Origin of the sequence: Parabacteroides sp. Y3-G-102, assembly GCF_023656845.1 — a bacterium.
Lineage (GTDB): Bacteria > Bacteroidota > Bacteroidia > Bacteroidales > Tannerellaceae > Parabacteroides > Parabacteroides distasonis.
In genome coordinates this window covers 1-84,796 of sequence record NZ_JAMOKU010000024.1, presented here as the reverse complement: position 1 = coordinate 84,796, position 84,796 = coordinate 1, and the positions used below count along the sequence as shown (strand labels likewise).

Below are 84,796 nucleotides of genomic sequence, written 5' to 3'. Positions count from 1 at the left end.
AAAGTATCTCTGATGGCAGAATCAACTGTGCCAATGCTAATAGTCCTTGATTGTTCATGGTACAAAGGTGCAAATTTTCTATAGAATTAAAGAATTTTCCCCCTGATTTATCGGGTGAGCCAAAAAATTGTCTAGCCGTGGATAGTCCTGCCGAATAATTACATACAAAAAAAGCTTGACTGATTACTCAATCAAGCTTTTCAACTTCAGTACCCAGAGCCGGGATCGAACCGGCATGGAAGTGAATCCACTGGTGTTTGAGACCAGCGCGTCTACCAATTCCGCCATCTGGGCATTTTTGATTAACCTTTTAGCTTTAGCAGTAGGTTTGTTTCTCAAATGCGTTGCAAAGGTACAGCTTTTTTTTAAACCCGCAAGCGTTTGGGTGAAAATTTTCAAATATTTTTTTCACAGTGGGAATATGTACGGGATTGTTTCGCATAGAAAGATTATTTCGTTACATTTGTAAACGTATAATCATAATAACAGCCAATATCATGAAAGATAATTATTGCGTCATCATGGGAGGCGGAATCGGTAGCCGTTTCTGGCCTTTCAGTAGAGAAAGTTACCCAAAGCAATTCCTTGATTTTTTTGGGAGCGGACGGTCTTTACTGCAAATGACATTTGATCGCTTCGCAAAAATCATCCCTACTGAAAATATATACATCGTTACCAACGAATCTTATGCGGACTTAATCAAGGAGCAGTTGCCGGAATTAGCGGAAGAACAAATCCTTTTGGAACCGGCTCGTCGCAATACAGCTCCTTGTATCGCTTATGCGGCTTATCATATTAAGGCATGCAATCCGGAAGCCAATATTGTCGTAGCCCCTTCCGACCATCTGATCTTAAAAGAGGATGTTTTCTTGAGGGACGTTCAAAAGGCGTTGGATTTCGTGAAGAGAAACCGTGCGTTGGTCACCTTGGGCATCAAGCCTAGCCGCCCGGAAACAGGATACGGATATATCCAAAGCAGTGATACGGTAGTAGATGATTTCACCAAGGTGAAGACCTTTACTGAAAAACCGAACCTCGAGTTGGCAAAGGTATTTATGGAAAGTGGAGAATTCTTCTGGAATTCTGGCTTGTTCGTCTGGAACGTGAATACGATCTTGGAAGCGTTCTCTAAATATCTCCCGGATATCAGCAGCCGTTTCGATCTAGGTAAGGATAAATTTAATACCCCGGAAGAAAAAGCGTTCATCCAAGAGAATTTCCCTTATTGCCTAAATATATCCATCGACTACGGTATCATGGAGAAAGCGCACAACGTATATATGCTATGTGTAGATTTCGGTTGGGCCGACCTCGGTAGCTGGGGATCTTTGTTCGACCTAGCGAATAAAGACGAAAATGAGAACGCAGTATTGAAAAATAACGAGGCAATGCTATACGAATGCTCCGGCAATGTGATCGCATTAAATAACCCGAAACGTCTAGCCGTTATCCAAGGGCTAAAAGATTGCATCGTGGCTGAGTCCGGAAACGTATTATTGATTTGTAAGAAGGATGACGAACAACGTATCAAACAATTCGTAGCCGACGCTAAAATCAAATACGGAAAAGAATACAACTAATTAAGAATTGAGAATTGAGAATTATCGGCAAGCGGTATTCATTCTCAATTCTCAATTTTCAACTTCTTAGCAAGATATCGTACAGGATACCACGCAGCCAAAAAGCCTATCGTTAATACCGTTACAAAGACTGTTATTATATCCACCGTGACTACACGTACTGGATAAGCCTCTATAATAAACGCTCCGGCAGCTTCCCCTAGTTTTATAAAGCCAAACTCTTGTTGTAGCAAGCAAAGTACAACCCCGATCAAGACTCCGATCAAAGCTCCAAAACCGGAGATCATCCAGCCTTCAAACAAGAAAATCCGACGGATCAGACTGTCATCAGCCCCCATATTACGCAGTGTACTCACATCCTCCTGTTTCTCGATCATCAACATGGATAAAGAACCCACCACGTTGAATAAGGCGATCGCCAATATAAAAGTAAGGATCAAGAAGGTCATCCATTTCTCGACTTGCATCATCTTGAAAGAAGCCTCTTGTTGCTCAAAACGGTCTTGCACGATATATTGATCACCTAGGATACGTTGAATCTCTTTCTTTACCGGAGCGATATCTCCGCTATCTTTCACCTTCAATTCCACCGCTGTCACTTCTTTATCATAATTAAATAAAGAACGGGCCAATGACAAAGGCACGATCATATATGAATCATCGTAAACCTGTTGGTCCGTACGAAAGACAGCACCGATATAAGCATATTCCAAATTGAAAGAAGAAGCCGGATTCGCCATGTTCACCTTCTCCTCCCGCTTCGGAGCGTAGATCTCCAGCGGAGAGACAAAGCCTGCGTTTATTCCTAGCGAGAAAGCCAATCCGATCCCCATATTCGCGCAATTCGCCACCTCGTCATTCAGAAGGAACTTTCCATCGATCAAGATACTATCGATCTGCGCCAGTTTCTCATATTGCTCGTCTACACCTTTCAAGGTAGCTACACCCTGACGATCTCGATAACGGACCAAGGCATTGTCCTGCAATACCTCACTAAAACAAACAATGCCGGGCAATTCCCTCACCTTACGTATCTCTTCCGAGGTCGGGTCGAAAACCTTCCCTTTCCGGGGCATGATCTTCAACTCCGGATCAAAATTGCTGAAGAGAGAAGATACCAAATCGTTGAAACCATTATAGACCGACAAGGCGCATACTAAGGCGATCGTGGCGACAACAACCCCGCATACCGATACCATCGATATGATATTTATGGCATTGTGCGACTTCTTCGAAAAGAGATATCGCCGGGCTATATAGAACGGAAGATTCAAGGCTCCTCTGATTACTTATGCAAAAGATTGTCGATATTCTCGATATAATCCAATGAATCGTCTATAAAGAAGCTCAATTCAGGAATCTTACGAACCTGCAAACGAATACGTTGCCCCAAATCAAAACGGATCGCTTTCGTATTGCTCCGTATAGCCTCCAATAGCTCTTGCGATTTATCCGACGGGAAAATGCTTAAATAAGCTCTCGCCACACTTAAATCCGGACTTACACGAACTACGCTGACAGAGACCAATACGCCATGCATTCCTTGCGTCTGCTTCTGAAATATATCACTCAACTCCTTCTGAAGAAGGCGTTCGATCTTTTGTAATCTAGTACTTTCCATACGCTTTATTATTTACTTTTTCCAGATCATCGTCAAGCCGTCACGTAAAGGGAGGATCACCTTCTCTACCCGATCGTCTTGCTTAACCTTTTCATTAAAAACCAGTATTCCCTTCGTTTGTTTATCGGAAGGATGCACTTCTTCTACCACTTTACCGTCCCAAAGCGTATTATCCGCGAGAATCAAGCCGCCCGGACGGACCATCGGGAATACCAAATCATAATACTCGGAATACAGGCGTTTGTCGGCATCGATAAAAACCATATCGAACGTCTCATCCAAACGGGGGATAATCTCCATCGCATCCCCAAAATGGACTTTTATCTTGTCCTTATGTAGCGAGCGGGAAAGATATTTCATGATAAAATCCTCCATCTCGTCATTGATCTCAATCGTATGGATCAACGCCCCCTCTTCCATGCCTTCCGCCATACACAAAGTGGCATAAGACGTATAAGTCCCGATCTCCAAGACTCTTCTCGGACGAATCATCCGGCAAAACATCTTCAATATCCTACCCTGCAAATGCCCGGATAGCATACGCGGACGGAGAAGGTTCACATTGGCGTCGCGATTCAACGCCGACAGCAAATCCCCTTCTTCATCTATATGAGAAAGAATATACGCATCAATCTCGCCCGTAAACATTCCTCTTACTCTTTAAAAGTAGGCAACTGATATTGCGTGCCGGCATCCAGCACCTTTCCTACGTTGTTAATCTCCAAAAAGCTGGTACCGCCACCTTCGCCGAAGCTACCGCTCAAATACGCTACCATATCGTTGCGAGTGATACGTCCGCTATGGATCAGCTGGTTCAACGCATCATAGAAATATCCCCTACGACTGTCGTTGTATGGCTGATGAACCGCCCATACCCCATAAGAAAGACCCAACATACGCATCACACGAGGATTATAGCATATAGCGAACACAGTAGAGGTTCCGCGGAAAGCGGCCAGATAACGTGCCGTACGACCCGTGTAACTATCCGTGATAATCGCCTTTACATGTAATTTAGAAGAAGACTTAACGGCTTGTTTCGCCAAGAAAGAAGTCACGTCTAAATCATTCCCCTCGATCGGCACACGGATATCATTCGCGGAAAGCTTGGTCTTCTCGGCTTCACGAGCCACTTTCGTCATGGTCTGTACCGCCTCGATCGGATATTTTCCATAAGCCGTCTCACCGCTTAACATCAAAGCATCCGTACGATAATAAATAGCGTTGGCGATATCCGTAACCTCGGCACGAGTAGGACGAGGATTATTAATCATGGAATGAAGCATTTGCGTAGCCACGATAACCGGCTTCTTCACCTCCACGCATTTACGGATCAGCATACGCTGGATACCCGGGATCTTCTCGGCCGGAACCTCGATACCCAAGTCACCACGAGCGATCATGACGCCATAAGCCACTTCCAAAATCTCCTCGATATTGTCTACACCCTCTTGATTCTCGATCTTAGCGATAATCTTGATAGGGCTGTTACGCTCGTCCAAGATACGTTGGATATCCAATACGTCCTGTTTGTTGCGAACAAATGAGTGAGCGATAAAATCGAGATCATGATCGATCGCCCAAAGGATATTATTACGGTCTTTCTCAGTCAACGAAGGCAAATTGATACGTACGCCCGGCACATTCACGCTCTTGCGGCTACCTAGCGTAGCGTCATTCTGGATCTCGCAAAGCAAACAATCGCCGGATTTCCCGGTAACCTTCATTTCCAGATCACCATCATCGATAAGGATGTCGCTGCCAATCGCCAAGTCGTTCACGAAATTCTTATATGACACACAAATACAATCATGCGAAGTTTCCTGATCGGGATTACCGATTACCTTCACGATCTCTCCAGTCTTGAAAGGGATCGGTTCCTTGTTTACCGTCGTCGTGGTACGTACTTCCGGCCCCTTCGTATCCATCAAGATACCGATACGGTCGGATACGGTACGGACGTTATTTACCACACGGGTCAACCCCTCTTCCATCATGTGAGCCGTATTCAGGCGCACCACATTCATTCCCGCTTTATATAACGCCTCAACGAACGCAACGTCGCAGCGCTGGTCGGAAACTGTAGCAACAATCTTCGTATGCTTTAACATATACCTTAAATTATTATAACCTAATTATTAATTCTATTTGATAACCTTCTAAACCTTCTATCACATAAACGATTCGATCGCCAACCGATACGAATCCAGCCCAAACCCAAGAATCACTCCCCTGCATGCCGCCGATATCATCGACACATGACGAAACGATTCACGGGCATGCACATTCGAGATATGCACCTCCACGACTGGCGTAGTAACCGCCTTGATAGCATCGTACAACGCAATGGAAGTATGCGTATAAGCGCCGGCGTTCAACACGATACCGTCATATTCAAAACCCACCTCATGGATCTTGTTAATTATCTCTCCTTCCACATTACTTTGATAATAAGATATCTCACACTGAGGAAAGTGGGCACGTAACTCGCTCAAATAGTCCTCGAACGAGGCATTTCCGTATACTGTCGGTTCTCGCTTGCCCAACAGATTCAAATTAGGGCCATTGATGATCTGAATCTTCTTCATTCTTAATTGTAAGTTTATTACCTTTGTACCGCCCGTTGAGGCCGGAATTATCCGGCAAAGGTAAGGATTTTATTTGACACATTCATAACGACATACCGACAATGCGACAAGGAAAAGATATAATAAACCGATATAACACCTATTTACGATTAGAAAAATCGCTCTCAGCCAACTCCATCGACGCCTATTTGACAGATCTTGACAAATTGCTACGTTTCGCAGAGGATGAGAAAAAGGACGTTAAGGAGATCAGCTACGACGACTTGCAACAGTTCATCGCCCAATTACGTGACATCGGTATCCATCCCCGATCGCAAGCACGCATCATCTCGGGTATCAAATCGTTCTATCGTTTCTTATTGCTTGACAATTATATAACAAATGATCCGACCGAATTGTTAGAGTCTCCCAAGATCGGATTGAAGCTGCCGGAAGTATTAACCGTCAACGAGATAAATAGCATTCTCGACACGATAGACCTCACGCTTCCCGAGGGACAGCGGAACCGTGCGATGCTGGAGGTTTTATATAGTTGTGGACTGCGCGTATCGGAGCTTACTGGCCTGCGTTATTCGGATATATATCCCAAGGAAGGTTTCATCCGGGTAGAGGGTAAAGGAAGCAAACAACGGCTTGTTCCTATCTCCGAAGTTGCTTTGCGGGAAATTAAAAACTATCTGTATGACCGGAATTCGGTCGTGGTTAAAAAAGGCTTCGAGGATATTTTATTTCTAAGCCGGCGAGGAACGGCCCTCTCCCGTATCATGGTATTTCATATCATCAAGCAACAGACGGAGGCCGCCGGTATCCATAAAAACGTAAGTCCCCATACCTTCCGTCATTCTTTCGCCACCCACTTGCTGGAAGGAGGCGCCAACTTACGCGCTATCCAAGAGATGCTGGGGCATGAGAAAATCACCACCACCGAGATATATACACATATCGACCGGGAATTCCTTCGCAAAGAGATACTGGAACATCATCCGAGGAGCAGGCCAAGAACTTAAAAGAACCGATCCTGCTCCGCTAGCAAAGCCCCAAGATATCATAATTTATTTATTTCCTCCTCTGACAAACCAGTATAACGCACGACCATTTCCATCGAAAGCCCATCAGACCGCATACGCCGAGCTGTTTCTAGACGTTCTTCCACACGGCCTTCTTCTCGACCTTCTATTAGTCCTTCTTCTCTGCCTTCTGCTAATCCTTCTGCTAATCCTTCTTCCCGTCCTTCAAACTTAGCAGTGCTCAACACGTCATTCTGGATCATAATCGCATTCAGATGTTCGTCATAAGCATAACGTTCCTCGGGAGACATTGAGTAATAGCGTAATTTCTCTCGTGCCTCTTCCAAGCCGGGGGCTGTCGTTCCGGAAGTTATGATCCCATCTTTCAAGTATCGCACCCATTCCTCCAAGGGGGTCACGGCCACCTTATCAAACTCATTCACCCGGACCAATATATACTCCGGAAAGATCTCCGAGGGAAGACGCTTGACGATCGCACCCCTCTCCTTGGTATTTACCTGTAAATGATCATGGGTATGCACGCCGACAAATTGGTTCTGCCCGTGATACAGATAATCGGTTCCTACGCCTATATCAAAATAAAGGATACTGATTGAATAGACCTTTTTCACCCCGGAATAGTCCTGTCCCAAATGAAGATGCTCGGTGACGGCCTTCGCCACGCCATAAAGCACACGTTCCAAATAATAAAGCTCGCGGGTATTCTGGATCTCGATAAGGATGATATCTCCCTTTGTGTTCTTAGCCTTGATATCCACCCGATTGAATTTATCATCGGCCATTTGCTGGTTTCCCTCACTCTCCAATATCTCCTCAATCTTGATCTGCTCGCCCAAGAACACGGTAAGAAAGCCTTCTAGCACTCCGAAATTCGCTTTTTGCCGGAGTAGGCGTTTGATGGCCCAGTCGAAACGGATATATCGATCTTGTAATTCCTTCATATACTTCTCCTCTTTTTCTGTTTTCTTTTCCATAGTCATATCATGTTTTAGTTACCCCACTATTGGGTGGCTTCAAATGTACATAAAAAGATCTGGAATACAAGCCTATCCCATCTAAAAAGAAATGTCCTTCTTTTTGGATCCGTAAGTGAATAGCCAACGAACGGGATCGTAAGCGGTCGCAAATGGGTATTCGTGTACCGTTATTACTCTATTTTAATCTCATATTTTATCGATTTAAACTATTTACTTAAAGACAAAAAACATGGATGTGGACAAATGATCACACATCCATATCTAATTATCAACAAATTAAAAGCTATCAGGTTCTCCTAAAATGAACAAATGTAAATACAGCTCAATTCTTAGAAATGAGGGTTCTGTACCAAATGGCCATCCGACTTATCAATCTCCGACTGAGGGATCGGTAAGTATTTCTTTGTATCATCCCAACCTTTGATAAAATCTTTTGCTTGGTTCGTACGTACTAAATCCCAATAACGAATACCTTCCATCGCAAACTCATAACGGCGTTCCTTATAGATATTATCCAATGAAACCACCGGAACCTTATAATCATCCCCCATCGCACGTTTAACGACTCTCGCATAATAATCCTGTGCCTCGCCTACGCTACCTCCACTTCTCAACAAAGCTTCCGATGCCATCAATAATACGTCGGAGAAACGAATTACACGGTAATTGTTCTTATAATTCAGCGCTTCCGTGCCAACCGTAGAAGAATACCCCGCACGAGGATGATATTTGCGTACGCTATATCCTGTATATTGATTCACATCCGAGCTAACCGTCCCGCCTTCCGCTCTAAACTCCTCATGATCTATGATTGTTGTCCACTTTCTAGGATCATTTGGTAAAAATGCATCATTCAATGCTTTTGTTACAGGCGCAAAACCCCAACCTTCCACATATACATTATTAGGATCTTTCAAACCTCTGGCTCCTAGCATTATTATATCGGAGTTACCTTGATTAGCCTTGCCTGCCCAATCATTCGAGTTCCCGATTTCCGTATAATTGACTTCAAAAACAGATTCTTTGCACCATTCATACTCATCATCAAAAAGAACTTTATAATCCGGGATCAAATCATATTGATAGGCAGGATCGGTAATTAGTTCTTTCAATTGGCTGGCGATCTCCTTCATTTTAGTATCATCATTCTGATATAGAACGATACGTGCTTTCATCGCGATAGCGGCACCATTCGTAGCTCGTCCTTTCTCATTAGCCGGGACTATCTTAGGTAACTTCCCAATAACATTATTATCTAAATCCTCGATTAATTTCGCATAGACCTCATCCGGCTGTAACTGAGGGACAGTTGTTATATCATCCAACCCCAAATTCGTCTCGTAATACGGTATGTATCCAAAGAAACGCCACAACTGGAAATAATAAAATACACGCAAGAAATGAGCCTCAGCCACATAACGATCACGAAGCTCCTCCGACATCGTCCCCTCCGGAAGAAGGGGGCATTTCTCTATCACGATATTCGCACGGTTCACACCCTCATACGAACGCCCCCATAAACCCTCGGGTAAGTTTGTCGGTGTCACCCAATTGGTAAAATCATTCACTCGCTGCAACTGCGGTTGATCCGAGACCGTCGATCCACCGGTCTCCGCATCATCCGACATGATATTACTTACCAGTTCATAAGAGCTATACGCATTATAAGCGTTCCATTTCAACGGGTCATAGGCAGCGACCAATGCCTCGGTCAAATCCTCCTGTGTCTTGTAATAATCCGTTTCGATAACCTTATTCGTCGGAGACAACTCTAAAAAATCATTGCAGCCACTTAGTCCGAATACAACGGCTAGCAGATAAATATATTTATTCATAACACTAATTTTAATGATTAAAATGTCAAATTCAATCCAAATGTATAAACCCGGGCTTGAGGATATACACCCTTATCTATACCCATTGTTGAACCAATTTCCGGGTCCATCCCTTTATATCCCGTAATAGTCAACAAATTATCGAACGACGCATAAAATCTCAAGCGTTGTATATAAGCTTTCCGGGTCAACTGAGCCGGTAGCGTATAACCTACCTGTAAATTACGTAAGCGCAAGAAAGAAGCATCGTGAACCAACAAAGTAGACGGACGGAAGTTCTTAGGCGTATCACCTAACACAATCCTTGGCATCGAATTGGAGGTACCCGGTCCAGTCCATCGCTCCAAAGCATCCGACGTATAATTGACTGCCGCCAACTCATAACGGCGTAACGCATCGAAAACATCCGCTCCAAAAGAACCTTGGAAAAAGGCACTTAAATCAAAGCCATTCCAATCAGCCGCAACGGTAAGTCCAACCATCCAATCCGGATTAGGCTTGCCTATCATCGTACGGTCCTCGTTATCATCGCTGATCACTCCGTCTCCGTTCAAATCCTCAAATTTCGTATCACCGGGTGCCGCATTCGGTTGTATAGGCTTACCGGTAGCAGGACTGATATAGCTATCGATCTCCTCTTGTGTCTGGAAAACCCCAATTGCCTTGTATCCGAAGAAATAACCGATTGGATAACCATTTTCGTTCCTTGATACCGTACCTAAAGTTGGTAAACTCTCTTTATCAATATATCCCGTCTGATTTCCCAGATTCTTGATCTCATTCTTCACATAAGAAGCATTCGCCAAGAAAGATAGATTCACTTTATCTACACTTAATTTATAACCGACTTCAAGCTCGATACCTTGGTTTGTCAATGTCCCGACATTCGATAAAGGCGAGCCACTTCCCACATATAGGGGTATCGGACGCTCCATCAACATGTCTTTTGTATCTTTCTTGAACCAATCAAAACTAAAAGAAAGGGAGTTATTAAAGAAGCGAGAATCAAATCCAAAGTCCAATTGCTCCGATGTTTCCCAACGCAAATCAGGATTAGCCAAAGAAGTAGGCTTTGTTCCGCTATGAATGACACCGTTCGAGCTTGCCCCGAAACTATAGTTATTTCCTCCGGTCATTGTCGTAGTATATCCAAACGATCCGATTTTCTCATTTCCGTTCTGTCCCCAGCTTCCGCGCACTTTCAAGAAGTCGAACCATCCCGGTTTATTTTCCATGAAAGGCTCGTTAGTCAACGTCCAGCCCGCAGAGACGGACGGGAAATAGGCATATTGATTATTCCGGCCGAAGTTAGAGGAACCGTCCCGACGAAGGGTTAACTCAAGCATATACCTTTCGTCATAATTATAGTTCAATCGTCCGAAAACGGAGGCCATCCGATGCTCCGTCGCCCCACCTTCCGAATGCTGATCGCCGGGAGAGGCACTATTGGTGAAATCGATCCACGCTTTATGATCATCTTCCGCTCGTAAGTTCAAGGCCGTTCCCTTTACCTTTTTACTATCATACCGTTCCATAGAGGTTCCCAGTAAAACCGCGAAATTATGTTTATCGATCGAACGTTTATAACTCAACGTATTCTCCCAAAGAAGTTTCATGCCACGATTCATCGTTTGCTCCACCCTCGATTTCTCATTCTTGACCATATAACACAAATAACTAACAGGGAACCAATTCCTTTCGCCCCAAAAAGCCATATCCGTAAAGAGAGAGGTCTTAAACGTAAGATTCTCGAATACTTCCAATTCACCCCAAACAGATCCTACAAATTTATCCCAGTCCTTGTTATTGTTTAAGGTCTGCATCATAGCGACCGGATTCACGATCTCTTGATTTTCGATCACGTTATAAATACGGCCTTCGTCATCCTTGACATAACCGGGATAATTTTTTTCGTAATAAGCGAGATCTTCCGCCGAAGGATTCTCCAGATAGACCGATTCGTTCGGTGGAGTCATCACCGCACTTGCCAGCGGGCCGGAGAAGTTGTCATTCTCCGAAATACCTTTGGATATGATCCGTGTATATCCTAGGTTCGTACCGACCTTGAAACTACGGAAGAATTTATTCGTCTTATTCTCAAACACATTATAGGTATTGTTGAAACGTAAGCTATATCGTTTATAATCCGACTTATCTTTTCCTCCAACAATTCCTTCTTGATCTAAATAACCAAAAGAAAGGAAATAGCTTCCCTTATCACCACCACCACTGATGCTCGCTTGATGATTCATGATCGGGGCATTCTCGTTATAAATCTCATTCTGCCAGTTCGTCCCTACACCAGCTTTCGAAGGATCATCGTAAATAGGGTCCATCCCGGCATTCACGTAAGCCTCATTCATTATTGTCTCATATTCGGTGGCATTCAAGACCGACATTTTTCGCCAAGGATTTTGCCAACCGATGGAGAAATCATAGTTGACAACCGCTTTTCCTTTTTTCCCGCTCTTTGTCGTAACCAGAATAACACCATTAGCCGCACGTGAACCGTAGATAGCGGCTGAAGCGGCATCTTTTAAGACCTCGATAGACTGTATATCCTGCGGATTCAGATAATCGACATCTCCTTCAAGTGGCATTCCGTCCACAATATACAAAGGGTTACTATCATTGATAGTTCCTGTACCACGGATACGGACTCTCGACTCGGCTCCCGGTTGTCCGGAATTCTGCATAATGCTTACTCCCGAGACTTTTCCTCGTAACACATCCTCTACCCGGGTCGGCGTCAGCTTCTCCAAATCATCGGAGGTGACACGACTGATGGCCGCTGTCATCACGCTCTTCTTCTGAACACCATAACCAACCACTACCACCTCATCCAAGGCTTGCGTGTCCTCTTTCAAGACAATCTGTAAATCAGTCTGCGTACCGACCTTAACCGTATGGGAGAGATAGCCTATAAACGAGATTTCCAATATATCGCCATTTTTCACATCTAGCGTAAATACGCCATTCATGTCAGAGATCGTACCGGTAGTAGTTCCTTTTACCGAAATACTCGCACCGATAACCGGAGTTCCATTTGTATCCAAGATCGTTCCTCGCAATTTTCTTGTCGCTTGAGAAACTTCCACCGGATTTACATTAGGATGGGAAGGGCCGCTTGCCTCCAGATTGCCATTTAAGGAAGCGAGCAATAATGACCCGACACATATCCAACGCCATCGCTGATCCTTACTTTTCTTTTTCATAAATTATTCGAATTTAAAGGTTTAAACAATATTCCTAACATTACTTTTTGGTTAGTCGGACTCTGAGTATTTTCAAAAAAGGGGTAGCATTCCCCTCGACAGCACTCACGAGGAGTGCCGCCGTAGGAAATTGGATATAAAAGCTAACCTAACTAATTTAATGTATACTCGAAGTAATCTTTGAAAGAGGTTACCGCATCGCCTACTTTTAGATAACGGCGACTAAGTACTGGTTTCGCCCCCCCTTCTCATGATACTCGGCTATCAAAAGATAACCTCCTGCTTTTGAGGGCAATTTCAGAAGGCAAGGCTGAAGCCGCTTGCCAAAAGGTTCAATCACAATAGACTCTTCTTGTGTCGAAATAATAGTTCCTTTCTCGTCTAGTAGTTTCATGAGAACTTTTCCAGACGACTCCTTATTCAAGTCGTTCACCCCTACCAAGTTGAATACTAAATCACTACCCGGTTTCAAAGGCTCGAGATGTTTGGTATAACGACGATCCGCTAAATCGATAAAGACTGCCGAGGGGGCGAAACAATGCTTGAACCAGCGGAAAGCCGGTGAAGGTTCCAAATCCTTGATATCATTAATGAACCAATCTCCCGTGAAACCATAATTATTTGTCAAATGACAAAAAGCCAAGATTCCGCCTACCGAACGTTCCGAACGCAGCCATTCCGTCTCAAGTTCCAACCAATATGCCTGCAATTCACGACATTGTTCCGGAGTGGCATTCTCGCCAAGATAGTAATTGTAATTGTTAAGTGTCAATTTCGAGGGCCGTCCATCACGCCATAACCAAATCCATCCGTACTCATTCACCAACTGAGGAACGCCCGCATCTAGTATAGAAGAGAAACCTACCCAATTCTCATGCAATGCACCTAAGTTATAGGGATTGTTTTTGAAGTAGTCGTTCAGTTCGCTGGAATGCATCAACGTAAGCGCACGATAAGGGTGTGGTTCATCCATCTCATCGTTCGTCCCCATCTGATCTGATGTCATGTAACCGGCATCCCAGATCCGGGTCGGGTCTAATTCCTTTAGTTCGGGAATCAGCGTATTTCCTATATAACTGTCCCAGTTCTCATTGATCGCATCCCAGATCACGATACTGGGATGATTCCCATCGCTCCATACCCAATTCGTATACTCCTTACGTACCTGTTCATCCCATCCATGATTTTGCCAATATAGCCACTCATTCTGTAATACGATACCATACTCGTCGCAAAGGTCATACCAGAAGTCAGGTACAATTCCTACACATATTCGCATAGCGTTCCAATCGATTGACTTTGGCAGGTCTACCATCAGTTTCTTCACCCATTCCCGATCCCAAGCCAACGCTTGACAATCCGGGTCCTCAAAGAAACGTTGAAGCGTAATATTGGAACCTCGTAAGTAGAATTTATCCCCATTAAGCGTAAAGAATTTACCTTTTCTCGAAAAATCACGCATACCGAAGTTCACGGAATAACGATCTACAAGCTCATCTTGGTCATACACCGAGACCTCACCTTCGTACAAGAAAGGGGAATCAGGAGTCCAAGCCTTCGGATTATCCAAAGAGATACTCGTTTCGAAATAAGTCCTATTATCCCGCTTAGCCTCACCTTCAATCATTTTCTTTCCTACTATCCTCCCTGTAGTCTTCTCCTTGACACAGAACTCAATCTTACAAGAATCCTTCATTTTATCCCCATACAACATTTGGGGTGGATACAAACTTCTCACCAAGGTCTTAACTGTCACCAATCCTTTAGCCAGAGAAGGCAGGAATAAAACTTTATCGACCCGCATCTTACCAGTAGCCGTAATGAACACGTCATCCCAGATTCCGGGTAGGTAATGGACTTTCTCCTTATCCGTTCCGCCGGCGGCCTCGCTAGGCAACCACGCCCGGTCGCCCACCTGAATCAATATCTCATTGTCCGAGCCATATTTTACGGCACTCGTAATATTAAAATCCATTGGAGTATAGCATTCCATAGAAGCCCCCACTTCATGCCCATTCACGAAGACTCGTGTAACATATTGGCTTTTCTTTATCGTAAGGAATAATTGCTCATCCTTAAATTTCTCATCGATAAATACTTTCCGCTTATACCAATTATACATCGGCGTATAATCTCTCTCTAAGAAATTAAACTGTTCCACCAGCTCCACGCCGTCAGGTTTCTTAAAGAATTTCTCGTATTGAGAGATTTTAGGCCTCGCTAAATGTACCAATCCCGGAACCGGTATCTTACGGGTATATTTCCGTGGAGGAAAAGCCAGTTCCGTTTGATCGAAATCCCATTCCCCATTTAATGAGATCGTTGTCCTCCCATCATCGGCCCAAGCGAATACAGATAGGAAACAACACATAATTAAAATTATTCTTTTCATGACATCCGATTTATTTAACTCTTTCACGAAGGCAAGTTACAATTATTAAAGACATAAACTTTATAGAAATTTACCTCCTGCTTTTAGAATCTTATCAAAATATAAGAATGATCGTAATACATACCATCCCAAAATTAAAGCCGTTTCAACAATTTGGCCGCTACCTCATTATTCTTCATGAGAGACGCATCAATCGGAGAAGAACGGATAATAGAAGTCAATCGTTTATGCCATTCCACATCCCGCCACATTCCAACAAACTGAGGCCCGCAAAAATTACTGGTCGCTACACCGACCCACATACCCGTACGGGCAGCCGTAATAGCTCCTAACTCGCAAAGATCCTTTATCCAATCCCATTTCAATAAAGGCCAATCCTTATAATCCACCAATCCCCAACATTCTGTCGTAACGAGAGGACGGCGATTCTTCCGGGCCACGGAAGCCATAAGCTCGATCTTATCAGTCAACAATTTCTGCCAATATTCAGGTCTTTCCCGATAAACCCGTTCCGCGTTTTTCACCACATTCTTATAATCATCCGGTGAAAAACGATTGTAGCCATATCCCACCAGCTTATAAAATTCTCCACCATTCTGTTGGGCCATCCAAATATGATGCTCATACAAATCAAGAAAAGAGCAATCCACCTCTTCATATTTCTTGACATCCCCATGATCAAAAGAATATAAGAATGGCATATCCGGATATACTTGTCGCATCTTCTCCAACGAGGTTTTCATCCATCGTAAGGATTCCTCCTTATACCAATTCCCCCAACCGACATTCGGATAGGTTTTAGCGAAAAAAGGAGCCCACGAATCACCGGGCCACTCATTGCAAAGATCTACATAAAGGATCGTATCCAATAACCCATCCTCCTCGATCGAACGAAGGGTTGTCAGCCAGCAATCCGCCAATTTCTCCGGTGTATCCAATTTCAGGCAAACCTCATCCACATCGAGACGATACCAAGAAGAAAGCCCGACCTTAATATCCCGCTCCTTACATTTCGACAAGAACAAGTTCAAATTCGGTTGAACTTGTACCTCATTCATATCCGGACTTCCCCAATCTTGCTGATTCCAAACTTCTTTAAGTAACCATTTCTTCATTGGATTCTCCGCTATTAAATGAGGATAAGCATCAATACGTATCGCATTATACCCCCGTTCCGAGAGCTCGTCCAATACTTGGTCCCAGTCCTCATAACCGGCTCCGGGCCAACGCCTCTCCAACCAAGAAAAATCCCACATAGTGATTGCCCGGGGCGAGATTTCTCCTTTCCCGGCAAAAGCCATTTCACTTTTAGCTGATGCCTTTGATAAATCAAAAGCCACTAAGCCGCCTAATGCCGCAACTGCTGTTTGTCTAATAAATACTCTTCTATCCATATTATATTATTTTATCTTTCGGGTGTCCTCCTTTTCTCCAAAAAGCCTCGATCTTCTCCAATGAAACTCCTTTCGTTTCCGGTACATAGAAATATCCCCAAATAATCGCCACAATTCCAATGAACGCATAAAATAAGAACGCTCCCGCCGGATTCCCTTGGCTTTCGCCATTGATCGTTAATTCGGTTCCCGATATTGAAAACACCTTCAATATCTTGAAGAAAGTAAACGATACGATCGCATTGAAAAACCATACGGACAACGAGCCGAGAGAAGTCCCCAACCCTCTTAGCTTTTGTGGAAACACTTCCGACACAATCAACCAACCTAACGGCCCGATGCTGATAGCGAAAAATCCCACATATAAGAAAATAAGGACGATGGAAAGCCATTTCCCAGAATCCCCTAATTGAGCGGCGAATATAAAAGAGGTAGCGAGTAGCAACAAGGAAATCACGATACCGCTCAACCCCAGAAAATAAAGTTTACGCCTTCCCAGCCGATCTACAAAGTAGACAGACAACAACGTGAATAATAAATTGACAACACCTACCCCGACAGAGGCCCCAATCGCAGAGACCGCACCATCGAAACCGGCCATCAAAAAGATTTTAGGGCTATAATAAATCACGGTATTGATACCTACAAATTGCTGGAAAAACATAATACCGATAGCGATAACTAACGCATTCCGTAACCAAGGCTGGGCCAGATCCTTAAAACATCCTTGTCGCTCATCATTCTTTCGCATCTCATTCCGCATCTGCTCAAACGAGGCATTTACCAAATCCGGATGCTCGACCATCTTTAAGACGGATAGGCTCTCTTCCTCCCGGCCAACAGACATCAACCACCTTGGAGATGGTGGAACCAGCAACATACCCACGAACAAAATAATAGCGGGAATCACCCCCACATAAAACATTGGCCTCCAACATGAAACAGACGTCTCATCCGCAAAATACAAATCCGAAAGATAAGATACCAGAAGCCCGATCGTAATCATCAATTGGAACATGGCGACAAACATCCCCCGTGACTTCGCCGGGGAAACTTCCGCAATATAAAGAGGTACAGCAAAAGAAGAGATCCCGATAGCCACTCCCAAGAATAAACGGGCGGCAATCAAGTGGTAAATGTCCGGAGCCCAACCCGATCCTAACGCACCGAAAGCGAAAATAACAGCCGAAGTCAAAATGACTTTCCTACGTCCTATGCGATCCGTCAATTTACCACAACACAGCGCTCCCAGAATAGCTCCCAGCAAACCGGAGGAAGTAACTACCTCCACCATACTATCGTCTATACCAAAATCTTTCTGGAAAAAAGGAATCGCCCCGGAAATCACGCCGGTATCAAAGCCAAACAATAGTCCTCCCATAGCGGCGACAATCGCTATTACATAAATCATCCAATATCTATAGCTCGTGTTTTTCATGTTTTTCTTGTGTATTTAATCCATCTATAAACTCAAGGCTCGAAATCACGCCATACCTCCGCCTTCAACGCCGGATTAGGCACATATAAGAAAATCTCCGGATTTTCCTCGAATTGTCTGTAAATAGATACCCCTTTCCGAATATCTAAAGAAATATAATCCGAAGGAGATTTACAAATCAAATGAGAGGAATCGTACATCGGATTCGCGATCCATTCTAATTCATCACGTCCATTAAACACAGGAAACCAAGCGATTCCCTTGTGCTTACGAACCCCCTCATATACAAAGCCATATTCCCTATCGCACCACGCCCCGAAAGTCAAAGGCAACCTCGGATTCGCGCTAATCGTCGCATGTACCCAATAAGGCGGTACGATTACCACATCCCCCGGAAAGGCATGCACCGCATAACACCTACCCGGCTGATCCTCCGCATACTCCTGCATATAAATAATCGCCTCTCCCGACCAAATCTCATAGATCTCCGGCGTAGACCAACCGCTATAAGGAGATATCTTATGAATATGCCCTTGACTTCTGACTGGCTCCTGCCCCAATTTACCAGCACTATATGTCACTACCCCGAATAACAAATGTAACTTATTCAGCAACGCACGATGTTCTTCTTTGCCGACATCCATAGCGATCGAGTAAACCTGCTCCGGTCCCTTGCATTGAGGATCACGCAAACTAGCCCGTATATCTTCCAGCCGGCGAATCTCGACCTCCGGACCAAATACACCCGCCCCATAGGTAAACCCCATAGGCGATTGAACCGGTGTTATATCAATTCCTTTATCAAATACAAATCCGTTCATTTTGCTGTTGTTTTACCATGAAATACTCCAAACCGAATAAAGCGGCGTCATCGCCCAAGATTGCCGGCACAATCGGGACTTTCCCGGAAGGACACCAAGCCAACTCATCCACTCGTTTGCTGATATAAGGGATAATCACCTCTTGGCTTTTTAAAATCCCCCCACCTAGAATCACGACTTCCGGATCATAAGCATGTATATAGGTTATTATCGCCGACGCCCAGATATCCATACATTCATTCCTAATTAATAAAGCATCTTCATCCCCCTCCTGCGCTAACCTAAAAATGCGCTTGAAATCATAGATATCCGCATCTCGTTTAAACGATTCCGATAAAAGGGCATGCTCCCTGACAATGGTCGGTAAGAAGAAAGAGGAAGACAGAGCTTCTACACAGCCGTTATTCCCGCATGAACACCGACGGCCCTTATAATCCAGCACAAAATGCCCACCCAAAGAACCCGCTTGAAAATGCTGTCCATACAGGAGCCGTCCATCAATCACGACTCCCGTACCGATACCGGTTCCGATTGTCATCATGACTACATTGTTCTTTCCCCGGGCCGCACCCTGCCACCATTCTCCGGCTACGGCCAAACGAGCGTCATTATCCATGCAGAAAGGAACTTCCCAATTCTCCCATGCCCATTTATCCAGACTGATCGAACAGGCATCATCATACTTCTCATTCGTAGAGATTACCCGGTTATGAATTGGATCTACCAGCCCGGGAAAAGCCAGGCCGATACAACGAAGCGCAGCCACATCAATACGCCAAGCGGCCAACAACCGATCAATCGCCTCCTTTATCTTAGGTAAGTTCGGAGCTAATCCCAGAGCCAGACGGGAAGGTAATCTCACACAGTCTACGATCTCACCATCAGACAATAGTCCGATCTTTACGACCGTCCCCCCTAAATCTATCGCTATCGTATACATAAGCTATCGCAATTTAGGGGTACCGTCCACTTCTACCAATCGGGCCGAGAAGCCCTTATTCGCGATCTCTTCATAATTATGCCCGGCATCCGAAGGCCAGCACGCAGCAAATGACAAGACGCTATTTCCAGTATTAGCTACCCGGTGCGCTACACCGCCCGGTATATAATGCAGGCTACCCGGCATCATCCTTTCCGCCCACGTATTCCGTTCTCGGTCCATCAAGATCAACATACCTTCGCCTTCCAATCCCCAATAATACTCCGAACGATCCTCTTGTTGATGAAAATGGCCTTTCGTCATGAAATACTCATCTCCCACCTTTCCCGGATATAATTGAGTAATACCAAAATAAAGCCCTCCCGGAGTGCCTTCCCGCTCCGGTAAATAACTATATACCTCGTATGCTAATTGATCTAATGGTAATTGGGAATAAGCATCTTGATTCTCAAAAATTCCGGCAAGCTCGCCTAAAGTTCTCCGGCTCTTTACCACACCTTCCCCCTTTAGCTCATCTTGAAAAAATGACAAGGATGGGATTACAATCTTTTTATGTTCCATGATATTCTATTTTACGATACAACTTATATCGCAAAAATAGATCGAATACCTTGGGCTTTATTTTAGTATTTTTCCAAACAACTATGAAATCCTGCCCTTATTCTCCATCCAGGCGCTCCTTATATTTTTTCTGGTACTCGGATGGAAGCATATTCGTGGTTTTCTTAAATTGGCCGATGAAGTTGGATAGATTATTGAATCCGGCCTCGGAGCTAATCGTGGATATCTTCAGATTTCCCTCTATCAATAGTTTTTTCGCGTGTCCTATGCGCATGTCATTCAAGTACTCCACGAAAGTCTTCTTGGTCCGTTTCTTGAAATAACGACAAAAAGCGGTCGGAGTCAAGCCTACCAAAGCGGCGACTTCCTCCAGCTTCACTGGAGACGTGAAGTTCTTCACCAGATATTTATAGACCTTATTGAAACGCTCGAAATCGTCCGAGTTGACCGTTTCCGTAAACCCCGTACTGGCTAATATCTCATATTCTTCGGAAGTCGCCATTAATTCCAGTAAAGCAATCAATTTGATCACCCTACTCGCTCCCGTCTCATTGGCGGATTGGCTGATCAGCTCGGCAATCTTCTTCCGGGACTTACCCACAAACTTAATCCCTCTACGGGAACGCTCTATCAATTCCCGGATATTATTCATCTCCGGAAGACGGATTAAATTAGGTTCAAAAATCTGACGCTTGAAGAACAAGCAAATACAAGTAGCCCGCAAGCCAGAGCTCTTATCGAAATAAACAGGGTCGTTTCTCCACTCATGTGGCAGTTGAGGGCCGATCATACAAACATCGCCCTCGAAATATCCTTCCACATGATCCCCGACAAAGCGAGTACCCGTACCACTTGTGATATACATTATCTCAATAGCCGGATGGTAGTGCCAAGGCACTATAAAATGCGGTAGATCCTCCACATAGAAATGAATGTGACTATCTATCGGGAATGGCAGTTCTTGAAATAATGGTTTCATAAGCTTTATACTAAAGGTTTCAACCTCTCGATCAGTTCATCCCCAAGCGCCCGTTTATTCACGATATGTTCCTGCACGGCGGTAACAAACGGATTATTCACGAAATCTCCTCGAACACCCTCGAAATCCTGTTGTTTTTCCTTGTTGGAACCATCCACACCGAAACCGATCATAGAAGTCAAGGAGAATTCCTTACGGGCATCCTCATAAAGCATCTCATCCAAGCGGATCACACATTCTTGCCAACGACGAACCAGATCAATAATCTCTGCGGCGGAAATCGAACGGAGATCCACCCCATAATAACGTTCGATCATCTCGTAGGCCCATGTCCATTCCAAGGAATAATAACGTCCGTGAACCAAACGGAAAAAGCATTCCACATCCTCTAAGGAAGCGATTTCCCCCTGTTCGATATCTTGCAACAAGGCATCTAGCGGTTCCCTCGGGAGGATCAAGCCCGCCAAGTCCAGCCATTCTCCGGAGCCTTTGGATTCCGTAGGACGCAATTGCTCCCAGACCTCTTCCATAGAACAATAGGTCGTACCTTCCAAACGCTTGATTAACGAGTTACCAAAGAACTTATTAATTGCCATCCCATAAAAGTTCAACGCATTCCGGAGGGAGGAACCTTTTATACGAGTATTCTGATAATAATAAATCTCGGAAGTCTCTCCAACCAATGCCTGCAGGTTTTTCAAGATATCTACTGCTTTCAGCATCTTCTGGATCGTATAGGGACTCAATAGATTATAGTTAATCATATCCAAGCGATCCGGGTCCGTACGTTTATCACGCTTCGGCCATTTCTGGGCATCACGGATCGTACCTACGCTGCGAAGATTAATTCCCGGGACTAAGTAAGTCTCATCATCCTTCTCTATTAAATAGGAGAATGGAATATCGGAAGTATCGCTATGATGATGATGGCGGCCCATTACCAAAGAGAAAGCGCCGATACGGGCCGGCCAAAGAATATACGAGTCGCTGGTCGTCTTGGAACCACGTTCCACGATCCCTTGATGGATCGGTCCCAGCTTATACATATGATTACTCTGGTTAGAGCCACTTCCCGCATTCAAGAACGAATACATTCCCGCTATCAACAAACTACTCTTATGCATAGACACCGTAAACGGACCGGCGAAAATAGCGCAAGCCTCCCCATTCTCGAAAGCGCAGTTGCTGAACAACAAGGAATCATGGGCCGAGAAGTTATGCGTCACTTGGCAAGCCTGTCCAATAAAGCAACGGATAATCTTAGCGGCATCCGCGATCTTGGCTCCCGAAGAGACAATGAAATCTTGCGCGATCACGCTATCCCCGATAAATACCGGGGCCTCCTTCTTACTATTTACGGAACCATTTTCCAGACGTGCGCTATTCTCTATGGTCGCGTAATCACCAATCTTCACGTTACGGATCGTACCGGTATTGACAATCTTGACCTTATCGCCAACCGTTCCCTCCGTAGAAGCAATACCCTCCGTATAAGCGGTAATCATATCCCGCAAGCGTTCGATCAAGGCCGGACGATGACGGTACAATGCTATAATATAAGCCAATGAAGCCGACAGGCCATCGTAAATCGGAACCTCACGCCCGCCGGTCTCATTCAAGACCGACACCTCGACATTATTCCCGAACGTAGCCTTGCCTTCCACCAACATAACATTTATATTCTGGATAAAGCAGTCATCACCGATCCGGTAATTAGCGATATAATTCTGTACGTTCTCAATCAACACGTTATCCCCCAACGTGCAATTATGTAGGGTAACATGACGAAGCCCGCTATGCTTTACCAATCCTCCCGGCAGGGTAAACACCTTACGAAAGGCTCCTAACCTAACCACTCCTGAAAAACGTACGTGGTTCACATATTCAATATCAAACACCTCTGGAACCCAAACTTGATTCCAATCATCGGCCCGGCAAGCCTGAGATCGCAAGGTGGCGATCTCATCCGGCCGCAAATTTCTCAAATGATTCATTGGTACTAATTTTGTAAGACTCTACTCTTCATCATATTGCTGAAAGAGGAAGTCATTGTAGGGGAAACGGGTGATATGGATTTGTTTGACCCGTTCATACAACATCTCTTTCAACGCCTCTATATTCGTACGTTCCTTGGCGGAGATAAAGATGCAATTATCTTGCAATTTTCCCATCCACGTACGTTTCAGTTCATCCAGATCGATATTCTCACGACCACGAGGGGTCAAATCATCTTCCTCTTTCGGGACAAAGGTAAATGCGTCCACCTTATTGAAAACCATAATCATCGGTTTCTCGGTCTTATCGATCTCCGCCAACGTACGGTTCACAACCTCTATTTGCTCCTCAAAAGTAGGATGTGAGATATCCACGATATGTACCAGCAAATCCGCCTCCCGTACCTCATCCAAGGTCGATTTAAAAGATTCCACCAGCTCGGTCGGTAACTTGCGGATAAATCCGACCGTATCAGACAGCAAGAACGGCAAGTTCTCGATAATGACCTTGCGTACGGTCGTATCTAACGTAGCGAACAACTTATTCTCGGCAAAGACCTCACTCTTGCTCAATAAGTTCATCAAGGTAGATTTACCTACGTTCGTATATCCGACCAACGCTACACGTACCATCTTACCCCGGTTTTTCCGTTGTACGCTTTTTTGCTTGTCAATATCCACCAGCTCTTTCTTCAATCGTGCGATCTTATCCAAGATAATACGTTTATCAGTCTCCAACTGTGTCTCACCCGGACCACGCATACCTACGCCGCCTCGCTGACGCTCCAAGTGTGTCCACAGACGAGTCAAGCGGGGTAACATATATTTATATTGTGCAAGCTCCACCTGTGTCTTCGCATGGGCGGTCTGTGCACGGCTAGCGAAGATATCCAAGATCAAGCTCGTACGATCCAAGATTTTCACCTGCAATTCTTTCTCAATATTACGGAGTTGCTTCGGACTCAGCTCATCATCAAAGATCACCAAACCGATCTCATTCTCTACCACATACTCCTTAATTTCCTGCAATTTACCGGTCCCGACAAAAGTGACGGAATTCGGGTAATCCATTTTCTGGGTAAAACGCTTTACCGCATCCACCCCTGCCGTATCGGCCAAGAAAGCCAATTCGTCCAGATATTCCTTAACTTTTTGCTCATTTTGCTCAGGGGTAACCAAACCCACCAAAACGGCCTTCTCGGTCTGTGCCTCAGATATGATAAATTCTTTCATGCCACAAAGATATATTATTTCAATTATTTACGTATATTCGCGAACATATTTACAAATATAAATCAACTTAGCTATGAAAAAGAGAATTTGGCATCTATCCAGACGCGTTGTCGTTTGTACGGTATTCCTATTCGTACAACAATTTATCCAGTCACAAGTTTCAAATCCGTCTACATGGGAAAGCTTTGTGCAAAGTAACGCAAATATATCTATTCGAGATACGTTTCGGATGCAGACATTTGAGGGACTTGCTTCTGATAATTGGGATTATGCCATTACAGGTGAAGCCCTTATTGAAGATATCTCCGGCGTGAAAGATATTCCTAACAGCCACGGAAACTACGGGTTACGAATGCCAATGAATACGCAAGCGGCTTTCGAGCATTTCACGTTAACAGATCATCAAGATATAAAAATCAGTATACGGAAAGGGGGCATCCATTTAATGCTCGGAGAAAAGATGCAAGTTAAGACTTACCGCCCTAACAAACCAGAATATGTGTCGATCATAACTTTAAATAAAGACGATGCTACTGCTTCATTCGAAAAGACGGATATAGGCAGCAATCCCCCGGGATTGGATATTATCGTCCCCGCACCGGCCGCCAATACCAAAAACGGCTATTATTATGTAGACAGTGTTTATGCTCATGGAATCATTCCTACCTATTCCCTATTTACCGGAAACAGCGATTGGAACCATGAGGATCGCTGGAGCCACCTACCCGCCTACCGTCACCGCAACGCCTTGATTAACGGCAATATCTCCATAAATACAAATATCAGCTGTAAAGATATCTTTATTGGCAATGGAAATATCCATATTTTACCAACCGGAAATCTATCCGCAAATAACCTTACCATCTATCCTAATGATGGTATCTTGGCGTCTTCCTCCACCTTGCGATCGTTTGGAACTATTAACATCTCCGGCAAAATAACAATCGAGAAGACCTTCGCTCAAAAAGGCAAATGGTATTTTATCTCCTTCCCCTTCGATGTATTCGCTTCCGGCATAGACCCGGATTTCCAACTGGGTGATGACAAAAGCGATACAAACGGTAATTACTTTTACGTACAAACCTATAACGGAGAAAAGCGAGCTAATTCACAAAGCCCTTCCAACAACTGGGAAGTCATACCACGAACAATAATCAATACATCCCAGCCCATCTTCAAGAAGAACAAGGGATACCTGATCGCTATTGACGCTTCCGCCGATCGTCAGAACCTTCGTTTCTCCTCGAAAGCAAAAGATATCCCTATAGATTTCGGAAAAAACGGTCAAGCCTCTATTCCGGTAAGCATTAACAACCAAAGCCAGAACCAGAATCACAACGGCTGGTATCTATGCGGTAATCCTCTGCCGGCTCCTTTAGCTCTTAGTCAAATAGAATCAAACTCGGCCTTAGACGGATACATTTATATATATGACGGCTCCACCTACCAACCCTACGTGATCGGTAGCGATTTCGCCATCCCTCCATTCTCCGCTTTCTTTGTCAAAGCGCATAAAAGTACCAGCCTATCTGTATATAATACATCCGAACCAGCCAATTATAAATTATTATCAACGAACGCACCCATATCTTTCCCGACATCGGAACCTCAAGCCCGACAAGATTCCCCTGTTTCCAATCAAGCCTTTTCATTTCCGGAATTAAGCTATCAGCTAGAGAACAAGACTTTATTCATTACTAATCTTCCATCCCCCGGTAAAGTCGAACTGTTTACTCCGGCAGGCATATTAGTATTCACGCAAGCGGTACAGGCAGGGAACCCTATCCTCCCGATTCCCCTCCCACAAGGTTTATATATCTTAATTATTCAAACAGAACATTATCGGGCACAGTACAAATGCGTTTTAACCTCCTAAAGCCCGAAACAATCTTATATCTTTGCCCTGTTTTTAGAATAAAACGAATATGAAGAAGATCAATATCACAACAATTGCCTTACTTGTTTACTTAATCGTAATGAGTATCATCGGCTGGCCGGGAAACAATCCCGGAAACAATTATACCGAATATTTCTTGATGATCGGCGCTACGCTCGTCATCATCATCCTTCTACGCTATCTGCAAGTCAAACGTCTGAGAATGCGAGATAAGTGGAATAAAGACGATGATCCTGCCAAGCAATAAAAACACAGCCTGTTTTTCTTCACAGAAGAACAGGCTGAATGAACTTTATTTTATTACACTAGTATTAATATTACTGCTTTTTCGCCTTCACAGGCTACTTGAATGTCTCATAAAGACTACGCACAGTATAAATTATTCGATTATAAATAAGTACAATCTTAACAGGACACACACACCACTTGTTTCGCTTACTTTCTTAAAATGAGTTACTTTCATAATTCTTACATTTTATTCACTAGTACTAAAACGTCATTAACCAATACGCAAAAGACAGCCAATATCATTTTTGTAATCGTAGCCTAATCGTCATATCCCTGAAAGGCAATACAATCGTGAACATATTTTTAATAACATAGACATATCATCGTAATATAATCACACGTCCTTTGCGTTCTGAAAAAATAGATTAATTCTAATATATTTTAAGGACAAAAGGATGGACAACAGAAATTACTTTACGATGGCGATTCCCGCTCTTTTGCTAGGCGTAGCATACTTACAGCCAATCAATGCGGCATCGGCGGAGGATCTGCCAAACGTTACTGGACGAATGACGATCACTCAACAGACATTCACGGTAAGTGGCGTAGTCACCGATACGAACGGAGAACCAATTATCGGGGCTAACGTGATTGAGAAAGGGACTACAAATGGAGCCGTAACCGATTTTGACGGCAAATTTTCTCTCTCGCTGCAAAACAAGCAAAGCATATTGGTCGTTACTTATATCGGTTATAACACCAAGGAGATTCCAGCCGGGAATGGTTCTCCCCTCACGATCCAATTGCAGGATGACACCCAGAACCTAGACGAGGTTATCGTGGTAGGTTATAGTGTACAGAAGAAAAAAGACCTTACCGGTGCTGTTTCCGTACTGGAGGTAGGCGATCTGAAAGATACCCCGGTATCCAGTGTAGATCAAATGATGCAAGGTAAATTGTCCGGCGTAAACGTAATCCCGGATAATATGCCCGGCGGAGGCGTAGCGGTACGTGTACGCGGTTTCAGCACGATCCGTAACAATGATCCGCTTTATATCATCGATGGCGTACCAGTAGAGGGCGGCATCAATTTTCTCAACCCGAATGATATCGAAAGTATGCAGGTATTGAAAGATGCTTCTTCCGCTTCCATCTATGGCGCACGTGCGGCAAACGGCGTGGTTATCATCAGTACAAAAAAAGGGAAGGAAGGTACTTTCCGGGTAAACCTAGACGCTTACGTGGGAGTACAAACCTCGGCAAAACAGATGCGTATGCTAAACGCCCAAGAATATGGTGACTTATTATGGCAGGCACAGCGTAACGACGGGAAATCACCAGTAAGCGACGTGTATGGCTCCGGCGAGACCGCCGTAATTCCGGAATTCCTTGACGCAGATCACCGCCTTCCCTCGGGAGACGTGGATTGGGTTGACGAGATCATGCAAAAAGCCATGGTCCAGTCCTATAACCTCTCTCTGGCGAAAGCAGATAAAGTTAGCAGCCACTTGTTCTCCCTAGGCTATTTCAACCAAGACGGTCTTATGAAATATACTGGTTTCGAACGTATATCCGGACGTTTCAACAATGAGTTCAAGCTCTTCAACGATCGTTTGAAAATCGGTGAGAACGCCACATTATCACATGCGTGGGGAACCTCGGTCACCAATAACGCCGCACTGGGAGGTATGTTATACAACGCCTATAAGACCGTATCCATTACCCCTGTTTACGATCTGGACGGGAATTTCGGCAGCAACCCGATCGCCGACATCTCCAACCCGTTAGGCGAATTATACCGTAATAAGGATAATAAAGATCGTACCACCCGTCTATTCGGTAATCTATTCGCCGAACTGAATATCCTAGAGGGACTTTATTTCAAGACCAACTTCGGAGCGGATTACAAAAACCTGTATAAACGAAGCTTCAAGGCCAAATACAACGAATTGAACACCCAGCAACCCTTGAGTACGTTGAGCACGCAAAACCGTTGGAACTTCAATTGGGTATTCACGAACACGTTAAACTATTTACGGACATTCGATAAACATACGATCGGAGCCTTATTAGGTATCGAGACAAACCGTTATCAAGAGGAATACTTCTCCGCCTCCCGTGAAGGCTTTGCCTCGGATGACGATAACTTCCATTTCCTCGATGCGGGCGATAGTGGCTCCCAGAAGAACGCAGGTTCTGCCTTTACTTCCAAGATGATGTCTTATTTCGGTAAAATTGATTATAATTTTGACAACCGCTACTTATTCGCAGCCACGTTCCGACGTGACGGATCTTCTAAACTTGGTAACAATAAATGGGGTAATTTCCCGGCTGTCTCCGCAGGCTGGCGTATCAGTAGCGAACCGTTTTATGATATTCCGGCTATCAGCAACATGAAAGTCCGCATAGGTTGGGGACAAAACGGCAACTCTGATATCCCGGCTTATTCTACGATCGATTCTTACATGAGTAATCCGAACCACTCCAACTATCCGATCGACGGTAGCCAAAGTTCCGTGACAACCGGATACACCCAAACCCGTTACGGTAACGCAAACCTGAAATGGGAGACCACCACGCAAACTAATGTCGGGCTGGATCTAGGCTTCCTAGATAACAGCCTAACCGTTGTGCTGGATTGGTTTAACAAAGATACCAAGGACTTATTATGGGAGCGTCCCTTGATCGGTACCGTGGGGGGTACGAACCAAACGGTATGGGACAATGTCGGGAAAATGCGTAACCGGGGTTTCGAAGCTGAGGTCAGCTACAATAAGAGCATCAATAAAGATTTCGGGTTCAATGTCGCCTTCAATATGTCCGCTATCAAAAACAAGATGACTGAATTAGACGGTGATGTCTCCTATATCGGACTGCCTACCAGCGTGATTCACTCCCTCAACTTCGATCAAGAGGTTTCTCGTTCCGCCATCGGACAACCAATCGGCTCTTTCTACGCTTATAAAGAAGACGGTTTATTCCAGAGCGAGGCGGAGATCAAATCATATACCAATAATAAAGGCGAACTGCTCCAACCTAACGCAAAACCGGGTGATATCAAGTTCGTAGACGTAAACGGAGATGGCGTAATAGACGGTAACGACCGTGACTATATCGGTAACCCGCTCCCCGATGTCACGGCAGGCCTTACATTAGGAGTCAACTTCCATAATTTTGACCTCAGTCTATTCTTTCAGGGAATGTTCGGAAACGATGTATACGACTTGACCCGTTATGTGGGTGATTTCTACAATCAATCGCAATACAACAAAAACAGCCGTGTCGTTAACGCATGGACACCGACCAACACGAATACGGATATACCCCGTGTCACCATGGACGATCCGAACAATAACATCCGGCCCTCGTCCTACTATGTGCAAGACGCTTCTTTCGTTCGCTTAAAGAACATGAAAATCGGTTATTCCGTACCTCAGTCCATCCTATCCAAGATTAAGTTCAATAGCTTGTATATCTATGCGCAAGCAACCAACTTATTCACGATCACCGGATACGACGGTATCGATCCGGAAGTGGGATTGCAAAGTTACTCCAGTGACTACCGTAACCTAGATATGGGTGTGGACCGCGGCATCTATCCGTTATCCCGCACCTTCACCTTTGGAGTAAACGTAAGTTTTTAATCATCAAACAACAACAAACAAGAATATGAAGAAAATGATTATAGCGGCCTGTGCCGTATTCGCATTGACATCATGCAGCGATTTTCTGGAAGAGACACCTGTAGGCGAACTGACTCCCGAACAAGCACAAGATCCCAATAACATCGAGGGATTGATTATCTCCGCCTATTCCATCCTAGACGGGCAGATGGACGATGCCAGCTCCGGCTTGAATTCAGGATGCTCCAACTGGCAATTTGGCGATGTGATCTCAGACGATACCTACAAAGGCGGAGGTGGTACGGGAGACCAGAACCCGGTTCACTTGATGGAAATCTTCCATATCGACCCGACTATCCAAGATTACAATCGGAAATGGCTAGCCTTATACGAGGGCGTGAACCGCTGTAACCAAGCGATCCGTATCCTCAAAGGCAGCGATTATGATAAAAAGGAGACCCGTATCGCCGAGATGCGTTTCCTGCGTGCCCATTTCTATTTCAACTTAAAGATCATCTATAACCAGATCCCATATTTCGACGAGAGTGTCAGCGATCCTTCCGCGTTCGCCTCTATCTCGAATAAGGAGTATACATCCGATCAATTATGGGAGAAGATACTGAATGATTTTAAGGCCGCCTACGAAGGTCTCCCGGATTCCCAGCCGGATGTGGCACGTCCATGCAAGATGACGGCCCGGGCTTATATGGCTAAAGTTTACTTGTTCCAAGGCAAATGGCAGGAATGCGCTACAGCGACGGATGAGGTGATCAATTCCGGCAAATACCAGCTACTCCCCGACTTCCGGAATATCTTCTTGCCGGAAAATGACAACTGCCCTGAAATTTTATTTTCAGTCCAAGCCTCTATCAACGATGGCTCCCCGAACAACTACAACGGAAATCCGGGCGACCGTTTGTTACCTCCGGGAGGCCCTTATCCCAACTATGGTTTCCTTCGTCCTTCCCAAAACCTAGTAAACGCTTATAAGACCGACTCCAACGGCTTGCCTTTGGAAGACGGCATAGACGTTTCGGAAAATGATTATGTAGACACCCGCCTAGACCACACGGTAGCCCGCCCCGGAATCATGTTCCTAGATGTCCAACTCTATGACTGGACTCCTCGTGAGGCTACGGTTTACGGTCCGTATAGCCCGAAAAAACGTATTGTCTCCAAGAACTCAAGTTACTATTTGGCTATCTGGCCATACGTAAACGCATTGAATGTTTATATTATTCGATATGCGGACGTGTTATTGTGGCGTGCCGAAGCTGCTATCGAACTAGGCGATTTGGCTACCGGATTGAAATACATCAACCAAGTTCGCGAGCGTGCCATGAACAGCCAGACCGTAAAAACCGCTGACGGGACAGCGGATGCCGCCAAATACCGGATCGGATTATATCCGTCATTTTCCGACAAAGAGGAGGCGATCCGAGCCTTACGTACCGAACGACGTCTGGAATTCGCCTTAGAAGGTGAACGTTTCTTTGATCTAGTCCGTTGGGGAATCGCCTCAGACGTGATGAACACTTATTTCGAGCATGAGAAGACATTCCGCTCTCATCTCCAAAATGCCCGTTTCATCAAAGGGACCCACGAATACGGCCCGATACCGCAAGCGGTTATAGACCTTGCGAAAAATGGAATCATCGAGCAAAACCCAGGATATTAATGGGAATGCTCCCATTCTTCTTAAAAGAAATAGCTCCTATCCGAATATTCGGGCAGGAGCTATTTACATTTGTCTTTATATCGTCTCTTTATAACTTATCCCTTAAAAACCTACCGGTATAGGATGCCTCGCAAGCCGCTATCTCCTCCGGTGTGCCGGCACAAACCAGCTGTCCGCCGGCCTTTCCGCCTTCCGGTCCTAAATCGATCACATAATCCGCACATTTGATCACATCCATATTATGCTCGATAATTACCACGGAGTGACCTTTCTCGATCAAGGCATTGAAAGCTTTCAACAAAGTCTTGATATCATGAAAATGTAAACCGGTCGTAGGCTCGTCGAAAACGAACAAGGTAGGTTGCTGCTTCTCTTGGCCTAAGTAATAAGCCAGTTTCACACGTTGGTTCTCACCACCGGATAAAGTGGAGGAAGTCTGTCCCAGCTTGATATAGCCCAAGCCCACGTCTTGCAGCGGTTTCAAGCGTTTCACGATCTTCTTCTCTTGGGAGCCGGAACCTTTCTCGAAGAACTCGATCGCTTGATTCACGGTCATTTCCAACACATCGTATATGTTAGCGCCTTGATACTCTACATCCAATACATCCTGCTTGAAGCGTTTGCCGTGGCAAGCCTCGCATTCCAAGGTGATATCCGCCATAAACTGCATCTCTACCGTGATCTTGCCCTCGCCCTTACATTCCTCGCAGCGACCTCCTTCTTTATTAAAGGAAAAATAAGCGGCGTTATATCCCATCTGCTTCGCTAGGGGCTGCTCGCCGAATAGTTTACGGATCTCATCGTAAGCACCGATATACGTCACGGGGTTCGAGCGAGAACTCTTTCCGATCGAGTTCTGGTCTACGAACTCAATCGCCTGAATCATATTCAAATCTCCACTGATACCGGAGCAATCTACGGTCAGGCGAGCGGCATCATCCAAATGGCGTTTCACGCCCTCGTAGAAAATATCACGAACCAAGGAACTTTTACCCGAACCGCTCACGCCGGTAACCACCGTCATCACGTTCAAAGGAAACTTCACGTCCACGCCCTTTAAGTTATTCTTCCGAGCCCCTGTCACTTCTATATAATTATTCCACGGACGGCGATAAGGCGGGATCTCGATCTGATCCTCTCCCGTCAAATAACGTACCGTGTGGCTATCGGTACATTTCCGGAGGTTATTCACATCGCCTTGATAAACGACCTCGCCCCCCAAACGCCCTGCTTTCGGACCGATATCGATGATATAATCCGCCGCACGGATAATCTCCTCATCATGCTCCACCACGACCACGGTATTCCCCAAGGCTTGCAACTGTCGCAATACCTTGATCAACAAATCCGTATCCCGGGAATGCAGACCGATACTCGGCTCATCCAAAATATACAACGAACCCACCAAGCTACTACCCAACGAGGTAGCCAGATTGATACGTTGGCTCTCTCCTCCGGATAAAGAGGCCGAGAGGCGATCTAAAGCCAGATAACCCAACCCCACATCCAACAGGAATTGCAAGCGATTATTGATTTCCGTGAGCAAACGTTTAGCGATCGCCGCATCCGTCTCGTCCAGTTCCAGTTGATCAAAGAAAGCCTTTGCCTCCGAAACCGGCATCGTCACCAGCTCGGCGATATTCTTACCGCCCACTTGCACATACAGCGCTTCCGGTCTCAAGCGGCTCCCCTTACAAACCGGGCAAGTCGTCTTTCCCCGATAGCGGGCTTGCATCACCCGGTATTGTATCTTATAAAGATTCTCTTCCACGAACTTAAAGAAATCGTCGATACCGTGTAAGCCTCTCGCCCCATGCCACAACAGATCCTTCTCTTTCTGTGTCAGGTCGTAATACGGACGGTGGATCGGGAAGTTATATTTCTCGCTCTTCACGATAAAGTCTTTCAGCCATTCCCCCATCACCTCACCTTTCCAGCAAACCACGGCTCCTTGGTAGACAGACAAGCTTTTATCAGGCACCACCAGATTCTCATCGATACCCAGCACCTTACCGAACCCCTCACAAGTCGGACAAGCGCCCAACGGATTATTAAAGCTAAACATCATATCGGTAGGCTCCTCGAATATCATGCCATCCGCCTCGAACTTCTTCGAGAATTCCTTCACGACTACCCCTTCCTCCGTATAAATACGGATCAAACAGGTACCATGGCCCTCAAAGAAAGCGGTCTCGGCCGAATCCGCCAAACGGCTTTTCAAGGTCTTATCGTCCGATACCGTCAGGCGGTCCACCAACAACTCGATCGGGTAAGACAGTAACTCCTCGCTGGCCAGTACCTCCGAGATACGATATACCGTATCATTCACCGACAGACGGGCATATCCTTCTTTCCGCAAGATCTCCAGCTGTTCCTTCATATCCCGGCCTTCCGGCAAGACAACCGGGGCGAATACGGCAAAACGAGTCCCCTCGGGGTATCGCATGACCTCCTTGACAATATCGCTCACCTGATGTTTTTTCACCTCGGTGCCGGAAACCGGCGATATCGTCTTCCCGACGCGAGCATATAACAAGCGTAAATACTCATAAATCTCGGTAGATGTACCGACCGTGGAACGCGGATTACGGGTATTCACCTTCTGCTCGATAGCGATAGCCGGCGGTATTCCCTTAATATAGTCGCATTCCGGCTTACTCATCCTCCCCAAGAACTGGCGGGCGTAAGCGGATAAACTCTCTACATACCGACGCTGTCCCTCCGCATAAAGGGTATCGAACGCCAACGATGATTTTCCACTCCCCGACAGCCCGGTTATCACCACCAGCTTGTCCCTCGGAATCTCTACATCTATATTTTTCAAGTTGTTGACACGTGCCCCCTTGATGAAAATCGAATTGCTCTCAGACATATTACCTTTATCTTTTTCTTTAACGCAAAGATAGCCAAAACTAACCGATTCTGCCTTATCTTCATCGAACTAATTCACACAGTTAGACAGGGTGTGCCTCGTCTCTACTGCCAAGTAAATAAAATAACAAGGGTGAAATATTTCATATTTACAGGGAATCTTCTACATTTGTTGAAAATTTCATAGACAAACACAGCAAGGCACCCATGTATATTAAATATTTTCGCTTCTTAGTAGCGATTCTCTTTTGTGCGATAACCTCATGTTCTACGGTTCGCGAGAAGCCTCGTCCGGCTACGAGTACGGGCAAGGAGGCCAAGCGAGAGTTTAGGGGAGCATGGATACAGACCGCTTTTCAAGGCGAATACAAGGATATGACTCCCGCCCGGATGAAAAAAGACTTCATCCGTAAGCTTAATTACCTGCAAGCATGCGGCATCAACGCCATCATCTTTCAGGTGCGCCCCGAGGCGGACGCTTTCTATAAATCCGATATCGAGCCGTGGAGTCGCTTCTTCACCGGAGAGCAGGGCGTAGCCCCGGCAGGTGAGTTCGACCCGATGGCCTTCCTAATCCAAGAATGCCATAAACGGAACATGGAGTTTCACGCTTGGTTGAATCCTTACCGGGCGAGCACGGCGGGAAACACCCGTTTCGCCGATTCCCACATCTATCATAAACATCCCGAATGGTTTGTCACTTATAATAAACAAATCCTTTTCGACCCGGGATTGCCGGAAAGCCGTCAGTTTATCTGCCGGGTAGTGCGTGATATCGTCGGCCGTTACGACGTGGACGCGATCCATATGGATGATTACTTCTATCCCTATCCCGTAGCGGGTATGCCTTTCCCGGATGATAACAGCTTCCGGAAATACGGCTTGCGAAAAGGATACAGCGAGGCGCAAAGGAACGATTGGCGCCGGGAGAACGTGAATACCCTGATCCGGGAATTGAAACGTACCATCTTGCTCACCAAGCCTTGGGTACGCTTCGGTATCAGTCCCTTCGGCATCTACCGCAACAAGAAAAGCACCGCGGACGGATCGGGTAGCAATACCAACGGCCTGCAAAACTACGACGACCTCTACGCCGATATCACCTATTGGGTACAGCAAGGTTGGATCGATTATAACATCCCCCAGATCTATTGGGAGATCGGACACCCGGCGGCGGATTACATCACGCTTATCAAATGGTGGGACAAAAACGCCAACGGAGGTCATTTATATATCGGGCAAGACGTGGCCCGCACCATGAAAGCGGATCAACTGACCCGCAAGATGCGCTACGAGCGTGCCTTGCCTCACGTGAGCGGCAATTGTTTCTGGCCCGCCAATGAGATTCTATGGAACAACAAGGGCGTAGCCGACAGCCTGAAACGGAACTACCACCGTTACCCGGCCCTTATCCCGGCCTATACCCATATGCATAACCGTCCGCCAAAAGACGTAAGCAAGCTAAAGACCGAATGGACACCTAAAGGCTTCTTGTTACATTGGCAAGCGGAGCAAAGCCCCACGAATCCGGAGCTAGCCTCCTATTTCGTGGTCTATCGCTTTAACGACAAGGAGCCGATAGACACGAGCGATCCCTCGAAGATCGTGGCTATCACCCGGGAAACCGGCTACTTGATGCCTTACGAGAAAGGAAAGGTAAAATATCGCTATGTAGTGACCGCCGTAGATCGCTTTCACAACGAGAGCGAGGGCAAGACAAAGAAAGTAAAATTATAAAGACACCAATTATGTTAACCGACCATCGCTGCACCAAATATACCGATTGTTCCTCTTGTGGTTTCTACCAGAGGGATATATTCAAGTATCGTCTTTATCCGAAAGGGTATGTGATCCCTCAGACAAGATGCATGCAGAACATGGTATTCTTCCTGATCAAGGGAGAGATCTGGCTGAACAGCGAGGAGCACCCGGACACTACGTTCCGGGGCGGACAGTTCGTATTGCAACCGATCGGCTCGAAAGTGGAGTGCAAGGTACTCGACTACACCGAATGTATCATCTATCTCTTCGAGCGTCCGCAAAACATATGCGACAACCGTTTCAATAAAGGCATCTCCATCGTGGAGAACGAACGCCAGCAACCCATCGTCATGACGATGGTCCCGCCGATACAACTCTTCATCGAGGGCATGAAGCTCTACCTCAACGATGATTTAAGATGCTCCGGACTGATGCAAGCCAAACGCTCGGAGATGGTCTACTTGTTGAACTGCTACTACCCCATCAAGGAGCTAGCCGCCTTTTACGCCCCGATTTACCGGTATAGCCACAGTTTCCAGTATTTCGTGATGCAGAACTACCAAAAGGCGAAAGACGTGGAGACCTTCGCCCAATTGGGAGGCTACAGCGTACCCACCTTCCGCCGTATCTTCAAGGATACGTTCGGAGAGCCCGCTTATCAATGGATGCTGAAACGCAAATGCCAAGACATTCATAACGACCTTATCATGACAGAGCTTTCCATATCCGAGATTTGTTACAAGTATGGTTTCGAGTCGCTTTCCAACTTCTCGCACTTCTGCAGGGCGAATTTCGGCCAATCTCCCCGCTCTATCCGTTCTTTAAAGGATGAAAATACATAATATTCAATGATTTTTTTAAAATCTCTCAACTTTTGCAACTCTTTGGACAAAAATAACAATTCACCCCTTTAGCATTCCCTATACATTTGCGTTCAGAAGGTCAATCATAATTGATTTTCAAAGATAAATAAAATGTATAGGTACAATAAGACAAGTATTATCTTAAAGATCTCTATCGCGATTTTATTCATTATCGGCATGGTGCTGGAATGTAGTTGCGAGAGATCCGAGGAACCGGAGAAAAGAGGCACGGGCTACATCACTTGCACCCTTCGTTGGGATAGCGTGGTAGCAGGTTCCCCGGTACCGGAGAAACTTCGCTATTGTATCTACCCGTCGGAGGGCGGGCCGATGATACAGACGGATGGGAACGCCAATGGCATCACCCTGTTCTTACCACCGGATAAATATAATGTATTGGTTTTCAATTACGACGCGAAAAACATAGGTTTTCGTAATATGTCGAAGTTCGAGGAAGCGGAAGCATATATCTCCTCTCTAGAGGATCTGGAGGCATGTCAAGACGAGGTGATCCCGTTATATGTCGCCACGATCCGTTCGGTAGAGGTTGAGGGGGACACGGAGAAGCATAAGGAATTGACCTTGTCGCCGTTTTTCCTATCGAAGGATAGTTCCTTGAATCTAAGCAATGAAAGGAAAGGGATCGCGAACAATATCGACGGGCTAAAGAAAACGAGTATCCGATGAGAGAGAGCCGGTTATTTATCATCTTGATCTCGCTTGTCATGGGATTGGCGGGATGCTCGAAAGAGACTATGATCGGCGAGTATGTAGACCGTTGCGCGGTGCGCCTCGACATAGATTGGGGTCCTTGCGGTATCGACCCGGATGGTATGACCGCGCTCTTTTACCCGGTCGATGGAGGGGAGCCAAGCCGTTTCCTTACCAACACGGTCACGGGCGACGAGGTGCGATTGAGGAAAGGGATCTATAACGTAGTGGTATTTAACCAAGCGGCCGAAGAATACAGTTATCTCACGATCGAGGGTCAAGATCAATACAGCACCCTGCGGATCGTGATGAAGACGACGGATAGCGATTGGTACACGCCCACCGAGGGAGAGCGGCTGATCTACGATCCGGAACCTTTAGCGGTAGCTACATTGGAGGGTTTTGAGGTGACGCAAGAGATGGTACGGACGAACCTTAAGGAGGGAAAGGAGTTTTCCTTGGCTTGCCGGCCCGAGAAGGTAATCTTTACGGCTCATCTGTCTTTAGAGATAAAAGGATTGCATAATGTACGGACAGCGAGGGGATCGATTAAAGGGATGGCGGATACATATTGGATAGCGGATAGAAAGACCGGGAGTAGCGTAGCGACGCAACTCGTGGACTTCTCGGAAAAGACCTTTCACGAGAACTCAACGACCGACGGTATCTTATCCGGCTCTTACTTGACACTCGGCAGGCCGAACGTCACATCGAAGGCCACGGACGAGACCAGCAATTTGCTTACGCTCTCCATCTTATTGGTCGATAACAAAACGGTCATTACGAAGCAATATGATATAGCTCCACGTGCCGCGATCAATAATGAGACGAAAGAGGTGAAAGTGGTGCTGGGTACGAAAATTGATCCCGATAAGGAAGAAGTTCCCGAGGATATTCCTTTGGAGCTGCCAAACGTGGAGCCGGAAAAGAATGGCGGCGAAGGGGGATTCGACGCAACAGTAGACAATTGGGGAGATGAGACGAATATCGTAATCCCCGCATAACTATAGAATGATAAATAGTAACAACATAAAACAACATTAAAAGACTAAACATTATGAAGACAAATTTATTCATCGCAGCATTAAGCCTAGTAGTATTGGCGGGCTGCTCAAGCGAAGACGAGGTTGGCACATTAGTAGCTAAGAGTGATAATGCGATTAATTTCACTACTTATGTAGGGAAACAGACAAAAGCCGCAGTAGAAGAAAATACTTTAACTGCCAATACTAAATTCGGAGTTTTTGCCTATCACACTAAAGATGCAACATGGGAGAGTTCCAAAGCTACTGCCACGCCAAACTTTATGTTTAATCAAGAAGTAACCTTTGATGGAACAAATTACACCTATTCTCCTGTTAAATACTGGCCTAATGCTGAAAAAGTTTCATTCATTGGATATTACCCATTTCCTACAGAAACTAATGGAGTATCTGTAAGTTCTGACTTCACAAACCAATCAACAGGTTTACCTAAAATAGAGTTTACTATACCTTCTTCAGAGAATGGAGTTACAGATCTTTTAGTGTCAACCGTAGCTAATGATAAAAGTAAAGAGACAGTTTCTCTTACCTTTCAACACGTCCTATCTAAAGTCAAATTCTCAGCCCAAACAATTGCAGAGGGAAGTACTGTGACTATCAATACTATCACGTTAACCGGTATCAAGAACGGTGGAACATATGATTGTGCAGCAGGAACATGGACTTCTTCAACTACAGATTTAAATAATACTATTACTGCTGATCAAGCATATTTAATGGTACCTCAATCAATAGAAAATGCAAAGGTAGCTATTACATATACTGTTACAACTACAGATAGTAATCTTAATGAATCTGTCACATTTAATGGCGAAGCAAAAGACATAGCTCTTAAATATGGTTCCGTTACACAGTGGGACAAAAATAAAGTATATAATTACACTATAGATGTTAGCTTAAGCGATGTTCAACTAAGCGCAACTGTTAGTCCTTGGGATACTACAGAGGAAAAACCAGAAATTAATAAGTAATAAATAAATCAATGAGGCTGCATCAAATATAACTATCATATTGTATTATTTGATACAGCCTCATAATAGAAACAACTTAAGCAGTTTCTTTTACTCTTACAACAAGATAATCACAAAGACTTTTTATCAGCAAAACAAGTTCCATTCCATCTTTTTGCTCAATATAAGCCATATATCGTAACAATCCCTTCCCCCCACAATCACGAAACAACACCAAAGGCATCCCCATAAACCGCCTTTTACCTCTCAAAAGTACCCCTTTTCACACACAATAGGTCGCGTTAGGCAACACATATAGTCGCGTTAGGCATCGTAAGCGGCCAAGAATAGGGTTATAACCTATTAAGAACGGCGTCGTAACCCAATGATTTCCCTATCGTAACCCTATGGAATCGCCCAAACATCCGGCAAAACAGGAATTATGATGAATTAATTTCGCTAGAATAAAAGTCCATTTTTCGATAAGTAGCTATAAGGCAAACCTTTGCTGTTTTTTTCTTGCGTATTTGGAAGCGAGACGTACATCCGCCCGAAATAATCGACTCTCACGGACTTCCGTTTACATTTTGTCAAAATGTCAATCCGCGAGGAAACTTCTCCCCACATAGCATACGGATATCAATTATTCTTCCTATATTTGCGATAATCCCTCATATCTAAGCGTAGGTCACTGAAGGAGGACATAAGTTAACGAAGAGCGTTTAAAGATATTATCCCGCATTGAAATCTCGACAATTTCAACTCCCGGGGATAATAGACAAGAAACGCTCACGTCAGTGCTATATTTACCAGTAATTGCTCTGGACGATATAACAGCATGGCGTGGGCTATTGTTTATTATTCGGGAGTGGGCAGTCGAGAGCCTCAATGCGGTAATATCAATAGTTTCCACGCTTCTGTATTTTTAGCCCGGCAACCGATGGAGACAGGTTGCCCTTATCCATTAAATGAAGACGATCCTCCTGTTACCCGTCTTGTCGCTATGGCTCCTGCTTGCCACGCAAGCCCATGCCCAAGTCTATCACCTACATTTATCCGACAACACTTGCCGGATAACAGAATGCGTTGATACTCCACAAGGCATCAAGCCCTTGGGTCAGACATGGAAAGGAAACACCTTCCATGATCGTTTCACGCTAGATTTCGATCGCGCTATCTTCACGTGGGAAAAGGAAGGAAAAGAGACGTATGCCAACAAGATCATCAACCACACTGCCAAATACGCTCACCACTCATTCTCCACGGAGCAGATTACCGCCAACCTCACCATCAACAGCCATCGAGCCGTCCTTCAACTTATCCACTTTCAGAATGGCCAATGGATACAAGTCACTTATTTTTGCGAGATAGGGAATTAACGGCTCATGCGAACATCTACAACATCTACCACTTATACTTGATATTTGTACTTTTTATTTGTGAGTGAAAATTCCAGCCTTAAAAAAGGAGGCCTTAAAGTTTACGATAAACATCTTCAAAAGGTACTCTGCAACGTTCTCCCCAAATGCCTTTATTTCCATCCCGTATCCCACAAGGAATAGCCATGTTTATTTCAGCACCATGAGGTAGTTTCAATGTCCTTTTTAGCCGACGGCTGTCCAGCCCTTCTAAGGGGCACGTGTCATAGCCTTCGTTTGCCATCGCAATCATAAACGTTTGTGCGGCAAGCGCACAGGATTTATGGGCTGTCACACGTATGTCATTCTCGGAAACTTCAAGCATCATAGGACGGAAAATACTGATTATATTAGCCAACAATTTCCTGAGCAATCCGAGAATACCGAAGAACCGGGCATAAACAAAAGGCATCAATATACCGTAATATATTTCCCGATCCTTAATACGTTTGGCCTGACGTTCTTTAGGACTGTAACGACGAATGTTCTCCCGTTCAAAATTGAGTACGAATCGCGCATGTTTCTTGTACCAGTCACGCCGAACCACAAAAATGACAATTTGTGAAGCGGTAGAAGCCGCTTTCTGACCAAGGCAGTCCCTTGAAATTTTTGCCAATAATTCAGGTTCTGTAATATGGTAAAATTCCCATAATTGCATATCAGAACTGTTAGGAGCCAATGTAGCCAGTTCCAAACAATGTTTTACCTTTTCCGTATCTATTGGTTTTTCTTTATCATACACCCGTACAGAACGACGATGATGAAGGACTTCATCTAAATTCATAATGATACTGATTTGAATTAAACATTTATTCCCAGCTGATTACTTCAGCCATTTATTATCGTGCTTTATTTAATTGCCGCATAACGACCTTCGCCATTTCTTTAGAACTGAACGGGTCCTGCCCAGTAATCAGATTATTATCTACAACTACTTTTGAAGTCATAGGTATCAATGCTTTTTCATAATCCGCTCCTCTCTCTTTCAACAACGCTTCAAGATCAAAAGGCACGTCTTCTTTTCTTCTGGCAAGACTTTCCTCAAACCAACTGAATCCCGTCAGCTTTTTGCCTTTAATCATATATTCGCCATTGGATAGTTTGACATTCAACAACCCACTGACCCCGTGGCAGATGGCCGACACTATCCTCCCACTTTCATCCTGTTTCCTTACGATAGTCTTTAAAGCTTCATTATCAGGAAAGTCATACATCGCACCGTGTCCGCCGGCTAAATAGACACAATCAAACTGTTGTTCCAACAGGTTATCCAAACTGTTTGCATGATCCAACAGCTTTTTGAATTCTGGCTTTTCCCAATACTTTTCGGACATTTCATCTAAAAAAATTGGTTTTAAACTTTCGGGATCAATGGGAGTATAACCTCCTTTCGGATTGGCTACCGTTATGTCATAGCCGCTTTCTTTTGCACTATGATAGATATGAGTAAACTCACTAAGCCATAATCCGGTCGCGAGTTTCCCATTGGCAAAAGTCCCTGTGCTAGTAACTATTATTAAAATCTTCATGATAATCAAATTATTGATTCATATTCTTTAAAAGAAAACATACACATGGATAGATTGTTTTTCAGAATATGGAATCTTTAACATAATCCGAAAATATGAAAACCTGCAAATCCTTTCAAATGCTATCTCTATCCACCAGCATTCGATAAGGAGAAATTACCGATCCCTTTCCTATTACCTCCGGGAGGAAGCAATTTGATGAATATCGTTTCCATGATGCCCAAGTTGAAAGAAGAATTAAGAGCTATTTTCAACGACTATGGCTTGAAATATGTCTTCGATACCAATAGCCAGGAGATTAAAGTAATGAAAGAAAAGAAACCGGGAGAGATATTTTTAATTCCATTTCATTCCATAGCCGATACCCTGCAACGTATGATTTTCTACAAAGCGGCTATTGAAAGTAACAGTGAGTCCGCATTAGTTTTTGAAGAACCGGAAGCCCACTCATACCCTCCTTTCATATCAAAGGTAACGCAGGATATTATCCAATCGGACAGAAACTAGTTTTTTATAACGACACACAGTCCTTATGTAGTTAACGACTTTCTGGAATTACCGAGTGACGAACTTGCCATTTACCTAGTTGACTTCAGGAATGGGGAAACTTTCGTGAAAAGAGCCAGTGACACAGAAGTACAAGAAATGTACGAATATGGCATCGAGCTATTTTTCAACACCGAAACATAGCGAAAGATACAGAACACATTGCAGGCGCAAGCCCATACCCAAGTCTAACACCTACGCTTATTCGACAGTACTTGCAGGATAACGGAATGCGTTAAAAACTATTTTACGGAATGTCCAAATGTTCTGTCAATACGTTTACGAATGTTCGTAATGGCGCACCTTCATAATTATCCAACTCCCCAACCAAGATCAGAGCGGCGTTCTTCATCCATGGGTGGTATGGAATGGATAGTTCATAGGGGATTTCTCGGATCAGTTCCGGGGTGTTCTTGATTACCGTATAAGCGTCGCCATCGGCGGCTTTCTTGTCTTCGAAAACTAAGGTACGGTCGTACATTTTTTGCTTGTTTGCCCCGTTTAGTACTACCGGGGCCATGACTACGGAATCTCTGTCGCTACGCAACATCGGCATCAAGGACAGGGTTTGATATCGTCCCACGGAGAGTCCGCAGACACTGATCGTTAGGTCTAGACGCAAGGAGTTGCCCTCCCGCTCGATGCGGTTTTGCTTCAAGGAGACTTGCTCCCGGTAAGATTGTATAGGTACCTGCGCTCCTGCCGGAAAAACAAGGCCGATCACAAGCAAGCATATATAAATGAATGTCTTCATAGATTTATCTCTTTATTTGATGATGTAAACGATACTGATACCCGCCTTTGTTAATCCCCAATACTCGTTGCGGAACTTGCCGATAGGCGCATCTCCTCTAGGAAAAGCGTACTTATCATATTCGAAATGCAAGTATCCGAAACCCGCCGTGAACTCCACGTTCCAACGGGGCGACACGTATAACTGATAACCATAAGAGATACCGCCGCCATAAGCGTTACCGTTATAACTATTCTTTTTCTCCATCCCATACAGGAGCTTCAAACCGGCGAAATCGTAATCCATATACTGGGCATGAACCCCGAAGAAATGTCCGTTGAAACGCTCGTGTATCCAGTAGCGCGCCTCTGGTTGTATCATCCAATGCTTAAAGGACTTATCGCTCGAGAATGTCCAACCGTTATAATACCCCGATGCCTCAACCGACCAATGCTTGTTGAACGCAACCTCCGCCCCTACGTTCGGCGTAGTGATCGCATCATAAAGCACATTGGTCTTCACGGCCACGACCTGTCCTTGAATATCCATAAAGGTTGACAAAAGAAATACTAACAGTAAATATAGTTTATTCATATCTCCCGGTTCATTAGGTTTGTTTATTTAAGAGACAAAACCGTACAAATATAAATATTATTTATCAGTTCATTTGTACGTTAACTTATATAATATCCATGATTTACGGATGAAAAACGTTATCTTTGTCTACAGAAGTCACTAAATGTTCTTGTAGTAATTAAAAGTAAACGAGTTAGCTTCATCGCAGTTGACTTTGATGATTGGCAACCTCACGGTTAGCGAGTTTGACTTGCAGGCATTAAACGAATTTAAATCGGTTCTTTGCAATGGATGATATGAAGAATGAAATGGTAAATTCCTTAGACGGGTTCGTGGGCGAAATAAAACAGATAATAGATAGCGCACGTGCCAATGCCGTGCGGAGTGTGGACCTCTGTCGGGTGCAAATGTATTGGAACATCGGCAAGCGCATTTTCGAGAAAGAGCAGCAGGGTAAAGAGCGTGCCGATTATGGCTCTTACCTTATCAAGAACCTCTCGAAGCGCATCACGCCCGACTATGGTAGCGGATTTTCGGTGCGTCAGCTCGAAATGTGCCGTCAGTTTTACCGTACTTACCCGATTGCGAATACAGTGTGTTCGCAATTGAACTGGTCGCAATACAAGTTGCTAATAGCCATACCCGACACAGATAAACGCAAATACTACCAATTGGAGGCGGTGAACAACGGCTGGACTAAACGTGAGCTGGAACGGCAAATCAATTCCCTGCTCTACGAGTGTCTGTTGCTTAGTAACGACAAGGAGGCGGTGCTTGCCGTGGCGCAAAACCAACGAATTCCCGAATCGCCCACGGAGATTATCAAAGATCCAATGGTATTGGAGTTCCTCGGATTGGAACGCCGTGCTTCTTATTATGAGCGAGATTTGGAGAGTGCTATTATCTCGCACATTGCAGATTTTCTGCTTGAAATGGGCAAGGGCTTCTCTTTCGTGGCAAGGCAGAAGCGACTACTTGTGGAAGATGACGAATACTTCGCCGACCTTGTGTTCTACAACCGCCTGCTGCGCTCGTTTGTGGTGATTGAACTGAAAACGCAGAAACTCACGCACCAAGACCTTGGACAGTTGCAGATGTATGTCAATTACTACGACCGCTATGTGAAGACGGAGGATGAGAACCCTACTATCGGTATTCTGCTCTGCACCGACAAAAACGATACGGCGGTGAAGTTGGCTTTGCCCGAAAACAATCAGACTATTCTCGCAAGCAAATACCAACTCTACCTGCCTACTACCGAACAGCTCATCAATGAAATCAATGAAGTGAAACGCACTGCGGAGAAATCTCAAAACGATTACAAAATTAATCAATAGAACAGCTCCGATTGATTCCATAGCTCCTATAATAATGATGATAACTGCCGCAAATGGTTTTGTTGAACAAAGCACGAGATATTCAACAGATAATACCGGAAGTAGCTTAGCAAATTACACTCTCATATATAAAATAGTAGAGTGGAAAGTAAGGATAAATCATCTTCCTCATTCTTCCGTATATCAAGAAATTGTAATACCTTTGTAAAATAAATCCAGAATATGACTCATGAAGGCTAAATATATCGTGATTTTTTTCCTGTCACTCCTTTCGTTTGTCGCTTGCGATAAAGAGGAGGTCGTTATCCCTACTACCGCCCCTCGTACGGTTCTTATCTATTTCGCGGGGGATAATAGCTTGAGTGGATACGTGAGCCAAAACCTGAGGGCGATAAAGGAAGGGATTGAGCGAGATGGATTGAACAACGGCAATTTGTTGATCTATACGGATAAGCAGAACGAGGCTCCCCAGCTTTTTCAATTAAAGCTGGAAGCGGATACCATCCGGCAGATCGTGCTCGAGACCTACGACTCGAACCAGAACTCGGCCTCTACCGAGACGCTGACGCAAATAATCGACAAGGTACAAAAGGAATATCCGGCGGATAGTTACGGGTTGGTGCTGTGGAGTCACGGAACGGGATGGCTACCTTCGGATATCTATAGCTATCTGCGTTCTTTCGGGCAGGATGGGAAGAATAATTTCATGGAGATCAATGATTTGGCCTCCGCTTTATCGAAGTATCATTTTGATTTTCTTTTGTTCGACGCCTGTTATATGTCGTGCGCCGAGGTAGCTTATGCTTTCCGGGGATGTGCGGATTATATCATCGGCTCGCCAACGGAGATACTGGCCAATGGTTTCCCCTATCAAACGATCATGGGGGATATGTTCAAGAAAGAAGCTGATGTGGTGGGGATAGCGACAAAGTTTTATACGTATTATCAAAGTGAGGCAGGAACGATCTCGGTCATGAAAAGCGATGAGTTGGATGAATTGGCCGCTACTTGCCGTACCCTATTCCATGATAAGACGGAAAGTGATCTTTTCGCCGTACCCGTTAGCGAATTGCAGATCATGGAGTATTTGACGCCGAATTATCATGCCTTATATGATTTTGATGATTACGTGAGCCGTCTGGCCACGGAAGAGCAATATAACGCATTCAAGCGGAGCATGGAAAAGGCGGTTATTTACAAGGCTACTACACCCAAGGCGGTTTACGCTTATCCGTATCCATATGGAAGCTATCTGCCGGTCAATAAATATAGCGGCCTATCCATTTACGTCCCCCAAGAAGCCTTGCCCAAACTGAACGAATGGTACAAGAACCTTGAGTGGTATAAAGCGGTCTATTAATCACCCCTTATCCAACGCTTTCCGCGAGGAGTGTGAAGAAATAGTAAGATACTCCCTGCTATTGCAGCAACAATTGTAAAAAACACAGCCACTACTATCATACTAATCTATTTTAGATTTTTGTCAGTTAGACTTAACTGATTGAGAAATAAACTTTTAGCAAAGTATTTGAGAAGTGGCGGTAACGAGTTAGCAACCGTGCGAATTTCAGCGTTTTGCGTTGCTATGCTGTCAAACAACTCTTTAACGAAGCAAAAATAAGAAGTTTTTCTGAGAAAAACAAAATTCGGATGTATCTTTTTCCATATTCTTTTGCTTGAATGATAGAACTTAAGTATATTTGCATTATGTCGTCCACGCCGTGGAATTAACAACGATGGGTGGGCGAGATATTACATAATATAAAAGCGTCATTGATGCTTTGTCTTGTGGCTTTCTGAAACCTGAGAAATTTCGAATTGTTGGTCATGGACAATGTCTGAAGTGAATGCTACGGGTATGTTAAATTGTATCCCGGAGTGTGCAGTGAGAGTATATAATGCTCTCCGCACACTTTTATGGGAACGTGCAACATATTGGCGTGGGCAGACACTCCATTCGTTCACCAACAAGGTTTTCTCAGGACCTCAGAAGCGGACAAGTGGATGTGGAAGCCCACGTTTTTTATTATGTAATCAAAATTTTTAAGCAAAAAAATCGCCTTATCGGGTTTCTAAAGGCACAATAGTTATTTTTATGAAAAAATATGTATTAATGCTCATGTCTCTTTTCATGATGGTATGCTCCGCCAACGCTCAAATCAAGGACGACATTCAGAAAAGTAAGGAACGCGCTGCAAAATTGCAAGCATTGTGTAATGATTACAAGACATCAGGAAGTGCAAATGTGGATGGCTATGGGGATGCAGTGAAGAATGCCGCAGTTTTGGCGATTGCCAACAGTGTACAATTGGAAAATATGTACAAACGAGAAATTGGTGAAACTCAAGATGGTGTAACAGATGTTACAATTACTAAACCTACTCTTGATGAATGGGTAACATTTGCAGCGACTGTAGCAGGAGAAGCCGCAAGCATAAAAGCTGCAACGGATAAAGTTCAAGCGGCTGCTGACGAGGCAAAGAAAATGATAGAAGAGGCATCCAAGCAAAAGAATCCCATGAAAGCTGCAAAAGCTGCAAAAACAGCCAAGGCTGCAACAGCCGTAGTAGAATTTGGAAATACCGCAACTCCAATTTTAGTGGAAGAAAGTGCAGCTCAAGTAAAGGCTGTTAATACAATTATCGAAACTCTGAAATCGGGTAAAAATCTATAATCCCTAACTGATTATGAGATTTGTTATTATTACAATCATTATGACTGCGTGTATCTTTAAAGGGTATGCGCAGTCAAATGATGATGACCGCCAAGTAGTCGGTGTCGCAGAATTTTCTTGTAAAGAAAATAGCCCTTATACTGGATTGGTGACAGAAAAGGTTGTGGAAATGCTTACCAATAGTAAACGTTTCAGAGTAGTTGACCGTACCAGTCGGGAAAAAATAACACAAGAATTGGAATTACAAAAAAGCGAGGCGTTTATTGATAGTGATAATCTTGTAGAGCAAGATGTTGCTGTTGCTGCGGAAAAAATGATTACCGGAGAGATTGTCAAGATACCCGTTTACCGTATGAAAAATGGAGATGGAACAATAAGAGGTTATAAGGCAAGTGTCGCTTTTCAAATGAAGATTGTGGATGTGGCAACGGGGTTGAGTACGGAAGCAACCAGTTTTGAAGGAAAAGCAAGCGATGAGTGCCTTTCTCCGGAAAGTGCCGTTACAATGGCTATGATGTCTTTACAAGATAGAATGGCTGAATATTTTAGGATAAACTTCCCCATTACAGCTAAACTTATGAAGATTGTGAAAGAAAAAAATGGTGTGGCAGAAATTATCCTGATAAAAGCGGGTAAAAAGCATGGGATAAAAGTAGGGGATAAATTCAATGTTGAGGTGCTTGAAATTCTTGATGGAGAAATTCTACCTACTACTTTGGGAATTGTTACTGTGACAGCATTAAAAGGAGAAGCCTATTCAGAATGTAAGGTTAGTAAAAAAGAAGGTAAGGCAATCTACGAAAACTTTAATGCAAATAAGCAAATCAAATGTTTTCTTATTATAAAATAACGGTTTAGATGAAGAAAATACTGATAATATGCCTAATAATGTTGACCGCTATACTTGAAGTTTCAGCACAATATCAAGTAAGCGTATTAAACGCAACAAAAGATGCTGTTTCAATGCGTTGTGTCGGTTATGGGAAAAAGGCTACTATTGCCTCAATGGATGCAGAGTTATCCGCAATAAAGACTTTACTTTTTGTAGGAACGCAGAAAACTCAACACAGTATGCCTCTTGTACAAGAAGATAAAGCCGTAGTCGAAAACAAATACAAGAAGTTCTTTGATGCTTTTTACAGTAAAGAATATCAAAACTTTGTAGAATCATCTATCATAGTTACTCCCTACGGGAAAAACGCATTAAAACAAAAATGTATAACATTAGATGTCTGCATAAGAGTGAACCAATTGAGAACTTATCTTGAAAACAATGGAATTATAAGAAAATTCGGTTTATAAAAACAGAGCGTATGAAAAAAATTATGATACTACTACTGGCAGTATTTCTCAGTAGTATGGCATGGGCGCAGACAGCTACAGTCCAACCCAAAATAATGGTTATCCCATATACCAAACAAGGAGAAGACATTTCTCAAGTAATAGAAAATGATGTCAATAAAAGAATTGTATTAGCTAAAATACGTGAAGCTTTTGATAGTAGAGGATTTACGACCGTTGACTTTGCAGCAAAACTTAAATCTTTATCACGTACATCGGGATTGTCTCAAGAAAGTCAATCAGATTTAAAATCAATGATTATCCAGCAATCGGGTGCGGATATATATGTAGAAGCGGAAATGGATATAGTTCTTTCATCTACTGGGAATAGTGTTAAAACAATACTTACAGCGTATGATATTTCAACTGGTGGCTCTCTCTCAAATAAGGTGGGAGAAAGTGGCAAATTCTACACTGAAGATATTGGTAAACTTGGAGCAAAGGCTGTTGAAAAAGTTGCTGATGAATTCCTTGATATTATTCAAGTAAAATTCACCGATATAGTTAACAACGGACGTTCAATTAATGTGGATTTTAGTTTTGAACAAACCGCTTCCATTTCCATGTCAACAGAAATTGGCAATGATGGTTTAACCTTGTCAGACCAGTTGGAACTTTGGATGAGTGAACACGCTTATAAAAACAATTATCATATACAAGGTACAACTGATAAAAGAATGATATTTGATGATGTGCGTATTCCATTAAAAGATGACAATGGAAATAATTATAATATCAATAAATTCGGACTCGAATTTTTGAAATTTGCAAGAAGCATCGGGCTACAAATTACTCGAAGTACTGCCAATAATACACTTGTTATAACATTTAAATAGTGTCTTACGATGAAAAAAATATTTTTTCTTTTATTGTTATTAGGATATTCTTGCCTTGTTCAAGCTCAAACTGATAATGTCTATATATCTGTAGCAATGCCAAGTGACTGTACCCTTGACGGTAATACAAAATCAATTCTTAAAAACAAACTTTTACAAATTCTTTCTACGGAAGGTGTCGCAGGTACTGAATGTGGTGCTATCATTATAGTTCCGGAAATCAATATAATCAACTCCAATTCTGTATATGGTGGAATGAGACAAATTTTGTCTGTAGAGCTTGGTATAACTGTGACTGTTAGGAACATGATAACAAATACTGTATTCAATACCATGCAAATTGCCTCTAAAGGTGAAGGCTATTCTGATAATGAAGCTAAACGTTCGGCTATCAATAAAATAGATGCACTTAATACTGATTATTCAAGATTTGTAGAAGCAACTAAAATGAAAATATCTGATTATTATAGAAATAATACAGTCTCTTTAATAACCAAAGCCAATACTTTGGCTTCTCAACAACTGTTTGACGAGGCTCTTGCTTTACTTTCTACTTATCCCGAATCATTGCCCGGATATACAAAAGTTTCAAATGCAATGGTATCCATATTCAAAAAATGCCAGACACAATATTGCAGTCAGATTTTACTATCGGCTCAAGCTGCTTATTCTAAGCATGATTATACAGAAGCGGCAGAACTTGTTTCTATGATTGATGCACAAAGTAGCTGTGCCGCACAAGCTAAAGCTTTACTTAATTCTATAAAAAAAGGAATGGATAAGCAGTATAATGATATAATCGCAATGGAAAAAGAGAAAATCCGTTCAGATGAACGTATCAAGTCTGCACAAATAAAAGCTATCAAAGACATTGCTACCGCATATTTCAAACGTCAAACAGAGTATATATTCTTTTGGTAACTGTAAATTCAAATAAAGCAACTCCTAACGGTAAATAAATGTATCGGTCATTCTTACTTAGCATTCAGCAATAAAAGATACGGAACAGAAAAAGCTGCTCCGTATCTCTTAGTTATTTATAATTTCATCCCCTTGCTTTTCCGTTGCGATTGTATGGGCTGTCGCATGCTTTGTTTTAGCCTCTCGAACTGCTCCTTGAACCATTCGCCAACGGGAGTTTGATTGATATACAGCACAAGTCGTTTCGATACGGATTCCTGCCTTATTTTTGCAGTGACGTTTCTTGCCGTGAAACTTCGCCCGTGTTCTTCGGAATAGAGCGTGCCATCGTGCGTTACTTCCCTGCCGGCTATCAGTGTACGGGTCTGTTCCGTGGAAAAGCCCACGATGGCGCATAACTTCTCAACCCGCAGGACTTCTTTCGCCAACGGAAACCATGCGCAGAGCTTCTCCACAAGGCGTGTAAGCCTTGATACCTCTCTCTTGTGTTCGGCTTCTTTCATCTGTATTTCCGTCATGTGCCGTTGCTGCATTTCCAGCACTTGACGGTTGTGGTCTGCCCGTATGGTCTGTATCTCGGCTTGCAGTGCTTCGATGGTTTCCTCGTGTGTGGCTACCTCCCTATGCAGGGCGGTGTTCTCCCTCTCCAGCGTCTTGACCTTGTTGCTCCCGAAAAGAGAACCGACACTCTCGGCGATGTTGGCGGCTGCGGTCGTGGCTGCCCCTTTCAGCCGTTCGGTCTGTATCTCTTTTTTCGCCCGTTCAAGCTCTTCCCGTGCCGTTTCTTTCCGTTCCTGCAATTCCACCACTTCCGTTTTCAGCTCCTCCGTCTGTCGCTTTATGTCACGGTAATATTGCTGCGTGGAAACGTGCCTCGCCTCCGAACCGTCCACGCCCCGTTGTAAACCGTATTTTTTCATCGCAACGGCGTAGCTGTCCTGATAGGCTTTCAGTTTCAAGCGGCTCATGATGTCATCTGCGCACAGCCTCACGGTGTCGGTCGGCTTCTTGCGGTAGCGTTTCTTCGCCTGCTCCTCCCTTTTCTTCCGCTTGCGTTCCCCCTTGACTATCGGCACAAGTGTGACGTGCATGTGCGGCGTTTTCTCGTCCAAGTGCAGGTGAGCCGCCACGATGTTCTCCCTCCCGAACGTGTCGGCAAAATATTTGAGGTTGTCGGCGCACCACTCGTCCAGCCGTCCCTCCCGTTCGATGCGTTCCATGTCTTCGGGTGTTGCTGACACGTTGATGCGGATTGCCCGCACTTGGTTACTTCCGATTTTGCGTGTCAGTCCCGCTTCTTCCAGCCTCCTTTGGATAGCCGCCGAACGGTCTTTCACTCCTTCGGGATATTCGATGAGTTTTCGGTTTAGATGCGTGCGTGTGGGGTCGGCGTTCTTGGGTATGATGAAACGCTCTATGTGGGCGGTCGTCCCGCTGTCGGAACCGTGCGCCTTTTCCATGTGTAAAACTACGAAACCCATATATTCTTCCTTTCTTTTTTGGCTTGTGAAACAATGATTTTTTGTATCTTCAGGGGCGGCAAATGCCGTCCCCGATGGGGTGTGCAGAGGGGCTTGCCCCTTGCCTTATTGGGGAATTTTCAGCGATACGTAGTATTGCGGCTCGGAAAATTCCCTAATAAGCTACGGTATTTTCTCCGTAAATACCCTGCGGCGTGCCGTCCGTCTGCCTTTCGGCGGTGGCTGTCCCTGCCGCCTGCTTACCCGTATAACCCCACCTTATTATTTTTCCCTTTCGGTCGGTGGTGGGCGGCGGGGCGGTCGTTTCCGTTTTTAAAGGCTCTTTTGCACGGGGCGGTCGGATACAAGGTTTTCCCAATAAATACGCTCGCAGCGAAGCGAGAGGAAGATTTATCGGGAAACGGCGCAGCCGCCTGACCTTTAAGCCGACATAAAGCCCCGTGCTTGCTTTGCCTTTGTAAACGGAAATGATTGCTCCGCTTTCCTCTGAAAAGAGAAATAGAACCTGCAATATATATCACCATAGTGATAGGTTTGCATGTTGGTATGCTGATATATTGGTATGTTTGCATGTTGATATGTTGATATGTCATCATGCTTTCCAACGGCTGTTGGGCTTGCCGTCCGAAACAACCGACACGAATACCGTCGTTTTCTCTTTTCGCCCGTGTATAATCCTCTCTAATAATGCCCTGCGGACTTTCGCCGCCCCGAACGATTCGATACGGAAAGCGAGGGCGGCTATCGTTTCGAGGTTGTAAACCTCCGCGCTGTATCTGTCCGATATGCGGATAATGCGCTTTATGTCATATATACTCAAAACTCCGCTTTTGCAGAGTGCCTTTATCCCTGCCCGAACCGTCGGGGCGATAACCCCGAACAGTTCGCAGATTTCTCGCTCGGTCATGGCGGTTGCGCCTATATCGCTCGGCAGGGAGATATTGCCCTGCCCGTCCATCGTGATAATGTTCCTTTCTTCTTTCATCGGTATTCTGTTCTTAATTAAATGGCTCGGCAGATATTCTTCTCCATATCCTCCAACTTGTGCGACAAGGTTTCCATGTCTTGGCTTATCTTCTGGGCGGTGATTTTGGCGTAAATTTGGGTGGTCTTTATGTTCGTGTGTCCCAAAAGGCGGCTCACCGTTTCGATGGGTACGCCGTGCGACAGAAGCACGGTCGTGGCGTTCGTGTGGCGTGCGACATGGTAGGTCAAACGCACCTTGAAGCCGCATTGTCTGCCTATATCTTTGAGTATCTTGTTACAACTGCCGTTGCTCGGAACGGGGAAAACATGACCGTCCCTTGCCAGCCCCTTGTATTTCTCGATGATACGCTTGGGAACGTCCAAAAGGCGGATGTTCGATTCGGTGTTGGTCTTCTTTCTTCGGGTGATTATCCACAGGTTGCCGTCGAAGAATGTTTGCAGGCGGTCGGCGGTGAGGTTCTTCACGTCCGAATACGCCAAACCCGTGAAAACAGAAAAGACGAACAAGTCCCGTACAAGCTCGTGGGTGGCGTTCTTCATCGGTGCGTCCATGAGCGTCTGTATCTCCGTTTGGGTGAGGTAGCCCCTGTCCACGCTTTCGGGAGAGTTGATATATCCCGCAAAGGGATTAAAGGGCAAACGCCCGTCGTTCCTCGCTATGGAAACGATGTGTTTCAACACAATCATGTAGCCCCACACGGTATTGGTGCGGCATTTCTTCTCCGTGCGCAGAAAATACTCGAAGTCGTTGATGAACGTGAGGTTTAGTTCCTTTAATGGAATATCCTCACGCTTGTAGGTATGGGGCAGGAACTCCCGAATATGGTTGCAGACCGTCCGATAACGGGTAAATGTACCCTGCGCCCTGCTGTGCCCGACTTTCTTCTCGAACTCGGCGTTGTGCTGCTCGAACAGCTTCAGCAAAGTTTCCTGCTTGACGCCGATACCGAGATAGGCGTCTTTGAGTTTGGCGGCGGTAACATAACCGTCCGTCTGCATTAACTCTTGATAGCGGCGGTTTACCTCCACACGGATTTTATCTACTGCAAGGTTGATTCTCTGCGCTTCGACGCTCTTGCCCGAAGCACGGCTGTTCTTCACATCCCACAAGCGTGGGGGAACGTCCATCTTGCAACTGAACTGTTTAATCTCGCCGTCCACCGTGATACGGCACATCAGAGGCAGGTTGCCGTTCGGCTTCTCGCTGCCTTTCTTCACGTAAAATAATACCTTGAATGTACTTCGCATAACTCACTCCTTTTTTTGGTTACAAAATTAGTTCTTAGTGAGTTACCGACAGCTATGTAAATCAACGCAAAACGCAGAAAAAGAACCTTTTAGCAAGAAATTTGCACCCGTTACGGGAGTAACGAGGTGGTAACTGAACTTCTGCGCCGTTTGGCTTCGAGGTGGTATTTCGTTGGCTCTGTCCCATAGAAAAACAAAGCGTAACGAACGCTCTATCAGCTAATTCGCTACGCTTTGCCCAAATTTACTTTTTCGCTATGTGTTTATTTTAAGTATTAAACTTCCAATATATGCGAACCATACGGTAGCAACTAAGCCAACTCCAAAAATATACCAAATGATCAAAGGTATAGTATCAACATATGATAACCTTTCCCAATTACCTATATTAAAGAAAGCTCCACCTAATCCCAACACTAAAGCCGCAAATGTCAACTTTGACAGGTCAAAGAAATACTTCGCGATATTCTCCTTCCGTATCTTCACTAACTCTCGTGCCTCTTTATTCTTTTCTCTCCTTCTTTCAAAATCACTCATGACAAAAATAGTATTTATATTTCACATCCCATTCTATTTCACTAGGAAAACTTCTTTATAACGTTCAATTTTTCCTTGAGGATGAACGAGTTCCGCATAGAAAATATAGACTCCTGTTCTCACCTTGGAACCATTTGCCGCAAGGCCGTTCCAAGTTAATTCACCTTCTATCCCTAATAAGTCATGATTTACCACCTCACTGATACGCCTTCCGGAGATATCAAATATCCAGGCCCTACAGGTATAACCGGATTCATCAAGATGGTAGGAGATCGTATATTCCTTCGTTGCCTCAGAATAAACGGGAGACTCTATGCCCGTGACCTCGCCTTCATCTTGCTTTCCATATTGGGAATTCCGATAGCCGGGCGTACCGTATCCCGCCGTGACCGAAGCCGAGGTCCAATTCATCTCATCCTGCGTATCGCTATTAGGATTAATCCGCTCCAAGGCAATCCCCTTCTCGTTTTTCACGGATGGGGCATGCCATTTAGAGGAATAACGAATCTCATCGATCATAACCTCATCTTCTGTACGAAACAGGACTAGCGTAGCGGAGGTATTTGCCAAGACCGGAAGTTTTAATTCATGCAAAGCATCCGGCGAAGATATCAGATAAAAATCGCTCACCCCTTCTATACTTTTAGTCAGCAACGCATAATCTTGTGGTTCTACCGGAGAGACTATAGAAGATAAAGGATAATGCGTACTCAATGTACCATCGGATTTACGGGTAGCAACAGACAGTCCAGCCAAAGGCAATGTCCGGTCTGAACGATTATAAAGCTCGATATACTCACTCCCTTCCGGGTAAGGATTCGGCAACAACTCATTAAAAACGATCTCATTGGGTAAGACTATAATGTCCGTGGGGATACCCGGTTTATGGGGAGTGTCCGGACGATCTGGATCTTCTGGTTCATCGTCAGGAGAAGAGTTTGCGGAACCCGGCGTGCCTCCTCGCTCATCCGTTGATAAATAAAAACCGGTTTCAGAACGTTCCCAAGCGATACCGGCTTTCGCTTTCTCATAGGCAATCCGGTCGATCTCCTTACCGGAAGGATCTAATAACACAAGCTCCTTCCCCGTGTTCGCCAAAGACGCCGGGAATTTATCCAAGGGCAGATCCAGCCCCGAATCGTCAATATGTATATCCCTACCAGACCGATAAAGCACGATATATCCATCCGCTTCCAAAAGCAAAGCTGTCAATACCGTTGGCTTACTACCATATAAGAATGACCAACCATTTAACTCTATAGCCTTATCCGTCGTATTATAAAGTTCCACATACTCCGTTTCCGGAAAAGCCTTTTGCCCTTTCGGATCAGCCATCACCTCATTAATACGGATACTACCGGCGGGGAAAGAAGGAGTATCCGGCACTTCCGGTTCCTCCGGAACGTCGGGCTCTTCTTCATATTCTAACCGAATCTCGGTAGAACTCTCCGGAATCTTATTTCCCTCAAGATCCATTAACCCCGAGCACAACAAATCATAACCCATACCAACCTTCAACTCTTTATCAAAGCTGATATTCACATGGATCCGCATATCATCCGCATAGGTCATACGAGAGGCATTACCGATACCCGATATAGAGAATATCGCCTCACGGATATCCACCGGAAGATTATATTGTAATTGGAAAACAGACTCGGTGATCGGTTGGATAGCAAGAAGCCGCGGAAGTACCAACGGCTCATCGGGCTCATCGGGCTCATTGGGTTCTTCTGGCTCTTCGGGAGTATCCGGCTTCTCTGGTTCGATCGAGATATTATCGGATATAATGATGTAGTTACACGCAAAATCATTTACTCGAGTTTTAGAATAGCGGCATTCAAAACGTAGTTGTCCCCCTTTACATGAAGAAGAAACTTCAGACTCACAACTCCCTATCAAGACAAACCTACCCTTCTCTAGCACATATAAGTTCCATATCTTATGATTTTCTAAAGTAAGTTTCACTTTCAAATCCACGGCTCCCAACAAGACATCGAGCGCTTTCTCTATTAAGATCTTTGGATTCTTCTCCGTTGCGGTATGTTTCCGAAAAGTTATCGTTTTCTTATTACTGCCGATTTGGACATAATAATCGTTTTTTAATCCAAGCATCCTCTGATCATCTAAATAAACATGTAGCCGGATATGGTTTTGATCGCTTGGTTTGAAATCCATCCGAATCTCAAATTCCCATTCCATTGTAGCGGAATAAACGAGAGGAGTTTCTATGGAAACACTTTTCCGGGTAGGATCCGCACGTGAGACCAGCCATCCGTTCTCAATCACAAAGCAATCTAAATCACCCGTCCAAGGGTTATCCGATGTAATCTCCGGTCCATTAAACGGTTCTTTTAACTGGGGATAAGCGCAAAGCGGAAGTAAAAACGCAAGAATTAATAATAATTGTTTCATAGCTATATCGTTTTAGTTATAAATTTCTCTATCTTTGCACCCTAATAAGTTACAACTGTAAATAATAGGGCGCAAAAGGCAAAAATATGAAAGCCCTTTACAGACAGCAAAGTTATAACTATTTTACATTATTCAAATTAAATCAGTGCTCAAAATGAAAGTAGCAATTGTTGGTGTAAGTGGAGCCGTAGGACAGGAGTTCCTGCGTGTACTCGACCAGAGAAACTTCCCGATGGATGAGCTGGTACTTTTTGGCTCATCTCGTAGTGCCGGACGTGTTTATACCTTCCGTGGTAAACAGTATACCGTTAAGGAACTGAAGCATAACGACGACTTTAAGGGAATCGATGTTGCTTTTGTTTCAGCCGGAGGTGGTACTTCCAAGGAATTTGAGAAGACGATCACGAAACATGGTACGGTGATGATCGATAACTCCAGCGCGTTCCGTATGGACGAGGATGTTCCATTGGTCGTACCGGAAGTAAACCCGGAGGATGCCTTGAATCGTCCTCGTGGCGTGATCGCTAACCCGAATTGTACCACGATCCAGATGGTTGTAGCGTTGAAGGCGATCGAGAACTTATCTCATATCAAGCGTGTTCACGTATCTACTTATCAAGCTGCCAGTGGAGCGGGCGCTACCGCTATGGCTGAGTTGGTAAAACAATATGAGCAATTATTAAAGGGCGAGGAGCCTACAGTAGAGAAATTCGCTTATCAATTGGCATATAACGTAATCCCTCACGTAGACGTATTCACGGAAAATGGCTATACGAAAGAGGAGATGAAGATGTATAACGAGACCCGTAAGATCATGCACTCGGATATCGAGGTGAGCGCTACTTGTGTTCGCGTACCGGTTATGCGCGCGCATAGCGAATCTACTTGGGTAGAGACAGAGCGTCCGATCAGCGTGGAAGAGGCTCGCAAGGCTTTCGCCGAGGCTGAGGGTGTGGTATTGCAGGATGAACCGGCAAACAAGGATTATCCGATGCCGTTGTTCGTAGCGGATCACGATCCGGTTTACGTAGGCCGTATCCGTAAGGATATCAGCAACCCGAATGGTTTGACATTCTGGACCGTGAGCGACCAGATCAAGAAAGGCGCCGCTTTGAACGCCGTACAAATCGCCGAGTACTTGCTAAAGGTGGGTAATATCAAATAACAGACAACTTTGTAAATTCTATATACGTGGAAGCGGGATCAAGAGAATACTCTTATCCCGCTTTTTTATGCTTAGCGTAATTCCTTCATGCCTTCTCAAAACGTATAAATCAATACGCCCAATACCCGATGGTTGGTTATCGAATGTGTGTCATGAATCCGTCCGCCATCTTGCAAATCCACATTGCCATACCATGCGATGGAAGGGCTATATTCAACACCTAATTTCCAGTGCGGAAGATTATACGAAAGCTGCAGGTTGGTCGTAAATACCTGATCTACGTCCAGACCTACGCCATAGGTTTTGCCTACCAGTGCCTCGTTCGCTCCCAAGTTCTTCAAATAGCCTAAGAACAAACCCGGTTTCCATTTCTTTCCGTACACGATATTCAACCAAGAAGTAGAGAAAAGATACGGTGAATATTCCTGTTCGCCGGTACGTGGGTCGATAGAGGTGACGCCGTAACCACCCAACATACAAGTCTGCGTCAAGTTAGAAGCCAGCAATGTTTTCGCCATCACCAACCAATTCGCATCCTGATATTTCACGTGCGCCTCGCCGGATACGGAAGTAACCCGCTCGCTGACTTTATAAATCTTGCCATCCACCTCGTTCTGCGTTCTCGGCACTAACGACAAGATTTCCATACCGGCTCCTACCTGCCAACCGGGTTTCTTATAATCCACCCCGAGATAGACTTCCGGTACGCAACTATTCTTGATATATTCCTCACTCTTTCCATTCGGGCCGGCCGATAGATATTGCAACTGCCATAGAACCGACCCGGTCAATTGCCATCCATTGTCCGTATAACGATAACGAATTTGCGGGCTGCGGTTAAAGGGCTGGAACGGGGCGCCGGTAGAAAGATTCAACATCTGTGGAAAGACCTCACCAAATAGCGGATGCCACGTCTGTCCGATCAAGACAGCGGACTTGCCCCAATCCAGATTCACATAGGCATGACGGATACGAAGCACCGCCCAATTGCTACCCGAACCCCGGAAATCGGCCTCCAGTTTCAAGGAAGTCTTGGCCGAACCAACCTTCGGTCCTTGTACATCGATTCCCAAACGGGAGTAAAGCAGGTAAAAACTACCGTTCGGACTAGCGTTCAAGTCCTTGCCATCCGCATCCAACGCCACGTCCTTCGGATATAGGTGGAACAAACCATCCACGATCTCGGCGTTCGCACGGGAATTATAGAACAAGTCTCCACGTACCTGTCCGTAAAATTTGTAAGAGAAGTTTTTCTTTTGCGCCTGTACGCATACCGCCATACATAGGCCGATCAAAAGAAGCAAGTTGCGTTTCATTTCCATTCCGGTCAATCTATCTTTAAAAATAATACATCATCAAACCTAATATACGATGATTCGTTATCGCATGTGTTTGCTCGATACGTCCGCTCTCTAAGTCGGTCGTGCCATAATAAGCTGTCGCCGGACAATACTCGAAACCGAACTTCCAATGCGGTAAATTATACGATACGTTTAAGCTGACGGTTATTAATTGATCGATATCCAATCCCATACCATAGACCTTATCCGCTGAGACCAAGGACTTCCCGGTTCCCAAATTCTTCGTATATCCGACGAAAACTCCCGGTCTCCATTTCGTTCCGTAGGCGAAATTCACCCATGTCGTAGAATGGCGAAAAGGCGTATATCCCTGCTCGCCCGTACGGGAGTCCACCGAGCTCACCCCGTAACCGCCCAATAAAGCGGTATGATCCAAGACAGAAGCCATCAAGGTTTTCGCCGCAAAGGTATAGTTTCTTCCGCTATACTTCAAATGTGCCTCGTAAGAGAATGCGGTCATCCGCTCGTTCACCTTAAAAGTTTGCTCCTTCCATTCCGTGGAAGTACGGGGTTTCAAGGAGATCATATGAGCGCCGAGCCCCATCAACCAACCATCCGCAGGGGTAAAATCCGCCCCCACGAACATCTCCGGAATGCAACTATTCTTGATATAATCCTCGCTCATGCCTTTCGGTCCGCTGGAAAGGTATTGTAATTGCCACAACACGGAAGCCGTCAATTGTACCCGGCTATTCGCCTTATACTGGTAACGGATCTGAGGGCTACGGTTGAAAGGCTGGAACGGCGCTCCGGTGGAAAGATTCAAGACATCTGGCATCACGGCGCCAAACAAGGGATGCCACGTGATTCCTACTAATACCGCCGATTTTCCCCAATCCAAGTTTACGTATGCCTGCCGGATACGTAACATCGTATTACTACCGGAAAAACCGCCGAAGTCCGTCTCTATCTTATCGGAGGAACGAGCCTTACCAATATCGGGTCCCGTCACGTCCAAGCCCAAGCGGGAAGTGAACGTATAGAAACTGCCATTCGGCGTAGCGTTCAAATCCTTGCCATCCGCATCAAAACTCTTATCCAAAGGATAGAGATAAAAGTTCCCATCGATCGGAGCCATATTAGCCCGGGAATTGTAGAAAAGATCTCCACGGACGAAGCCGTAGAATTTGTAAGTGAAGTTTTTTCTTTGCGCTGTCGTAGAAAATAAGGCTAGCATCCCCACGAGCAACAGGGTAATCCGTCTCATTATAATTCAGTTTGTTATTTTTCTTACCTTATAAGCCGCGAATGTATATATTTTTATGGATTCAATTTGAAGAAACGAAATATTATTTGTTCCTTTGCTTCCAAGTTGTAAGCCTTAAAGGTCAAATTAGATTAATATTGTAAACACCAGATAAAGAAAATGAGTACTAAAAAGTTTTTGCTAGAAGAAAAAGATATACCTACGGCATGGTATAATATCGTAGCGGATATGAAGAACAAACCGCTGCCGATCTTAAATCCACAAACTAAACAGCCCTTAAAGGAGGAAGATTTATATCCTCTATTCTCGAAAGGCGTCTCTCATCAAGAAATGAACACGACAGACACATGGATTGAGATTCCCGATGAAGTACGCGAGCTTTATAAGGTATGGCGACCGACTCCGTTGGTTCGTGCTACCGGATTAGAAAAAGCGCTGGATACGCCCGCTCATATCTATTTCAAGAACGAGAGTGTAAGCCCGATCGGTTCACATAAGTTGAATTCGGCCTTGGCTCAGGCTTATTATTGTAAACAAGAGGGTACGACTAATATCACGACCGAGACAGGCGCCGGACAATGGGGTGCCGCTCTTTCTTACGCGGCAAAAGCTTTCGGCTTGGAACTTGCCGTTTATATGGTAAAGGTTAGTTACCACCAGAAACCCTACCGTCGTTCGATCATGCAGACTTTCGGAGCACAAGTTGTTGCCTCCCCGAGTATGAGTACGAAAGCCGGACGTAAGATATTGACAGACCATCCTAATTATCAAGGTAGCCTAGGTACCGCTATTTCCGAGGCGGTAGAGTTGGCCATGCAAACACCGAACTGTAAATATACATTAGGTAGCGTATTAAACCACGTTATGCTGCATCAGACCGTTATCGGACTGGAAGCTGAGAAACAAATGGAAATGGCTGGCGAGTACCCCGATGTCGTTATCGGTTGTTTCGGTGGTGGTTCCAACTTCTCCGGTATCACATTCCCATTCCTGCGCCATAAACTAACGGAAGGTAAGGATATCCGGGTTATAGCGGCGGAACCGGCATCTTGCCCGAAACTTACAAGAGGGCAATTCCAATATGACTTCGGAGATGAGGCTGGCTATACCCCATTAATCCCGATGTTCACGTTGGGACATAATTTCTCTCCAGCGAATATCCATGCGGGAGGTTTGCGTTATCATGGCGCCGGCTCCATCGTCAGCCAGTTAATGAAAGACGAATTGATGAGCGCCGTGGATATCAAGCAATTGGATACCTTCAAGGCCGCTACTCTATTCGCGCAAGCGGAAGGTATTATCCCGGCCCCAGAATCATCCCACGCTATCGCCGCGGCTATCCATGAGGCAGAGCAAGCCAAAATCGAAGGTAAACCTCGTACGATCTTGTTCAACTTATCGGGCCACGGCTTGATCGATATGGCCGCTTACGACCAATATCTATCCGGTGATCTAACAAACTATGAGGTAACGGATGAGGAAGTAGCTAACAATTTGAAAGATTTGGAGAAAATCATCTGATAAAAACAAGAAAAGGGGCGATACCAAATCGCCCCTTTCCCTTATTTGTCTATGAAAGTCTTAATTTAAAGTATGTATTATGAGAAAATTTCTTCGTAATTAGTACTCGGGATAATCATGTTCTGGACATTTAAGCTAAAGTTTTTCTTTTTCTTATCCCACATACCGTAATTTGTCTTTATCTCTCCACTTTGATCATCATATTGATAAGTGATCTGATAGAATGGAACCCATTCATCGTTTGTCCGATCCCAACGAAACGCTTTCTTCTCGGAAACCTTGCCGTTCTCGTTGTACTGGAACTCATATCTTACCTGTTTGTTCAACAGTCCGTTTTCCTGTAAGAATACCACTTTAGAGATAATCTTACCATTCTCCTCTTTTGTATCATATAGATAATCTTTAGGAGACGCTGCGCTTATCGCTAAACTACACATGAAAGTAAAAACTAGCGCAAGAATACTTTTACCCCAAACTGATGTCTTCATACTATTTTAATTTATAAGGTTACTATCATTTTGTACCGCGAAGTAAGGAAGTTTCCCGACAATCACCAAAAGCAAAGTGACAAATCGTTAGCAATATCACAATATTTAACACATTCAAGACCTTCATTCCCTTCGATTCCCCTATGTTTACTGACATATTGTAAACCAAATCGTAAGTTCCCCCGATTTTTAAATATCTATTATTTACCACCAGCCGGATGTAACTTTCAAAAGAAAACTTTAGACACCGCTTTTTTAATAAATTAAAAATCTATTGATTAATAAATATATTCTTACCTTTGCGAAGGTAGAATGCAAATTGAATTCTACAGAACCTAAAATCCTCCGTAAAATGAAAACGACCGCCATCTTATTTCTTGCCTATCTGGCTTTATGCGTTCAGTGCTCAGTGCCGGAAAACAAGAGCACGAAAAAAGAGATTAGTACTCAACCGATAAAGGTGGGTGTATTCGATGGGCATGGAGGAGCACAGACCTGTATTTGGGAAACTGTCGCCGCTATCCGGCTGGACCCGGAAATGGAGGTATGTACCATTACTACAGCAGATATAGCTAATAATGTGCTCGATTCGATCGACGCTATTATTATCCCGGGAGGAAGTGGCAAAAGTCAGTACTTAAACCTAGGGACCTTAAATCAACAACGTATCAAGGACTTCATCGCTAAAGGTAAAGGGGCTGTCGGGATCTGTGCCGGAGCCTATCTATTCTCGAATACTCCCGATTACACCTGTATACAGCTAAATGGACAGCAAGCGATCGACATCGAGCATGACAACCGAGGGCATGGATTAGCGAAATTCACCTTATGTGAGGAGGGTAAGAAGATATTCCCCGAATTAGCCAACCGCGATACGAGTTTCGTCATTTACTATGAGGGACCGGTATTTATAAACAATCCGGCTGATACGATCCAAAGCAACACGCTTGCCATCATGGAAAGCGATGTGCATGAGGAAGGAAACGCCCCGGCTAATATGACAAACGGTAAGCCATTCTTCGTAGCCAATAACTACGGGAAAGGGCGTGTTTTTAGTTCCATCGCCCACCCCGAAGGTACTCCCGGCATGATGTGGATGATCCCCCGGATGGTACGTTGGACCTTGAATAAGCCTTTTATCCCTTATCAATCCTCCGCCGTACGTCCAGACCTGTTCAATCATGAATCATTAATGGCTACCGATGATTTAAAGCAGGAAGAAAAAGCCTTTCAAATCCTTTTAAGCGGAGAAAGCGAGCAAAAGGTTGCCGCCTTGGATTGGCTGGAAGCACATCATTCATGGGACGCCAAACGATGGGTACAAGGATTGCTTTATGACGCTTCACCCGCCGTCCGTATCCGGGCAGCCCGATATATAGCGGATACCCATTACTTACCTTTCTTACCCAACTTACAGGCGGCTTACCGGACAGAAACCGATAAGGCGACCCAAGAAGAGTTAAAGACGCAGCTGGAGAAACTAACAGCCCTACTTCCTTAGGCTAGGGAGATTTAAACTCTCCCTAGATATTCATCTACCGTATAGTTTAAGAAACGATTGAATGGTAATAACAATTTAAAGTCATCCACCGCCTTATCCATCCAATCCGTAGCGTAAAAGAAATTATCCGGCTTATAAGACACCACGCTGAAATCCTTATGCTTCATGATATAACCATAAGGGGAATCCATTGGATAGCCGGCAGGCATGCGTTTCAACATCTCCCCCTCTAACACCGGGAATGTTTTCTTAAATGTAGGTTCCTCGATAATAGCCGTAAATTCCTCGATATGATCGTATATATCCTGACGAAGTTTCTTTAATAGCGCAGGTGGCGGGCACCATACACCTCCGGAAAGCAAGCAGCCTCCCGGCTCCAGATGGATATAATAACCACCCCGTTCGCTGGCACGACCACCTTGGGAGATGTAAGCGGCGAAATGACATTTATAAGGAGTCTTATCCGGAGAGAAACGGATATCCCTGTATATCCGGAACAAACAATCTTTCGCCTCCAACCCGGCTACCTCGGGATCGAATAAGGAGATACGACCTATTAAATCTTGTACCTCATCGATAAACCCCTTACGTAGTGCATCGTAACGATTTTTATTGTCTTGGAACCATTCCCGATTGTTATGGCTCCTCAACTCTGTCAAGAACTCTATGATCTGTTCATTCATAACTTTCTATTTTTAATCCTTACAAATGTAAGAAATATTAGAAACTGTAACCCAGATTCAGATAAAATTGCAGGTTATTATTCCGGTTCGACAATCCGAAGTTCGTATTCATCGGACCGAACATACTATTATAGGCATAACCGATGCTGCCTCCCCATACACTTTCTCCCTTGAGCAGGTCGAAGAAATTATCCTCATGGATCGCATAGTTGGCTATCAATGAGATATAGTGCCGCTGCCCGATACGCTGACGTAAGTTCAAACGGACGATCGCCACGGAATTATCGAATATCTCCATCCGATTGATCCCCGCGAACGGTAACTGCTGGGGAAGGTACCTTTCCGGCATATCGCCTCCTACCACATTCAAAAAGGGATAAGCCGGATCTTTCCCGATCAACACGCGACCATCGATAGACGGCAACAGACTCAAATGGGAAGTCAGCGGCAATACTGAAAGGAAACTGAGTTTCAAAGCGGAGAAGAAGGTATGTCCCTTATAAGTCACGAAGTTATCCGTATAAATGGAATAATCCGCTTGCAGAGAAACGCCTTTACTCGGGAAGTAACGGCGGTCCAAGGTTTCCAGATGGGCCTGAGCGAAGTAACTGATAAAGCCTTCCGGTTTTACTTGATACTTTTGGTTTTCCGCCGTATAAAGGAATGAGTTATAATCAAAATACTCATAACGGGCTCCTAGCTTCAACTTGAAATTCAGCCAGTTCATGTCCGAATATCCAAGTTCCACGAAATGGTGGCGATACGTCGTATTTACGATTTTATCCCCCCGGTTATAGACGTCGAGATCATGGTACGTGAACATGTAAGACAGATTGATGTTACGCAAGGGATTACGCTCTATCGCATAGTCCACTCGCCCATACATACGTTTCCCGATCCTTCCCGTTACGGAGAACTTCGAATGGTAACGAGCCCGATTGTCAAAAGTAGCATTCAGCAACAGGGCGACGATATCCTCACTATTAAAATTCAAGCCCACATTAATCGCACTATTTGATTTTTCCTGTACCGTAAGCACCAAATCCTCCTGCCTCTCACCGACCAATTTATAGCTCACATTCGAGTAAAGATTTGTACCGATCACGATAGACATGGCTTCCTGCAATTTCTTCACGGTAAGCAAGCTATTCTCTTTCAAGCCGCTGATTTGCGTCAACCATTTCTCATCACGAGGATCTATACCTTCAAACAAGACACGCCGGATATGAAACGTATCGGTAGGGGCTACCGGATAGGAATGTACTAATCTCTTTCGGTGCATATCCGAACTATCGGATAAACCAATCTTCTTCTTTAAGGCAAGAATCTCATCCCATTGCTTGCGGGCGACTTGCTCACCCCGGTCAATCAAGGTATCCAGGGCCGTCTCCCCAAAACTAGCGGAATTATAAGGGTCTGTATTCGGGCGGAACAACAGATCGGTCTGTTCCTTATTCGGTCCGTATTTCTCATAACCATGCAAGGCGATGATCTGCCCTATGATATCCCAAGGGGTATTTATCCGCTCCAACTGTTTCAAGTCGCTAGTACCCAGATCTACGCCAATAATGATATCCGCCCCCATATCCCGTGCGACATCCGCCGGATAGTTATTCTTGATCCCACCATCTACCAACACCATGCTATCCAAACGTACCGGCGCAAACACGGCAGGAATCGCCATACTGGCACGCATTGCCAACGGAAGACTTCCACGATGGAAAACATATTCTTGCCCGTCCACCACATTCAACGCCACACAAGCGAAAGGTATATTCAATTGATTAAAATCTACGGAATCATGATAACCGATCGTTAAATCAGAGAAAAGGTTCTGGAGATTTTGACCTTTTATCATCCCTTGGATCGTTATCTCCTTTTTACTCCGGCCAAAAGGAAGGGAAAAGACATATCGCTCGGAATTCTCTTTCTCCGGAAAAGTAAGGTTACTACGTTTCACACGGTCACTTAGCAACATGCTCCAATCCTGCCAACGTACCATGCTATCGATCTCAGCGGCAGTATAGCCAACGGAATACAAGCCACCAACGATAGCTCCCATACTGGTTCCGGCAATATAATCAATCGGGATGCCGGCCTCCTCCAATACCTTCAACACCCCGATATGAGCGACACCTTTCGCCCCACCGCCTCCCAGCACCAAGCCAACCTTTTTCCGCTCAGCCATCACAGAAGGCACCAACATCAACCCAACCAACCACAATAAAAGGAACTTCCTCATCTAGATATTCTTTCCGGCAAATGTAGCTGGTTTACTCGAAAACGCAAACGGATTCATCTAGAATAAAACGTATGTTTACCTATATATAAAGTTTATCGCTATCTCATCTATTCTATAAACCATGCCGTGAACTGTATAAACCAAGGCGTGGTCTGCACATTCCACGGCGTGGTTTATACAGTTCACGGCGCTGATTTAAGAATAAATACTTATTCGCTATGGAATGTATAGGTTATCGGAGAACTATTCCTCTTTTTCAACTGGTGAAGCGGTATAATGGGAATAACACAAAACAACACAACATCTAGACATCAACCACTTACACCATTATTTGAGATTCATTAGTTTTTTTAGTGGAAAAAATTTTGTTTGTTGCTCTGTTTACCTCATCTTTGTACCAATAATACAATAGATGTGTTGTAATAAACTGAAAACTATTCAAATAGCAATTGTAAACATTTAGGTATGGGAACAAAAAGTACATTTAAAAAAGACGTTGCCATACAAGCTATATTGTATGCCGCACAAAATGTAGATCGTAAAGACATCCACAAAATCTGTAAGATATTATATTTCGCAGACCAAGAACATCTGTCCAAATATGGAAGAAGTATTACGGGAGATACCTATATAGCCATGCAATATGGACCAGTCCCATCGAATGTAGAGGATATTTTCAAGGCGCTTAGGGGCGATAGCTTTTTCTCCGATTGCGTAGATGATCTGAAATCATATTTTGATTTTACTAATAAATATATTCTTGTAGCCAAAAAGGAAGCAGACCTTGACTACTTATCGGAGAGCGACCTTGAATGCTTAAATAATGCCATAGAGAAGTGTAAAAATAAGACTTTCTCTCAATTAACGGATATGTCACATGATTTGGCATGGAACAGCGCTAAAAGAGATAGGGCTATACCCATTAAAGATATATTAAGAGAGGCTGGGGATGATGAGGAATATGTCTCTTATATAGATCATAAATTAGAAATAGAGGAAATGTTTATGTAATGGAATTACCTATATCTTGCATTGAAAGATCTATTGATAGAGGGACCATTTTACTTTCCTCTATTTTCGAGGAAATAGATCATTGCAAATATTTCGTGGTGATGGGAATATCAGAAACCCATGTGGCGGGTTTCTTCTTTATAAACTCCAATATTCATCCTAGCTTGTTCAAAAAAAACGATCAGCTCGCTATGCAATATCCTCTAAAGCGTACCGATTATGATTTTCTCAAATACGACTCGTTCCTTTGCGCCACAGACATACTAACGAAAAGCCGGGAAGAATTGGTATTAAGCATAAGTAAACAAGAAACGAAAATAATAGGGGAATTACAGGAACAACACTTAAACGAGGTTCTTGATATGGTAAGATCCTCTAAGTTATTCAGTAAAATAGTAAAGAAGACATATTTTTATCCGTGAAAACCGGATTATCATCTTCTTGAATATCTATCAACTTACTTTTTTAATATTACTTTTTCTTTTTCAGCAGCATGACCACAGGATTCGACTCTTCATCCAAGTTTGCGGCGATCTCTTTTAATCGGTCTTTCAATTCGCCTTTGTTATACGACTCAACTAATTGATCTGCATAGAGCCGTTGCCAAGTCATGATTTCTTGATTGATAGGTCTTGTACTCATATACATCTCCTTTTTAATAGAATAATCGTCATTGTATACGGTATATTTGAATATGGAATTTTCCTGTTTATCATATAGTAGATTTGTACTTGGAATATCGTCTGCCGCAAAATCATAATTCTTTTCCACCGTTTCCATAAAATAATAACGATCGGTTAGGATACTCATAAAAAGAAATATTTCCGGATTCAAGGATTGCACAGATGGAATCCTAGCGACAAAAGGCTTCAAATCTAAATCTGGGGAAAGCGTAAATACAGTATCAGCCGAAGGTTCTACAAGCTCCCAATTACCTGAATAAGGGATCAAAGGGTAGTAACTGGATGGACTTACAACATACGTATTGCTGTCACCCTCCCCCTTTTTTATCATCTGGATTAATTTTTTCTCTTTAAAAGATATGGGAATTTCCTTGACAACACTACCATCCCGCTTAGAGACAAGTAAATAGGATAACCGATTTGCCTTCCCATCATCCGTAAAAGAGCCATCATGACAAATTAGATTCTCTTCATCAAAATTATAGACCGCATCATACATAGTACCTTTCTTATGCTTAAAAGTCCGTTTATAATTCCCGTCTAAATCATACACTAACATTCTTTCCGTATAATGATCATTAACAAATAACTCATTGTTATTCTCATCAAGGGTAATACCTAAAACACCTACATATTCCTCAGCCCCTTGCCCCAAGTGGTTTATCTTCTTCAAGGCTTTCCCTTTCCTATCAAATAAGAAAATATCCCCATCGCTAGGAAGATTTGTTACAACCAAAAGCTCCCGGCCAACATCCCGTAAAGTCCCCCGGGTAATGAACTCATCATTCGTCTCTAAGGGGATGTATTCCACATCCACTATATCTTGAAGGATTAATTCCTTTTTCGGATAACTTGCCGTGACATCCACCGTAATTACTTCCTCAGCTTGGGAAGCGGAGTGCCTACATCCTAGGCATCCAACCATAGTTAGCAAGAGAAATCCTATATTTATAATTGCTCTTCTCATCTACAATTCGTTTTAAGGTTATTTGCAAAGATAACATAATTCCCTTAATGTCATTTATTTCTTCTTTTTCAGCAGCATGACCACAGGATTCGACTCTTCATCCAAGTTTGCGGCGATCTCCTTCAACTTTCCTTTTAGCTGGCCTTTCTCGTAAGCCTCAACTAAGTCCGGGGCATCTAGAGTTTGGCAGATAGCTATTTCGGGGTTTCTTGGCTCTGATGTTAGAGAGACTTCTTCCTTATTGATGAAATCATCATTGTATAGAATATAGCTGAATAAGGCATTTTCTTGTTTATCATACACCAGATCTTCACCAAGGAAACCTTTAAACGTCGTAAAGTCAACCTCTTTTCTCATGGTTCTCATGAAACAGTAGCGATCGGTGATGACGGTTGGAAAAAGAAATACTTTAGTATCCATGGAGGATATGGAAGGGCTTCTTACGATAAAAGGACTCAGATTACCATCCGGCAAGTAATGGAATATGGTATCAGACGATGTATTGACAAGTATCCATTTATCCCCATCCGGGAACGTAAGATAAAATTCCGGCGTAATAATAAACTCCCCTTCTGTCACAACCGGAGTCTCAATACCCTTAGAGGGAATCTGGATCTCATGGGTGATACGGCCATCTTGTTTGGAAATAATCAAATGACACTCCCGCTTGCCTTTTTCCGATGGATAACTCTTATAGCAAATCAAATGATCACGATCATAATTAAATATATAATTATAATAACTGGTATCCGTGAACTTAAAACTCCTTTTATAGTTTCCTAATAAGTCATAGACACCTATTTTTCTCGCTGGATTATCCTTGACGAATATCTCATCGTTACCCTCATCCAAGACAAGCCCTGTAAGCTGCGTGTATTCCTCACCGCTTTGCCCTAAACGGTTTATCTTCCTTAGTCCCTTTCCGTTTCTATCGAAAACAAGAATATCCCCATCACTGCCCCGATTCGTCACCAGCATGATATCCTTTCCGATCGCTTTCACGGCACCTTTAGTTATAAAATCATCCGTGGTTTCCAACGCGATGTATTCCACGTCCATAAGATCTTGAAGTATCAGTTCCTTTTCCGGATAATCGGCCATGACATCAACCCTTATAAGGTTATCGACAGAGGAAGCGGACCGATTGCCACATCCCATACATCCGACTAAAGCGAGTAGCATAGCCACTGCGTTCGTAGTTAATTTTCTCATTTTTATAATGTTTAAAGTCTTTCGTTCAATGTCATTTCTTGCTCTTTAGCGTTTTCTCTTTGTTCATCATCCGTATCATCTCTTTTACCTCATCGGATGTCTCCGGCAGTTGTTGGATCAGAGATTGGAGTTCATCTATAGAAAGCTGGCTTTTCCGGTTATCTGGAGCCAGCATGGTTTGCTCCGTGATACCCCGTTTGGACATATCCGAATTTAATGACTCCAAGAAAGGCCGGGTAAAAGTCAGGTCACTCAGATCCGACTCGTTTTTCAACAGTTCCTTTGCGTAAGTCACTTGAGCGAATACACCTCTCTGTAGCTCCTCCGCATTCTTGAATCCGGAGATATCCGGATGGCTATATAGGTTCGCGATCTCACGAAGCAATTCTACACGAGTACCCTTCACCTTCCACGCCCGATAAAGCAGACGGGCCGCCTCCTCTATCTTACCCGAGCTTCTGGCGCTCATGGCACGAATCTCCATGACCATCTCCGATTCCTCCGGCAATTGATTGATCAGGTTACGCAAATCCACGATAGAGATCTTGCTCTTTTTCCCATCCGGGTCTATCATAGTCTCCTCCGCCACATTACGGAAAAACATATCCTCATAGAAGGATTGCAGAAGCGCCCGGCTAAACACCATTGTCCTCTCGTCCGCTTTTTTCTTTAAGCTCTCATTCATATAAAGTACCAAGATAAAAAGCCCTCGCTGGCGATCCTCCTCGCTCTGGAATTTAGACACGTCAATCTCACTATACATATGCGAGATCGCCGCAAGGAAATCCAGTCGTTCCGGATTCTTCTTCCATGCCTCATAGTAGAGACGGGACGCTTCCTTGTATCTCCCGTCCTTTTGGTAAGTCTCCGCACGGAAGGCCAATAATTGATTTACCAAGAAACGATTGGGTTCCAATCCCTTTTCCGCCCGGTCAAATAAGTCGTAAGCCCGCTTCCGGTCATACGTCTTACCCAAGGCGGAACCCAATAAGAGGCATACCTCGACAGAGGTCGTATCCTGCTCATATGCCATATCCAAGATATCTACCGAGGGCATATACAGACCGGCATAATACTTCGAGGCTCCCCCATATTTCAAGGTAAGGTAAGTAGAATCACCATCAGCCAACAAACCAGAGTAAATGGAATCAGCCTGAGCGAATTGTTTTGCCATATACAAACCCAAAGCTTTACTGCGTAATAACTGGCGATTCCCCGGATTGTAGATCAAGGCGGTATCGCAAATCGCTACCCCTTCTAATATATAGTCCGGACTACCGACACCCATACGATATAATGTATTTACCAAAGCACCCGCCAGTCCCGCATTCTCCCGGTTCAAGTTATACGCTTGAAAATAGGCGATCGTCGCAGACGGGTATTGCTCCAGCCGGGAATAACAATCGCCGATCGCACGGTATAAGGCCGTATTGTCCTCATTCCGGGCTTGTAGTTTCTCATACGTATCAACCGCCCTCTCATATTCGCCCAACTGGAAATACAACCGGGCCAATTGATAATTAGCATAGAAGTTTAGGCTATCGGCCGCTAATACCTTGTGGAAATATCGCTCAGCGTCTTTCGCCTTGCCCAAGTTCGTAGCCGTTCGGGCCAACGTATTTAAAATATCCAGATTAGTCGTGTCCATGGAGAGGCAAAGACGATAATAGTCGTAGGCTTGCCGGTAACGAAGCATCCCCTCGTAGGCTTGCCCGATAGCGTTCATCACCTCATAATCGGAAGAATCAGCCGGGGTAAGGCTATCGGCACGGGCGATCACAGCCGCATATTGCTTACGGTTCACCAAGTCTTGCCAATTAAACTCTTGAGCATTTCCGGGAAAAATAAGGCAACAAAGTAACAGAACTGTAACTAAATTACATTTCGCATTCATATCTGTATATTTTTAAGATTACTGATTAAGCGACCAACATAGCCTCTATTCTTATTTCACTGTAACCGGAAAGTAATAGGCACCGTATATAAGACGCGGACCGCCTTTCCGTCCTGACGACCGGGAGTCCACCGGGGCATCATTCCGATGACTCGCAAAGCTTCCGCATCCAAGGAGGGATCTATTCCCCGTATGATTTTAGGTTCCACGATATTTCCTTTCTTATCTACTACAAACGAACAGATCACACGACCTTGCACTCCCGCTTCCTGCGCATCCGTCGGATACTTTATGCTTTGAGCGATAAACTTTAATAATTCATGATCCCCTCCGGGATATTGCGGCATCACGTCCACTACCGTCAAAGTCTCTTCCTTCGTTTCTACTACCGGACTTTTCAAACGGAACGTAATCGGGACCGTATATTTCACGGCGACCGCCTTTCCACGTTGCATTCCCGGATTCCAGCGAGGCATAGTGTTTATTACCCTTACGGCCTCCTCATTCAATAAAGGAGTCACTCCCCGAAGCACCTCCGGATTATTGACGGAACCATCACGCCCGACGATAAACGAGCAGATTACACGCCCTTGCTCCCCGTTATCCTGACTCTCTTTCGGATACTTTATATTCGTGGCTATGTATTTCAACAACTCCGCATCCCCACCCGGAAAACTAGGCATCTTCTCTACCACGGTAAATACTTGCTCGTTCATCTCACGGGATTTGGAAGATAAGGACAAATGGGTATTATTTGTCATATCAGCAGCCAAGACCTCTTGAGACTCCCTTCCTTGATAGCTGCATCGCAAAATCGCATTCGCAGGGACCTCCAAAGAGAAAGCCCCTTTCCTATCCGTGTTAGTCCCCTCTTTACCGCCCTTCACCACAACTGATGCCCCGATCAAAGGCTGCCCGGTCTCATCAACCAGAATGCCCGTAGCCGTCACCATAGCGTTCGAGACCGTAGCCTCATTCGCCAGACGGACAGTCAAACGCGCTACCGCCTCGATATTACTTAACAGCATCAAGATCCCTACCAATGGAATAAATATCAGATATTTCGTACGTACGATACCCGGGCTCCGCTTCTTGTTCATCATCATAATCCGGTTCTTCAGATGCAGCACATTGAAACTATTATACAAAGTAGTAACGGACTGATGATGAGCCAATCCCAATAAATGGTATTGATAGCTCTTACTATCGTAACCGGACTGGATCACCGTGTTATCCGCCAGATACTCCAGATTATGCCTAACCTCACGCTTCAATAACCATACAAAAGGATTGAACCAACAAGCCATACACATCATCTCGCTCAAGATCACGTCAATCGAGTGCCATTGGGATACGTGCGTACATTCATGTGTCAATATCTCATCCGTTTCCTTATCCGAATGACTCTCCGGATGCAAGAAGACCATACGGAAAAAGGAGAATGGCCCGGCGGCCTTCCGCAACGCATAAACCGGAGTTTCATGAATAACAACACGCTCACTGGTATGAGCCAACCATAAGATACTGCTTAATTGCACGAGAAAACGTCCGCATAAGAACGCTACGATCCCCCAATAAATAAACCCCAAAGATCCCAGCAACCATCCATACCAATCCACGGACGCCGCGGCATCCGCTTTCGCCGTCGCCTCAGGCAACATAGCGGAATACATATAAATCACGTCCGCTATAGGCTCTTGTTGCCTTACCCAATCTTGGATGTTCAGCAAAGGATAAAACAGAGCCAAGCCAAAGAACGCCAGCAAGATCGCACGACGTAGCTTGAAGAACGTGTCCTTATAGAAGAACAACCGGTAGAAGGCGTAAAAGAGTACAAAGGCTACATTTACCTTCAATAAGTAGGCAAATTCCGGTGTCATGGTATGTGGGATTTAGGTTATTCTTTTCCTTTCTCAATCAAATCGATGATATCCTTTAAATCATCCGTAGAGATTTTCTGATCTTTCGCAAAGAAAGAAACCATTTCTTTATACGAGTTAGCGAAATAATTCGTTACCACGCCGCCAAGGAACGTACGTTTATATTCCGTTTCCTCTATCAAAGGACGGTATTCATACGTATTTCCATAACGTTTCGCCTTCACGTACTTCTTTCGCTCCAGATTCTTGATCACGGAAGCGAGCGTCGTATAAGGAGGTTTCGGGTCCTCGTATTTGGCCAGCACATCTTTCACAAAACAAGGACCGATCCGCCAAATCCAGCGCATCGCCTCTTCTTCCTGCATCGTTAGCTTCTCCATAAATCTTATCCTTTTATTTAATGTATATCCACAAAGCTACGAAATAGTCGTAAACGGCATGCGAAAGGCACGTTAATTAACATTAAATAAGAATCACAAGACCTGCAATCGTGAATTATTGCAACTTAAACGTGATCGGCACTGTATATTTCACGGCTACCGGCTCGCCTCTTTGCGTGCCCGGTGTCCAACGAGGCATCATTTGCAAAACTCGAACCGCCTCTTGGTCTAATGCCGGGGAGATTCCTCTAAGGACCTTGTAATTCGTAAGCGTTCCATCCTTCGTTACCACAAACGAACAAATCACACGCCCTTGCTCTCCTTTGTCTTGGCTCTCTTGTGGATACTTTACATTCTTGGCTATAAATTTCAAAAGCTCCGCATCACCGCCGGGAAACTTCGGCATCACCTCTACTACCCTAAATACCTGCTCTCCATTTTCCAGCGTATCTTCGTCCTCCGCTTCCACCTGTACTTGCTCTTGTTTTTCTGCCTTTGTTACATCTGTCGGAACACTTTCTTCTTTTTGTTCCGAAGACTGTCCGCATCCTACGCACATCGCCAAAGCGAACAGGATGATCATTGTGTTCATAATCGCCTTTTTCATTTTCAATCCGTTTTAAAGTTATTTATACCGTTATTACACACGCTTACCAACCTCTAAGCATATCCGGACATTACGTTGGTTTCGCAAATATACGAAATACTCGTAATATAAATATAAACAATACGTTAATTAACACTAATATCCATCAAAGGCATAGAAAAGATAAAAGAACACGATTATTTGCCGAACAGTTAAAATACACAATATGCCCACTTTGCACGTAAATATTAGTATATGGCTGATATCTACGCAGTTATACATACACGCCTATTACCGATCCAATTACTATCTATAATAAATCAGATTACTATCAATAGTAAATCAGATTTTCTATAGATAGTAACCATGAATACTATAGCTTCTATCGCTAGATTATTACAAGAAGTACAACCGAGCGATACATATCGAAGTCAGATAAGCGAATAAAACACAAAAACCGGATTGCCCTCCTCTCCTTTTAAGTCCAACTCCTGCGGAATCGTGATCGAGCGAAGCGATTTATATAAGTTTAGCTCATACGGGGTCACTACTTGTACCAGCTCATCTTTTATGACCCTCCCCCAGACCGGGAAATTCCGATAACTTCTCGTACCCTGCATGCCATGTTGAAGGTTCGCATCCGCCAGTTCATAGATAGAACCCGGCATCACACATTTTTCCACAAGTGTCTTTCCCGTCTTTTTATCTACAGAGGCTATATAATAGCCTTGGTTATACAATAAGCGGAAATAATAATGTTCCGGAAACTCAATCATATCTTGCACAAAGATATCCTTGGGGTCCTTTTTTTCAATTCGCAAATTACTCATGTCCGTAACATCCAACGAACGAATCACTTCCGCATCCGAGTTTTTCAGATCAAGGACACAAGTCGCACTTATTCGATCCACCGAGATACTGAAGACCGTATCATTGCTACCGGTCTTAAACAACACGGAGTTTTGCGCATCAGAATAAGCGGGGGCGATACTTGTCGTGAACCCGCTCTTCTCATGAGGTAATAAAAAGGAATAAAAATCATTCTTGATCGCTATCGTATCCCCTTTCCTCGAAAATAGGCCCAATCCGAATCCTCCTCCGTTGAAAGGCTGAAAAGGGAATGATATGGCGGCGAAACGATCCTTTCCGATATGACGCATATAGATTACCGAATACTCATGGGTGGATTGTCCGATAAATTCACCTTCCAACGTATATTCCCAAACTCGATTATTACTAAATAAAAAAAAGCGGTCATTACGTTCGTCCACTTGGATACATGGCAGAATACCGCTAAATTCACCCGGCCCCTGCCCTTCTTTTACCAACGTCCGGATAAAACGCCCTTGCCGATCGAACAGGACGATACGGGGCTCTTTTACGGGAAGCACATAGATATATCGATCTGTCACGGCATAATCATAAACTCCGTCTATCAACGAGGCATCATCCGTGGTCACCTCTAAAGGGACAAAAGTAACCCCCTTGATCTCATCGCCTAATCCCAATAGCCCCGGTTTATCCATCCCCCCTCTTATATCCGCAGTTAAAAGAGAGGACGCTTCCGTTGGCGAAGAACCGCATGACACGAAACAAGAAACGACAAAAACACTATTTAAATAAAACAAGATAGAGGCTAACTTTACACTTTTCATAACCATGCTTTTTTGCCTCCAAAAATATCCCGCATATCTCACAAATCACATGATAAATGAGAACAAAAATGAGAACAAACCTGCCAAGACCGCTATAAATACATAATAATCAAAAACTTGAGATAAACTCCACAAATGCCTCCGTAGAACCTTCTTTCTTAAAAATCTTCCGGAACAGACGAGGACGAAGTACCGAACTATTATATTTCAATACCCGTGTGATCTGGTTGGCGGGAACGCCGATCTTCGTAAGCATACAGACCTTCAACTCCGTATCGGAAATAGCAGGATATAGTTTTTTCAGCCGTAAGGTAAAGTCATCATAAGCCTTATTCAACAGCACCTCCAAAAGCTCCCAATCCTCAGAGACAATCTTGCCGGCATCCCGATCGTGGAACTTCTCATAGACCTCCGATTTCCGCAAGATCGCGACAGATAATAAATGCTTACTCTCCTTATTATGAATCGACTCGTTACAAATCTCCAGCCGTTGTTTTTCCAATTGTAAGGAAACCAACATCAACTCTTGATCCTTTTCTTCCTTTATTTTCGTAATTCTTTTTTCCAAAAGGGTGATTTGTCGTTCATTCTCTTCTTTTTCTTCTCGCATACGTTGTTGCTGGCTAGCAATCGAACGTCGCAAGGCTTCTTCCCTTCGAAGAGCGTTTTCCTGCGTATTTCTCCATCGCCGATAAAGGAGGAAGCAAATAAATAGAATTATGCCGATAATAAACGCGTACAGATAACGCTCCTGTCCCCTTTGCGATAGCATCAATTCTTTCCTATATAAGTCCTCACGAACCGGCCTTACATCATACCGGGAAGTGATCTGATAAATCGATTCTCTCGCTGACAGCGATCCGATAGAATCCCGTAACGCCTCGTATTTCTTGACTTCCTCCAGTATCCGGCCTTGTCCGGCCGTATCATTCAAGAGCTGATATTGGGCACTCGCTTTTCTCAAAAAAGACATGGCCTTGCCATATAATTCCTGCTCGGCGTACAGCCTTCCTATCTGGTTATATAACCGTCCCCAAAATTCGTAATCCCAATTCCCTCCCTCATATTCCAACGCACGTAAATAGCATTCCAAAGCTAGGGACGGTTGATCCATATCCTCATAGACTTTCCCCCGGTAAAACCACGCTTTGGGAGGCCAGTAACAGCCTCGTGTCGTCCTATAATAATCCGTAGCGATAGAGATTATGGAATCCGATGTATGCCTCAATCCCGCCTCATCCCGTGATTCGGTCCATAACAGACAATAACGGGCTTTCTCTCGAAGCGATAATCCATTGATATCCGTCACTTTCTCTAATAACACCAAAGCGCTGTCCGGATGATGCGGAATCAATTTCTCTACCTGCCAGAACAGGTTGCCATGCTTGTCGCTCCTATACGAAAAAAGCACAAGAACCAAGATCGCGATCGTAAACAATAAGATCGTAAACTTGATCCCTATAGAAAAATGCCGTGCCCCATTCAAATCCTTACGCATATAGGCAAATGTATATAAATTATTCATAAGGAAAGCCTTTTCCTTCCGCATTATTTCATGTGTCGGGGCACATGCCCTGACCTCTCCCATTAATGCAGAAATATTTCTTTAATCGTTTGCGCGATATATGGATTTAGCATACCTTTGCGTGATAATTACATAGTTTAAGTAGAAATTTCTAAATACAATTAAATAACTTAAATTATTATCTTATGTGGTTACTTAATTCTTCTATCGGGAAGAAGCTGATAATGAGTATATCAGGCCTCTTTCTTGTTCTGTTCTTATTGTTCCACCTGTCGATGAACGTGGCGGCCGTTTTCTCCGGAGAGGCTTATAACATGGTTTGTTCGCTGTTGGGCTCTAATTGGTACGCTGTGGCAGCTACTCTCGTATTGGCCGCAGGCGTTGTGATCCACTTCGTGTACGCTATCATTCTTACCTTGCAAAACCGTAAGGCACGTGGTAACGACCGTTACGCTATCAACGCTCGTCCGAAAGGCGTGGAATGGGCATCTCAGAACATGTTCGTTTTGGGTTTGATCGTTATCTTGTTCATGCTGTTGCACTTCAGCCAATTCTGGTATAAGATGATGTTCGCCGAGCTGATAGGTCATCATGAGGTAGCGCTGGGAACGGCTATGGTATCTCCGCAAGATGGTGCGGCGTTTATCAACTACTATTTCCATGAATGCTCGCTGGCCGCATTATGGACCGTGTTGTATATCGTATGGTACGTGGCTTTGTGGTTCCACTTGACTCACGGTTTCTGGAGCGCTATCCAAACAATCGGTTGGAATAACACGATCTGGATGAACCGTTGGGAATGTATCTCTAAGATCGTAGCTACGGTTATTTGCGGACTTTTCGCGATCATTACTATCATCTTCTTCCTAAACGGAGTAGGTGCTTAATTGCAAGCTACAGGTTTTATAATTAAGAACTTTTGAAATTAAATCATTATGTCTGAAATAAATTCTAAAATACCTCAAGGCCCGTTGGCTGAGAAGTGGACTAATTATAAAAATCACCAGAAATTGGTGAACCCCGCTAACAAGCGTCGTTTGGATGTTATCGTAGTCGGTACAGGTTTGGCTGGAGCTTCCGCTGCCGCATCTTTGGCAGAGATGGGATTCAACGTATTGAACTTCTGTATCCAAGATTCTCCCCGCCGTGCGCACTCTATCGCCGCTCAAGGAGGTATCAACGCCGCTAAGAACTACCAGAATGATGGTGACTCTGTTTACCGTTTGTTCTACGATACGATCAAAGGTGGTGACTACCGTGCTCGTGAGGCTAACGTTTATCGTTTGGCTGAGGTTTCTAACTCAATCATCGACCAGTGCGTGGCTCAAGGCGTTCCTTTCGCTCGCGAATATGGTGGTTTGTTGGATAACCGTTCATTCGGTGGCGCTCAGGTATCGCGTACGTTTTACGCCCGTGGCCAGACGGGTCAGCAGCTTTTGTTAGGCGCTTATTCAGCGTTGAGCCGTCAGATCGGTTTGGGTAAGGTTAAGATGTACACTCGTCATGAGATGTTGGATGTAGTTAAGGTAGACGGTCGTGCTCGTGGTATCATCGCCCGCAACTTGATTACAGGTAAGATCGAGCGTTACGCCGCTCACGCTGTAGTTGTAGCTACGGGTGGTTACGTTAATACGTTCTTCTTGTCAACCAACGCTATGGCATCTAACGGCTCCGCTGCATGGCAATGCTACAAGAAAGGAGCTTACTTCGCTAATCCTTGTATGGTCCAGATCCACCCGACTTGCGTACCGGTGAAAGGTGACTTCCAATCTAAATTGACTTTGATGTCCGAGTCCTTGCGTAACGACGGTCGTATCTGGGTTCCGAAGAAACTGGAAGACGCTAAAGCTTTACAGGCCGGAACGAAGAAAGGTAAAGATATTCCCGAGGCAGACCGCGATTATTATTTGGAGCGTCGTTATCCGGCATTCGGAAACTTGGTTCCTCGCGACGTGGCTTCTCGTGCCGCTAAAGAGCGTTGCGACGCAGGTTTCGGCGTGAACAGCACGGGCTTGGCCGTATTCTTGGATTTCTCCGACGCGATCAATCGCTTGGGTAAAGAGGTCGTTAAGCAGAAATACGGTAACTTGTTCGATATGTACGAAGAGATCACGAACGATAATCCATACGAGACTCCGATGATGATCTACCCGGCATTGCACTACTCAATGGGTGGATTGTGGGTTGACTATGAGTTGATGACCTCCATTCCGGGTCTGTTCGCTATCGGTGAGGCAAACTTCTCCGATCACGGAGCGAACCGTTTAGGTGCTTCCGCTTTGATGCAGGGATTGGCCGATGGTTATTTCGTATTACCATACACGATCCAGAACTATTTGTCCGACCAAATCCAAGTTCCTCGCTTCAGCACGGATCTGCCGGAGTTCGTCGAGGCAGAAAAGGCCATCAAGGATCGTATCCAAAAATTGATGAACGTCAAGGGTAAAGAAACCGTAGACACTATCCACCGCAAACTAGGTCATATCATGTGGGAACATATCGGTATGGCACGCGACGCAAAAGGTTTGCAAGAAGCTATCCAGATGCTGAAAGACTTGAAGAAAGAGTTCTGGAGCAACGTATTCATCCCAGGCAACGCAGACAACTTGAATACCGAGTTAGAGAAAGCATTACGTGTAGCCGACTTTATCGAGATCGGTACATTGATGGCACACGATGCTTTGGACCGCGCTGAGTCTTGTGGTGGTCACTTCCGTACGGAGCACCAGACAGAAGAAGGTGAGGCCTTGCGTCATGACGATAAGTTCATGTACGTATCTTGCTGGGAGTACCAAGGCGAGGACAAAGATCCTGTCATGTTGAAAGAGGATTTGAACTATGAGTTCGTTGTTCCTCAAACACGTAACTACAAGAAGTAATAATCATCAATCTCAGAAAAAATTAGAATCATGGATAAAGATATAAGTGTAACACTTAAGGTTTGGCGTCAGAGAGGTCCGAAGGAGAAAGGACAGTTCGAGACATACAAAATTGAGAAGATCAATCAGAGTGTCTCTTTCTTGGAAATGTTGGATATCTTGAACGAGCAGTTGGTCAACGAGGGTAAGGAACCGATCGTATTCGATCACGACTGCCGCGAGGGTATCTGTGGCATGTGTTCATTGTATGTAAACGGACACCCGCACGGACCGGCAACTGGAGCTACGACTTGCCAGTTATATATGCGTCGTTTCCACGATGGAGAGACGATCACGATCGAACCGTGGCGTTCCGCAGGTTTCCCTGTTATCCGCGACTTGATGGTAGACCGCTACGCTTACGACAAAATCATCCAAGCGGGTGGTTTCACATCTGTCAACACAGGTGGTGTACCCGACGCTAATGCGATACCTATCCCAAAGAAGGACGCAGACTTAGCCATGGACGCTGCCGCTTGTATCGGTTGTGGCGCTTGTGCTGCCGCTTGTAAGAATGGTTCCGCTATGTTATTCGTATCCGCTAAGGTTAGCCAGCTGGCTTTGTTGCCTCAAGGTAAAGTCGAGGCTGCTCGCCGTGCCAAAGCTATGGTCGCTAAAATGGATGAGCTTGGCTTCGGTAACTGTACGAACACACGTGCTTGCGAGATGGAATGTCCGAAGAATATCTCCGTTAGCAACATCGCTCGTTTGAACCGCGAGTTCATTTGCGCTAAATTACAAGACTAATATTTGATTAGTATATCATGGAAAAGGCGTCTTTCTCTAAAAGAAAGGCGCCTTTTTGTTTTTGTTATATGTCGTAAAACATAATTTAGCATTATAGCCCTTGACAGGAATTGAAAAGTCCGTATATTTGCATCGTGGTTTTTTCATAATAGTATTAGATTTAAGGTTAACAAAGTTTGGTTAGGGCTTGTCGTGAGACAGGCTTTAATTGTTTATAGACCTACCTTTTAAACATGGACCACAAAATACGGCTCACCCGATAAATCAGGGGGAAAATTCTTTAATTCTATAGAAAATTTGCACCTTTGTACCATGAACAATCAAGGACTATTAGCATTGGCACAGTTGATTCTGCCATCAGAGATACTTT

68 protein-coding genes and 1 tRNA gene are annotated in these 84,796 nt (G+C 44.4%); 27 read left to right on the top strand and 42 right to left on the bottom strand.

What is annotated here, in order from left to right; genetic code table 11:
- Window positions 1–210 precede the first annotated feature (210 nt).
- A tRNA-Leu gene (locus NBH16_RS13485) sits at window positions 211–294 on the bottom strand.
- A gap of 203 nt (window positions 295–497) precedes the next feature.
- Between NBH16_RS13485 and NBH16_RS13480 the strand changes: the two genes are divergently transcribed.
- Window positions 498–1,580, top strand: coding sequence for a mannose-1-phosphate guanylyltransferase (locus tag NBH16_RS13480; RefSeq protein ID WP_009016577.1), 1,083 nt, complete (start codon window positions 498–500; stop codon window positions 1,578–1,580).
- 44 nt (window positions 1,581–1,624) lie between these two features.
- On the opposite strand, the gene NBH16_RS13475 is transcribed toward NBH16_RS13480, so the two are convergent.
- Genes NBH16_RS13475 through aroQ form a run of 5 tightly spaced genes read right to left on the bottom strand, consistent with a single transcriptional unit; the run spans window position 1,625 to window position 5,789 of the window.
- The gene (locus NBH16_RS13475; RefSeq protein ID WP_250788725.1) at window positions 1,625–2,854 is read right to left on the bottom strand and encodes an FtsX-like permease family protein; all 1,230 of its coding nucleotides are present in this window, start codon (window positions 2,852–2,854) and stop codon (window positions 1,625–1,627) included.
- A gap of 11 nt (window positions 2,855–2,865) precedes the next feature.
- Window positions 2,866–3,201: a 30S ribosome-binding factor RbfA gene (rbfA, locus tag NBH16_RS13470; RefSeq protein ID WP_005859883.1), complete on the bottom strand. Its 336-nt coding sequence runs from the start codon at window positions 3,199–3,201 to the stop codon at window positions 2,866–2,868.
- A 12-nt stretch (window positions 3,202–3,213) separates the two neighbouring features.
- Entirely contained in the window at window positions 3,214–3,849 is a 636-nt protein-coding gene (locus NBH16_RS13465) for an O-methyltransferase (RefSeq protein WP_005859885.1), read from the bottom strand.
- 5 nt (window positions 3,850–3,854) lie between these two features.
- Window positions 3,855–5,312: a pyruvate kinase gene (gene pyk, locus NBH16_RS13460; protein ID WP_005859887.1), complete on the bottom strand. Its 1,458-nt coding sequence runs from the start codon at window positions 5,310–5,312 to the stop codon at window positions 3,855–3,857.
- Between the two features lie 60 nt (window positions 5,313–5,372).
- Window positions 5,373–5,789 carry a type II 3-dehydroquinate dehydratase gene (gene aroQ / locus NBH16_RS13455; protein WP_048927048.1) on the bottom strand — a complete coding sequence of 139 codons (417 nt, stop codon included), beginning with the start codon at window positions 5,787–5,789 and terminating at the stop codon, window positions 5,373–5,375.
- A 101-nt stretch (window positions 5,790–5,890) separates the two neighbouring features.
- Here aroQ and xerD point away from each other — a divergent pair, with 101 nt between their 5' ends.
- Complete coding sequence (xerD, locus tag NBH16_RS13450) at window positions 5,891–6,796, top strand: site-specific tyrosine recombinase XerD (protein ID WP_005859891.1); 906 nt, start codon at window positions 5,891–5,893, stop codon at window positions 6,794–6,796.
- A gap of 38 nt (window positions 6,797–6,834) precedes the next feature.
- On the opposite strand, the gene NBH16_RS13445 is transcribed toward xerD, so the two are convergent.
- The 12 genes from NBH16_RS13445 to hflX form a co-directional block, all read right to left on the bottom strand.
- Window positions 6,835–7,791, bottom strand: coding sequence for an Rpn family recombination-promoting nuclease/putative transposase (locus tag NBH16_RS13445; protein WP_034531679.1), 957 nt, complete (start codon window positions 7,789–7,791; stop codon window positions 6,835–6,837).
- 332 nt (window positions 7,792–8,123) lie between these two features.
- Window positions 8,124–9,629, bottom strand: a complete 1,506-nt coding sequence (locus NBH16_RS13440; RefSeq protein WP_005863316.1) for a RagB/SusD family nutrient uptake outer membrane protein — start codon at window positions 9,627–9,629, stop codon at window positions 8,124–8,126.
- 17 nt (window positions 9,630–9,646) lie between these two features.
- Complete coding sequence (locus tag NBH16_RS13435) at window positions 9,647–12,844, bottom strand: SusC/RagA family TonB-linked outer membrane protein (protein WP_250788724.1); 3,198 nt, start codon at window positions 12,842–12,844, stop codon at window positions 9,647–9,649.
- Between the two features lie 208 nt (window positions 12,845–13,052).
- A complete protein-coding gene (locus tag NBH16_RS13430; protein ID WP_250788723.1) occupies window positions 13,053–15,236 on the bottom strand; it encodes a glycoside hydrolase family 2 protein in 2,184 nt (727 codons plus the stop codon).
- Between the two features lie 134 nt (window positions 15,237–15,370).
- The gene (locus tag NBH16_RS13425) at window positions 15,371–16,630 is read right to left on the bottom strand and encodes a cellulase-like family protein (protein ID WP_158532903.1); all 1,260 of its coding nucleotides are present in this window, start codon (window positions 16,628–16,630) and stop codon (window positions 15,371–15,373) included.
- 1 nt (window position 16,631) lies between these two features.
- The gene (locus NBH16_RS13420; RefSeq protein ID WP_009016583.1) at window positions 16,632–18,068 is read right to left on the bottom strand and encodes a sugar porter family MFS transporter; all 1,437 of its coding nucleotides are present in this window, start codon (window positions 18,066–18,068) and stop codon (window positions 16,632–16,634) included.
- 32 nt (window positions 18,069–18,100) lie between these two features.
- Window positions 18,101–18,889, bottom strand: coding sequence for a glucose-6-phosphate isomerase family protein (locus NBH16_RS13415; RefSeq protein WP_250788721.1), 789 nt, complete (start codon window positions 18,887–18,889; stop codon window positions 18,101–18,103).
- The gene (locus NBH16_RS13410) at window positions 18,870–19,829 is read right to left on the bottom strand and encodes an ROK family protein (RefSeq protein WP_250788720.1); all 960 of its coding nucleotides are present in this window, start codon (window positions 19,827–19,829) and stop codon (window positions 18,870–18,872) included. Before NBH16_RS13410 ends, NBH16_RS13415 begins: the two co-directional genes overlap by 20 nt.
- A gap of 3 nt (window positions 19,830–19,832) precedes the next feature.
- A complete protein-coding gene (locus NBH16_RS13405; RefSeq protein ID WP_048927041.1) occupies window positions 19,833–20,390 on the bottom strand; it encodes a glucose-6-phosphate isomerase in 558 nt (185 codons plus the stop codon).
- Between the two features lie 97 nt (window positions 20,391–20,487).
- Window positions 20,488–21,369: an AraC family transcriptional regulator gene (locus tag NBH16_RS13400; protein ID WP_005863332.1), complete on the bottom strand. Its 882-nt coding sequence runs from the start codon at window positions 21,367–21,369 to the stop codon at window positions 20,488–20,490.
- Window positions 21,370–21,374: 5 nt separating this feature from the next.
- Complete coding sequence (locus tag NBH16_RS13395; RefSeq protein ID WP_087344775.1) at window positions 21,375–23,363, bottom strand: DUF4954 family protein; 1,989 nt, start codon at window positions 23,361–23,363, stop codon at window positions 21,375–21,377.
- 21 nt (window positions 23,364–23,384) lie between these two features.
- Complete coding sequence (hflX, locus tag NBH16_RS13390; protein ID WP_005859898.1) at window positions 23,385–24,596, bottom strand: GTPase HflX; 1,212 nt, start codon at window positions 24,594–24,596, stop codon at window positions 23,385–23,387.
- A 73-nt stretch (window positions 24,597–24,669) separates the two neighbouring features.
- Between hflX and NBH16_RS13385 the strand changes: the two genes are divergently transcribed.
- The 4 genes from NBH16_RS13385 to NBH16_RS13370 all read left to right on the top strand — a co-directional run bounded on the left by NBH16_RS13385 (window position 24,670) and on the right by NBH16_RS13370 (window position 32,022).
- Window positions 24,670–26,472 carry a T9SS type A sorting domain-containing protein gene (locus tag NBH16_RS13385; RefSeq protein ID WP_250788719.1) on the top strand — a complete coding sequence of 601 codons (1,803 nt, stop codon included), beginning with the start codon at window positions 24,670–24,672 and terminating at the stop codon, window positions 26,470–26,472.
- A 49-nt stretch (window positions 26,473–26,521) separates the two neighbouring features.
- A complete protein-coding gene (locus NBH16_RS13380) occupies window positions 26,522–26,740 on the top strand; it encodes a hypothetical protein (protein WP_005863339.1) in 219 nt (72 codons plus the stop codon).
- 436 nt (window positions 26,741–27,176) lie between these two features.
- Entirely contained in the window at window positions 27,177–30,365 is a 3,189-nt protein-coding gene (locus NBH16_RS13375) for a SusC/RagA family TonB-linked outer membrane protein (protein WP_048927039.1), read from the top strand.
- Window positions 30,366–30,390: 25 nt separating this feature from the next.
- A complete protein-coding gene (locus NBH16_RS13370) occupies window positions 30,391–32,022 on the top strand; it encodes a RagB/SusD family nutrient uptake outer membrane protein (protein WP_048927038.1) in 1,632 nt (543 codons plus the stop codon).
- A gap of 88 nt (window positions 32,023–32,110) precedes the next feature.
- Here the strand turns inward: NBH16_RS13370 and uvrA are convergent, their stop codons facing one another.
- Window positions 32,111–34,894: an excinuclease ABC subunit UvrA gene (gene uvrA / locus NBH16_RS13365; RefSeq protein ID WP_005863345.1), complete on the bottom strand. Its 2,784-nt coding sequence runs from the start codon at window positions 34,892–34,894 to the stop codon at window positions 32,111–32,113.
- Window positions 34,895–35,100: 206 nt separating this feature from the next.
- On the opposite strand from uvrA, the gene NBH16_RS13360 reads away from it, so the two are divergent.
- The 6 genes from NBH16_RS13360 (at window position 35,101) to NBH16_RS13335 (ending at window position 41,600) form a co-directional block, all read left to right on the top strand.
- A complete protein-coding gene (locus NBH16_RS13360; RefSeq protein ID WP_008772985.1) occupies window positions 35,101–36,630 on the top strand; it encodes a glycoside hydrolase family 10-like protein in 1,530 nt (509 codons plus the stop codon).
- 11 nt (window positions 36,631–36,641) lie between these two features.
- Window positions 36,642–37,496: a helix-turn-helix transcriptional regulator gene (locus NBH16_RS13355; RefSeq protein ID WP_250788718.1), complete on the top strand. Its 855-nt coding sequence runs from the start codon at window positions 36,642–36,644 to the stop codon at window positions 37,494–37,496.
- A gap of 132 nt (window positions 37,497–37,628) precedes the next feature.
- Window positions 37,629–38,204, top strand: coding sequence for a DUF5119 domain-containing protein (locus NBH16_RS13350; RefSeq protein WP_250788717.1), 576 nt, complete (start codon window positions 37,629–37,631; stop codon window positions 38,202–38,204).
- Window positions 38,201–39,232 carry a DUF5119 domain-containing protein gene (locus NBH16_RS13345; protein WP_057319152.1) on the top strand — a complete coding sequence of 344 codons (1,032 nt, stop codon included), beginning with the start codon at window positions 38,201–38,203 and terminating at the stop codon, window positions 39,230–39,232. Before NBH16_RS13350 ends, NBH16_RS13345 begins: the two co-directional genes overlap by 4 nt.
- A gap of 53 nt (window positions 39,233–39,285) precedes the next feature.
- Window positions 39,286–40,242 (top strand): fimbrillin family protein, encoded by a 957-nt coding sequence (locus tag NBH16_RS13340; RefSeq protein ID WP_057319154.1) that lies wholly within the window; start codon window positions 39,286–39,288, stop codon window positions 40,240–40,242.
- A gap of 947 nt (window positions 40,243–41,189) precedes the next feature.
- Window positions 41,190–41,600 (top strand): hypothetical protein, encoded by a 411-nt coding sequence (locus NBH16_RS13335; RefSeq protein ID WP_044545777.1) that lies wholly within the window; start codon window positions 41,190–41,192, stop codon window positions 41,598–41,600.
- 94 nt (window positions 41,601–41,694) lie between these two features.
- On the opposite strand, the gene NBH16_RS13330 is transcribed toward NBH16_RS13335, so the two are convergent.
- Window positions 41,695–42,423 carry a nitroreductase family protein gene (locus NBH16_RS13330; RefSeq protein ID WP_011967249.1) on the bottom strand — a complete coding sequence of 243 codons (729 nt, stop codon included), beginning with the start codon at window positions 42,421–42,423 and terminating at the stop codon, window positions 41,695–41,697.
- Window positions 42,424–42,478: 55 nt separating this feature from the next.
- Complete coding sequence (locus tag NBH16_RS13325) at window positions 42,479–43,168, bottom strand: type 1 glutamine amidotransferase domain-containing protein (RefSeq protein WP_250788716.1); 690 nt, start codon at window positions 43,166–43,168, stop codon at window positions 42,479–42,481.
- 225 nt (window positions 43,169–43,393) lie between these two features.
- Between NBH16_RS13325 and NBH16_RS13320 the strand changes: the two genes are divergently transcribed.
- Window positions 43,394–43,675: a hypothetical protein gene (locus tag NBH16_RS13320; RefSeq protein WP_227154242.1), complete on the top strand. Its 282-nt coding sequence runs from the start codon at window positions 43,394–43,396 to the stop codon at window positions 43,673–43,675.
- Window positions 43,676–43,961: 286 nt separating this feature from the next.
- Here NBH16_RS13320 and NBH16_RS13315 read toward each other — a convergent pair whose 3' ends face one another.
- A complete protein-coding gene (locus NBH16_RS13315; protein WP_250788714.1) occupies window positions 43,962–44,468 on the bottom strand; it encodes a DUF3868 domain-containing protein in 507 nt (168 codons plus the stop codon).
- Window positions 44,469–44,480: 12 nt separating this feature from the next.
- Window positions 44,481–45,041, bottom strand: coding sequence for a DUF3575 domain-containing protein (locus NBH16_RS13310; RefSeq protein ID WP_005863367.1), 561 nt, complete (start codon window positions 45,039–45,041; stop codon window positions 44,481–44,483).
- Between the two features lie 269 nt (window positions 45,042–45,310).
- Between NBH16_RS13310 and NBH16_RS13305 the strand changes: the two genes are divergently transcribed.
- The 7 genes from NBH16_RS13305 to NBH16_RS13275 all read left to right on the top strand — a co-directional run bounded on the left by NBH16_RS13305 (window position 45,311) and on the right by NBH16_RS13275 (window position 52,132).
- A complete protein-coding gene (locus tag NBH16_RS13305) occupies window positions 45,311–46,360 on the top strand; it encodes a PDDEXK nuclease domain-containing protein (RefSeq protein WP_250788713.1) in 1,050 nt (349 codons plus the stop codon).
- A gap of 229 nt (window positions 46,361–46,589) precedes the next feature.
- Window positions 46,590–47,720, top strand: a complete 1,131-nt coding sequence (locus NBH16_RS13300) for a clostripain-related cysteine peptidase (RefSeq protein WP_250788712.1) — start codon at window positions 46,590–46,592, stop codon at window positions 47,718–47,720.
- Window positions 47,721–48,455: 735 nt separating this feature from the next.
- Window positions 48,456–49,034: a hypothetical protein gene (locus NBH16_RS13295; protein WP_117693473.1), complete on the top strand. Its 579-nt coding sequence runs from the start codon at window positions 48,456–48,458 to the stop codon at window positions 49,032–49,034.
- A gap of 13 nt (window positions 49,035–49,047) precedes the next feature.
- Window positions 49,048–49,884, top strand: a complete 837-nt coding sequence (locus tag NBH16_RS13290) for an LpoB-related protein (RefSeq protein WP_117693471.1) — start codon at window positions 49,048–49,050, stop codon at window positions 49,882–49,884.
- Window positions 49,885–49,892: 8 nt separating this feature from the next.
- Window positions 49,893–50,336, top strand: a complete 444-nt coding sequence (locus NBH16_RS13285; RefSeq protein ID WP_117881297.1) for a hypothetical protein — start codon at window positions 49,893–49,895, stop codon at window positions 50,334–50,336.
- A gap of 11 nt (window positions 50,337–50,347) precedes the next feature.
- Window positions 50,348–51,211 carry a DUF6175 family protein gene (locus NBH16_RS13280; protein ID WP_117693467.1) on the top strand — a complete coding sequence of 288 codons (864 nt, stop codon included), beginning with the start codon at window positions 50,348–50,350 and terminating at the stop codon, window positions 51,209–51,211.
- A 9-nt stretch (window positions 51,212–51,220) separates the two neighbouring features.
- Entirely contained in the window at window positions 51,221–52,132 is a 912-nt protein-coding gene (locus tag NBH16_RS13275; protein ID WP_117693465.1) for a hypothetical protein, read from the top strand.
- 116 nt (window positions 52,133–52,248) lie between these two features.
- On the opposite strand, the gene mobV is transcribed toward NBH16_RS13275, so the two are convergent.
- From mobV to NBH16_RS13245, 6 genes are all read right to left on the bottom strand, one after another.
- Window positions 52,249–53,613, bottom strand: coding sequence for a MobV family relaxase (gene mobV / locus NBH16_RS13270; RefSeq protein ID WP_117693463.1), 1,365 nt, complete (start codon window positions 53,611–53,613; stop codon window positions 52,249–52,251).
- 154 nt (window positions 53,614–53,767) lie between these two features.
- Entirely contained in the window at window positions 53,768–54,124 is a 357-nt protein-coding gene (locus NBH16_RS13265; protein WP_165859785.1) for a hypothetical protein, read from the bottom strand.
- Window positions 54,125–54,205: 81 nt separating this feature from the next.
- Window positions 54,206–54,598: a hypothetical protein gene (locus tag NBH16_RS13260; RefSeq protein ID WP_005797051.1), complete on the bottom strand. Its 393-nt coding sequence runs from the start codon at window positions 54,596–54,598 to the stop codon at window positions 54,206–54,208.
- Between the two features lie 17 nt (window positions 54,599–54,615).
- Window positions 54,616–55,848: a site-specific integrase gene (locus tag NBH16_RS13255; protein WP_005797050.1), complete on the bottom strand. Its 1,233-nt coding sequence runs from the start codon at window positions 55,846–55,848 to the stop codon at window positions 54,616–54,618.
- A 255-nt stretch (window positions 55,849–56,103) separates the two neighbouring features.
- Entirely contained in the window at window positions 56,104–56,385 is a 282-nt protein-coding gene (locus NBH16_RS13250) for a DUF6722 family protein (RefSeq protein ID WP_250788711.1), read from the bottom strand.
- 33 nt (window positions 56,386–56,418) lie between these two features.
- Window positions 56,419–58,800 (bottom strand): lamin tail domain-containing protein, encoded by a 2,382-nt coding sequence (locus NBH16_RS13245; protein WP_250788710.1) that lies wholly within the window; start codon window positions 58,798–58,800, stop codon window positions 56,419–56,421.
- A gap of 154 nt (window positions 58,801–58,954) precedes the next feature.
- Between NBH16_RS13245 and NBH16_RS13240 the strand changes: the two genes are divergently transcribed.
- A complete protein-coding gene (locus NBH16_RS13240; protein ID WP_005859941.1) occupies window positions 58,955–59,965 on the top strand; it encodes an aspartate-semialdehyde dehydrogenase in 1,011 nt (336 codons plus the stop codon).
- Window positions 59,966–60,060: 95 nt separating this feature from the next.
- On the opposite strand, the gene NBH16_RS13235 is transcribed toward NBH16_RS13240, so the two are convergent.
- On the bottom strand, window positions 60,061–61,281 hold the full coding sequence (locus NBH16_RS13235; RefSeq protein ID WP_034530824.1) for a DcaP family trimeric outer membrane transporter: 1,221 nt from the start codon (window positions 61,279–61,281) through the stop codon (window positions 60,061–60,063).
- A gap of 22 nt (window positions 61,282–61,303) precedes the next feature.
- Window positions 61,304–62,533, bottom strand: coding sequence for a DcaP family trimeric outer membrane transporter (locus NBH16_RS13230; RefSeq protein WP_250788709.1), 1,230 nt, complete (start codon window positions 62,531–62,533; stop codon window positions 61,304–61,306).
- A 159-nt stretch (window positions 62,534–62,692) separates the two neighbouring features.
- On the opposite strand from NBH16_RS13230, the gene NBH16_RS13225 reads away from it, so the two are divergent.
- Window positions 62,693–64,054, top strand: coding sequence for a TrpB-like pyridoxal phosphate-dependent enzyme (locus NBH16_RS13225; RefSeq protein ID WP_005859947.1), 1,362 nt, complete (start codon window positions 62,693–62,695; stop codon window positions 64,052–64,054).
- Between the two features lie 77 nt (window positions 64,055–64,131).
- Here NBH16_RS13225 and NBH16_RS13220 read toward each other — a convergent pair whose 3' ends face one another.
- Window positions 64,132–64,542: a DUF3836 domain-containing protein gene (locus NBH16_RS13220; protein WP_005859949.1), complete on the bottom strand. Its 411-nt coding sequence runs from the start codon at window positions 64,540–64,542 to the stop codon at window positions 64,132–64,134.
- A 352-nt stretch (window positions 64,543–64,894) separates the two neighbouring features.
- On the opposite strand from NBH16_RS13220, the gene NBH16_RS13215 reads away from it, so the two are divergent.
- On the top strand, window positions 64,895–66,043 hold the full coding sequence (locus NBH16_RS13215; protein ID WP_122297310.1) for a BPL-N domain-containing protein: 1,149 nt from the start codon (window positions 64,895–64,897) through the stop codon (window positions 66,041–66,043).
- A gap of 11 nt (window positions 66,044–66,054) precedes the next feature.
- Here the strand turns inward: NBH16_RS13215 and NBH16_RS13210 are convergent, their stop codons facing one another.
- Both NBH16_RS13210 and NBH16_RS13205 read right to left on the bottom strand, forming a co-directional pair.
- Entirely contained in the window at window positions 66,055–66,726 is a 672-nt protein-coding gene (locus NBH16_RS13210) for a DUF2461 domain-containing protein (protein ID WP_008773003.1), read from the bottom strand.
- A 37-nt stretch (window positions 66,727–66,763) separates the two neighbouring features.
- On the bottom strand, window positions 66,764–68,968 hold the full coding sequence (locus NBH16_RS13205; protein ID WP_195319819.1) for a patatin-like phospholipase family protein: 2,205 nt from the start codon (window positions 68,966–68,968) through the stop codon (window positions 66,764–66,766).
- Between the two features lie 465 nt (window positions 68,969–69,433).
- Here NBH16_RS13205 and NBH16_RS13200 point away from each other — a divergent pair, with 465 nt between their 5' ends.
- Window positions 69,434–69,979: a Panacea domain-containing protein gene (locus tag NBH16_RS13200; RefSeq protein WP_122369961.1), complete on the top strand. Its 546-nt coding sequence runs from the start codon at window positions 69,434–69,436 to the stop codon at window positions 69,977–69,979.
- 471 nt (window positions 69,980–70,450) lie between these two features.
- Here the strand turns inward: NBH16_RS13200 and NBH16_RS13195 are convergent, their stop codons facing one another.
- From NBH16_RS13195 to NBH16_RS13160, 8 genes are all read right to left on the bottom strand, one after another.
- The gene (locus NBH16_RS13195; protein ID WP_122369957.1) at window positions 70,451–71,629 is read right to left on the bottom strand and encodes a DUF4934 domain-containing protein; all 1,179 of its coding nucleotides are present in this window, start codon (window positions 71,627–71,629) and stop codon (window positions 70,451–70,453) included.
- Window positions 71,630–71,683: 54 nt separating this feature from the next.
- On the bottom strand, window positions 71,684–72,841 hold the full coding sequence (locus NBH16_RS13190; protein WP_048927027.1) for a DUF4934 domain-containing protein: 1,158 nt from the start codon (window positions 72,839–72,841) through the stop codon (window positions 71,684–71,686).
- A 31-nt stretch (window positions 72,842–72,872) separates the two neighbouring features.
- Window positions 72,873–74,735: a tetratricopeptide repeat protein gene (locus NBH16_RS13185; protein ID WP_250788708.1), complete on the bottom strand. Its 1,863-nt coding sequence runs from the start codon at window positions 74,733–74,735 to the stop codon at window positions 72,873–72,875.
- Window positions 74,736–74,791: 56 nt separating this feature from the next.
- Window positions 74,792–76,615: a M56 family metallopeptidase gene (locus NBH16_RS13180; protein ID WP_250788707.1), complete on the bottom strand. Its 1,824-nt coding sequence runs from the start codon at window positions 76,613–76,615 to the stop codon at window positions 74,792–74,794.
- 17 nt (window positions 76,616–76,632) lie between these two features.
- Window positions 76,633–76,995 carry a BlaI/MecI/CopY family transcriptional regulator gene (locus tag NBH16_RS13175; RefSeq protein WP_005859967.1) on the bottom strand — a complete coding sequence of 121 codons (363 nt, stop codon included), beginning with the start codon at window positions 76,993–76,995 and terminating at the stop codon, window positions 76,633–76,635.
- Between the two features lie 115 nt (window positions 76,996–77,110).
- Window positions 77,111–77,602 (bottom strand): energy transducer TonB, encoded by a 492-nt coding sequence (locus NBH16_RS13170; protein ID WP_005863391.1) that lies wholly within the window; start codon window positions 77,600–77,602, stop codon window positions 77,111–77,113.
- A 410-nt stretch (window positions 77,603–78,012) separates the two neighbouring features.
- The gene (locus NBH16_RS13165) at window positions 78,013–79,236 is read right to left on the bottom strand and encodes a DUF4934 domain-containing protein (protein ID WP_250788706.1); all 1,224 of its coding nucleotides are present in this window, start codon (window positions 79,234–79,236) and stop codon (window positions 78,013–78,015) included.
- Window positions 79,237–79,345: 109 nt separating this feature from the next.
- Entirely contained in the window at window positions 79,346–80,761 is a 1,416-nt protein-coding gene (locus NBH16_RS13160; protein WP_122369967.1) for a tetratricopeptide repeat protein, read from the bottom strand.
- Between the two features lie 185 nt (window positions 80,762–80,946).
- Between NBH16_RS13160 and NBH16_RS13155 the strand changes: the two genes are divergently transcribed.
- Genes NBH16_RS13155 through NBH16_RS13145 form a run of 3 tightly spaced genes read left to right on the top strand, consistent with a single transcriptional unit; the run spans window position 80,947 to window position 84,426 of the window.
- Window positions 80,947–81,648: a succinate dehydrogenase/fumarate reductase cytochrome b subunit gene (locus tag NBH16_RS13155; RefSeq protein ID WP_250788704.1), complete on the top strand. Its 702-nt coding sequence runs from the start codon at window positions 80,947–80,949 to the stop codon at window positions 81,646–81,648.
- A 48-nt stretch (window positions 81,649–81,696) separates the two neighbouring features.
- Window positions 81,697–83,640: a fumarate reductase/succinate dehydrogenase flavoprotein subunit gene (locus NBH16_RS13150; RefSeq protein WP_005859978.1), complete on the top strand. Its 1,944-nt coding sequence runs from the start codon at window positions 81,697–81,699 to the stop codon at window positions 83,638–83,640.
- A 30-nt stretch (window positions 83,641–83,670) separates the two neighbouring features.
- Window positions 83,671–84,426, top strand: coding sequence for a succinate dehydrogenase/fumarate reductase iron-sulfur subunit (locus NBH16_RS13145; protein WP_005859980.1), 756 nt, complete (start codon window positions 83,671–83,673; stop codon window positions 84,424–84,426).
- Window positions 84,427–84,796: the final 370 nt, after the last annotated feature.

Excerpts from the sequence above, each read along its gene's own strand:
- NBH16_RS13410 (WP_250788720.1), bottom strand. The coding sequence starts at position 19,829 with ATGTATACGATAGCGATAGATTTAGGGGGGACGGTCGTAAAGATCGGA.
- NBH16_RS13290 (WP_117693471.1), top strand. The coding sequence starts at position 49,048 with ATGAGATTTGTTATTATTACAATCATTATGACTGCGTGTATCTTTAAA.
- NBH16_RS13415 (WP_250788721.1), bottom strand. The coding sequence starts at position 18,889 with ATGAACGGATTTGTATTTGATAAAGGAATTGATATAACACCGGTTCAA.
- NBH16_RS13310 (WP_005863367.1), bottom strand. The coding sequence starts at position 45,041 with ATGAATAAACTATATTTACTGTTAGTATTTCTTTTGTCAACCTTTATG.
- NBH16_RS13330 (WP_011967249.1), bottom strand. The coding sequence starts at position 42,423 with ATGAATTTAGATGAAGTCCTTCATCATCGTCGTTCTGTACGGGTGTAT.
- NBH16_RS13395 (WP_087344775.1), bottom strand. The coding sequence starts at position 23,363 with ATGAATCATTTGAGAAATTTGCGGCCGGATGAGATCGCCACCTTGCGA.
- NBH16_RS13240 (WP_005859941.1), top strand. The coding sequence starts at position 58,955 with ATGAAAGTAGCAATTGTTGGTGTAAGTGGAGCCGTAGGACAGGAGTTC.
- NBH16_RS13345 (WP_057319152.1), top strand. The coding sequence starts at position 38,201 with ATGAGAGAGAGCCGGTTATTTATCATCTTGATCTCGCTTGTCATGGGA.
- NBH16_RS13295 (WP_117693473.1), top strand. The coding sequence starts at position 48,456 with ATGAAAAAATATGTATTAATGCTCATGTCTCTTTTCATGATGGTATGC.
- NBH16_RS13280 (WP_117693467.1), top strand. The coding sequence starts at position 50,348 with ATGAAAAAAATTATGATACTACTACTGGCAGTATTTCTCAGTAGTATG.
- NBH16_RS13195 (WP_122369957.1), bottom strand. The coding sequence starts at position 71,629 with ATGAGAAGAGCAATTATAAATATAGGATTTCTCTTGCTAACTATGGTT.
- NBH16_RS13250 (WP_250788711.1), bottom strand. The coding sequence starts at position 56,385 with ATGAGTGATTTTGAAAGAAGGAGAGAAAAGAATAAAGAGGCACGAGAG.
- NBH16_RS13385 (WP_250788719.1), top strand. The coding sequence starts at position 24,670 with ATGAAAAAGAGAATTTGGCATCTATCCAGACGCGTTGTCGTTTGTACG.
- NBH16_RS13145 (WP_005859980.1), top strand. The coding sequence starts at position 83,671 with ATGGATAAAGATATAAGTGTAACACTTAAGGTTTGGCGTCAGAGAGGT.
- NBH16_RS13400 (WP_005863332.1), bottom strand. The coding sequence starts at position 21,369 with ATGAAACCATTATTTCAAGAACTGCCATTCCCGATAGATAGTCACATT.
- NBH16_RS13260 (WP_005797051.1), bottom strand. The coding sequence starts at position 54,598 with ATGAAAGAAGAAAGGAACATTATCACGATGGACGGGCAGGGCAATATC.
- NBH16_RS13225 (WP_005859947.1), top strand. The coding sequence starts at position 62,693 with ATGAGTACTAAAAAGTTTTTGCTAGAAGAAAAAGATATACCTACGGCA.
- NBH16_RS13375 (WP_048927039.1), top strand. The coding sequence starts at position 27,177 with ATGGACAACAGAAATTACTTTACGATGGCGATTCCCGCTCTTTTGCTA.
- NBH16_RS13360 (WP_008772985.1), top strand. The coding sequence starts at position 35,101 with ATGTATATTAAATATTTTCGCTTCTTAGTAGCGATTCTCTTTTGTGCG.
- NBH16_RS13205 (WP_195319819.1), bottom strand. The coding sequence starts at position 68,968 with ATGAGGAAGTTCCTTTTATTGTGGTTGGTTGGGTTGATGTTGGTGCCT.
- NBH16_RS13445 (WP_034531679.1), bottom strand. The coding sequence starts at position 7,791 with ATGGAAAAGAAAACAGAAAAAGAGGAGAAGTATATGAAGGAATTACAA.
- NBH16_RS13215 (WP_122297310.1), top strand. The coding sequence starts at position 64,895 with ATGAAAACGACCGCCATCTTATTTCTTGCCTATCTGGCTTTATGCGTT.
- NBH16_RS13300 (WP_250788712.1), top strand. The coding sequence starts at position 46,590 with ATGAAGGCTAAATATATCGTGATTTTTTTCCTGTCACTCCTTTCGTTT.
- NBH16_RS13380 (WP_005863339.1), top strand. The coding sequence starts at position 26,522 with ATGAAGAAGATCAATATCACAACAATTGCCTTACTTGTTTACTTAATC.
- NBH16_RS13210 (WP_008773003.1), bottom strand. The coding sequence starts at position 66,726 with ATGAATGAACAGATCATAGAGTTCTTGACAGAGTTGAGGAGCCATAAC.
- NBH16_RS13230 (WP_250788709.1), bottom strand. The coding sequence starts at position 62,533 with ATGAGACGGATTACCCTGTTGCTCGTGGGGATGCTAGCCTTATTTTCT.
- NBH16_RS13440 (WP_005863316.1), bottom strand. The coding sequence starts at position 9,629 with ATGAATAAATATATTTATCTGCTAGCCGTTGTATTCGGACTAAGTGGC.
- hflX (WP_005859898.1), bottom strand. The coding sequence starts at position 24,596 with ATGAAAGAATTTATCATATCTGAGGCACAGACCGAGAAGGCCGTTTTG.
- NBH16_RS13370 (WP_048927038.1), top strand. The coding sequence starts at position 30,391 with ATGAAGAAAATGATTATAGCGGCCTGTGCCGTATTCGCATTGACATCA.
- NBH16_RS13325 (WP_250788716.1), bottom strand. The coding sequence starts at position 43,168 with ATGAAGATTTTAATAATAGTTACTAGCACAGGGACTTTTGCCAATGGG.
- NBH16_RS13175 (WP_005859967.1), bottom strand. The coding sequence starts at position 76,995 with ATGGAGAAGCTAACGATGCAGGAAGAAGAGGCGATGCGCTGGATTTGG.
- NBH16_RS13190 (WP_048927027.1), bottom strand. The coding sequence starts at position 72,841 with ATGAGAAAATTAACTACGAACGCAGTGGCTATGCTACTCGCTTTAGTC.
- NBH16_RS13160 (WP_122369967.1), bottom strand. The coding sequence starts at position 80,761 with ATGAATAATTTATATACATTTGCCTATATGCGTAAGGATTTGAATGGG.
- NBH16_RS13480 (WP_009016577.1), top strand. The coding sequence starts at position 498 with ATGAAAGATAATTATTGCGTCATCATGGGAGGCGGAATCGGTAGCCGT.
- NBH16_RS13245 (WP_250788710.1), bottom strand. The coding sequence starts at position 58,800 with ATGAAACAATTATTATTAATTCTTGCGTTTTTACTTCCGCTTTGCGCT.
- NBH16_RS13170 (WP_005863391.1), bottom strand. The coding sequence starts at position 77,602 with ATGAAAAAGGCGATTATGAACACAATGATCATCCTGTTCGCTTTGGCG.
- NBH16_RS13235 (WP_034530824.1), bottom strand. The coding sequence starts at position 61,281 with ATGAAACGCAACTTGCTTCTTTTGATCGGCCTATGTATGGCGGTATGC.
- NBH16_RS13435 (WP_250788724.1), bottom strand. The coding sequence starts at position 12,844 with ATGAAAAAGAAAAGTAAGGATCAGCGATGGCGTTGGATATGTGTCGGG.
- uvrA (WP_005863345.1), bottom strand. The coding sequence starts at position 34,894 with ATGTCTGAGAGCAATTCGATTTTCATCAAGGGGGCACGTGTCAACAAC.
- NBH16_RS13350 (WP_250788717.1), top strand. The coding sequence starts at position 37,629 with ATGTATAGGTACAATAAGACAAGTATTATCTTAAAGATCTCTATCGCG.
- NBH16_RS13275 (WP_117693465.1), top strand. The coding sequence starts at position 51,221 with ATGAAAAAAATATTTTTTCTTTTATTGTTATTAGGATATTCTTGCCTT.
- NBH16_RS13355 (WP_250788718.1), top strand. The coding sequence starts at position 36,642 with ATGTTAACCGACCATCGCTGCACCAAATATACCGATTGTTCCTCTTGT.
- NBH16_RS13185 (WP_250788708.1), bottom strand. The coding sequence starts at position 74,735 with ATGAATGCGAAATGTAATTTAGTTACAGTTCTGTTACTTTGTTGCCTT.
- NBH16_RS13180 (WP_250788707.1), bottom strand. The coding sequence starts at position 76,615 with ATGACACCGGAATTTGCCTACTTATTGAAGGTAAATGTAGCCTTTGTA.
- mobV (WP_117693463.1), bottom strand. The coding sequence starts at position 53,613 with ATGGGTTTCGTAGTTTTACACATGGAAAAGGCGCACGGTTCCGACAGC.
- NBH16_RS13305 (WP_250788713.1), top strand. The coding sequence starts at position 45,311 with ATGGATGATATGAAGAATGAAATGGTAAATTCCTTAGACGGGTTCGTG.
- NBH16_RS13285 (WP_117881297.1), top strand. The coding sequence starts at position 49,893 with ATGAAGAAAATACTGATAATATGCCTAATAATGTTGACCGCTATACTT.
- NBH16_RS13335 (WP_044545777.1), top strand. The coding sequence starts at position 41,190 with ATGAAGACGATCCTCCTGTTACCCGTCTTGTCGCTATGGCTCCTGCTT.
- xerD (WP_005859891.1), top strand. The coding sequence starts at position 5,891 with ATGCGACAAGGAAAAGATATAATAAACCGATATAACACCTATTTACGA.
- NBH16_RS13405 (WP_048927041.1), bottom strand. The coding sequence starts at position 20,390 with ATGGAACATAAAAAGATTGTAATCCCATCCTTGTCATTTTTTCAAGAT.
- NBH16_RS13465 (WP_005859885.1), bottom strand. The coding sequence starts at position 3,849 with ATGTTTACGGGCGAGATTGATGCGTATATTCTTTCTCATATAGATGAA.
- pyk (WP_005859887.1), bottom strand. The coding sequence starts at position 5,312 with ATGTTAAAGCATACGAAGATTGTTGCTACAGTTTCCGACCAGCGCTGC.
- NBH16_RS13430 (WP_250788723.1), bottom strand. The coding sequence starts at position 15,236 with ATGAAAAGAATAATTTTAATTATGTGTTGTTTCCTATCTGTATTCGCT.
- NBH16_RS13200 (WP_122369961.1), top strand. The coding sequence starts at position 69,434 with ATGGGAACAAAAAGTACATTTAAAAAAGACGTTGCCATACAAGCTATA.
- aroQ (WP_048927048.1), bottom strand. The coding sequence starts at position 5,789 with ATGAAGAAGATTCAGATCATCAATGGCCCTAATTTGAATCTGTTGGGC.
- NBH16_RS13420 (WP_009016583.1), bottom strand. The coding sequence starts at position 18,068 with ATGAAAAACACGAGCTATAGATATTGGATGATTTATGTAATAGCGATT.
- NBH16_RS13315 (WP_250788714.1), bottom strand. The coding sequence starts at position 44,468 with ATGAAGACATTCATTTATATATGCTTGCTTGTGATCGGCCTTGTTTTT.
- NBH16_RS13220 (WP_005859949.1), bottom strand. The coding sequence starts at position 64,542 with ATGAAGACATCAGTTTGGGGTAAAAGTATTCTTGCGCTAGTTTTTACT.
- NBH16_RS13150 (WP_005859978.1), top strand. The coding sequence starts at position 81,697 with ATGTCTGAAATAAATTCTAAAATACCTCAAGGCCCGTTGGCTGAGAAG.
- rbfA (WP_005859883.1), bottom strand. The coding sequence starts at position 3,201 with ATGGAAAGTACTAGATTACAAAAGATCGAACGCCTTCTTCAGAAGGAG.
- NBH16_RS13425 (WP_158532903.1), bottom strand. The coding sequence starts at position 16,630 with ATGGATAGAAGAGTATTTATTAGACAAACAGCAGTTGCGGCATTAGGC.
- NBH16_RS13340 (WP_057319154.1), top strand. The coding sequence starts at position 39,286 with ATGAAGACAAATTTATTCATCGCAGCATTAAGCCTAGTAGTATTGGCG.
- NBH16_RS13255 (WP_005797050.1), bottom strand. The coding sequence starts at position 55,848 with ATGCGAAGTACATTCAAGGTATTATTTTACGTGAAGAAAGGCAGCGAG.
- NBH16_RS13165 (WP_250788706.1), bottom strand. The coding sequence starts at position 79,236 with ATGAAAAGTGTAAAGTTAGCCTCTATCTTGTTTTATTTAAATAGTGTT.
- NBH16_RS13155 (WP_250788704.1), top strand. The coding sequence starts at position 80,947 with ATGTGGTTACTTAATTCTTCTATCGGGAAGAAGCTGATAATGAGTATA.